Origin of the sequence: Cryobacterium lactosi (assembly GCF_004403945.1) — a bacterium.
Classification (GTDB): Bacteria; Actinomycetota; Actinomycetes; order Actinomycetales; family Microbacteriaceae; genus Cryobacterium; species Cryobacterium lactosi.
Map to the genome: position 1 here is coordinate 1 of NZ_SOHM01000011.1, position 113,919 is coordinate 113,919.

Annotated in this window: 100 protein-coding genes and 1 rRNA gene (1 of these 101 only partly in view); 24 read left to right on the plus strand and 77 right to left on the minus strand. The window is 68.4% G+C overall.

Annotation, left to right across the window (positions count from 1 at the left end; translation table 11 throughout):
* Together E3T61_RS05745 and tyrS are read right to left on the minus strand one after the other, a co-directional pair.
* Positions 1-92 (minus strand): 16S ribosomal RNA (locus E3T61_RS05745); the annotation flags it as partial.
* Between the two features lie 588 nt (positions 93-680).
* On the minus strand, positions 681-1,982 hold the full coding sequence (gene tyrS / locus E3T61_RS05750) for a tyrosine--tRNA ligase (protein WP_134639948.1): 1,302 nt from the start codon (positions 1,980-1,982) through the stop codon (positions 681-683).
* Between the two features lie 131 nt (positions 1,983-2,113).
* On the opposite strand from tyrS, the gene E3T61_RS05755 reads away from it, so the two are divergent.
* Positions 2,114-2,758: a DNA-binding protein gene (locus tag E3T61_RS05755; RefSeq protein ID WP_134639949.1), complete on the plus strand. Its 645-nt coding sequence runs from the start codon at positions 2,114-2,116 to the stop codon at positions 2,756-2,758.
* A gap of 11 nt (positions 2,759-2,769) precedes the next feature.
* Positions 2,770-3,396 (plus strand): hypothetical protein, encoded by a 627-nt coding sequence (locus E3T61_RS05760; RefSeq protein WP_134639950.1) that lies wholly within the window; start codon positions 2,770-2,772, stop codon positions 3,394-3,396.
* An 88-nt stretch (positions 3,397-3,484) separates the two neighbouring features.
* Here the strand turns inward: E3T61_RS05760 and E3T61_RS05765 are convergent, their stop codons facing one another.
* The 20 genes from E3T61_RS05765 to infC all read right to left on the minus strand — a co-directional run bounded on the left by E3T61_RS05765 (position 3,485) and on the right by infC (position 22,522).
* Positions 3,485-3,928, minus strand: a complete 444-nt coding sequence (locus E3T61_RS05765) for an OsmC family peroxiredoxin (RefSeq protein WP_134639951.1) — start codon at positions 3,926-3,928, stop codon at positions 3,485-3,487.
* Between the two features lie 59 nt (positions 3,929-3,987).
* On the minus strand, positions 3,988-4,428 hold the full coding sequence (locus E3T61_RS05770) for a MarR family winged helix-turn-helix transcriptional regulator (protein WP_134639952.1): 441 nt from the start codon (positions 4,426-4,428) through the stop codon (positions 3,988-3,990).
* A gap of 44 nt (positions 4,429-4,472) precedes the next feature.
* The gene (locus tag E3T61_RS05775) at positions 4,473-5,078 is read right to left on the minus strand and encodes a DNA-3-methyladenine glycosylase (RefSeq protein ID WP_134639953.1); all 606 of its coding nucleotides are present in this window, start codon (positions 5,076-5,078) and stop codon (positions 4,473-4,475) included.
* A gap of 31 nt (positions 5,079-5,109) precedes the next feature.
* The gene (gene argH / locus E3T61_RS05780; RefSeq protein WP_134639954.1) at positions 5,110-6,546 is read right to left on the minus strand and encodes an argininosuccinate lyase; all 1,437 of its coding nucleotides are present in this window, start codon (positions 6,544-6,546) and stop codon (positions 5,110-5,112) included.
* An 8-nt stretch (positions 6,547-6,554) separates the two neighbouring features.
* Positions 6,555-7,754, minus strand: coding sequence for an argininosuccinate synthase (locus tag E3T61_RS05785; RefSeq protein ID WP_134639955.1), 1,200 nt, complete (start codon positions 7,752-7,754; stop codon positions 6,555-6,557).
* A gap of 60 nt (positions 7,755-7,814) precedes the next feature.
* Positions 7,815-8,744 carry an ornithine carbamoyltransferase gene (gene argF, locus E3T61_RS05790; protein WP_134639956.1) on the minus strand — a complete coding sequence of 310 codons (930 nt, stop codon included), beginning with the start codon at positions 8,742-8,744 and terminating at the stop codon, positions 7,815-7,817.
* Between the two features lie 78 nt (positions 8,745-8,822).
* Complete coding sequence (locus E3T61_RS05795; protein WP_134639957.1) at positions 8,823-10,028, minus strand: acetylornithine transaminase; 1,206 nt, start codon at positions 10,026-10,028, stop codon at positions 8,823-8,825.
* The gene (gene argB / locus E3T61_RS05800; RefSeq protein ID WP_134639958.1) at positions 10,025-10,975 is read right to left on the minus strand and encodes an acetylglutamate kinase; all 951 of its coding nucleotides are present in this window, start codon (positions 10,973-10,975) and stop codon (positions 10,025-10,027) included. The genes E3T61_RS05795 and argB overlap by 4 nt, the downstream gene beginning before the upstream one ends.
* Complete coding sequence (gene argJ / locus E3T61_RS05805; RefSeq protein WP_134639959.1) at positions 10,975-12,156, minus strand: bifunctional glutamate N-acetyltransferase/amino-acid acetyltransferase ArgJ; 1,182 nt, start codon at positions 12,154-12,156, stop codon at positions 10,975-10,977. The genes argB and argJ overlap by 1 nt, the downstream gene beginning before the upstream one ends.
* Positions 12,153-13,196, minus strand: coding sequence for an N-acetyl-gamma-glutamyl-phosphate reductase (gene argC, locus E3T61_RS05810; RefSeq protein WP_134639960.1), 1,044 nt, complete (start codon positions 13,194-13,196; stop codon positions 12,153-12,155). The genes argJ and argC overlap by 4 nt, the downstream gene beginning before the upstream one ends.
* A gap of 129 nt (positions 13,197-13,325) precedes the next feature.
* Positions 13,326-15,860, minus strand: a complete 2,535-nt coding sequence (gene pheT / locus E3T61_RS05815) for a phenylalanine--tRNA ligase subunit beta (protein ID WP_134639961.1) — start codon at positions 15,858-15,860, stop codon at positions 13,326-13,328.
* On the minus strand, positions 15,860-16,900 hold the full coding sequence (gene pheS / locus E3T61_RS05820; RefSeq protein ID WP_134639962.1) for a phenylalanine--tRNA ligase subunit alpha: 1,041 nt from the start codon (positions 16,898-16,900) through the stop codon (positions 15,860-15,862). Before pheS ends, pheT begins: the two co-directional genes overlap by 1 nt.
* A gap of 63 nt (positions 16,901-16,963) precedes the next feature.
* A complete protein-coding gene (locus E3T61_RS05825) occupies positions 16,964-17,788 on the minus strand; it encodes an amino acid ABC transporter permease (RefSeq protein ID WP_241992414.1) in 825 nt (274 codons plus the stop codon).
* 68 nt (positions 17,789-17,856) lie between these two features.
* Positions 17,857-18,504, minus strand: coding sequence for an amino acid ABC transporter permease (locus E3T61_RS05830; RefSeq protein WP_134639964.1), 648 nt, complete (start codon positions 18,502-18,504; stop codon positions 17,857-17,859).
* A 126-nt stretch (positions 18,505-18,630) separates the two neighbouring features.
* On the minus strand, positions 18,631-19,503 hold the full coding sequence (locus E3T61_RS05835) for a glutamate ABC transporter substrate-binding protein (RefSeq protein WP_134639965.1): 873 nt from the start codon (positions 19,501-19,503) through the stop codon (positions 18,631-18,633).
* Between the two features lie 36 nt (positions 19,504-19,539).
* Complete coding sequence (locus E3T61_RS05840; RefSeq protein WP_134639966.1) at positions 19,540-20,328, minus strand: amino acid ABC transporter ATP-binding protein; 789 nt, start codon at positions 20,326-20,328, stop codon at positions 19,540-19,542.
* Positions 20,329-20,429: 101 nt separating this feature from the next.
* Positions 20,430-21,230, minus strand: coding sequence for a TrmH family RNA methyltransferase (locus tag E3T61_RS05845; RefSeq protein ID WP_134639967.1), 801 nt, complete (start codon positions 21,228-21,230; stop codon positions 20,430-20,432).
* 106 nt (positions 21,231-21,336) lie between these two features.
* Complete coding sequence (gene rplT, locus E3T61_RS05850; RefSeq protein WP_130175959.1) at positions 21,337-21,723, minus strand: 50S ribosomal protein L20; 387 nt, start codon at positions 21,721-21,723, stop codon at positions 21,337-21,339.
* A gap of 27 nt (positions 21,724-21,750) precedes the next feature.
* Complete coding sequence (gene rpmI, locus E3T61_RS05855; protein ID WP_066594389.1) at positions 21,751-21,945, minus strand: 50S ribosomal protein L35; 195 nt, start codon at positions 21,943-21,945, stop codon at positions 21,751-21,753.
* Positions 21,938-22,522, minus strand: a complete 585-nt coding sequence (gene infC / locus E3T61_RS05860; RefSeq protein WP_084020755.1) for a translation initiation factor IF-3 — start codon at positions 22,520-22,522, stop codon at positions 21,938-21,940. Before infC ends, rpmI begins: the two co-directional genes overlap by 8 nt.
* A gap of 293 nt (positions 22,523-22,815) precedes the next feature.
* On the opposite strand from infC, the gene E3T61_RS05865 reads away from it, so the two are divergent.
* On the plus strand, positions 22,816-23,166 hold the full coding sequence (locus E3T61_RS05865; RefSeq protein WP_130175958.1) for a DUF1844 domain-containing protein: 351 nt from the start codon (positions 22,816-22,818) through the stop codon (positions 23,164-23,166).
* Between the two features lie 30 nt (positions 23,167-23,196).
* On the opposite strand, the gene E3T61_RS05870 is transcribed toward E3T61_RS05865, so the two are convergent.
* From E3T61_RS05870 to E3T61_RS05905, 8 genes are all read right to left on the minus strand, one after another.
* On the minus strand, positions 23,197-24,018 hold the full coding sequence (locus E3T61_RS05870) for a DNA-formamidopyrimidine glycosylase family protein (RefSeq protein WP_134639968.1): 822 nt from the start codon (positions 24,016-24,018) through the stop codon (positions 23,197-23,199).
* Positions 24,011-28,918 (minus strand): Lhr family ATP-dependent helicase, encoded by a 4,908-nt coding sequence (locus E3T61_RS05875; protein WP_134639969.1) that lies wholly within the window; start codon positions 28,916-28,918, stop codon positions 24,011-24,013. Before E3T61_RS05875 ends, E3T61_RS05870 begins: the two co-directional genes overlap by 8 nt.
* A 79-nt stretch (positions 28,919-28,997) precedes the next feature.
* The gene (locus E3T61_RS05880) at positions 28,998-29,816 is read right to left on the minus strand and encodes an SseB family protein (protein WP_134639970.1); all 819 of its coding nucleotides are present in this window, start codon (positions 29,814-29,816) and stop codon (positions 28,998-29,000) included.
* Positions 29,800-30,546 (minus strand): bifunctional 1-(5-phosphoribosyl)-5-((5-phosphoribosylamino)methylideneamino)imidazole-4-carboxamide isomerase/phosphoribosylanthranilate isomerase PriA, encoded by a 747-nt coding sequence (priA, locus tag E3T61_RS05885; RefSeq protein ID WP_134639971.1) that lies wholly within the window; start codon positions 30,544-30,546, stop codon positions 29,800-29,802. The genes E3T61_RS05880 and priA overlap by 17 nt, the downstream gene beginning before the upstream one ends.
* A 61-nt stretch (positions 30,547-30,607) precedes the next feature.
* Positions 30,608-31,240: an imidazole glycerol phosphate synthase subunit HisH gene (gene hisH / locus E3T61_RS05890; RefSeq protein ID WP_134639972.1), complete on the minus strand. Its 633-nt coding sequence runs from the start codon at positions 31,238-31,240 to the stop codon at positions 30,608-30,610.
* Complete coding sequence (gene hisB, locus E3T61_RS05895) at positions 31,237-31,854, minus strand: imidazoleglycerol-phosphate dehydratase HisB (RefSeq protein ID WP_134639973.1); 618 nt, start codon at positions 31,852-31,854, stop codon at positions 31,237-31,239. Before hisB ends, hisH begins: the two co-directional genes overlap by 4 nt.
* 9 nt (positions 31,855-31,863) lie before the next feature.
* A complete protein-coding gene (locus E3T61_RS05900) occupies positions 31,864-32,949 on the minus strand; it encodes a histidinol-phosphate transaminase (protein WP_134639974.1) in 1,086 nt (361 codons plus the stop codon).
* A 92-nt stretch (positions 32,950-33,041) separates the two neighbouring features.
* Complete coding sequence (locus E3T61_RS05905; protein ID WP_134639975.1) at positions 33,042-33,440, minus strand: LysM peptidoglycan-binding domain-containing protein; 399 nt, start codon at positions 33,438-33,440, stop codon at positions 33,042-33,044.
* A gap of 381 nt (positions 33,441-33,821) precedes the next feature.
* Between E3T61_RS05905 and lexA the strand changes: the two genes are divergently transcribed.
* The gene (lexA, locus tag E3T61_RS05910) at positions 33,822-34,445 is read left to right on the plus strand and encodes a transcriptional repressor LexA (protein ID WP_241992425.1); all 624 of its coding nucleotides are present in this window, start codon (positions 33,822-33,824) and stop codon (positions 34,443-34,445) included.
* An 80-nt stretch (positions 34,446-34,525) separates the two neighbouring features.
* Here lexA and metE read toward each other — a convergent pair whose 3' ends face one another.
* From metE to hflX, 3 genes are all read right to left on the minus strand, one after another.
* Positions 34,526-36,847 carry a 5-methyltetrahydropteroyltriglutamate--homocysteine S-methyltransferase gene (metE, locus tag E3T61_RS05915; RefSeq protein ID WP_134639977.1) on the minus strand — a complete coding sequence of 774 codons (2,322 nt, stop codon included), beginning with the start codon at positions 36,845-36,847 and terminating at the stop codon, positions 34,526-34,528.
* On the minus strand, positions 36,847-37,893 hold the full coding sequence (locus E3T61_RS05920) for a methylenetetrahydrofolate reductase (protein WP_134639978.1): 1,047 nt from the start codon (positions 37,891-37,893) through the stop codon (positions 36,847-36,849). The genes metE and E3T61_RS05920 overlap by 1 nt, the downstream gene beginning before the upstream one ends.
* 281 nt (positions 37,894-38,174) lie before the next feature.
* On the minus strand, positions 38,175-39,719 hold the full coding sequence (hflX, locus tag E3T61_RS05925) for a GTPase HflX (RefSeq protein WP_134639979.1): 1,545 nt from the start codon (positions 39,717-39,719) through the stop codon (positions 38,175-38,177).
* Between the two features lie 41 nt (positions 39,720-39,760).
* Here hflX and E3T61_RS05930 point away from each other — a divergent pair, with 41 nt between their 5' ends.
* Complete coding sequence (locus E3T61_RS05930; RefSeq protein ID WP_134639980.1) at positions 39,761-40,381, plus strand: class I SAM-dependent methyltransferase; 621 nt, start codon at positions 39,761-39,763, stop codon at positions 40,379-40,381.
* A gap of 74 nt (positions 40,382-40,455) precedes the next feature.
* On the opposite strand, the gene dapF is transcribed toward E3T61_RS05930, so the two are convergent.
* From dapF to dapA, 15 genes are all read right to left on the minus strand, one after another.
* Complete coding sequence (gene dapF, locus E3T61_RS05935; RefSeq protein WP_134639981.1) at positions 40,456-41,337, minus strand: diaminopimelate epimerase; 882 nt, start codon at positions 41,335-41,337, stop codon at positions 40,456-40,458.
* Positions 41,338-41,376: 39 nt separating this feature from the next.
* Positions 41,377-42,285, minus strand: coding sequence for a tRNA (adenosine(37)-N6)-dimethylallyltransferase MiaA (gene miaA, locus E3T61_RS05940; protein ID WP_134639982.1), 909 nt, complete (start codon positions 42,283-42,285; stop codon positions 41,377-41,379).
* 6 nt (positions 42,286-42,291) lie between these two features.
* A complete protein-coding gene (miaB, locus tag E3T61_RS05945; RefSeq protein ID WP_134639983.1) occupies positions 42,292-43,953 on the minus strand; it encodes a tRNA (N6-isopentenyl adenosine(37)-C2)-methylthiotransferase MiaB in 1,662 nt (553 codons plus the stop codon).
* 70 nt (positions 43,954-44,023) lie between these two features.
* Complete coding sequence (locus E3T61_RS05950) at positions 44,024-44,653, minus strand: regulatory protein RecX (protein ID WP_134639984.1); 630 nt, start codon at positions 44,651-44,653, stop codon at positions 44,024-44,026.
* A 5-nt stretch (positions 44,654-44,658) separates the two neighbouring features.
* Positions 44,659-45,801 carry a recombinase RecA gene (gene recA, locus E3T61_RS05955; protein WP_134639985.1) on the minus strand — a complete coding sequence of 381 codons (1,143 nt, stop codon included), beginning with the start codon at positions 45,799-45,801 and terminating at the stop codon, positions 44,659-44,661.
* Positions 45,802-46,149: 348 nt separating this feature from the next.
* Positions 46,150-46,371, minus strand: coding sequence for a DUF3046 domain-containing protein (locus tag E3T61_RS05960; RefSeq protein ID WP_134639986.1), 222 nt, complete (start codon positions 46,369-46,371; stop codon positions 46,150-46,152).
* Positions 46,372-46,429: 58 nt separating this feature from the next.
* Positions 46,430-46,738: a helix-turn-helix domain-containing protein gene (locus E3T61_RS05965; RefSeq protein WP_088455722.1), complete on the minus strand. Its 309-nt coding sequence runs from the start codon at positions 46,736-46,738 to the stop codon at positions 46,430-46,432.
* A 166-nt stretch (positions 46,739-46,904) separates the two neighbouring features.
* Entirely contained in the window at positions 46,905-47,420 is a 516-nt protein-coding gene (locus E3T61_RS05970; RefSeq protein WP_134639987.1) for a CinA family protein, read from the minus strand.
* Position 47,421: 1 nt separating this feature from the next.
* Positions 47,422-48,021 carry a CDP-diacylglycerol--glycerol-3-phosphate 3-phosphatidyltransferase gene (pgsA, locus tag E3T61_RS05975; RefSeq protein ID WP_134639988.1) on the minus strand — a complete coding sequence of 200 codons (600 nt, stop codon included), beginning with the start codon at positions 48,019-48,021 and terminating at the stop codon, positions 47,422-47,424.
* A gap of 4 nt (positions 48,022-48,025) precedes the next feature.
* Entirely contained in the window at positions 48,026-50,938 is a 2,913-nt protein-coding gene (locus E3T61_RS05980) for an FtsK/SpoIIIE family DNA translocase (protein ID WP_134639989.1), read from the minus strand.
* A gap of 144 nt (positions 50,939-51,082) precedes the next feature.
* Positions 51,083-52,309, minus strand: a complete 1,227-nt coding sequence (locus E3T61_RS05985) for an ABC transporter permease (protein WP_134639990.1) — start codon at positions 52,307-52,309, stop codon at positions 51,083-51,085.
* Positions 52,306-53,067, minus strand: a complete 762-nt coding sequence (locus E3T61_RS05990; protein WP_134639991.1) for an ABC transporter ATP-binding protein — start codon at positions 53,065-53,067, stop codon at positions 52,306-52,308. The genes E3T61_RS05985 and E3T61_RS05990 overlap by 4 nt, the downstream gene beginning before the upstream one ends.
* The gene (locus E3T61_RS05995; protein WP_241992426.1) at positions 53,064-54,125 is read right to left on the minus strand and encodes a permuted SH3 domain-containing protein; all 1,062 of its coding nucleotides are present in this window, start codon (positions 54,123-54,125) and stop codon (positions 53,064-53,066) included. Before E3T61_RS05995 ends, E3T61_RS05990 begins: the two co-directional genes overlap by 4 nt.
* Positions 54,126-54,329: 204 nt before the next feature.
* Positions 54,330-56,006 carry a ribonuclease J gene (locus tag E3T61_RS06000; protein WP_134639993.1) on the minus strand — a complete coding sequence of 559 codons (1,677 nt, stop codon included), beginning with the start codon at positions 56,004-56,006 and terminating at the stop codon, positions 54,330-54,332.
* A gap of 89 nt (positions 56,007-56,095) precedes the next feature.
* Entirely contained in the window at positions 56,096-57,073 is a 978-nt protein-coding gene (gene dapA, locus E3T61_RS06005; RefSeq protein ID WP_130175932.1) for a 4-hydroxy-tetrahydrodipicolinate synthase, read from the minus strand.
* 113 nt (positions 57,074-57,186) lie between these two features.
* Here dapA and E3T61_RS06010 point away from each other — a divergent pair, with 113 nt between their 5' ends.
* The 5 genes from E3T61_RS06010 (at position 57,187) to E3T61_RS06030 (ending at position 60,894) form a co-directional block, all read left to right on the plus strand.
* Positions 57,187-57,642 (plus strand): TlpA family protein disulfide reductase, encoded by a 456-nt coding sequence (locus E3T61_RS06010; RefSeq protein ID WP_134639994.1) that lies wholly within the window; start codon positions 57,187-57,189, stop codon positions 57,640-57,642.
* Positions 57,639-58,127 (plus strand): DUF4395 domain-containing protein, encoded by a 489-nt coding sequence (locus tag E3T61_RS06015; RefSeq protein ID WP_134639995.1) that lies wholly within the window; start codon positions 57,639-57,641, stop codon positions 58,125-58,127. The genes E3T61_RS06010 and E3T61_RS06015 overlap by 4 nt, the downstream gene beginning before the upstream one ends.
* A gap of 131 nt (positions 58,128-58,258) precedes the next feature.
* Positions 58,259-58,684: an OsmC family peroxiredoxin gene (locus E3T61_RS06020; protein WP_134639996.1), complete on the plus strand. Its 426-nt coding sequence runs from the start codon at positions 58,259-58,261 to the stop codon at positions 58,682-58,684.
* A gap of 19 nt (positions 58,685-58,703) precedes the next feature.
* The gene (locus tag E3T61_RS06025; protein ID WP_134639997.1) at positions 58,704-59,588 is read left to right on the plus strand and encodes a TIGR01777 family oxidoreductase; all 885 of its coding nucleotides are present in this window, start codon (positions 58,704-58,706) and stop codon (positions 59,586-59,588) included.
* A gap of 325 nt (positions 59,589-59,913) precedes the next feature.
* Entirely contained in the window at positions 59,914-60,894 is a 981-nt protein-coding gene (locus E3T61_RS06030; RefSeq protein WP_134639998.1) for a hypothetical protein, read from the plus strand.
* Between the two features lie 344 nt (positions 60,895-61,238).
* On the opposite strand, the gene E3T61_RS06035 is transcribed toward E3T61_RS06030, so the two are convergent.
* Together E3T61_RS06035 and dapB are read right to left on the minus strand one after the other, a co-directional pair.
* Entirely contained in the window at positions 61,239-61,682 is a 444-nt protein-coding gene (locus tag E3T61_RS06035) for a tetratricopeptide repeat protein (RefSeq protein ID WP_134639999.1), read from the minus strand.
* A complete protein-coding gene (dapB, locus tag E3T61_RS06040; RefSeq protein WP_134640000.1) occupies positions 61,679-62,500 on the minus strand; it encodes a 4-hydroxy-tetrahydrodipicolinate reductase in 822 nt (273 codons plus the stop codon). Before dapB ends, E3T61_RS06035 begins: the two co-directional genes overlap by 4 nt.
* Positions 62,501-62,559: 59 nt before the next feature.
* Between dapB and E3T61_RS06045 the strand changes: the two genes are divergently transcribed.
* Positions 62,560-63,039 carry a GNAT family N-acetyltransferase gene (locus E3T61_RS06045; RefSeq protein ID WP_134640001.1) on the plus strand — a complete coding sequence of 160 codons (480 nt, stop codon included), beginning with the start codon at positions 62,560-62,562 and terminating at the stop codon, positions 63,037-63,039.
* Between the two features lie 22 nt (positions 63,040-63,061).
* On the opposite strand, the gene manD is transcribed toward E3T61_RS06045, so the two are convergent.
* The 8 genes from manD to E3T61_RS06085 all read right to left on the minus strand — a co-directional run bounded on the left by manD (position 63,062) and on the right by E3T61_RS06085 (position 75,242).
* Entirely contained in the window at positions 63,062-64,270 is a 1,209-nt protein-coding gene (gene manD, locus E3T61_RS06050; RefSeq protein WP_134640002.1) for a D-mannonate dehydratase ManD, read from the minus strand.
* A 27-nt stretch (positions 64,271-64,297) separates the two neighbouring features.
* A complete protein-coding gene (locus tag E3T61_RS06055) occupies positions 64,298-66,343 on the minus strand; it encodes an alpha-glucuronidase (protein WP_134640003.1) in 2,046 nt (681 codons plus the stop codon).
* Positions 66,344-66,424: 81 nt separating this feature from the next.
* Entirely contained in the window at positions 66,425-68,488 is a 2,064-nt protein-coding gene (locus tag E3T61_RS06060) for a beta-galactosidase (protein ID WP_134640004.1), read from the minus strand.
* A complete protein-coding gene (locus tag E3T61_RS06065; RefSeq protein ID WP_134640005.1) occupies positions 68,485-69,174 on the minus strand; it encodes a DUF624 domain-containing protein in 690 nt (229 codons plus the stop codon). Before E3T61_RS06065 ends, E3T61_RS06060 begins: the two co-directional genes overlap by 4 nt.
* 66 nt (positions 69,175-69,240) lie before the next feature.
* On the minus strand, positions 69,241-70,863 hold the full coding sequence (locus E3T61_RS06070) for an ABC transporter substrate-binding protein (protein WP_134640006.1): 1,623 nt from the start codon (positions 70,861-70,863) through the stop codon (positions 69,241-69,243).
* A gap of 67 nt (positions 70,864-70,930) precedes the next feature.
* Positions 70,931-71,833 (minus strand): carbohydrate ABC transporter permease, encoded by a 903-nt coding sequence (locus tag E3T61_RS06075; protein WP_420898469.1) that lies wholly within the window; start codon positions 71,831-71,833, stop codon positions 70,931-70,933.
* A 23-nt stretch (positions 71,834-71,856) separates the two neighbouring features.
* Positions 71,857-72,801, minus strand: coding sequence for an ABC transporter permease (locus E3T61_RS06080; protein ID WP_134640075.1), 945 nt, complete (start codon positions 72,799-72,801; stop codon positions 71,857-71,859).
* Between the two features lie 83 nt (positions 72,802-72,884).
* Complete coding sequence (locus E3T61_RS06085; protein ID WP_134640007.1) at positions 72,885-75,242, minus strand: beta-xylosidase/alpha-l-arabinosidase; 2,358 nt, start codon at positions 75,240-75,242, stop codon at positions 72,885-72,887.
* A gap of 270 nt (positions 75,243-75,512) precedes the next feature.
* On the opposite strand from E3T61_RS06085, the gene E3T61_RS06090 reads away from it, so the two are divergent.
* Both E3T61_RS06090 and E3T61_RS06095 read left to right on the plus strand, forming a co-directional pair.
* On the plus strand, positions 75,513-76,556 hold the full coding sequence (locus E3T61_RS06090; protein WP_134640008.1) for a LacI family DNA-binding transcriptional regulator: 1,044 nt from the start codon (positions 75,513-75,515) through the stop codon (positions 76,554-76,556).
* A gap of 73 nt (positions 76,557-76,629) precedes the next feature.
* On the plus strand, positions 76,630-77,646 hold the full coding sequence (locus E3T61_RS06095) for an acetylxylan esterase (RefSeq protein WP_134640009.1): 1,017 nt from the start codon (positions 76,630-76,632) through the stop codon (positions 77,644-77,646).
* A 6-nt stretch (positions 77,647-77,652) separates the two neighbouring features.
* Here the strand turns inward: E3T61_RS06095 and E3T61_RS06100 are convergent, their stop codons facing one another.
* The 3 genes from E3T61_RS06100 to E3T61_RS06110 form a co-directional block, all read right to left on the minus strand.
* Entirely contained in the window at positions 77,653-78,255 is a 603-nt protein-coding gene (locus tag E3T61_RS06100) for a histidine phosphatase family protein (protein ID WP_134640076.1), read from the minus strand.
* A 65-nt stretch (positions 78,256-78,320) separates the two neighbouring features.
* Complete coding sequence (locus E3T61_RS06105) at positions 78,321-79,688, minus strand: M16 family metallopeptidase (RefSeq protein WP_134640010.1); 1,368 nt, start codon at positions 79,686-79,688, stop codon at positions 78,321-78,323.
* Positions 79,689-79,779: 91 nt separating this feature from the next.
* The gene (locus tag E3T61_RS06110; protein WP_241992415.1) at positions 79,780-80,937 is read right to left on the minus strand and encodes an aldo/keto reductase; all 1,158 of its coding nucleotides are present in this window, start codon (positions 80,935-80,937) and stop codon (positions 79,780-79,782) included.
* A gap of 203 nt (positions 80,938-81,140) precedes the next feature.
* On the opposite strand from E3T61_RS06110, the gene E3T61_RS06115 reads away from it, so the two are divergent.
* Positions 81,141-81,644 (plus strand): glutathione peroxidase, encoded by a 504-nt coding sequence (locus E3T61_RS06115; RefSeq protein WP_134640012.1) that lies wholly within the window; start codon positions 81,141-81,143, stop codon positions 81,642-81,644.
* Between the two features lie 42 nt (positions 81,645-81,686).
* Here E3T61_RS06115 and E3T61_RS06120 read toward each other — a convergent pair whose 3' ends face one another.
* The gene (locus E3T61_RS06120) at positions 81,687-82,349 is read right to left on the minus strand and encodes a VOC family protein (protein ID WP_134640013.1); all 663 of its coding nucleotides are present in this window, start codon (positions 82,347-82,349) and stop codon (positions 81,687-81,689) included.
* A 161-nt stretch (positions 82,350-82,510) separates the two neighbouring features.
* On the opposite strand from E3T61_RS06120, the gene E3T61_RS06125 reads away from it, so the two are divergent.
* Positions 82,511-82,990 carry an Lrp/AsnC family transcriptional regulator gene (locus tag E3T61_RS06125; RefSeq protein WP_134640014.1) on the plus strand — a complete coding sequence of 160 codons (480 nt, stop codon included), beginning with the start codon at positions 82,511-82,513 and terminating at the stop codon, positions 82,988-82,990.
* A gap of 122 nt (positions 82,991-83,112) precedes the next feature.
* Here E3T61_RS06125 and E3T61_RS06130 read toward each other — a convergent pair whose 3' ends face one another.
* The 6 genes from E3T61_RS06130 to E3T61_RS06155 form a co-directional block, all read right to left on the minus strand.
* Positions 83,113-85,401: a polyribonucleotide nucleotidyltransferase gene (locus tag E3T61_RS06130; protein WP_134640015.1), complete on the minus strand. Its 2,289-nt coding sequence runs from the start codon at positions 85,399-85,401 to the stop codon at positions 83,113-83,115.
* Between the two features lie 255 nt (positions 85,402-85,656).
* Entirely contained in the window at positions 85,657-86,793 is a 1,137-nt protein-coding gene (locus tag E3T61_RS06135) for an iron-sulfur cluster-binding protein (RefSeq protein ID WP_198418645.1), read from the minus strand.
* A complete protein-coding gene (locus E3T61_RS06140; RefSeq protein ID WP_206751525.1) occupies positions 86,790-87,851 on the minus strand; it encodes a dihydroorotate dehydrogenase in 1,062 nt (353 codons plus the stop codon). The genes E3T61_RS06135 and E3T61_RS06140 overlap by 4 nt, the downstream gene beginning before the upstream one ends.
* 178 nt (positions 87,852-88,029) lie before the next feature.
* Entirely contained in the window at positions 88,030-88,674 is a 645-nt protein-coding gene (locus E3T61_RS06145; protein WP_134640017.1) for an FMN reductase, read from the minus strand.
* Positions 88,675-88,676: 2 nt separating this feature from the next.
* Positions 88,677-89,879: an LLM class flavin-dependent oxidoreductase gene (locus E3T61_RS06150; protein WP_134640018.1), complete on the minus strand. Its 1,203-nt coding sequence runs from the start codon at positions 89,877-89,879 to the stop codon at positions 88,677-88,679.
* A 131-nt stretch (positions 89,880-90,010) separates the two neighbouring features.
* Positions 90,011-91,177, minus strand: coding sequence for an ROK family transcriptional regulator (locus E3T61_RS06155; protein ID WP_134640019.1), 1,167 nt, complete (start codon positions 91,175-91,177; stop codon positions 90,011-90,013).
* A 227-nt stretch (positions 91,178-91,404) separates the two neighbouring features.
* Here E3T61_RS06155 and E3T61_RS06160 point away from each other — a divergent pair, with 227 nt between their 5' ends.
* A complete protein-coding gene (locus tag E3T61_RS06160) occupies positions 91,405-93,132 on the plus strand; it encodes a glycoside hydrolase family 13 protein (RefSeq protein ID WP_134640020.1) in 1,728 nt (575 codons plus the stop codon).
* A gap of 84 nt (positions 93,133-93,216) precedes the next feature.
* On the opposite strand, the gene E3T61_RS06165 is transcribed toward E3T61_RS06160, so the two are convergent.
* The gene (locus tag E3T61_RS06165) at positions 93,217-94,761 is read right to left on the minus strand and encodes an amino acid permease (protein WP_134640021.1); all 1,545 of its coding nucleotides are present in this window, start codon (positions 94,759-94,761) and stop codon (positions 93,217-93,219) included.
* 234 nt (positions 94,762-94,995) lie between these two features.
* Between E3T61_RS06165 and E3T61_RS06170 the strand changes: the two genes are divergently transcribed.
* Positions 94,996-95,550, plus strand: a complete 555-nt coding sequence (locus tag E3T61_RS06170; RefSeq protein ID WP_134640022.1) for a type 1 glutamine amidotransferase domain-containing protein — start codon at positions 94,996-94,998, stop codon at positions 95,548-95,550.
* Between the two features lie 18 nt (positions 95,551-95,568).
* On the opposite strand, the gene E3T61_RS06175 is transcribed toward E3T61_RS06170, so the two are convergent.
* Entirely contained in the window at positions 95,569-96,378 is an 810-nt protein-coding gene (locus tag E3T61_RS06175; RefSeq protein WP_134640023.1) for a fructosamine kinase family protein, read from the minus strand.
* Positions 96,379-96,548: 170 nt separating this feature from the next.
* On the opposite strand from E3T61_RS06175, the gene E3T61_RS06180 reads away from it, so the two are divergent.
* Both E3T61_RS06180 and E3T61_RS06185 read left to right on the plus strand, forming a co-directional pair.
* Positions 96,549-96,836: a hypothetical protein gene (locus E3T61_RS06180; RefSeq protein WP_134640024.1), complete on the plus strand. Its 288-nt coding sequence runs from the start codon at positions 96,549-96,551 to the stop codon at positions 96,834-96,836.
* Complete coding sequence (locus E3T61_RS06185) at positions 96,833-97,447, plus strand: hypothetical protein (RefSeq protein WP_134640025.1); 615 nt, start codon at positions 96,833-96,835, stop codon at positions 97,445-97,447. Before E3T61_RS06180 ends, E3T61_RS06185 begins: the two co-directional genes overlap by 4 nt.
* A 169-nt stretch (positions 97,448-97,616) precedes the next feature.
* On the opposite strand, the gene rpsO is transcribed toward E3T61_RS06185, so the two are convergent.
* The gene (gene rpsO, locus E3T61_RS06190; RefSeq protein ID WP_066594293.1) at positions 97,617-97,886 is read right to left on the minus strand and encodes a 30S ribosomal protein S15; all 270 of its coding nucleotides are present in this window, start codon (positions 97,884-97,886) and stop codon (positions 97,617-97,619) included.
* A 213-nt stretch (positions 97,887-98,099) separates the two neighbouring features.
* On the opposite strand from rpsO, the gene E3T61_RS06195 reads away from it, so the two are divergent.
* The gene (locus E3T61_RS06195; RefSeq protein WP_134640026.1) at positions 98,100-103,550 is read left to right on the plus strand and encodes a DUF4011 domain-containing protein; all 5,451 of its coding nucleotides are present in this window, start codon (positions 98,100-98,102) and stop codon (positions 103,548-103,550) included.
* Positions 103,551-103,576: 26 nt separating this feature from the next.
* On the opposite strand, the gene E3T61_RS06200 is transcribed toward E3T61_RS06195, so the two are convergent.
* From E3T61_RS06200 to E3T61_RS06220, 5 genes are all read right to left on the minus strand, one after another.
* Positions 103,577-104,254, minus strand: a complete 678-nt coding sequence (locus E3T61_RS06200; protein WP_134640027.1) for a maleylpyruvate isomerase N-terminal domain-containing protein — start codon at positions 104,252-104,254, stop codon at positions 103,577-103,579.
* 79 nt (positions 104,255-104,333) lie between these two features.
* Positions 104,334-105,329: a dihydroxyacetone kinase subunit DhaK gene (gene dhaK / locus E3T61_RS06205; protein WP_134640028.1), complete on the minus strand. Its 996-nt coding sequence runs from the start codon at positions 105,327-105,329 to the stop codon at positions 104,334-104,336.
* Positions 105,330-105,459: 130 nt separating this feature from the next.
* Positions 105,460-106,125 carry a dihydroxyacetone kinase subunit DhaL gene (gene dhaL, locus E3T61_RS06210; RefSeq protein WP_134640029.1) on the minus strand — a complete coding sequence of 222 codons (666 nt, stop codon included), beginning with the start codon at positions 106,123-106,125 and terminating at the stop codon, positions 105,460-105,462.
* Positions 106,122-106,949, minus strand: a complete 828-nt coding sequence (locus E3T61_RS06215) for an HAD-IA family hydrolase (protein WP_134640030.1) — start codon at positions 106,947-106,949, stop codon at positions 106,122-106,124. Before E3T61_RS06215 ends, dhaL begins: the two co-directional genes overlap by 4 nt.
* Before the next feature lies 1 nt (position 106,950).
* Positions 106,951-107,808 (minus strand): class II fructose-bisphosphate aldolase, encoded by an 858-nt coding sequence (locus tag E3T61_RS06220; protein WP_134640031.1) that lies wholly within the window; start codon positions 107,806-107,808, stop codon positions 106,951-106,953.
* Between the two features lie 120 nt (positions 107,809-107,928).
* Between E3T61_RS06220 and E3T61_RS06225 the strand changes: the two genes are divergently transcribed.
* On the plus strand, positions 107,929-109,509 hold the full coding sequence (locus tag E3T61_RS06225; protein ID WP_241992416.1) for a Na+/H+ antiporter: 1,581 nt from the start codon (positions 107,929-107,931) through the stop codon (positions 109,507-109,509).
* 18 nt (positions 109,510-109,527) lie between these two features.
* On the opposite strand, the gene E3T61_RS06230 is transcribed toward E3T61_RS06225, so the two are convergent.
* Entirely contained in the window at positions 109,528-110,649 is a 1,122-nt protein-coding gene (locus E3T61_RS06230) for an AI-2E family transporter (RefSeq protein WP_134640033.1), read from the minus strand.
* Positions 110,650-110,953: 304 nt separating this feature from the next.
* Here E3T61_RS06230 and fdhA point away from each other — a divergent pair, with 304 nt between their 5' ends.
* From fdhA to E3T61_RS06245, 3 genes are all read left to right on the plus strand, one after another.
* Positions 110,954-112,171, plus strand: a complete 1,218-nt coding sequence (gene fdhA, locus E3T61_RS06235) for a formaldehyde dehydrogenase, glutathione-independent (protein ID WP_134640034.1) — start codon at positions 110,954-110,956, stop codon at positions 112,169-112,171.
* Positions 112,172-112,302: 131 nt separating this feature from the next.
* Positions 112,303-113,010: a molybdenum cofactor guanylyltransferase gene (mobA, locus tag E3T61_RS06240; protein WP_134640035.1), complete on the plus strand. Its 708-nt coding sequence runs from the start codon at positions 112,303-112,305 to the stop codon at positions 113,008-113,010.
* Positions 113,011-113,132: 122 nt separating this feature from the next.
* On the plus strand, positions 113,133-113,919 hold the 5' portion of the coding sequence (locus tag E3T61_RS06245; RefSeq protein ID WP_134640036.1) for a molybdopterin molybdotransferase MoeA. It continues 407 nt past the right edge of the window; the window shows 787 of its 1,194 coding nt (coding positions 1-787); its start codon is at positions 113,133-113,135; the stop codon falls past the right edge of the window.

The window sequence follows — 113,919 nt, forward strand, 5'->3', positions numbered from 1 at the left end:
TCCAAGGAGCAAGCTCCTCTTCACCGTTCGACTTGCATGTGTTAAGCACGCCGCCAGCGTTCGTCCTGAGCCAGGATCAAACTCTCCGTAAATGTTTAATAGCCTCACCGAGCAAGCTCAGTGGGCACATCTAGTGCTGAAAGCCACCGGAATAGGCGAACAATCAGCAAGTTTGAAACTGACAGAACAAATCATTACTGACTTGCTTTGTTGTTTAAATGTTTTCCAAAGGAATCTCTTCCGCGGTACTCCCTAGAAAGGAGCCCTACGACCGAGGTTTTTGGCATTTGACATTGTGCACGCTGTTGAGTTCTCAAGGATCGGACGCACCCAGCCGCCGGCCATATTGACCATTGNAGCCGCCGGCCATATTGACCATTGCACTGAGGCACTTCGATGTAATTCTGTTTTCGTGTCGTTACGAATTGCTCCAGAGTTGGATCAATTCAAACGCCATCAAGTCCGCCGGATCGAATGAATTCGCCGCCGTGACTTGGAAGTGGTCCCGCTTGAGGCCGGGAAGCTCTTCGGCTTTCCGCACCTGTGGGGTGACAAGAGATGACATTACGCGGGTTCCAGGGGGCCCGCAATCCCGGCAGCATCCCGGGCGTGTCGCAAATCGACACCTACCGGCAATGCCGCCGTAACCTGCCGGTCACACAAGGGGATCGATCGGGCGGCTACTCGACGAAGACGCCGGCGAGGGTCTTCTTGCCGCGCCGGAGCACGGCCACTCCCCCGGCCAACACCGAACCCTCAACGGTGGCCGCCTCATCGGTGACCTTCACGTTGTTGAGGTAGACGCCACCCTGGCCGATCGCTCGGCGGGCCTCACCCATACTCTTGGTGAGTCCGGTGTCCACCAACAGCTGCATGACCTGAGCCTGCGGGAAAGTCGTGGTGTTCGGCAGCGCCCGGAGGGCCGCCTCGAGGGTGTCGGGGTCAAGGTCGGCGAGGTCGCCCTGGCCGAACAGCGCCTGGGTGGCCTGGATCGCAGCATCCGTTGCCGCAACCCCGTGCACCAGGCTGGTCACCTCGAAGGCGAGAGTGCGCTGGCCCTCCCGCTTGAACGGCTCAGCGGCCACCGCCTCCTCGAGGCGTTCGATCTCGGCACGGCTGAGGAACGTGAACACCTTCAGCCGGGCGATCACGTCGGCATCGTCGGTGTTCAGCCAGAACTGGTACATCGCGTACGGGCTCGTGAGCGCGGGGTCCAGCCACACGGCGTTACCCTCGCTCTTGCCGAACTTGGTGCCGTCGGTGTTGGTGATCAGCGGGGTGCCGATCGCGTGCACGCTGGTCCCCTCCGCACGATGGATGAGGTCGGTGCCGCTGGTGAGGTTGCCCCACTGGTCACTCCCCCCGGTTTGCAGCACGCAGCCGTAGCTGCGGTACAGCTCGAGGAAGTCCATGCCCTGCAGCACCTGGTAGCTGAACTCGGTGTAGCTGATGCCGGCGTCGGAGTTGAGCCGGGCGCTCACCGCGTCCTTCTTGAGCATGGTGCCCACCCGGTAGTACTTGCCGATGTCGCGCAGGAAGTCGATCGCCGACAACGGCGCCGTCCAGTCGAGGTTGTTCACCAGGGTCACGGCGTTGTCGCCCTCGGCACTGAGGAAGCGGGTGACCTGGGCCTGCAGGTAGCCGACCCACTCGTTGACGACCTCCGGGGTGTTCAAGGTGCGTTCGGCCGTGGGACGCGGGTCGCCGATGAGCCCGGTGGAGCCGCCGACGAGACCGAGCGGCCGGTGTCCGGCCAGCTGCAGCCGGCGCATCAGCAACAGCTGCACGAGATTGCCCAGGTGCAGGCTGGCCGCGGTGGGGTCGAAGCCGCAGTAGTAGGTGATCGGCGCCCCCGTCAGCAGGGTGCGGAGTGCCGCTTCGTCGGTGGAGACCTGAACCAGGCCACGCCAGGTGATTTCCTCCCAGACGTCGTCGAAGGTGGGATCGTTGGCTTGCTGGGCAAGGATGCTGGGGTCTGACACCCTGCCAGATTACCAGCGCGGATGGTTTCCCCCGCGAGGCGACGCCGCCAACAATCAAGCCTGCAACATGAATTGGGCTGGATTAATGCCTGAACCTTGATTAGGCTGCATTTAGGACGGAGGCTTAACCCATGTTTGTGATTACCGCCGATCAAATCGACAGCCGCCACGATCGAGACCGCGCCAGCGAGATGATTGCCGACCTGGTGGGTCGACACGGGGCCGCGTTTGCGCTGCCGCCCGACCAAACCTCCGGCGATGAGATCCAACTGCTCGTGCCCGACGCCGCCGACGCCTTCAACGTGCTGCTCGACCTGCACCGCACCGGATTCTGGAGTGTCGGCCTGGGGATCGGGCGGATCCGCACCCCGCTGCCGGCCACCACCCGGCAAGCGACGGGCGACGCGTTCATCGCGGCGCGCGAAGCGGTCACCCGGGCCAAACGGGCCGAGGCACGGTTCGCCCTCGAGACGCCGGCCACCGACGCGGATGCGACACCCCGCGGCTCGGACTCCCCCGCCACCTCGACCACCGCCGAGGTCGAGGCACTCGTGTCGATGCTGCTCCTGCTTCGCCAGCGCCGCACCGTTGAGGGCTGGGCGGCTGTGGACCTGCTCGAGAGCGGACTGGCCCAGACCGCAATCGCCCGCCGGCTCGGCATCTCCACCGCCGCGGTCAGTCAGCGGGTGAAAACGGCTCAGTGGAAGGTGGAACGCTCGGCGCATCCGGCACTCGTTAGGCTGCTACAGAACCTCGACCGCGACACCAGCGAATAGGAATCGACCGCATGAACATCCTGGACTCCTTCTCAGTCCTGCTCTACCTCTACTGGGTCCTCCTGCTCCTGGTGACCATGGCCTCGCTGATCCTGGCGGTTCTCGCCTTCAGGCTGGGCAAGCAGCCGTTCGCCATCGCCTCCGGCGGTGCGCTGGCCGCCGCACTCCTCCTCGCCGCCGTTCCCGTGGGCACGGCCCCGGCGATTTTCGGCGTAGTCATCGGCCTCGCCGCCCTGATCCTCGCCGTGATCGGCGGCGGCCCGGCCGCGGTGCTGGCCCTGCAGCTGGCCACGAAGAACTCGGTGGCCCCGGGCAGCCATGGCGGCATCCTCGTGGGCGCCGACGCCCCGGCACCGGTCGGCGACGCCGAGACCGCCACCGCGGCGGCTCCCCCAGCGCCGGTGCACGAGGTGCTCCGCGGCGGCCTCACGATCGGTGTGCTCGAGCGCCTGGCCGTGGCGGGCGCCATCCTGGCCGGGTTCCCCGAGGCTCTGGCCGTGGTCGTGGCCATCAAGGGCGTGGGCCGGTTCACCGAGCTCGCCTCCTCCGAGGCCCGCGAACGGTTCATCATCGGCACCTTCGCGAGCCTCATCTGGGCGTGCGCCTGCGCCATTCTGGTCAGCCTCGCCCAGTCCTGATCCACTGCCGGCCAGCGCCCGGCGCCCACGCACGACAAAGCCCGGTCGGCAGGATGCTCCTGCCGACCGGGCTTTGTGTTGCGGATGCCTACGCTTCGAGCGCCGCGTCCAGAGTGATATCGACGCCGGTGAGCGCCTTGCTGACCGGGCAGTTCAGCTTGGCGGCGTTCGCCGCAGCGAGGAAGGTCTCGCTGTCCATGCCGGTGACCTCGCCGCGCACGGTGAGGTGGATGCCGGTGAGGTGGAAGCCGCCTGCCGGGTCGGCGCCCAGGGTGACGTCAGCCGCCACATCCAGGGCCTCAATGGTGACCTCGCCGGCTGCCGCGAGCTCTGCGGAGAGCTGCATGGAGTAGCAGGCCGAGTGAGCGGCGGCGAGCAGCTCCTCGGGGCTGGTGAAGCCGTTCGCGCTGTCGGCGCTGCGCTTGGGGAAGGAGACGTCGTAGGTGCCGAGGCCTGAGCTGGTCAGCTCGACCTGGCCCTCTCCGGCTTCGAGGGTTCCGGTCCAGCCGGTGCGCGCGGTACGAGTGGGCATAGGGATATCCGATCTGTTGTGGTGGGACTGGCCAGCAGAGCCGGCCGGGACGGGAAAGTTCAAGTCAGCGCCCGGACGCGCTCGGCGAGGGCAGCGATCTGCCCCTGCAGCTCCATGAGTTCGGCCGGAGGAAGGCCTGTGGCCGCGCAGATCTGTTCGGCGATGTGCGGAGCATGGCTGCGCATGGCATCGCCGGCGGGCGTCAGCGCCACCTCGACCACCCTCTCGTCGCGGTCGGAACGCCCGCGCACCACCAGGCCGAGGGCCTCGAGCCGCTTCAGCAGCGGGGACAGCGTGCCGGAGTCCAGTTGCAGGCGCTCACCCAGCCGGCTGACCGTGCTGGTGCCGGATTCCCACAGCACCAGCATCACGAGGTACTGCGGGTAGGTGATGCCCAGAGGCGCGAGCAGGGTGCGGTATCTCCCGGTGAGCGACCGCGACGCCGAGTACAGCGCGAAGCAGATCTGCTGTTCCGGGGGAAGCATCTGCGGGGTGGCCATGTCCCCACCGTAGCAGAGTTATGCACAATTATGTTGTGCGCAATCTAAATCGTGGTCTCCCGGTCCAGGCCGGGGTGCCGGCGGTAAGCGGAGACCGAGCGGTCCCCGGGGATCCAGAATCGCCAGGAGTAGTCGCTGCCGCCGCCGGCGCCGGCCACACCGGTGCGCGGGCCCGTGAGTGCGGCCACCGGCGTGCCGGGGAGCGTGAGCTCGAAGGGCTCGGCGAACAGGTCGGCGCCGTTCTGGTCGAGCCGGATGCCGAGGGCCCGGGTGAGCCGCGCCGGCCCGCGCGCCAGATCCCGGTCGGCCACCGCCGGCCCGCGCCGAGCCCGAGCGACGTCGATTCCCGCCACGATCTCGCCGGCCCGCAGCAGCACGGCGGACGCCTCGCCGGCGGGTGAGCAGACGATGTTCGCGCAGACGTGCATTCCATAGCTGAAGTACGCGTAGAGGTGCCCGGGCGGGCCGAACATGCTGGCGTTGCGGGCGGTCCGGCGGCGGAAGGCGTGAGAGCCCGGGTCGGTTCCGGCCAGGTAGGCCTCCACCTCGGTGATCCGCAGCACGGTGTCGCCGTGCCGGAGCAGGCCACCCAGCAGGAGCGGGGCAACACCGACCGCGTCCTGGGCGAACAGGTCACGGTCGGCGGGCATCCGAAACGTTTCTACCGGGGTGGGCCGGTTCTCAGCGCACCAGCGCCGTGGCGAGGGAGTGCACGCGGGCCACAAGGGCGGCGCGCTGCTCGGCAACCCGCACCGGGGCGGTACCGGCATGACCGTCACGACGGTTGACCGAGCCCTGGATGGTGAGCACCTCGCGCACCTCGGGCACCAGGTGCGGGGAGATCTCGGCGAGGCCGGCGTCGTCGATCTCGTGCAGGTCGACGCCCTGGGCCTCGGCCACCTTCACCAGCGTGCCGGTGATTTCGTGCGCATCCCGGAAACTGACGTGCCGCTTGACCAACCATTCGGCGACGTCCGTGGCCAGGGAGAAGCCCTGCGGCGCCAGTTCGGCCATGCGCTCGGTGTGGAACGTGATCGTGGCGATCATGCCGGTGAAGGCAGGCAGCAGCACCTCGAGGGTTTCGATGGAGTCGAAAACCGGCTCCTTGTCTTCCTGCAGGTCACGGTTGTACGCCAGCGGGAGGCCCTTGAGTGTGGTGAGCAGGCCGGTGAGGTTGCCGATCAGCCGGCCGGACTTGCCGCGGGCGAGTTCGGCGATGTCGGGGTTCTTCTTCTGCGGCATGATCGACGACCCGGTGGAGTACGAGTCGTGCAGGGTGACGAAACCGAACTCTCGGGTGTTCCAGAGGATGATCTCCTCGGCCAGGCGGGAGAGGTCGATGCCGATCTGCGCTGTGATGTAAGCGAACTCGGCCACGAGGTCACGGCTGGCGGTGCCGTCGATGGAGTTCTCCACCATGGCGCCGAAGCCCAGTTCGGTGGCGATCATCTCGGCGTCGAGGCCGAGGGTGTTACCGGCCAGCGCGCCGGAGCCGTACGGGGAGAAGTTCGCCCGCTTGGTCCAGTCGGCGAAGCGTTCGAGGTCGCGCACCAGCGGCCAGCAGTGCGCGAACAGGTGATGGGCCAGCAGCACCGGCTGGGCGTGCTGCAGGTGGGTGCGGCCGGGCATGATGGCCGTCTCGTTCGCCTCGGCCTGCGCGGCGAGGGCGTCGATCAGGTCGACGACGAGGTGGGCGATGACCGCGGCGTGGTCACGCAGCAGCATCCGCACCAGGGTGGCGACCTGGTCGTTGCGGCTGCGGCCGGCGCGGAGTTTGCCGCCGAGTTCGGTGCCCACGATGTCGATCAGCCCGCGCTCCAGCGCCGAGTGCACGTCTTCGTCGGTGGAGGCCGGCTGGAACCGGCCGTCATTGACGGCCTCATCGAGGGTGTCGAGACCGGCGAGCATGCCCGCCAGTTCGTCCTCGGTGAGGTACCCGGCAGCCGCGAGGGCGCGCGCGTGGGCGCGCGACCCGCGGATGTCGTAGCCGGCCAGCTGCCAGTCGAAATGCGTCGACTTGCTCAGCCGCGCCAGCTCCGGCGACGGTCCGCCGGCGAAGCGGCCGCCCCACAGGGCGCCCGCCTCACCCGCACGGTTCACACTCTTGTCGCCGGTCATACCGTGACCTACTTCGCGGCCTGGTCGCGGCGGGCCGCGATCTTGCTGGGCAGGCTCCACAGTTCGATGAAGCCCTTGGCCATGGACTGGTCGAACGAGTCACCGGTGTCGTAGGTGGCCAGGTCGAAGTCGTACAGGCTCTGCGTGCTCTGCCGGCCGGTGACGACGGCGGTGCCGGCGTGCAGCTTCATGCGGATGTCGCCGGAGACGTACTTCTGGGTGTCGTTGATGAAGGCGTCGAGCGACTTCTTCAGGCCGGAGAACCAGAGGCCGTCGTAGACCAGTTCGCTCCACTTGGCTTCGACGCCGCGCTTGTAGCGGGCGACGTCGCGCTCGACGGTGACGTTCTCGAGCTCCTCGTGGGCGGTGATCAGGGCGATCCCGGCCGGGGACTCGTAGACCTCGCGGCTCTTGATGCCCACGAGACGGTCCTCGACGATGTCGATGCGGCCGACACCCTGGTCGCCGGCGAGCTTGTTGAGCAGCACGACGGCTTCGAGCGGGGTGACGGGCTTGCCGTCGACGGCCACGGGCACGCCCTGGTCGAAGGTGATGATGATCTCGGTCGCTTCGCGCGGGATCGACGGGTCCTGCGTGTAGGTGTAGAGGTCCTCGATCGGAGCGTTCCACGGGTCCTCGAGGAAGCCGGTCTCGACGGCGCGACCCCAGACGTTCTGGTCGATGGAGTACGGGCTCTTCTTCGACTGCGCAATGGGCAGGTTGTGCAGCGCGGCGTATTCGATGGCTTTGTCGCGGGTGAGGGCGAAGTCGCGCACCGGGGCCAGCGAGGTGAGCTCGGGGGCCAGGGCGGTGACGGCGGCTTCGAAGCGCACCTGGTCGTTGCCCTTGCCTGTGCAGCCGTGCGCGACACTGTCGGCGCCGAGGGCGCGAGCGGTGGCGGCGAGGTGCTTGGCGATCAGCGGGCGGCTGATCGCGGAGACCAGCGGGTAGCGCTTCTGGTACAGCGCGTTGGCCTTGAGCGCCGGAACGATGTAGTCGTTGGCGAACTCGTCCTTGGCGTCGACGACGATGGACTCCACCGCGCCGCAGTCGAGGGCGCGCTGTCGGATGACATCCATGTCCTCGCCCTCTTGTCCGACGTCGACAGCCAATGCGACGACCTCTTTGCCGGTGGCATCCTTCAGCCAGCCGATGCCCACCGAGGTGTCAAGGCCACCCGAATATGCCAGTACAACGCGCTCAGCCATGGTTCTCCTTCATAAGTGCTTTGTGATTCAAGTTTATGGGTGGTGCGCTCGAGCGGATGCTTAACGCGCGTTGTGCGCGAGCAGCCACACGAGCAGCGCCTTCTGGGCGTGCAGGCGGTTCTCCGCCTCATCCCAGATGATGCTCTGCGGGCCGTCGATGACGTCGGCCGTGACCTCGTAACCACGGTCGGCTGGCAGGCAGTGCATGAAGTGCGCTTCCGGCTTGGCCAGGCCCATCAGGGCGGCATCGACGCGGTAGCCGCCGAGCGAGCCGAGCCGGGTGGCCTTCTCCTCTTCCTTGCCCATCGACACCCAGGTGTCGGTGATGACCACGTCGACGCCGGTGACGGCCTCTGCCGGGTCGGTGAACAGCGCCACCGAACCGCCGGTCTTCGCGGCGATCGCCTGGGCGTCGGCGACGACCTGCGCGTCGGGCGTGTACCCGGCCGGCGAGGCGATGCGCACGTGCATGCCGGCGGTCGCGCCGGCGAGCAGGTAGGACTGGGCCATGTTGCAGGCGCCGTCGCCGAGGAAGGTGAGCGTCTGACCGCTGAGGTCGCCGCGGTGCTCACGGATGGTGAGCAGGTCGGCGAGCAGCTGGCAGGGGTGGAAATCGTCGGAGAGCGCGTTGACGACGGGCACCGTGGTGTTCAGGGCCATCTCTTCGAGGCCGGCCTGGCCGTAGGTGCGCCACACGATCGCGGCCACCTGGCGCTCGAGCACCCGGGCCGTGTCGGCGGCGGTCTCCTTGCCACCGAGCTGGCTGCTTGCGGTGCTGATGATCAATGGGCTGCCGCCGAGGTCGGCGATGCCCACCGCGAACGAGACCCGGGTACGGGTGGACGACTTGTCGAAGATCACGGCGACGGTTTTCGGTCCGGCCAGGGGCTGGACCGCGAATCGGTCTCGCTTCAGTTCCAGGGCCAGATCGAGGATCTCGGCCTGTTCGGCCGGTGAGATGTCGTCGTCGCGCAGGAAATGGCGGGTCACGGGGTCACTTTCGCTGAATTCTTCGGTGTAATGCGGGATTCCACCACCTTATCTGGTGGTAAGGCATCTGTTTGCGGGTCACCGATTGGCGACTGCGAGACCCGAACTGGTGACAGCGGTCAGGGCAACCCGGAAGCGCTCCTCGAAATCGGCCAGCTCGGCGTCACCGACGATCAGCGGCGGCGCGATCCGGATGCTGGATTCGTTCGCGGCGTTCACGATCAGGCCGGCGGCGAGGGCGGCGGCGGCCAGCTGCAGGGCCACCGGCTCGGTCAGGCCGATGCCCAGGAGCAGACCGCGGCCGCGCACCTCTTCGACCAGGGGCGAGTCGATGCGGGTGATGATCTCGCGGATCTGCTCGCCACGGCGGGCCGCGTTGCCGACCAGGTCATCACGTTCGATGACGCCGAGCACCGCGTTGGAGGTGGCGGTCACAAACGGGTTGCCACCGAAGGTGGAGCCGTGCTGGCCGCGGAGGAACAGGTCGCTGGTCGTGCCGAACGTGACGAGCGCGCCGATCGGCACTCCCCCGCCGATTCCCTTGGCGAGGGTGACGGCATCCGGCACCACGTTGGAGTGCTCGTAGGCGAACCACTTGCCGGTGCGGCCGGCACCGGTCTGCACCTCGTCGATGATCAGCAGCACGCCGTGCTGGGTGCACAGCTCACGGGCGCGTTGCAGATAGCCCTCCGGCAGGTCGATGACTCCGGCCTCGCCCTTGACCGGCTCGAGGAACAGTGCGGCGACGGTGTCGTCGATTTCGCGCTCGAGGGCGGCGATGCTGGTCTCGATGTGCTGCACGCCGCCGGGCACGGGTTCGAACGGAGCGCGCATCAGCGGCTTGCCGGTGAGCGCGAGCGCCCCCATGGTGCGGCCGTGGAACGAGTCGTTCAGGGCGAGGATCCGGCTGCGTCGGCCGCCGGCGGTATTCAACCTGGCCAGCTTGAACGCGGCCTCGTTGGCCTCGGCGCCGGAGTTGCAGAAGTAGACCCGGCCGGCGTCGCCGGCTCCGGTGAGGCGTTTGAGGCGTTCGGCCAGTTCGATCTGCGACGGCGAGGCGAAGTAGTTGGAGATGTGCGCGAGAGTGCCGATCTGGCTCTGGGCGGCGGCGACCATGTCGGGGTGCGCGTGGCCGAGCGAGTTCACGGCGATGCCGGCCAGGAAGTCGAGGTACTTGGTGCCGTTCTCGTCCCAGACGTAGCAGCCCTCGCCGCGCACCAGCACGGCCAGGGGCGGCGACAGGGTTTTCATCATGGCTACGGCGTAGCGCTCGTGCAGGGTCATGCGGGAACCACCTCAGTACCGATGCCGCTTCCGGTGAAGATTTCGACCAGGATCGAGTGCGGCACTCGACCATCGATGATCGCCGCTTTCGCGACGCCGCCTTCGACGGCGTCCAGGCAGGCCGTCATCTTGGGAATCATGCCCGATTCAAGATCGGGAAGCAGGGTGCGGAGCGCCTCGACGTCGATGACCGATACGAGGGAGTCCCGGTTGGGCCAGTCGCTGTACAGGCCGGCCACGTCGGTGAGGATCACGAGCTTGGCCGCGCCCAGACCCACGGCGAGGGCGGCCGCGGCGGCGTCCGCGTTCACGTTGAGCGACTGTCCGGGCACCTCCACGTCGGGGGCGATCGACGACACGACCGGGATCCGGCCGGCGTTCAGCTGCGCGTGCACGGCCTCCGGGTCGACGCCGATGACGTCGCCCACCAGGCCGAGGTCCACCTCTTCGCCGTCGATGACGACACCGCGGCGGCGGCCGCGGAACAGGCCGGCGTCTTCGCCACTGAGCCCGGCGGCCAGCGGGCCGTGGGCGTTGATGTGGCTGACCAGGTCACGGTTGATCTGTCCGGTGAGCACCATCCGTACCACGTCCATGGCCTCGGGGGTGGTCACCCGGTAGCCGCCGCGGAACTCGCTCTCGATGCCGAGCCGGGCGAGCATGGCGGAGATCTGCGGGCCGCCACCGTGCACGACGACCGGGCGGATGCCGGCGTAGCGCAGGTAGACCATGTCCTCGGCGAAGGCACGCTGCAGTTCCTCGCTGACCATGGCGTTGCCGCCGAATTTGACGACGATGATCTGGTCGTGGAACTTCTTCAGCCAGGGCAGCGCCTCGATCAGCGTGGCGGCCTTGACCTTGGCCTCTGCTGGGGTGTTGTCGACGTCGTCGAGGGTGGGCACCAGTGGCGGTGCGGCGGGAGTGGCGCTCAGCGGGTCGGTGCTCATCAGCTGGAGTACGCGCTGTTCTCTTCGACGTAGTCGTGGGTGAGGTCGTTGGTCCAGATGGTGGCGCCCGCGGTGCCGGCGTGCAGGTCGATGACCACCGAGACGGCGCGCGGGGTGAGGTCCACGAGTTCGCGCGGCTCATCCGGCTCCCCCGCCGTGCAGACCTGGATGCCGTTGATGGCCACGTCGATGCCGTACGGGTCGAAGGCCGCATCCGCTTCGGAGATGGTGCCCACCGCGGCGAGAACGCGGCCCCAGTTGGGGTCGTTGCCGTAGATCGCGGCCTTGAACAGGTTGCTGCGCGACACCGCCCTTGCCACGGTGACGGCCTCGGTTTCGGCCGCAGCGTTGCGCACAATGATGGCCACGTCGTGCGAGGCGCCCTCGGCGTCACCCTGCAGCTGCAGGGTGAGGTCGCGGCAGAGCGCGGTGAGCGCGCCGGCGAATTCGTCGGGGTCGGCGTCGACGCCGCTGGCCCCGGAGGCGAGCAGGCTCACCGTGTCGTTGGTGGACATGCAGCCGTCGGAGTCGAGCCGGTCGAAGGTGACCCGGGTGGCTTCTCGGAGCGCGGTGTCCAACTGGGCGGAGGACAGGACCGCGTCGGTGGTGATCACGACGAGCATGGTGGCCAGGCCTGGGGCGAGCATGCCGGCGCCCTTGGCCATACCGCCGATGGTCCAGCCGGCCGGGGACACCTGGGTGGCCTGCTTGGGGCGGGTGTCGGTGGTCATGATCGCCTGCGCGGCGGCGAGGCCGGCGGCGGCGGATGCGGCGTCGTCGTCCTTCAGGGCCAGGCCGGCGTCGAAGACCCCGGCGGTGAGCTTGACCAGGTCGAGCTGCTCGCCGATCAGGCCGGTGGAGCAGACCAGGACGTCGCCGGCGGAGACGTCGAGCTGCTCGGCGACGGCTTCGGCGGTGGCGTGGGTGGTCTGGAAGCCGATGGTGCCGGTGTAGCAGTTGGCGCCGCCGGAGTTGAGCACGATGGCGCTCACCCGGCCGTCGGCCATGACCTGCTGGCTCCAGATGATCGGGTTGGCCTTGCAGCGGTTGCTGGTGAACACCGTGGCGGCGTTGGCGAGCGGGCCGCGGTTGGCGACGATGGCCAGGTCGAGGCCACCGGACTTCTTGAGGCCGGCGGTGACGCCGGCGGCGACGAATCCGGCGGGGGCTGTGACGCTCACGGGGCAACTCCATTCGTGCTGAGGCCGCGGGTCTCGGGCAGCCCCAGGGCAATGTTGGCGGATTGGATGGCAGCGCCGGCGGTGCCCTTGACGAGGTTGTCGACGGCGGCGACCGTGATCACACGACCGGCGGCCTCGTCGATCGCGAGGCCGATGAGTGCGGTGTTCGCGCCGAGCACATCGGCGGTGCGCGGGAACTGGCCGCTGGGCAGCACGTGGACAAACGGCTCGTCGGCGTAGGCCGTCTCCCAGGCGTGCCGCACGGCGGCGGCGCTCGTTCCCGGTACCAGCCGGGCGGTCGAGGTAGCCAGGATGCCGCGGGACATCGGCACGATCACCGGGGTGAACGACACCGTCGGGTCGGTCGCGCCGGCCCAGCGCAGGCTCTGCTGGATCTCGGGGATGTGCCGGTGGCTGCCGCCGACGGCGTAGGGGTTGGCGGAGCCGAGGATCTCGGCGGCCAGGTTGGGCACCTTGAGTGCTTTGCCGGCGCCGGACGGGCCGACGGCGAGCACGGCGACGATGTCGGCCGCTTCGATCACGCCGGCGAGGATTCCGGGGGCCAGGGCCAGGGCCACGGTGCTGGCGTTGCAGCCGGGCGCGGCGATGCGGCGGGCGCCGACCAGGCGGTCGCGCTGTCGGCCGCCGGCCACGGGAAGCTCGGGGACCCCGTAGGCCCAGGCGCCGAAGTAGTCGCCGCCGTAGAACGCGGCCCAGTCGGCCTCGCTCTCCAGGCGGTGGTCCGCTCCGCAGTCCACCACGAGGGTATCTTCCGGCAGCTGGGCGGTCAGTGCCCCGGAGGCGCCGTGCGGGAGGGCCAGGAAAACGACGTCGTGGCCGGCCAGGGTGGTGGCATCCGTGTCGGCCAGCACGAGGTGGCTCAGTGAGCGCAGGTGCGGTTGCACGTCGATCAGGCGCTGGCCGGCGTTGCTGTGCGCGGTGACCGTGCGCACCTCGAAATCGGGGTGTGCGGCCAGCAGACGCAGCAGCTCACCGCCGGCATACCCGCTTGCACCCGCAACAGCTACCGAAAAGACCATGGGATCAAACTTACTCGGGTGCCGCCGCCGCCCGAGAATCGCAGATTGCCCCGTTCCGGACGAGTTGCCCCGCTGTGCGGGGGCAATTCGTCCGGAACGGGGCAACTCGGTGCGGTCGGGCGGGGGTGCCTACTCGCGCAGGTGCGCGCCGTGCCGGGCCGCGGCGAGCTGCACGCCGGCCAGCTTCGCGTCGCTGGCCTCCGCGGCGGTGAGGGTGCGATCCGGCGCCCGGAACCGCAGGGCGAAGGTGAGCGACTTCTGCCCAGCCTCGATGCCCGTTCCGCGGTAGTCGTCGACCAGCTCGATGCTCTCCAGCAGCGATCCGCTGCCCTCGCGCACGGCGGCGAGCACGTCGCTGGCCGGCACCTGCGCCTCAACGACGAGCGAGAGGTCCTGGGTGGCGGCGGGCTTGGTGCCGATCTCGGAGGCCTGCAGTTCCCCGGTGACCTGGGCGAAGACCGCGGACAGGTCCAGTTCGACGACCGCGACCACGGCGGGCAGGTCGGCACCGCGGGCCACGGTGGGCAGCAGTTCGCCCGCGAAGCCCACCGAGAGCGCGCCGGCATCCGTCGCCACGAACAGCTCGGCGGTGCGGCCGGGGTGCATCGCCTGGTGTGCGCCCTGGCGCACCTCGATCGGCAGGCCGACCGCGAGGCCGATCTGCGCGACGGCGGTGAGGGCGTCCCGCCAGGACGCCGCGATGGGCGCCTGGCCGGGCTGGTGCCGCACGGTGTTGCCCAGCAGCACGATGCCGGCGGTGAACGGCTGCGGCGGGATGCCCGCGTTCAGCGTCGCCTCGAGTTCGGCGCTCGGGCGCACGGCGGCCGGCGGCACCACGGCGCTGCCGTAGCTGACGCCCGCCACCGGGCGGAACACCGAACCGAGCTCGAAGATCGCAAGGTCGGTCGAGCCGCGGGAGAGGTTGCGGTGCGCGATATGGAGCAGGCCGGGCAGCATCGACGTGCGCATGAACGGCGCCTCGCCGTCGAGAGGGTTGGCGACCTTGATCTGCGGAACCGTGCTGCTGACCGGGTCGCCGAACAGGTTGTTCGCCTTCTCGGCGACGAACGGGTAGGCCAGCACCTCGGTATGACCGGTGGCGGCGAGCACCGTGGCGACCGAGCGCTTCAGCTGCTGGGTGCGGGTGAGGCCGCGGCCGGGCGGGGCGACGGGCAGCACCGACGGGATGCGGTCGTACCCGACGATGCGGGCGACCTCCTCGGCGAGGGTCCACTTGTCGGTGAGGTCCGGGCGCCAGCTCGGTGCGACGACCGCGAGGCCGTCGGTGGTTTCCGTCATCGAGGCGCCGATCTCGGCGAGCGAGGTGCGCACCTCCTCGCGGGTGTACTCCAGGCCGATCAGGCCGGAGACGAAGCCGGTGGGCAGGTCGATCGGGGTGCGCTCCGGGGTCGCGTCGTGCAGCGAGCCGAGTCCGTCGGCCACTCCCCCGGCGAGTTCCTCGAGCAGCTGCACCACGCGGGCGGCGGCCACGGCGGCCACCTCGGGGTCGACGCCGCGTTCGAAGCGGCGGGACGCCTCGCTGGGCAGCTTGTGCCGACGGGCGGTGCGCGCGATCGACACCGGGTCGAAGTTGGCCGCTTCGATCAGCACATTCGTGGTCCCCGCGCCGATTTCGGTGGTCGCTCCGCCCATCACACCGGCCAGGCCGATCGGGCCCGACCCGTCGGTGATCAGCAGGTCTTCGACGTTGAGGGTGCGGGTGACGTCGTCGAGGGTGACGAGTTTCTCGCCGGGCTGGGCGCGTCGCACGGTGAGTCCGCCGGTGAGCTTGTCCAGGTCGTAACCGTGGATCGGCTGGCCGAGTTCGATCATCACGTAGTTGGTGATGTCCACGATCAGCGAGATCGAGCGGATGCCGGCCAGCTTGAGCCGGGCGATCAGCCAGGCCGGTGACGGCTTGCTGGGATCCACGCCGCGCACGACCCGGGTGACGAAGACGCTCGCGCCCACGCGTCCGCGGATCGGGGCGGCATCGTCGATCGAGACCGGGAAGACCTCGGTGGACGCCGTCGCGGTGACCGCGAGGGCCGGGTCGCGGAAGGTGGCGCCGGTGGCGTGCGCGTACTCGCGGGCGACACCGCGGATCGAGAAGGCGTAGCCGCGGTCGGGGGTGACGTTGATCTCCACGGCGGAGTCGTCCAGGCCCAGCAGGCTGATCGCATCCGTGCCCACCTCGGGGTCGAGGCCGAGGTCGCCGAGCACCAGGATGCCGGCGTGCTCGTCGCCCAGGCCCAGCTCGCGGGCCGAGGCGATCATGCCGTCGGACACGTGGCCGTAGGTCTTTCGCGGCGCGATCGGGAACGGGCCGGGCAGCACGGCGCCGGGCAGGGTCACGACGACCTTGTCGCCGACGACGAAGTTGTGCGCGCCACAGACGATGCCGTGGATGGCCGGGCCGCCGTCGGCGGCGAGTTCGCCATCCGCGGCCACACGCACCTGGCACCAGTTGATGGTCTTGCCGTTGGTCTGCACCTCACCGACGAACTCGAGTACCTGACCGACCACGATAGGTCCGGTCAGCTCGAAACGGTGGATATCTTCTTCCTCGAGGCCCACGCTCACCAGGGCGGCGTGCACGGCTTCGGGGGTGGTGCCGGGTTCGAGGTCGACGAATTCGCCGAGCCAGCTCAGGGGAACGCGCATCAGACGGTCATCCCGTACTGCTGGCTGAACCGAATGTCGCCTTCGACCATGTCGTGCATATCCTTCACATCGTTGCGGAACATCAGTGCTCGTTCGACTCCGACGCCGAACGCGAATCCGGAGTAGACCTCGGGGTCGAGGCCGGCGGAGCGGAGCACGTTGGCGTTGACCATGCCGCAGCCGCCCCACTCGATCCAGCGGGCGCCATCCTTGAAGGTGGGGTGCCAGAGGTCGAGCTCGGCGCTCGGCTCGGTGAACGGGAAGTAGTTGGGGCGCAGACGCACCTTGGCCTCGTCGCCGAACAGGGCCTTGACGAAGTGGTCGAGGGTGCCGCGCAGGTGCGCCATGGTGAGGCCCTTGTCCACGGCAATGCCCTCGATCTGGTGGAAGACCGGGGTGTGCGTGGCGTCGAGCTCGTCGGTGCGGTAGACCCGGCCGGGCGCGATGCGGTAGACGGGCGGCTCGGTGCCCAGCAGCGCGCGCAGCTGCACGGGCGAGGTGTGCGTGCGCAGCACCAGGTGCGCCTCGGGCGGGTCGATGAAGAAGGTGTCCTGCATGGCGCGGGCCGGGTGGTCCTCGTCGAAGTTGAGTGCGTCGAAGTTGAACCATTCGCTCTCGAGCTCGGGTCCTTCGGCGACCTCCCAGCCCATGCCCACGAACACGTCCGAGACGCGTTCCTGCAGCAGGGTGAGCGGATGCCGGGCCCCGGCACGCCAGGTGGAGGCGGCGGCGGTGACGTCCACGGCTTCCGCTGCGAGCTGGGCGGTGGCCTCGGCTTCGACGATCTCGGTTTCGCGGCCGCTCAGTGCCTGGTTGACCCGGGCACGGGCCTGGCCGACGAGCTTGCCGGCGGCGGCCTTCTGGTCGCCGGGCACGCTGCGCATGAGGGCGTTCAGGGCGGCCAGCGGCGAGGCCTCGCCGACGTGCGCTGAGCGCACGGCCTTGAGGGCGGCGGAGTCAGTCGCGGCTTCGATGGCCGCGAGGGCGGCATCGACGGCCGCGGTGACGGCGGATTCGGTTATTTCAGTGGGGGCAGACACGAGACATAAGTTTAGTGCCCGCCCGCGGACGGGTCCGCAGGCGGGCACCGCAACCGCGTGTGCCTAGGGAGTGTTAGCGCTCGAGAACGGGCTCAGCGACTCGTTCGGGGCGATCACCGGGTCGGGATCGATGAGCTTCCCCGACTTCGGTCCGGACCGGCGGGCGATGAATCGCGCGAACCAGGACAGCGACAGGTTCATGGCCAGATAGATCGCCAGCACCACCAGGAAGAACGAGAAGGCATAACGATTGCCGAAGAAGTTGGGCAGGTTGTAGACCCCTGTGCGCAGCAACTCGCTGTAGCCGACGACGAAGGCCAGGGAGGTGTCCTTGAGCAGGACGACAAGCTGGGCGATGATGATCGGCAGCATCTGGCGGAACGCTTGCGGGAACTCGATCCGGAATCGGGTCGACAGGGGGGTGAGGCCGATGGCCAGCCCGGCCTCTCGCTGACCGCGGGGAAGCGATTGGATACCGGCCCGCAGCGCCTCTCCGATGATGGCGCCGTTGTAGATACCCAGGCCCAGCACGCCGGCCCAGTACTCGCCGGTGGCGAAGACCAGGAGGATGAACAGCATCATCAGAAGCACGGGGAGCCCACGAACGAATTCGAGAATGACCGTGGTGGGGATCCTGATGGCCTTGTGGTCAGCCGATCGGCCGAAGGAGAACAGGATCCCGAGAACGATGGCGAGTACGGCCGCTACTCCGGCCATTCGCAGGGTTGCGAGAACACCGAGCCCGAGTTGACGCCACACCTGCACGTCGGTGAAGACGTCCCAGCGGGTCGCATCCCAGAGGCCCGGCTGGACCGCTCCGTTCGCGCTCGGTTTGGGAGCGCCCAGTGCCAGGACGAGCCAGGCAAGGATAGCCAGAAGCAGGACCACTCCGACAACCGAGAAAACGCGCGAACGAAGACGAGCTTTGGGCCCTGGCGCATCGTAGAGAACCGAACTCATCGCAGCACCGCCACTTTCTTTTCCACACGAGCAGCAATTTGACCCAGCGTGACCGTGATGATCAGGTAGAAGAACGCGACGGCAAGCAGGATGGCGATGACTTCGTCGCCGCGATCATTCGTCACCTGGCGGCCCGCACCGAAGAGTTCGAAGACGAAGAAGGCGCCGGCAACTGAGGTGTTCTTCGTCAGGGCGATGAAGACGTTGATCAGCGGCGGGATGACCATCCGCACGGCCTGCGGCATGATCACGTAGCTGAGTGACTGTCCGAAGGTGAGGCCCACGCTGCGGGCGGCCTCGGCCTGGCCGACGGGAACACCGTTGATGCCGGAGCGCAGCGCCTCCGCGACGAACGGTGACGTGTAGACCGTGAGCCCGATCAGTGCCAATTGGAAATAGCCGGGCGAGAACTGCAGGTAGGGCAGGAGGAATGCGCAGAAGAACAGCACGAGAGTGAGCGGTGTGTTGCGCACGATCTCGGTGTACGCGGTTGCGAAGCCCCGGAAGGAAGCCACTGGCGAAATGCGCAGGGCGGCCACAAACACTCCAAGCACGAGTGCGCCGAGCCCGGACAGAATCAGCAATCCGAGCGTGTTCTTGAAGCCTTCGAGAAAGAGCGGCAGGTTTTCGATGACTGCGTCCAAGACTCACCTCCTCTTTCGTGCCGGTACGAGACCGGATTCAGGACCAGACCGTGCTGGTCGTCGTGCGGGAATAACTGCCGATCGGGGCGGCCGGTGCGGCCGCCCCGATCGGATCATGCTGTGGTGCTAGTAGCGGTCGACCGCCGGCGGCTCGGGCGTCTCGAGCACGGAACCCGCGGTGGCTTCCCAAGCGGCAGCCCAGGCACCGTCCTCGTAGGACTCCTCCAGGACGTCGTTGATGAAGTTCCGGAACTCGGTGTCGTCCTTGGCCAGGCCGATGCCATAAGGCTCAGCGGTGAACGGGTTGCCCACGACCTCGAACTCACCGGCGTTCTGGTCGGCGAGGCCGGCCAGGATCACGTTGTCGGTGGTGACGGCATCGACTTCGCCGCTGCGCAGCGGGCCGAGGCAGTTCGAGTAGGTGTCGGTGGCGATGATGTTGGTCGTGTACGCCGCGATGTTCTTCTCCGAGGTGGAGCCGCTGACGGTGCAGACCTTCTTGTCGGCCAGGTCTTCCGGGCCGGTGATCTTGGCATCATTGCCTGCGAGAACGAGCAGATCCTGACCGGCTTCGTAGTACGGACCGGCGAAGGAGACAACTTCCTTGCGGGCATCGTTGATCGTGTAGGTGGCGACCACGAGGTCGACCTGGCCGTTCTGGATGAAGGGCTCGCGGTTCGCGGAGACAGTTTCGGTCCACTTGATGTTCGACGCCTCAATGCCGAGCTTGGACGCAATGAGCTTGCCGATTTCGACGTCGAAGCCGACCGGGTTGCCGTCCGGGCCCTTGAGGCCGAAGAGGGGCTGGTCGAACTTGGTACCGATGGTGATTTCACCGGCTTCGTTCAGGGCGGCCATGGTGGTGCCCTCTTCGAACGTGACATCTTCCTCAACGGGTGCGGCCGACGGCGTGCTGGCGCCGGAATCGGTGCAGCCGGTCAGCGCGAACGCTCCGACCAGGGCGATGGCAGAGATCATTAGACCCTTGTTGCGTCTCATGGTTTCCTCCTGTGTGCTGTGTGTCTCGCCGACCGATTAGTGGGCAAGTATTTTGGAGAGGAAGTCTTTCGCTCTCGAGCTCTGGGGGTTGGTGAAGAACTTCTCCGGGGTGGTTTCCTCGACGATGTCGCCCTCGGCCATGAAGATGACCCGGTCGGCCGCCTTGCGGGCGAAGCCCATCTCGTGAGTGACGACGATCATCGTCATGCCCTCGTTGGCGAGGTCGACCATGACCTCGAGGACCTCGTTGATCATTTCGGGGTCGAGCGCGCTGGTGGGCTCGTCGAGCAGGATCAGCTTGGGGTCCATGGCGAGGGCGCGCGCGATGGCGACGCGCTGCTGCTGGCCGCCGGAAAGCTGGGACGGCATCTTCTTGGCCTGGTTGGCCACGCCGACACGTTCGAGCAGTGCCATGGCCTTGGTCTCGGCGTCGGCCTTGCTCATGCCGCGCACCTTGATGGGGCCGAGGGTGACATTCTCGAGAACGGTCTTGTGGGCGAACAGGTTGAACGCCTGGAACACCATGCCGACGTCGGCCCGCAGCTGGGCGAGCGCCTTGCCCTCTTTGGGCAGTTCCTTGCCGTCGATGGTGATCGTGCCGTTGTCGATGGTCTCGAGCCGGTTGATGGCCCGGCAGAGGGTGGACTTGCCCGATCCGCTCGGTCCGATGACCACAACCACCTCGCCACGGTTGACCGTGGCGTTGATGTTCTTCAGTACGTGCAGTTCGCCGTAGTTCTTGTTGACGTCCGTAATGACGACCAGGGGTTCCCCCCGGCGGACAGTGATGTTGGACGTCGCCGGTGATGCGTCTGTTGGCTCCATACCCCCCAACTTAGGCCCGTGCAGGCCCGCCAGACCACCTTTTGCGCGGCATTTGCCCGGTCGGTAACCCAAACGTAATAGACGCCCGACCGGGAAAGATGCTAGGCGCGGTGCGAGAAAGCGCTCTCGTACAGGCAGACAGAAGCGGCCGTGGCCAGGTTCATCGATTCGGCGTGGCCGTAGATGGGAACACTGATCGAACGATCGGCCATGGCCAGGTCTTCTTCGGTGAGACCGCGGGCCTCGTTGCCGAACAACCAGGCGGTGGGGGCGGTCAGCAGACCGCTGTTGCGGGCCTCGAGCAGGTCGTCGCCCTTGATATCGGCGGCGAGGATCTGCATGCCGGCGAACTTCGCACGCTCACGCACATCGGTGAGGGTGACCCCCACGGCGACGGGCAGGTGGAAGATCGACCCGGTGGAGGAACGCACCACCTTGGGGTTGTACAGGTCGACGCTGCGGCCGGTGAAGATCACGGCGTCGGCGCCGGCGGCATCCGCTGCCCGGATGATGGTGCCCGCGTTACCCGGGTCGCGCACCTCTTCGAGGATCGCGATGAGCTTGGGCTCGTTGGCGAAGATCTTCTTGATCGAGGTGGGGAACTGGTGGCACACGGCGATGAAGCCCTGCGGGGTGACGGTGTCGGCCATCGTCTCGAGCACCTGCTCGGTGACGAATTCCACGTCGACGCCCGCGGCGACCGCGGCATCGCCGATCTCGGTGTAACGCTCGAGGGCGGTCGGAGTGGCGTACAGCTCCACGACGAGTTCGGGGCGGAAGGTGAGGGCTTCGGAGACGGCCTGCGGACCTTCGAGGAGGAACAGTCCCGTCTCGGAGCGGGCGGCTCGGTTCGCAAGTTTCGCGACGGCACGCACGCGAGGAGATCGGGGATTATCTAGCATGCACCCAGTTTAGGTGCCGCGCAGCCCGGCCAGAGAATGCCCCGCCGGGCATACAAAACGGGAGCGACCGCCAGTGGCGATCGCTCCCGTTTACAAGCAGGTGTGACTACTTCGCAACCTTGGGTGCGGAGGTGTCAGCGGGCAGTGCTGCCTTGGCGCTCTCAACGATGGCCGCGAAGGTGGCGGGCTCGGTGACAGCGAGGTCGGCGAGGATGCGACGGTCAACCTGGATGCCGGCCAGGGCGAGGCCCTGGATCAGGCGGTTGTAGGTCAGGCCGTTCGCGCGGGACGCAGCGTTGATGCGCTGGATCCACAGGCGACGGAAGTCACCCTTGCGTGCACGACGGTCACGGTAGCTGTAGACGAGGGAGTGAGTGACCTGCTCCTTGGCCTTGCGGTACAGGCGTGAACGCTGACCGCGGTAACCCTGGGCGCGCTCAAGGATTACGCGACGCTTCTTGTGGGCGTTGACGGCCCTCTTTACTCTTGCCATTTTCTAATTCCTTTAGGGGTACGGGGCCTAGTGGCCGAGAAGCTTCTTGATGGCCTTGACGTCGGCCTTGGCGAGAACCTGGTCCTGGTTCAAGCGGGACTTGCGCTGCGTGCTCTTGACCTCGAGGTTGTGGCGAAGTCCGGCCTGCTGCTTCATGATCTTGCCGGAGCCAGTGACCTTGAAACGCTTCTTTGTCCCAGAGTGGGTCTTCTGCTTAGGCATTCTTTTCCTCCTGTTTGGCTGCTTTATCAGCAGCTCTATGTGCATTGGCCTCTGCCTTGGCCTCTGATTTGTTCTTCAGCGGGCCAATCACCATGACCATGTTTCGACCGTCGATGGTCGGGCTCGATTCCACAGAACCGAACTCCGCAACATCCTCGGCAAATCTCTGAAGCAGACGTACACCCTGGTCGGGACGGGACTGTTCACGGCCACGGAACAGAATCATGGCCTTGACCTTGTCGCCGGCCTTCAGGAAGCCTTCGGCGCGCTTGCGCTTGGTCTCGTAGTCGTGCTTATCAATCTTGAGACGGAAACGAACCTCTTTGAGGATCGTGTTCGCCTGGTTGCGCCGGGCTTCTTTGGCCTTCTGCGCAGCTTCGTACTTGAACTTGCCGTAATCCATGATCTTCGCGACCGGCGGCTTGGACGTGGGGGCTACTTCGACCAGATCGAGGTCAGCCTCCTGTGCCAGGCGCAGGGCGACATCAATCGCCACGACCCCAACCTGTTCGCCGTTGGGACCAACGAGACGGACTTCGGGGACGCGGATACGGTCATTTGTACGGGGATCGCTGATGCGTCTCTCCTCTACTCAAGCATCGTGGCTACAGCCTGACAACGGATGTCGTCCGGAGACGAAGAGGAGACAATCGCGCACACAATTCCGGGTGTCAGAACATTTCCTTGTTCCGTCACTCATCAACCACGTGCGGCACCCTATCTGCCGTGCAAGCTGGAAACCAGCAAGCGACGGCGGAGTGCAAACTACCCGGTAACCTTTATGAAGCGGTCAAGCGCGGGTGGGAGATTATCCACTTTCGTACCGAGACTTTCATCTCGGAGCCCGGGTAAGCATAGCAGAGGAAACCAGTGAGCGACAATTACGATCAGGACCAGTCCAGCCAGGCTACGAGGGACATCGCGGATGTGGCGGCGGTGGAGATCATCACGACCGCGGCGGTGCACCTGATGAGCGCCTCGGCGGTCAAGGTGGGGCTCGCCGACGACCCCGACACGCAGATCGACCTGGATGAGGCGCGCAAGTTGATCACGGCTCTCGCCGGGCTCATCACGGCATCCGCCCCCGACATCTCGGACATGCACGCGCGCAGCCTGCGCGACGGTCTGCGCTCGTTGCAGCTGGCGTTCCGCGAGGCCTCCAGCATACCCGACCCGATCGGCCAGGGCCCGGGCGAGAAGTTCACCGGTCCGGTCAACTAACTGCCCTGCCGACGCGACCATCTTCGTTGGTCAGGTTTGGCAGCGCGGGCACCAGTAGGTGACCCGCTTTTCGAGCTCGCTACGGCCGAGTTGACCACGCTGGATGCGGGTGCCGCAGCGCCGGCAGGGCTGCCGTTCCCGCCCGTAGACGAAGGTGCGCATCCCCCGGCGCAGGTTGCCGGTGGTGGTGCGCTCCGAGCGGTCCCGGTTGGCGGTGATCAGCCGGTGTGCCAGCGCCACCAGGCCGTCGAGGTCGGTGACCTCGCTGATGGGCCGGGTGGGCAGCAGTCCGCGGAGGAAACACAGTTCATTGACGTACACATTGCCGAGCCCGGCGAGGTTGCGCTGGTCGCCCAGGGCGACGGCCACCGGCCGCTCCCCCGCGCCGGTCCCCTCCGCACCGGTCCCGTTCGCCCTGTCTCCCGCCGCGCGCAGCCGACGCACCGCCTCCGCCGCGTCCCAGCCGGGTCCGAGCAGGTCGGGGCCGAGATAGCCCAGGTGCTGCTCATCCTCAGCGGTGGGAAACAGTTCGAGGGTGCCCAGCTCGAACCCCACGGCCACCCAGGCCGCGGTCTCCAGCACGATGCGGGCCTGGAACGCCGGCCGCTGCCACTTCGTGCCGTGCCGGTAGAGGTGCCACGTGCCCTCCATCTTCAGGTGCGAGTGGATGCTGGTCTCCCCCACGTGCGCCACCAGGTGCTTGCCGCGGCTGATGACCTCGTGCACGGTCTGACCGGTGAGGTCGACGGTGGCGAAGGCGGGCACCCGGATGTCGCAGCGCGTGAGTGTGGCACCGTGCAGGGCCTCATCCAGGCTGCGGGCGCTGCGGTAGACGGTGTCACCCTCAGGCACTGAGCCTCAGCCCCCGCGGTGTCTCGGTGAATCCGGCGGCGCGCAGGGCGTCGCCCACCGTGGTGCCGAGCACGAACTCGGCATTCACGGTTTCCACGGCGAGTTTGGGCACCCGCCCGGCGGTGACCGTCGCGGCGAGCGACCGGGTGGCCGCCAGCACGGTCTCGGACGGTGCCGGCCGAGGCGTGCCCGGCTTCGACGGCGCGGTGCGCATCGTCGACGAACGGGCCGGAGCCGAACCTGCCGGCGCGGCGGACGTCGTCTGGTCGTCCGCGCCCTCACGGCCGTCCGCGTCGACGGCGGTCCCTGCGGCGGTCGGGTCGAAGACGAGCATCGACTTGCCGCCGCGCTCCACGTACAGCACCAGGTGTCCGTCGACGAGCACCACGAGGCCGCCGGCCTTGCGTCCGGGCCGGTGGCCGGTGCCCTCGGGCAGGGCCGGCCAGGGCAGCACGGCGCCGTACGGGTTGGCCGGGTCGGTGGCGGCGAGGGTCACGGTGCTGGCCGCCGACCTGTCGCCGCGTTCGGCGCGCTCCGCCTGGTCGACGTAACCGCGCATCCGGTCGATGGTGCCGGCGGTGGCGAACTGGGACGCCCCGAGCCCCTCGACGAAGTAACCCCGGCGGCACCGGCCCATCTCCTCGAAGCCGCTGAGGGTCTTGTAGACCAGCGCGAAACCGCCGAGCACGTTCTCGCCCATCACGGCGCCGCGGGTGACCACGCCGTAGCGTTCGAGCATGGTCTCGCCCAGCGCGTGCGCCCGGCGGGTGGCCGAGGTGTCGGCGACGGGCACGATCGACCAGCGACCGGACACCGTGGGCGGGCCCTGCCTGCTGGGCAGGCTGGGCCGGGGCAGCGCGCGTCCGCGGTGCAGCCGGGCGCGCGGCGCGGCGCGGCGGGTGGAGTGCGCCGTCTTGCCGCCGGAGACCAGCGAGCGCACCGGGGCGAAGGTGTCGTTGCTCACCAGGCCGGACCAGACCAGGTCCCACAGCGCGTCGACGAGTTCGCCGTCGTCCTGGCTGCCCACGGAGTCGGCCAGCTGCCGGAAGAAGTAGCCGCCACCGGTGCCCAGGGTGGCGAGGATCTCCCGCTGCAGCGCGGTGGTGTCCAGTTCGGTGGGGACGGGCAGGGTGAGCGGGGCGGTATCGGTCAGGTGCAGGCTCACCCAGCCGTCATTGCCGGCCAGCGTGCCCGCACCGGCCCAGAGCACCTCGCCGGCGTTGGTGAGCTCGTCGAGCATGCCGGGGTTGTAGTCGCTCACCCGGGCGGGCAGGATCAGGGTCTCCCAGGCGGAGGCCGGGATGCGGGCGCCCTCGAGCTGTTCGATCACCGAGACGACGCCGTCGACGCCACGCAGCTTGCCGCCGACGTGCTGCCAGGCCGGCAGGAACCGGCCGAGGGTGGCCTGGTCGACGGGCTCGACCTCGTGCCGCAGCGCCGCGAGCGAGCGGCGACGCAGGCGGCGCAGCACCTCGGCGTCACACCACTCGCTGCCGCTGCCGTGCGGGCGGAACTCACCCTCGACGATCCGCCGGGCATCCGCCAGCCGGCGCAGGGCGCCCAGGGCGATGGCGGCGCCGAACCCGAACCTGGCGGCGACGTCGGCCGTGGTGAACGGGCCGTGGGTGCGGGCATACCGGCTGACCAGGTCCCCGAGCGGGTCTTTCACGCTTTCGGTGAAGGCCTCAGGGATGCCGGGGGCCAGGGGAACGCCGAGGGCGTCGCGCAACCGGCCGGCATCCTCGATCACCGCCCAGCGTTCCTCGCCGGCGATGCCCACTTTGAGGGCGCGCCGAGCACTGGTGAGGGCGTCGAGGTGGGCGCGGGCCTCGGCCTCAGTGGCGGCGGGCGGTGCGGATGCGTCGGGGCCGTCGGTGGCGTCGGACTCGGGCTCCCCTGCATCCGGTGTCTCAGCGATCGCGGGCACGTCGGCGCTGGTCTGAAGCCGGGCGGCGACCTCGGCGACGGTGAGCGGGCCGAGGCCCCTGAGCAGGTCGGCAACGCCCTCCAGTCCCTTGGCGCGGCGGTCCGGTGCCAGCCGTTGCAGTTCCGCGTCGGTGCCCTCCATCACCACAGGGTCGAGCAGTTCCCGCAGTTCCACCCGGCCGAGCAGTTCGGCGAGCAGTCCGGAGTCGATCGAGAGGGCGGTGGCGCGGCGTTCGGCCAGCGGCGAATCGCCCTCGTACATGAACGCGGCGACGTAGCCGAAGAGCAGCGCGTTGGCGAACGGGCTGGCCGAGTCGGTGCTGGTCTCCACCAGCCGGATCGACCGGCTGGCCACCTGCTTGGCCAGCCCCACGAGGGCAGGCAGGTCGTAGACATCCTGCAGGCATTCGCGGATGGTTTCGAGGATGATCGGGAACGACGGGTACTCGCGTGCCACGTCCAGCAGCTGGGATGCCTTCTGCCGTTGTTGCCAGAGCGGCGAGCGGCTGCCCGGCCGGTACCGCGGCAGCAGCAGGGCGCGGGCCGCGCACTCGCGGAACCTGGACGCGAACAGGGCGGAGCCGCCGACCTCGTCGGTGACGAGTTGCTCGAGTTCATCGGGGTCGAAGACGAAGAGGTCGGCGCCGGGCGGTTCGGCCTCGGTGTCGGGGATGCGCACCACGATGCCGTCGTCGCTGGCGACGCAAGCGCCGTCGATGCCGAAGCGTTCCCGCACCCGGGCGCCCACGGCGAGGGCCCAGGGCGCGTGCACGGTGAGGCCGAACGGCGAGTGCAGGATGACCCGCCAATCGCCGAGCTCGTCACGGAACCTCTCCACGACCAGAGTCTGGTCGGTGGGCAGGTACCGGGTGGCTGCGCGCTGCTCGTCGAGGAAGACCAGCAGGTTGGTCGTCGCACGGGCGTCAAGGCCCGCGGCCAGGCAGCGATCCCGGGCCTTCGCGGGGGTGAGCGCCGACACCTCGCGGAGGAACGCACCGATGGCGGCACCGAGCTCGGCGGGCCGGCCCAGGCCGTCGCCCTTCCAGAACGGGAGCCGGCCCGGTTCGCCGAACGCGGGTACCACGAGCACCCTGTCGTGGGTGATCTCCTGGATGCGCCAGCTGGTGGCGCCGAGCGCGAACACGTCGCCGACCCTGGATTCGTAGACCATTTCCTCGTCGAGCTCGCCGACGCGGCGGCCGGTGGGTTGGTCGCCGCCGACCATGAAGACGCCGAACAGTCCGCGGTCGGGGATGGTGCCGCCGCTGGTGACGGCCAGGCGTTGGGCGCCGGGTCGTCCGGTGAGCAGGCCCGAGTCGCGATCCCAGATGATGCGTGGTCGCAGTTCGGCGAATTGGTCGGACGGGTATCTGCCGGCGAGCAGGTCGAGGGTGGCTTCGTACGCGGAGCGGGGCAGGGTCGCGAACGGTGCGCTCCGCCGTACGGCGTCGAACCACTCCTCGGCGTCGATGGGTTCGAGGGCCACGGCGGCGACGGTCTGCTGGGCGAGGATGTCGAGCGGGTTCGCGGGCACCTGCAGCGACTCGATCATGCCCGACACCATCCGCTCGGCGGCGACGGTGGCGTGGATGAGGTCGGCCCGGTGTTTGGGGAAGATGATGCCCCTGGAGACCTCGCCGACCTGGTGGCCGGCTCGGCCGACGCGCTGCAGGCCGCTGGCCACGGACGGCGGCGATTCGACCTGCACCACCAGGTCGACCTCGCCCATGTCGATGCCGAGCTCCAGGCTCGAGGTGGCGACCACGCAGCGGAGCCTCCCGGACTTGAGGTCGTCCTCGATCGTGGCCCGCTGTTCCTTGCTCACCGAGCCGTGGTGGGCGCGGGCCAGCAGCGCTTCCGCGCCCTCGCTCTGGCCGCTGCCGCCCATCAGTTCGGCGGGCGGGCGCGGCTGTTGCTGGGCGACCGCACGGGCAGCGGATGCGCCGCCGGTTGGGCCGCCAGCGAGCACCAGCTCAGCCTCGTCCGCTGCGGCGAGCCGGTCGGAATAGATCTCGTTGAACCGGGCGGTGAGCCGTTCGGCCAGACGCCGGGAGTTGGCGAAGACTATCGACGAGGAGTGCGCGAGCACGGCATCCACGATGGCTTCTTCGACGTGCGGCCAGATGGACCCGGTCTGCGGGGCGGCGGCGGAGGTGGCGCCCTCCGGGGCGGGCACCGCGCCGAGCTGGGTCATGTCATCGACGGGCACGACCACGCGCAGGTCGAACCGTTTCTCGTTCTTCGGCGCCACGATCTCCACCGGCGCGAGGCCGCCGAGGAACCGGGCAACCTCCGACGCCGGCCGGACCGTGGCGGACAGGCCGATGCGCTGGGCCGGCTTGGCGAGCAGGGCGTCGAGGCGTTCGAGGGACACAGCGAGGTGCGCGCCGCGCTTGCTGGCCGCGACGGCGTGGATCTCGTCAATGATCACCGTGTCGACACCCCGCAGCGACTCGCGGGCGGCGGAGGTGAGCATCAGAAAGAGCGATTCCGGGGTGGTGATGAGGATCTCGGGCGGCGTCTTCACGAGCGCGCGGCGGTCCGCGGCCGGGGTGTCGCCGCTGCGCACGCCGACGGTCACCCGCACCGGTGCCAGGCCGAGCCGTTCGGCGGCCTGGCCGATGCCCACCAGCGGCGCACGCAGGTTACGTTCCACGTCCACGCCGAGAGCCTTCAGCGGCGAGATGTAGAGCACCCGGGTGCCGGCGGGTGCGGCGGTGGCAGCCGCGGCGGACGCAGTCGTGGCGGCGGCATCCGTCACCGTTGGCGCGCCTGCGGAGGCCGAGTAGAGCCGGTCGAGCGCCCAGAGGAACGCGGCCAGGGTCTTGCCCGACCCGGTGGGGGCGACGACGAGGGTGTGCGAGCCGCGGGAGATGGCGTCCCAAGCGCCCAGTTGAGCCTCGGTGGGAGCGTCGAACGCGCCGGAGAACCAGGTTCGAGTGGCCGGCGACAGTCGCTGCAGAATCTCCGTCATCTCCCTATCCTCCCCGATCCCACCGACATCGCAGCGGATGCCGCCCCCACTGTTCCCGATGCGGATGCGGCGGGCGGGGTCAGGCGGAGGCTACTAGCTGCACGCGGAGGGAATCGACGCCGGTGGCGATGACGTCGTCGGCGGCCCAGCGGGCGGCCAGGCGGGCCAGCGTGGCGTCGAGGTCCGCACGGCTGAGCCCGTCAACGAGCTCAAGGCGCACGATCAGCTCGGGTCCGGCCAGCCGGGCCTCGGGGTCTCCGGCGGTGAGGCTGACCGACAGCGCGGCGAGTTCGGTGGTGATGGACTCCTCGAACGCGGCGGCGACCTGGCGGCTGGCGTAGCTCGGGGTCCACGCCGCGGACTGTGCGATGGCCCAGAGCGCCGGCCGGCGCACGACGAATTCGGTCTCGGCGGTGGGGTCGAGCACCACCAGGTCGGTGTTTTCCTGCGCGGCCGCCAGGGCTACCCGGGCCGCGTCTGCGGGAACCGGGCGGGCGTTGGCGTTCCAGGCGCGCATGGCTGTGGCCGAGGAAAAGACCGGCAAGACCGGGCGACCGTCCGGCCCGGCGACGGTGATGATCGACAGTTCCTGGGTCTTGTCGACCCGCAGGCCGTGCGCCCCGACGGGGTCGGTCGTCCCGGCGGGGGCCTCGTCCGCACCGAGAGCGGTGACCAGCGGGATCAGCAGACGAGCCGAGCGGAGGACGTCGATCACGCCCTCCTCTCCGAGTTCTCTGGCCCGGAAGCGCGCCAGCGCGGCGATCAGCGCCGGCGGCGGCAGGCCGTCGTCGTCGGCGAACACGGTGTCGTCGAGCGACCGGCCGGCCCAAGGCTGGCCGGCGGAGTCGGCACCCGGGTCCGGACGGCCGGTGGAGCCGAGGTTATGCGCCGGAGACATCCAGCGCCTCGGCGAGGGTGAACGCGCCGGCGTACAGCGCCTTGCCCACGATCGCGCCCTCAAGGCCCAGCGGCACCAGTTCGCGGAGCGCCGCGATGTCGTCGAGGCTGGCGATGCCACCGGAGGCGATCACCGGGCGGTGGGTGCGTTCCATGACCTCGCGCAGCAGTTCGATGTTCGGACCCTTGAGGGTGCCGTCTTTGGTGACGTCGGTGACGACGTACCGGGTGCAGCCGGCTTCTTCGAGACGTTCGAGTACCTGCCACAGGTCACCGCCGTCCTTGGTCCAGCCGCGGGCGGCGAGGGTGGTGCCGCGCACGTCCAGGCCCACCGCGATGGCATCGCCATACTGCGCGATGACGCTCGCGGCCCACTCCGGGTTCTCCAGTGCGGCGGTGCCGAGGTTGATCCGCTTCACGCCGGTGTTCAGTGCCGCCTCAAGCGACGCGTCGTCACGGATGCCGCCGGAGAGCTCGACGTTGACGCCGCGGAGCTGCTTGATGACCTTTTTGAGCACGCTGGTGTTGTTGCCGCGACCGAACGCGGCGTCGAGGTCGACGAGGTGGATCCACTCCGCGCCCTGGTTCGCCCAGTCGAGGGCGGCATCCATCGGGTCGCCGTAGTTGGTCTCGGTGCCGGCTTCACCCTGGGTGAGGCGCACGGCCTTGCCGTCGGCGACGTCGACGGCGGGCAGGAGGACCAGCTTCGGGGTCTTGTTGAACTCGCTCATGATGTGCTGTGGTGACCTTTTCGTGTTCGTGCGGCCGCGTGTGGGCGGCCGGCTGGGATGTCTAGTCGCGGAGCGTGCCGAGCCAGTTCTTCAACAGGCGGATGCCCGCGTCGCCGCTCTTCTCCGGGTGGAACTGGGTGGCCGTCAACGGGCCGTTCTCGACCGCGGCCAGGAATGGTGCGCCGTGTTCGGCCCAGGTGAGCCGGGGAACCGGGAACGGTGGCATGACGTCGAGGGTCCATTCCTGGGCGGCGTAGGAGTGCACGAAGTAGAACCGCTCCTCCTCCAGCCCGCGGAACAGCACCGACTCGGGGTCGGCGGCGACGGTGTTCCAGCCCATGTGCGGCAGCACCGGCGCCGGCAGCGCGGTGACGGTGCCCGGCCACTCGCCGAGGCCCTCGGTGTCGACGCCGCGTTCGACGCCGCGTTCGAACATGACCTGCATGCCCACGCAGATGCCCATTACCGGTCGCCCGCCGGAGAGGCGTTTGTCGATGATGTCCCCACCGTGGGCGTCGTTCAGCGCCGCCATCACGGCGCTGAACGCGCCGACGCCGGGAACCAGGAGGCCGTCGGCTTCGAGGGCGAGCTTGCGGTCACCGGTGAGGGTGACGTCGGCGCCGGCCAGCTCGAGCGCTTTGACGGCCGAGTGCACATTGCCGGTGCCGTAGTCCAGGACGACGACCGAGGTCACAGGGCCCCCTTGGTGGACGGGATCCCGGACACGAGCGCGTCGTAGGCCTTGGCCTGGCGGAAGGCGCGGGCGAAGGCCTTGAACTCGGCTTCCGCGATGTGGTGCGGGTCGCGGCCGCCCATCACGGTGACGTGCACCGTGAGTGCGGCGTTGAACGCGATGGCTTCGAAGACGTGGCGCACCATGGAGCCGGTGAAGTGGCCGCCGATGAGGTGGAATTCGAACCCGGCCGGCTCTCCGGCGTGCACCAGGTAGGGCCGCCCGGAGATGTCCACGACAGCCTGCACGAGGGCTTCGTCCAACGGCACCAGCGCGTCGCCGTAGCGGGAGATGCCGGACTTGTCGCCCAGGGCCTGCTTGATGGCCTGGCCCAGGACGATGCCGATGTCTTCGACGGTGTGGTGCACGTCGATCTCGATGTCGCCCTTGGCGTGCACGGTGAGGTCGGTCAGCGAGTGCTTGGCGAAGGCCGTGAGCAGGTGGTCGTAGAACGGCACACTGGTGTGGATGTCGCTCACCCCGGTGCCGTCGAGGTCGATCGACAGGTCGATGCTCGATTCGCTCGTTTCGCGCTGCAGGTGGGCACGGCGAGGCGAGGGCGTGACATTGCTCATGGCGTTAGTTTATTCGGCTATCGGAGCGAGCCGTGCGATGGCGTCCAGGAACGCGGTCGTCTCGGCTTCGGTGCCGGCCGAGACCCGCAGGTGGCCGGGGATTCCGACGTCGCGGATCAGGATGCCGTCGGCAAGGAGCGCCTCGAAGGTGGCGCGCGGGTCGGCGACCCCGCCGAAGAGCACAAAGTTGCTGCCACTGCGGAGCGGGCTGAAGCCCAGAGCCCTCAGCTCGGTGACCAGCCGGTCGCGTTGCACCCGGATGTCGTCGACCATGGCGAGCATCTCGCCGGTGTGGGCCAGCGCCGCGACGGCGGCCGCCTGGGTGAGCGCGGACAGGTGGTACGGCAGCCGCACCAGGCGCAGCGCATCCGTGACCGCCGGGTCGGCGGCAAGGTAGCCGAGCCGCACGCCGGCGAACGCGAAGGCCTTGCTCATGGTGCGCGACACCAGCAGGCGTTCCCGGCCGGGCAGCAGGGTCAGGGCGCTGTCGGTGCCGTCCGGTGAGAACTCGGCGTAGGCCTCGTCGACGACGACGATGCCCGGGGTGGCGTCGTAGACGGCTGCGATGGTCTCCAGGGACAGCGGCGTGCCGGTGGGGTTGTTCGGCGAGCAGAGGAAGACGATGTCCGGCGCGCTCTCCGTCACCCACCGGGCGGCGGTCTCCGGCGAGAGCTCGTAGTCGGCGTCGCGGTCGCCGGGGATCCAGCGGGTATCGGTGCCGGACGCGAGGATGGAGTACATCGAGTAAGTCGGGGCGAAGCCGAGCAGGGACCGGCCCGGGCCGCCGAAGGCCTGCAGCACCTGCTGCAGAACCTCGTTGGAGCCGTTGGCCGCCCAGATGTTGTCGCGGGTGAGACCGTGGCCGAGGTAGCCGGCGAGATCGTCCCGCAGCTGGCTGAATTCCCGGTCGGGGTACCGGTTGACGGTAAGGATGGCGTCGGCCAGGGCGGCCGCGATGTCGGAGGCGACGGCGGGCGGGATCGGGTGGGTGTTCTCGTTGACGTTCAACGCCACCGGCACGTGCAGCTGGGGTGCACCGTACGGGATTTGTCCACGGAGGTTGGCACGCAGGGGCAGGTCGTCGAGGCTGGTCACCCGAACAAGCTTAGTTGCGCCTGGACGGGCCTCTTTCAAGGGGCCTTCGCAGTGGCCGGATCAGGCGGGCGCCGGATCGGGAGTCGGCCGGATCAGTAGTCGGCGGGAAGCGCGAGGCGCTGGCCGGGCTGCACGGCCTCGGAGGCGAGCTGGTTGAGGTTGACGATGTCGGCGATCACGTCGCGCGGGTCCTGCGACGGGGCGATCGTCTCGGCCAGCTGCCAGAGGGACTGGCCGGCCTCGATGGTGACGTAGTCGAACGCGGCCGCGCCGATGCCGGCGGTGCCCTCGGCCGCGGCCATGCCGCCGTTGAGGGCGACGCCGATGGCACCGAGCACCAGGGGCACCGCGGCGAGGGTGGTGAACACGGCGCGACCGCGACGGGTCAGTCGCAGGTGCGTGGCGGGCGTGCTGGCCTGGGCGGGGCTGATTCGGGTGTGGCTGGCCGCGGCGTGGATTATGGAGCCGGGCTTCACTGCGTATGCGCTCATGTCAAACCTCCTGGTAACGCATCTGGCCCTCGGCCGGGAGGGCCAGATGCGAATCTATGTTCCGAATATATCTTCGAGTGTTCGAACAATCAACCCTGTTTCCGGATATTATGGAGAGATATTCCGCAACACACTCGAATGCATGTCTACGAATCGTCGCTCGGTGGCTACAGTTTCGATCGGGTAGCAGTACTCAAACAGACACCACCGACACTGCCGCCGACGGGTCTCAGATGCACTCCGGTGGCACGATGCGCCACAGACCGAACACCAGCCCAACCGACTAACCAGAGGAGCGACAACGTGGCACAACAGAGCACACCTCGGGACAAGGGCGGCACCCGACGCCGCAAGAGCCTGAGCGACAAACAGCGCGCCGTGATGGACGTCATCCAGCGTTCGGTCCGCGACCGCGGGTATCCGCCGAGCATGCGCGAGATCGGTGACGCGGTCGGCCTGTCCTCACTGTCGAGCGTGACCCACCAGCTGCACCAGCTCGAGTTGAGCGGGTACCTGCGTCGCGACCCGCACCGGCCCCGTGCGCTGGAAGTGCTCATCGAGCTGCCCCAGTCCTCCGAGGAGGTCACGCCGGGCGCCGCGGATGACTACCAGTCCGGCATCCAGGTGGGTGACGCGGCGATGGTGCCGCTCGTCGGACGCATCGCCGCCGGTATCCCGATCATGGCGGACCAACAGATCGACGAGATCTTCCCGCTCCCCCGCCAGTTGGTCGGCAAGGGCGAGCTGTTCATGCTCAAGGTTGTCGGTGAGTCGATGATCGACGCTGCCATCTGCGACGGTGACTGGGTGGTCATCCGTCAGCAGAAGACCGCAGAAAACGGTGAGATCGTTGCGGCCATGCTCGACGGCGAGGCCACCGTGAAGGTGCTGCGCCAGCGCGACGGCCACACCTGGCTGCTGCCCCGCAATACCAACTTCGAGCCGATCCTGGGTGACTACGCCGAGATCCTCGGCAAGGTCGTCGCTGTGCTGCGCTCGGTCTAGCTCCAGTTCTCCGCACTAAACAGGCCCGACCCTCAAGGGGTCGGGCCTGTTCTGTTGCCGGCGGGAATCGAGCGGGCTGATCAGACCAGGGTCGCCCGCACGGCGCGTGTTGCCTCGACGATGTTGCGCAGCGACTCCACGGTCTCCGCGTAGCCGCGGGTCTTCAGGCCGCAGTCCGGGTTGACCCAGACCTGGCGGGCGGGGATCGACTCCAGCGCCCGCTCGAGCAGCTCGGTGATCTCCCCCACCCCGGGCACCCGGGGCGAGTGGATGTCGTAGACGCCCGGGCCGATGCCGTGGTCGAAGCCGCTGGTCTGCAGATCGGCCACGACCTCCATCTTCGACCTGGCGGCCTCGATGCTGGTGACGTCGGCGTCGAGGTTGCGGATCGCGTCGATGACCACCCCGAACTCGGAATAGCAGAGGTGCGTGTGGATCTGGGTCGCATCGGCCACGCCGGCTGTGGCCAGTCTGAACGATCCGACGGACCAGTCGAGGTAGTCCGCGTGGTCCTTCTTCTTCAGCGGCAGCAGCTCCCGCAGCGCCGGCTCGTCGACCTGCACGACCTGGATGCCCGCGGCCTCGAGGTCGCCGATTTCGTCGCGGAGGGCGAGCGCGACCTGACGGGCGGTCTCACCCAGCGGCTGGTCGTCACGCACGAACGACCAGGCCAGGATGGTGACCGGTCCGGTGAGCATGCCCTTGACCGGCTTCTCGGTGCGACTCTGGGTGTAGCTGGACCATTCCACCGTGATCGGCGCCGGGCGGGACACATCGCCCCAGAGGATGGACGGTCGAGTGCACCGGCTGCCGTAGGACTGCACCCAGCCGTTCTCCGTCACGGTGAAGCCGTCGAGGTTCTCGGCGAAGTACTGCACCATGTCGTTGCGTTCGGGTTCGCCGTGCACCAGCACATCCAGACCCAGGTCCTCCTGCAGCTGCACGACCCGGTCGATCTCGGCGCGCATGAGGTCCTGGTAGGCGTCGGGTTCCAGCTCGCCGGAGACCAGTCGGGCGCGGGCCCTGCGGATGTCGCCGGTTTGCGGGAACGAGCCGATGGTGGTGGTGGGTAGCGGCGGCAGGTTGAGCACGGCCGTCTGCGCGGCCAGCCGCGTCTCGTAGTCGCCGCGGTTGAAGTCCGCCGGGCTGAGCGTGTCGAGCCGGGCGCGCACGGCACCGTCACGCACGCCGGGTGCGACCCGGCGCTCGGCGAGGGATGTGGTGGCCGCATCGAGCTCGGCCTGGACGGCGTCCCTGCCCGCGGTGAGACCGCGAGCGAGGGTGGCGACCTGCCCGATCTTCTGATCGGCGAAGGCCAGCCAGCCAGTCAGGTTCGCACCGAGCTTGCTCTCGTCGGTGACGTCGTGCGGCAGGTGCAACAGGGACGTGGAGGTGGACACCGCGACCCGGTCGGTCAGGGCGCGCAGCCGGCCGATCGTGTCGAACGCCGCCGCGAGGTCGCCCCGCCAGATATTGTGGCCGTCGATGACACCGGCCACGAGGGTCGTGTCACCCAGCCCGGCGATGCCGGTCGGCACCGTGCCGCGCACCAGGTCCAGGCCGATCGCCTCGACCGGGGTGCCGGCCAGCACGGGAAGGGCGTCGTCGAGGCTGCCGTAGGGGGCTGCGACGAACAGGGCCGGGCGGGTGTCGAGCCCGCCGAGGGAGTTATAGGCCTGGGCGAGGGCGGTCAGGGCCCGTTCCCGCGGGATGTCGATGCTCTCACTCACGAGACCCGGTTCGTCCAGCTGCACCCACTCTGCGCCGGCCGCGGCAAGGCGTTCGATCAGGGCAGCGTAGACGGGCAGCAGGTCGTCGAGGCGGTCAAGGGGGTGGAAGCCCGCCGGGGCGGCGTCGCTCGGCTTGGCCAGCAGCAGGAAGGTGACCGGGCCGACGATGACCGGCCGGGTGAGGAAACCGTCGGCGACGGCTTCCTCGAATTCCCGCACGATGCGGTCGCTGGCGAGGTGGAACCGGGTCTCGGGGCCGATCTCCGGCACCAGGTAGTGATAGTTCGAGTCGAACCACTTGGTCATCTCCAGGGGTAGGTTCTCGCCCGCGCCACGGGCAAGGGTGAAGTAGCCGGCCAGGTCGAGGCGCCCCTCGGCGTCAACGAGGTCCGCGAACCTGGCGGGCACGGCACCCACGGTGACGGCGGCATCCAGCACCTGGTCGTAGAACGAGAAGCTCTCGGGGATCGACGAGTCGGCGCGGCCGAGGCCGAGGCCGGCGAGACGCTCCCTGGTGGTGCGACGCAGCGCCGACGCGATCGCCTCCAGCTCGGCAGCGTCGATGCGGCCGGCCCAGAAGGCTTCAACGGCCTTCTTCAGTTCGCGCCGGCGTCCGATTCTGGGGTAGCCGAGGATCGTTCCGGTGGGGAATGCGGGGACGGTGGTGGTCATCAGTAGTCCTTCGTGGAGTGAATACCGGCGTGGACGTCGGAGGGGCGGGGCATGGAAGAGGTCGGGGCTGCGGTAGCTGACCGGCCGGGCGCCAGAGCGCCGGCGCGGTCGAGGACGGTGAGTACGGTCTCGTGCTGGTTGAAGGCGTAGAGGTGCAGGCCGGGAGCGCCGCCGGCGATGAGCTTTCGGGCCAGGGTCACGGCATGGTCGATACCGATCTCGCGCTGGCCTTCGGCGGTCGGCTCGACTTCCAGCTGGATTGCCAGTTCGGACGGCAGTTCCTCACCGGAGAGCTCGAGGATGCGCCGCAACCGGCCGGGGCTGGTGACGGGCATGATCCCGGGGAGGATCGGGAACTCGACCCCGGCCTCCCTGGCCCGCTGGATGAAGCTCAGGTAGTGGTCGGCGTGGAAGAAGAGTTGGGTGATGGCGAGGTTGGCGCCGGCGGCCTGCTTGGCCAGCAGTGTGTCGATGTCCTGCGCCGTGGACCGGGAGCGCGGGTGTCCGTTCGGAAACGCGGCCACGGCGATGCGCACGTGTTGGCGTTCGGTCTTGACGGCGCGGGCACGCGGCAGTCCGGGGATCGGCGTCTCCCGGTACGGCACCCGTTCGGCCTGCACCCGGTGGATCAGTTGCACGAGTTCACCGGCGCTGTGCAGGTCGCCCAGGAAGGTGTCCCCCTCCGTGAGCCCCTCGGGCGGGTCTCCGCGGAGGGCCAGGAAGCTCTGCACTCCAGCGTCGAGGAACTCGCGGATCAGGCTGCTCGCCTCGGCGTGCGAGGAGCCGACGCAGGTTAGGTGTGCCATCGGGTCGACCCGGGTGGCCTGGCGGATGTAGCGCAACACGTCCAGGGACGAGGTGCGGGAGGAGCCGCTGGCCCCGTAGGTCACCGAGATGAAGTCGGGTCCGGCCGCGGCGAGGGCGTCGATGGTGGTGTGCAGTGCGCTTGCGGCGGCATCCGATTTGGGTGGGTACAGCTCGAACGAGAACGGTGTGGAGGGCGGACAGGGCGGGTCCGTCGGTGCTGACGCTGGGGTCGCGGTCATGGTTCCTCATTCGGCATGGTGGGTTCAGATCGATGGGCCTGGCGGCCGCGGACCGCCGGGCAAACCGGCAGGTGCTCGCGGGCGGGTGCCGGGCTCGGCTGTCGCTCCATGCCGGGCAGGATATCCCTGCCGGCAACGAATGGGATGACTCTAACAATGCGCGTTCGGGAAGCGCTGGTGCATGGCCGAATGTTACGTTCCGCGTTCACCGGCTTAACGAACCGAAGGCGGCACCCGGTCCTGATTCAGGATGCGGGTGCCGCCTTCGGGCAGGATGCGTATTAGCCGGCGATGGCCGGGGCCACCACGAACGGGGTGAACTGGGCCTCGATACCGGGCGAAACGAGTGCGGTGACCTGGGTGCCGGTCTCAGAGTAGTCCAGTGCCAGGACCTTGCCCTGCTCGTGCAGGATCGGGATGAGGTCGCCCCGGTCGTAGGGAATCAGCAGGTCCAACCGGATCTCCGGTCGGGGCAGCATGGTTTCCAGCACCTCCAGCACCGCCTGGATTCCTTCACCGGTGCGTGCCGACACGAAGATCGCCTTGGGGGCCAGTCCGCGCAGCACCAGACGGTCGTCGTCGCCGACCAGGTCGCTCTTGTTGAACAGCACGAGCTCGGGGATGTCGCTGGCGCCGACCTCGCCGATCACCTCACGCACTGTGGCCAGCTGGCTGGCCGGGTCGGGGTGAGATGCGTCGACGACGTGAATGATGACGTCTGAGTCCGCGACCTCCTCGAGGGTGGACCTGAACGCCTCGACCAACTGGTGCGGCAGGTTTCGCACAAAACCGACGGTGTCGGTGAAGGTGTACAGCCGGCCGTCGGCCGTCGTGGACTTGCGCACGGTGGCGTCGAGGGTGGCGAAAAGGGAGTTCTCGACGAGCACTCCGGCCTTGGTGATGCGGTTGAGCAGGCTGGACTTGCCGGCGTTGGTGTAGCCGACGATGGCCACGGAAGGCACCGCGTTGCGCTTGCGATTGGCGCGTTTGGCCTCGCGGGCCGGCTTCATCTCGATCATTTGCTTCCGCAGCCGCGACATGCGGGTGTGGATGCGGCGGCGGTCGAGTTCGATCTTCGTCTCACCGGGTCCGCGCGAGCCCATGCCGGCTCCGGCGCCACCGACCTGGCCACCGGCCTGGCGGGACATCGAGTCGCCCCAGCCGCGCAGGCGGGGAAGCAGGTAGGCGAGCTGGGCGAGTTCCACCTGCGCCTTGCCCTCCCGGCTCTTGGCGTGCTGGCTGAAGATGTCCAGGATCACGGCGGTGCGGTCGATGACCTTCACCTTGACCACGTCCTCCAGGGCTCGCCGCTGGCTGGGCGCCAGTTCGGAGTCGGCGATCACGGTGTCGGCGCCGAGCGCCGCCACGATGGACGCGAGTTCGAGGGCCTTGCCCTTGCCGAGATAGGTGCTCGGGTCCGGTGTGGCCCGGCGCTGCAGCAGGCCGTCGAGCACCGTGGCGCCGGCGGTTTCGGCCAGGGCGGCGAGCTCGCGCATGGAGTTCTCGGCGTCGAGCAGGCTGCGGGCGGAGTACACGCCGATGAGTACGACGTTTTCCAGGCGCAGTTGGCGGTACTCGACCTCGGTGACGTCCTGCAGTTCGGTGGAGAGCCCACCGACCCGGCGCAGGGCGTTGCGGTCTTCACGCTCGGTCTGTTCGCCGTCGTGGTCGCCGCCGTCGAATCCGCCGTCGGCCGGGCGAGCCGAGAGGGCCTGCGCCGATCCACTCGCGAACAGGGAGTAGCCGGACGAACGGCTCTCGGCGCTGGCCAGCACGCGCGCAACTACATCGTCATCGTCGTCGTGTGGAGCGGTTGATTCAGTCATTGCTTTAACTCTAGTTCCTCTTCTTTCGATAAGTTCGTTGTATGGCATCCGAACACTATTTCTCGTCGGCTCCGGGCAGCGACCTGAAATTGCGGCAGATCACCGTGAAGATCGCCGGCGCGATCCGCGAGGTCACCACCGCGAACGCGATTTTCTCCCCCGAGCACATCGACACCGGTACCAAGGTTCTGATGCGTGAGGCTCCGCTGCCCTCCGGCGGCGGGGATGTGCTGGACCTCGGCTGCGGCTGGGGACCGATCAGCCTGCATCTGGCGCTGGCCGATCCGTCCGCCACGGTCTGGGCCGTCGACGTCAACGAGCGAGCCCTCGACCTGGTGCGGATGAACGCCGCCAACCTCGGACTCACCAATATCAACGCGGTTCTACCGGCGGATGTTCCCGACACCCTGTCTTTCGCGGGCATCTGGTCGAACCCGCCCATCCGGGTGGGCAAGGCCGAGCTGCATTCGATGCTCGAGCACTGGTTGCCGCGGCTGGCGCCCGGCACGGATGCGTGGCTTGTTGTGCAGCGCAACCTCGGCTCGGATTCGCTGCAGCGCTGGCTGGCCGAGGAGTTCCCGGGCCAGCCCGGCGCCCACGAGGTCTCCCGGTACGCCACCGACAAGGGTTTCCGCATCCTGCAGGCGCACAAGCCCGCCTAACCTCCCGCGAACTGTGAGCTAAGCCCCAAAAACGCGCGTTTTTGGGTGCTTAACTCACAGTTCGCGAGGGGGGGTCAGGCGAGGGTGAGGGTTCCGGTGAAGACCAGGGTCGCCGGACCGGAGAGCGAAACGTGCTCTCCGTCTTCGGTGGGGAACATCCGCACGCCCAGCACACCGCCGGGGACCTCGACGCGCCACTGGTTGGGCGCGCCCGGGCCGGCCCAGTGCCGGGTGGCCAACGCGGCCGCGACAGCGCCGGTGCCGCAGGAGAGGGTTTCGCCGCTGCCGCGTTCGTGCACGCGCATCCGGATACGTCCGACGCCGTCGACCACCAGCGGGTCGTGCGGCAGCACAAATTCCACATTGGCGCCCTCGGCCGGCTCCGGGTCGAGCTGCGGGACGAAGGTGAGGTCGGCGCTCTCCAGCTCGTCCTCGTCGGCGAGGGCGACGACAACATGCGGGTTGCCCACATTGATGCCGAGGCCCGGGCGGGCCACGGCGAGGTTCTTGGCGCGCACGAGGGTCTCCCCCGGCTCCAGACGCCAGCGGCCCAGGTCCACCTGGTAGCCGGTCGCGTTTCGCTGCACGTCGCGCACCCCGCTGCGAGTGCCGATGGCCAGGGTCTCGCCGGGGCCGAGCTCGACCAGGCCCTGCTCGAGCAGGAACCGGGTGTAGACGCGGATGCCGTTGCCGCACATCTCCGACACCGTGCCGTCGGCGTTCCAGTAGTCCATGAACCACTCGGCGCCGTCGTCTTCGGTCAGGGCGGCCGCGCCTGCATCGAGGTTGGCGGAGCGCACGGCGCGGATGATGCCGTCGGCGCCGACGCCGAACTGGCGGTCGCAGATGCCCTGAATCTGCTCGGGCGTGAGCGTCAGCAGCCCGTCGGGGTCGGCGAAGAGCACGAAGTCGTTGCCGGTGCCGTGGCCTTTGGAGAACTGCAGATCGATGCCCATCTGCCCAGTTTAGGGACTCGGGCCCGCGTGCTCTTCGCGTCAGGGCAGCTGGGTGGCCGCCTGCTCGACACGGTCGGGGTCGTCTGCGTCGATCCAGTGCGTGTGCGGGTCGCGTTTGAACCAGCTCACCTGGCGGCGGGCGTAGCGCCGCGTGAGTTGCTGGGTGGCTTCGATGGCGTCGGCCTGTGCGAGGGTGCCGCGCACCTGGCCGAGGGCCTGCGCGTAGCCGATCGCCCGGCTGGCGGTCACGCCGCCCTCCAGCCCCGCGGGGAGCAGCCCGCGCACCTCGTCGACGAGTCCGGCCGCCCACATCCGGTCGACCCGGGCATCCAGCCGCGGGGTGAGCACCTCACGGGGAAGGCGAAGACCGAACGTCACGGCGGGCATCCAGTAGACCGGATCTCCCGGCAGCACCGCGGTGTGCGGGGCGCCGGTGAGCTCGACGACCTCGAGGGCCCGCACAATCCGGCGGCCGTTGCTGGCGCCGATGCGCACGGCGGAGTCCGGGTCGACGGTCTTCAGTCGTTCATAGAGCAGGCCGGGACCCTGCTCGACCAGTTCGGCCTCGAGCCGGGCGCGCAGCACGGGGTCAGTGCCGGGAAACTGGAAGTCGTGGACCACCGAGGAGACGTACAGGCCTGACCCACCGACCAGGATCGGCACGGCGCCGCGCTCGAGGATGCCGGTGATGGCGGCACGGGCCTCGACCTGGTAGCGGGCGACGGTGGCCTCGTCGGTCACGTCAAGCACGTCGAGCAGGTGGTGCGGCACCCCGCGGCGTTCGGCCACCGGCAGTTTGGCGGTGCCGATGTCCATGCCGCGGTACAGCTGCATGGCGTCGGCGTTCACGATCTCGGCCGGGCGGCCGGCCGTGATCAGCCGTTCGGCGAGGTCCAGCGACAGCTCGGATTTGCCGGTACCGGTCGGTCCGACGATGACAACGAGCACCGGGGTCTAGCGTTCTGCGTCGTCGACGGGGTAGATCGGGATGGTCGTGGCGCCGCCGTGCTGGTTGAGGTTCGTGAGGTTCAGCGCGGCCGGGCCGCCCACCCGCAGGGTCGGCAAACCCAGTGAGACGGCGCTGCTGGTGCCGGCGGGGGTGGGCACCCCGCAGGACTCGGCCTGCTCCCGGTCCCAGGCGTCGCCGGCAATGGTGCGGCGGATGCGCAAGGGGGCGCCGTCGAGGGAGTCGGCGATGAGGTGGAAGGGGGCGGCCTGGGTGACCGTGACGGTGACCATGTCGCCGGGGCGGGGCAGCTCGGAACCGGCCGGCACATCGAAGTGCACCAGGCGGCTGTCGGGCGCGCGACCGCTGAGCCGGTGGGTTGCCCCGTCCTTGCGGCCTTCGCCGTTGGCGACGAGCAATTCCACCTCACGATCGATGATCTTGCGGTTCTCTTCCCAGGAGATCCGTTCCTGCAGGGCGATGAGCCGCTCGTAGCGGTCCTGCACGACGGCCTTGGGCACCTGGTCGGCCATCGTGGCGGCGGGCGTGCCCGGCCGGATCGAGTACTGGAAGGTGAAGGCCGTGGCGAACCGGGACTCCTCGACGACCCGCATGGTCTCGAGGAAGTCTTCCTCGGTCTCGCCGGGGAAGCCGACGATGATGTCGGTGCTGATCGCCGCGTCGGGCATCTGCGCGCGTACCCGCTCGAGGATGCCCAGGAACTTGGTGGACCGGTACGAGCGGCGCATGGCCTTGAGCACGCGGTCCGAGCCGGACTGCAGCGGCATGTGCAGCTGCGGCATCACGGCGGGGGTCTCGGCCATGGCGTCGATGACGTCGTCGGTGAAGGCGGCGGGGTGCGGGCTGGTGAAGCGGATGCGTTCGAGCCCCTCGATCTGGCCGGCCGCCCGCAGCAGCTTGCCGAAAGCGAGCCGGTCGCCGAATTCGACGCCGTAGGAGTTCACGTTCTGGCCGAGCAGGGTCACCTCGATCGCGCCGTCGTCCACGAGGGCCTGGATCTCGGCGAGGATCTCGCCGGGGCGACGGTCCTTCTCCTTGCCGCGGAGCGCGGGCACGATGCAGAAGGTGCAGGTGTTGTTGCAGCCGACCGAGATCGACACCCAGCCGCTGTAACTGGAGTCGCGCTTGGTGGGCAGGGTGGAGGGGAACGTCTCGAGGGACTCGAGGATCTCGAGCTGGGCCTCGCCGTTGTGCCGGGCACGTTCGAGCAGGCTGGGCAGCGAGCCCATATTGTGGGTGCCGAAGACCACGTCGACCCAGGGCGCCTTGGCCAGGATGGTGGCCTTGTCCTTCTGGGCGAGGCAGCCGCCGACCGCGATCTGCATGCCGGCGTGCTTGCGCTTGACCGAGGCCAGGTAGCCGAGGTTGCCGTAGAGCTTGTTGTCGGCGTTCTCGCGCACCGCGCAGGTGTTGATCACGACGATGTCGGCTTCGGCGCCCGCCGCCGACACGTAGCCGGCGGCCTCGAGCGAGCCGCTGAGCCGTTCGGAGTCGTGCACGTTCATCTGGCAGCCGAAGGTGCGCACCTCGTAGGTGCGTGCCCGGCCCTCGTCGTCTCGCGCCGCCGACGACGGGGCGATCACGGTCGTCGTGTGCGACGGGTCGAAGGACGACGGGGTGGCGAGGGGTGGTGCGGTGACACTGCTCATAGTTCCCTCAGCTTACGCGTGCGCGGGCCTGCTGTTCCCAGCGAGCCCGCGGACCGGTGAACGGACCGTTTTAGCGGAACCGGACCGTGGAGACCCGACCGGAGCCCCGCCGGGACGCCAGCGCCGCCTTGACGGCGTCACGCACTACCGAGGAGGCGTATCCCTTGCGCATCAGGAACCCGGTGAGCCGGCGGTCGATGGTGGCATCGTCGAACCGGTCCAGCTGCTGCACACGTTTGAGCGCCAGTTCGGTGGCACGCTCGGCCTCGTCGTCGGGCATTTCGTCGATCTTCTCGGCGATCAGTTCGGCATCCAGCCCGCGCTGGCGCATTTCGGCGGCGACACCGCTGCGGCCCAGGCCCTTGCGCTCGTGGTGGCTGTGCATGATCTGGTCGGCGAGTTTCTCTTCGTCCAGATAGTGCAGTTCGGCGAAGCGTTCGAGGATCTCCTGCACCGCCTCCTCGTCGATGTCGGTGGAGCGCAGCAGCTTCTGAGCTTCGATGACCGAGAGGGAACGGCCGCGCAGGCGCTGCAGAAGCATCTTCTCCGCCTGTTCGCGTTCTTCGGCCGCGTCTTCCACGGCGTCGTCGGCCTGTTCGGCGGGACTCGCCCCAGGCAGGTAGGTCACCGGGGCGAGACCATCGCGGTCCGCCGCCGAACCGGCAGCGGCCTTACCCGGCGAGGGCTCGAAGTGCACCATGACCGTTAGGCGCCCTTGCGTGCGGCGGCCTTGGCCGCGATCGAGGGAACTTTGGCGCCGTCGGTGCCGGTGGCCGCGCCCGTAGCCGCGGCCTCGGCGGCGGCCGCTGCGGTGGCGGCGTCATCCGTGGCCTTCTTCGCGGCCTTACCCTCTGCGCCCACGCCGAGCTTGTTGAGGATCTTGGTCTCGATCTCGTTGGCCATCTCGGGGTTGCGCAGGAGGAAGTTCCGCGAGTTCTCCTTGCCCTGGCCGAGCTGGTCGCCGTCGTAGGTGTACCAAGCGCCGGACTTCTTGACGATGCCCTGGTCGACACCGAAGTCGATCAGGCTGCCCTCGCGGGAGATGCCCACGCCGTAGATGATGTCGAACTCGGCCTGTTTGAAGGGCGGCGCCATCTTGTTCTTGACGACTTTGACCCTGGTGCGGTTACCAACGGCTTCGGTGCCGTCCTTGAGGGTTTCGATGCGGCGGATGTCCAGGCGCACCGAGGCGTAGAACTTGAGCGCCTTACCGCCGGCGGTGGTCTCCGGGCTGCCGAACATCACGCCGATCTTCTCGCGCAGCTGGTTGATGAAGATCATGGTGGTGTTGGTCTGGCTGAGGCCACCGGTGAGCTTGCGCAGCGCCTGGGACATCAGGCGGGCCTGCAGGCCCACGTGGGAGTCGCCCATCTCGCCTTCGATTTCGGCACGGGGCACGAGAGCGGCGACGGAGTCGATGACGATCAGGTCGATCGAGCCGCTCCGCACCAGCATGTCGGCGATTTCGAGCGCCTGCTCACCGGTGTCGGGCTGGGAGACCAGGAGGGCGTCGATGTCGACGCCGAGCTTCTTGGCGTATTCGGGGTCGAGGGCGTGCTCCGCGTCGATGAACGCGGCGATGCCGCCGTTCTTCTGCGCGTTCGCGATGGCGTGCAGGGTGAGGGTGGTCTTACCCGAGGACTCCGGGCCGTAGATCTCCACGATCCGGCCGCGGGGCAGCCCGCCTATGCCGAGGGCGACGTCCAACGCGATCGACCCGGTGGAGATGGTCTCAACGGGGGCGCGGTCGTCGCTGCCGAGGCGCATGACCGAGCCCTTGCCGAACTGGCGGTCAATCTGGGCGAGGGCGGTGTCGAGTGCCTTCTCGCGGTCTGCTGCTGATGCCATGGTGTGCTCCTTCTGGTCGTGCGCGTGGCGCCTATAGGCTGTCGTTTCGATCGGCGGGAGGACCCCGGTGACCGCCCTCGACAAGGCAAGTGCGCGGTTGTCGTTGACGAATCCGACTGTACGCAGCCCCACCGACACTGGCCGGTGGACACTGCGACGGTGGACAATCCGTCTTCGACTTCTACTGTGGAGGAGCCTACCAAGATCCGAACACCCATTCGACACTGCTTCGGTGTGTCGGAAACTTCTCCCGAAACGACGAACGGCCCGGCTGAAGGGCCGGGCCGTTGCTGGGTCATGATGCGCTGTCGTCTGTGTGACTGCCGGAGGTGGCTGCCGGCGTGCCGGTCAGCTCCGGGCCGGCGGAAGTCCGGCCCCGTGTCGGCGCCCTTGCGGGACATCCGTTTCGGCGCACAGCGCCAGCCACACGTCGCGAGCGGGCACCCCGCCCGCGAGCGCCTGATCGGCCGTGCGGCCGAGCGGGCCGAGAACGAGATCCCGGGTGAGCACCCGACCGTAGCTTTCGCCGAACTCGTCTTTCAGAGCTTGACGGAACTCGCTCAGTCGCATGCGGTGCTCACTCGGCTTTCGTTTATTCGGGCAATGCGAGTGCTATGGGGATGGCCGATCAGCGCATCATCATGCTGGCGTCGAACTTGGCAACCAGCTCGTCGGGCACGGTGTCGGGGAAACGATCGATTCCCTCGATGACGGCCAGACGATCGCCGACCTCGCGCATGATCACCGAGATGGGTGTGTCCAACGCGTCCGCGACCGAGGCAAGAATCTCGGATGAGGCTTCTTTCTGACCGCGTTCTACTTCAGACAGGTAGCCGAGGGCCACACTTGCCTTGCTCGCAACCTGGCGCAGGGTGCGACCCTTCTGCAGGCGGAAGTCCCTGAGCACATCGCCGATTTCCTGACGAACAAGAATCATCGGAACCTCCTTCTTCGTGCTGTCTAGACTGCTGGGGCCCACTCAACCGGTCAGTTTCGTGTGGCGGATGGCCAACAGTACTCTATCCATCCGACACCTCGAGATTACCGAGGATGACTGGACTTTTCTTGTGAATATGTGTTCTGTAACCCACCGGTAACACGAACTATTCCGTGATCTCCGGCTTTGTGGATTCCATCAGCGCACTCACAGCTTCAATCGCGTGCGCAACGGTCTGCGCCCGGATCTCGGCCCGGTCTCCGGTGAGGGAGATCGGTATGGCCCGCACCTTATCCCCGAATGCCAGTCCCAGGTAGACCGTGCCGACACTTTGGCCGTCTTGTTCGTCTGGGCCGGCCACTCCGGTGGTCGAGATGCCGATGTCGGCCGGGCGGCCGTGCACCGCCAGGGCGGTGCACACGCCGGTGGCCATCTGCCTGGCGACCTCGGGGTGCACGGCCCCGTGCTCGGCCAGCAGGGCCTCGTCCACGCCCAGCAGGGTGTGCTTGAGGGGTGTCTGGTAGGCCACCACTCCCCCGGCCACGACGACGGATGCGCCGGGGATACGGACGAGTTCGGCCACGAGCATTCCGCCGGTCAGGGACTCCGCCACGGCGATGGTGAGGTGCCGGGCTGTGAGGGCGGCGACCAGGGCGGCGGCGGCATCCGGGTGGGCCGTCATGTCAGGACTGGGTCGGCTTGGCGTGCTGGTTCTCCCGGCGGGCGGCGACGAGGTATTCGATGCCGGTGTACACGGTGAGCAGCAGGGCGATGGTCATGGTGATGGTGTTGACCCAGTTGACCCAATCGCCCAGGATCAGCCAGAGCGGCAGCAGGGCCAACGAGATCGCCACGGACTGCGCGATGGTCTTGAGCTTGCCTCCGCGGGACGCCGGGATGACCCGGTCGCGCAGCATGACGAACCTGAAGACCGTGATGCCGACCTCCCGGACCAGGATCACGATGGTGACCCACCAGGGCAGCTCCAGCAGGATGGACAGGCCGATCAGCGCGGCGCCGGTGAGGATCTTGTCGGCGATCGGGTCCAGCAGCTTGCCCAGGTCGGTGACCAGGTTGTAGCGCCGGGCGATGGCCCCGTCCACGCCGTCGGTGGCGATGGCCACGATGAAAAGCACGGCAGCCCACCAGCGCAGAGCGCCGTCTGCGCCGTTGTCGGCCAGCAGCATCCAGAAGAACACCGGTGCGAGCAGGATCCGCACGATGGTGATGATGTTCGGCAGGTTCCAGTTGGACGTCTTGGCCGGGGTACTCGGTGTAACCATGGGGTCATTCCCTGTCGGTGAGTTGCCAGGCGTCTTCGTCCGAGTCGCCGTCTTCCTCAGCGTACCCTTCGCTCATCTTCGCCACCGGGTCGTCGGCGTAGCGAGGATCGGGCGCGGTCTGCTCGTGCGCCTGCTGCCGCTGGGACTCTTCGAACTGCGTGCGGGCGGTGGCGGCGTGGTGCTCCGCGTCGGAACCGCGCAGCTTGGCCAAGACGCTGGGCAGCTGTTCGGCGGTCACCAGCACGTCGCGGGCCTTGGAGCCCTCGGACGGGCCGACGATCTCCCGGGATTCGAGCAGGTCCATCAGGCGGCCGGCCTTGGCGAAGCCCACCCGGAGCTTGCGCTGCAGCATCGAAGTGGAGCCGAACTGGGTGGACACGACGAGTTCGGCGGCGGCGAGCAGAACCTCGAGGTCGTCGCCGATGTCGGAGTCGATCTCCTTGCGCGGCGCCTCGGCGGACACGTCGGGCCGGTAGTCGGGCCTGGCCTGCTGGGTGACGTGCTTGACGACCTTCTCGATCTCGGCCTCGTTGACCCAGGCGCCCTGCACGCGCAGGGCCTTGGAGGCGCCCATCGGCAGGAACAGGGCGTCGCCCTGGCCGATCAGCTTGTCCGCGCCGGGCTGGTCGAGGATGACCCTGGAGTCGGTGACGCTGGTGACCGCGAAGGCCAGGCGGGACGGCACGTTGGCCTTGATCAGACCGGTGACGACGTCGACGCTGGGGCGCTGGGTGGCCAGTACCAGGTGGATTCCCGAGGCTCGGGCGAGCTGGGTGATCCGCACGATCGAGTCTTCGACGTCGCGCGGGGCGACCATCATGAGGTCGGCGAGCTCGTCCACGACCACGAGCAGGTAGGGGTAGGGCTTGAGCTTGCGGGCGCTGCCGGCCGGCAACACGATCTCGTTGTTGACCACGGCCTTGTTGAAGTCGTCGATGTGGCGGAAGCCGAAGCTGGCCAGGTCGTCGTAGCGCATGTCCATCTCTTTCACGACCCACTGCAGCGCTTCGGCGGCCTTCTTGGGGTTCGTGATGATGGGGGTGATCAGGTGCGGTACGCCGGCGTATGCGGCGAGCTCGACCCGCTTGGGGTCGATCAACACCATGCGCACGTCGCTGGGCTTGGCCCGCATGAGCAGGCTCGTGATCATCGAGTTGACGAAGCTGGACTTACCGGAGCCTGTGGACCCGGCGACGAGCAGGTGGGGCATCTTGGCGAGGTTGGCGATGACGAACCCGCCACCGACGTCCTTGCCCACGCCGATGGTCATCGGGTGGGTGCTGTTGGTTGCCGTGGTGGAGCGCAGGACGTCGCCGAGGGTGACGATCTCACGGTCGGTGTTGGGGATCTCGATGCCGATGGCGCTCTTGCCGGGGATGGGCGAGAGGATGCGCACCTCGTTGGAGGCGACCGCGTAGGACAGGTTCTTGCTCAGCGCGGTGACGCGCTCCACCTTGACGCCCGGGCCGAGTTCGATCTCGTACTGCGTGACCGTGGGGCCGCGGGAGAAGCCGGTGACCCTGGCGTCCACCGAGAACTGGCTGAGCACCTCGGTGATGGACTTGACGATCTCGTCGTTGGCGGCCGACCGGGCCTTGGCGGGCGGGCCGGCGGTGAGGGTCGTCGCGGAGGGCAGCACGTACGGCAGGTTCGGCTGTTCGCCGAATTCGTATCCGGCTACGTCGCGGTCGACCGTCGTGGCGGCCTGATCGAGTTCGTCCAGAGCCGGGATCACCTCGGTGAGTCCTTCTGGATCGTCTGAGGACAGTCCCGTGACGTGCGGCAGCGCATCCACTTCGCCCGTGTAACGCTTGATGGCTTCTTCGGCCTTGAGCAGGTCTTCGAGCACCTCGGTGCCGTAGTGGTCGTTGTGCACCGGGGGAACGTGTGCCTGGGCCGACTCCAGGGCGGAGTCGAACCCGCCCTTGGCCGCATCCGCGCCGTGGTTGAGCAGTGTGCTGAGCGGGTCTGCGGCGGGCGGCTGGGCCTCGTCGGACTCGCTCGACATGGCACTGCTGAAGTCGGGGTCCTCTTCGCGCTTGCTGGTGTTGCGCCGCCACCAGGGCAGGGCGCCCTCGTCGGTGTCGTCGTCGTTGCCGGCCTCGAGTCCGTCGAGTTCGATCTGCTTGGTCTTGAGCGCCTGGATGCGTTCCTGGCGGATCTCCTTGGCGGCCGCGCGCTCCTCCGGGGCGGGCAGCGGGGCGCCGAAGAGCCAGGCGTAGAGTTCGCGGCTGCGTTCGCCGATCTTGTTCGGCGGGGTCTTCGTGATGATGAAGAGGCTGAGGATCAGCAGCAGGATCACGACGATGGCCGCACCGACGGTGGTGATCAGGAAGATCAGTGGGGCCGCGATCATCCACCCGAGGACACCGCCGGACAGGGCGAGCACTTCCACACCCTGCACAGGTTCAGGCTGCCCGCCGAAGATGTGGCAGAGGCCGGAGACTGTGACCAGGAGCAGAGAAAGGCCGATGCCGATGCGACCGTTGTCGTGCACGGAGCTCGGATTACGGAACAGCCAGATCGCGAAGAGCATGATGATCACCGGCAGGGCGAAGGCGACCCGGCCGAAGAGACCACCGAAGGTCCAGGCATCCAGGGTCTGGGCCACCGGGTCGTTGATCAGGAACCACTCGATCACGGCGCCGGCGACGGCCAGCAGCACCAGGAAGAAGGGCAGACCGTCGCGGCGTTCCTCCTTGGAGAGCTGTTCGGGGCCTAGTGCGCGGGCCGCGCCGCCGGCGACGTGGGCCAGGCCCATCCACATGCGCACGGCGATGCCCGGCTTGGACTCGGCCGCGGGGAATTTGACGGTCTTCTGGGTCGCGGTGCTGCCGGCCTTGGTGCGCGCGGTCGTTCCGGTGCCGCGCGCAGGCGTGCTGCGGGCACGCCCGGTCGACTTAGTGCTCGTAGCCATGTGTTCCACGGTACCGCCGACACCCGACATCGGCGTGAGCCCACGCCCAATTACCCGGGCGTGACCCGTCTCCGAGCTCACGAGAGCGGCCGTGTGGATGCGTCGGCAGTGCCGTGGCGACCACACAGCCGCTTTCGCGAGTCATCAGTAGCGGATGGCGTCGATGACCTTGACCCGCACCGCCACCAGGGCGGGCAGCAGGCCGGCGAGGGCGCCCACGACGGTGGCACAGACCAGGCCGAGAATGGCGGCTTCCACCGGGAACGGCGGGAAGTCGGTGACTGCGCCCTGGCTGATGAAGCCCTGCAGCATGGGGTTGGTCACGATGAGCACGGCGCCGATCACGCCGACAACGCCGGCCACGAGGGTGGCGACGATGCTCTCCATCATCACCGAGAAGAACACCCGCCCCGCCGTGGCGCCGAAGCTGCGCCGGACCCCGATCTCCCGGATGCGTTGCTTGAGGGTCACCAGGGCGATGTTGACCAGGCCGAGGGCGCCGAGCAGCAGCACCAGGCCGGCCACTCCCGCGACGAGCAGCTTGATCGACCCGAACGGGTCCTCGTTGAACGCGGCGTAGTCCTGCCGGCTCACGGACACGTTGGTCCCCGAACCGATCGCCGCGGTGAAGTCCCGCTGAATGGCTTTCGTCAGCTCCTCGCTGAGTCCGGCCGGCACCCACATCTCGTAGTTGGGCACCACTCCGTTGGCCGCCTGCTGTTCCGGCGAGCTCAGGCCGGCGAGGGTGTCGGCCAGCAGGTACATGGCGGGCTCGGTGTCCCAGGTGCTCACGGGGTACACGCCGGTGATGACGGCTGTGGTCGGCCTGTCACCGAGCAGCGTGGTGGTGGGATGCGTCGCCAGGTCTGGTTGGCCGAGCCTGTCGTAGAAGACCTGGTTCACCAGTACCGCGGGGGCGAGGCGGTCGGCGTCGGTGGCGCCGAACCAGTCACCCTCGGTGAGTCTCACGCGGTGCATCGTGCCGTAGGGCTGGTCGACGGCCGTGACGCGCACCGGCACAGCGCCATCCGCGAACTGCACGGTCTGGCTGGAGTTGACAACCCGGCTGGCGTAGTCGATGCCGTACCGGTCCAGCGTGGTGGTCCAGAGCTCCTCCATGACTTCGGCGTCCACCGGCGTGCCGTCGTACTTCGCCACGTACAGGGAGAGGGTCGCCGCCCGGCCGCCCTGTTGTTCGTTCTGCTCCTGCAGGGCCTGCTGCGCCACGGCGCCGAGCCCCACCACGGTGGTGATCGCGCACACCGCGACGGCCACGCCGATCAGCGAGAGCATCACCCGGGTCTTGTGGATGCGCAGTTCCTGCCAGGCCTCGACGAAGGAGCCCACGACGTTGCTGAGCAAGCGGTTCATGCGGGCACCGCCGCCAGGTCGTCGTCGCGCAGGTCGTCGGGCACGTCGCCGCCGAGCAGGGCCGAGTCGTCGGGAGCGCCGACCACGGTGAGCACGCCGTGGTCCAGGCGCAGGTGCCGGGTGGCCAGCGCAGCGATGGCCGGGTCGTGGGTGATGGTGATGAGGGCGGCGCCGGAGCCGGTGGCGACCTCGTCGAGCAGCGCCATCACGTCAGCGCCGGTTTCGAGGTCGAGGGCCCCGGTGGGTTCGTCGGCGAGGATGAGCCGCGGGCCGCGCACCAGCGACCTGGCGATGGCCACGCGCTGTTGTTCGCCGCCGGAGAGCTTGTCGGGCATCGCCCCCAACCGGTGGCCGAGGCCGACCCGGTCGAGCATTTCGGTGGCGATGCGGGCGCGCTGCCAGAACTGCTTGCCCTGGGCGTAGAGCAGCGGGGTCATCACATTCTCGAGCGCCGTGCGGCCCTGCAGCAGGTTGAACTGCTGGAAGATGAAGCCCACGTCACGTCCGCGCACCCGGTCACGCTCGGCCGAGGAGAACGACTTCACCGGCCGGCCGTCGAACTCGAGGTCGCCCGTGGTGGGGTTGTCGAGCAGGCCGAGCAGGTTGAGCAGGGTGGACTTGCCCGAACCACTGCGGCCCACGATGGACACCCGGTCCCCCACCGCCACATCGAGGTCGACGCCGGAGAGGATCGTCAGCGGCGGAGCGTCAATGAGCTGGACGGTGCGGGTGACACCGGCCAGGTGCAGGAGCGTCACCGGAGCGTCATCCCGGGTTCGGAGCAGACCTCGCTGCCGTCGGGCGCGGTGACACAGCCGTCGGCCGGTACCGCGACGGCACCGGGCACGAACTGGTTGATCAGGTCGCCCTCGGCCAGGCCGGTCAGAACCTGCACGGATGTACCGTCGTTCATGCCGAGGGTCACCGGGCGTTCCTCGGTGCTGCCGTCGGGCAGAACGAACCAGACGATGCCGGTCTCGGCGGATCCCTTCACGGCCGTGGTGGGCACGACGAGCACGTTCTCCACCTTGCCGCCTGCGATGGTGATCTGGGCGGCGAGGCCCGGGAACACCGTCACCTCGGCGGGGATGGCACAGCTGACGGTGGTGCCTGAGGCGCCACCGGTGCCGCCCGTGTCGGTGCCCGACGCCGGGTCGGCGCCCGTGCCGCCGGCATCCGCCCCGGCCAGCGGGGTGCTGATACGCAGTCCTGTGCAGGTGAACGGCGCCGGGCCGTTGGTGATGGCGATGGATGCCTCGGTGGGCTGTGTGACCAGCCGGTACTGCTGTTCGGGGCTGAGCGATCCGCTCACGGAGTGGCTGGGCGGGGCGACCTGTCCGGTGGTGTCGCCGATCGCGACCGACTGGCCGTGGATGACGGTGAGCGCGCTCAGCACGCCATCGGCCGGCGCGTAGACCTTCTCGAAGGTGACCGCAGGCTTCGGTTGGCTGCTTGAGACCATCCCGGTGGCCGGGTCGGTCGTTTCGACGGGGTCGGCAATGGTCTCGACCTTGATGTCGTAGATTTTGTCGCCCGCCGCCACGGTCTGGCCGGCGGCGAAGAAGATCTCGTCAACGGTGCCGACGGCCACGGCCTTGACGGGCACGGCGGCATCCGCCGACACGGTCGCCGGCAGTGTCACGTCGTTGGTGATCGTGCCCAGGGCCACGGGCACCTGCGGTTCGACGATCTGGCCGGTCGGCTGGGCCGGGTCCTGTGCCTCTGCGGTGTCGGCGAAGAAGGCCAGTTTCACCAGGGCCACGGCGATCGCCGCAATCACCAGCAACCGGAGGATCGGAAAGACCCATTTGCGCATCACATTCACTGGTTTCCCCCATACTCGCACCGCACCCGCACGGTGCCGGCTGGCTCGAGCCTAGGGCCAGGTCCGAGCCGTCAGGGCGACTTTCGGCCAATATCCTCCTGGAGGATGACGTCCTGGTCGGGGCGGTAAAAAGACGACAACCCCCGGCGCCGAAGGCGGCCGGGGGTTGTCTGATGGTGCGGGTACTGCGGGCGACTACGCCTCGATGATCATCGGAACAATCATCGGGCGACGGCGGAACGACGCCTGCACCCAGCGGCCGACGGTACGGCGCACGACCTGCGTGAGCGCGTACGTGTCGTGGCTGCCGCTCTGGGCGGCCTCGGCCAGGGCGGCCTCGATCTTGGGCCGTACGGAGTCGAAGACCGAGTCGTCCTCGGCGAACCCCTTGGCGTGGATCTCCGGCCCGGTGATGATCTTGCCGGTGGACTTGTCGACCACGACGATGATGGAGATGAAGCCTTCTTCGGCCAGCGTGCGCCGGTCGGTGAGGTCGGCTTCGGTGATCTCGCCGACCGTGGAACCATCTACGTACACGTAGCCGAGGTCAAGCTGGCCGACCTTCTTCACGTCGCCGTTGCGCAGGTCGAGCACGGTGCCGTCTTCGGCGAGGATGGCGCGTTCGACGGGAACCCCGCTCTGCACGGCGAGCTTGGCGTTGGCCACCAGGTGGCGGTATTCGCCGTGCACGGGCAGCACGTTCTTGGGCCGAAGCACGTTGTACACGTAGAGCAGCTCGCCGGCGGCGGCGTGTCCGGAGACGTGCACCTTGGCGTTGCCCTTGTGCACGACGTTGGCGCCGAGCTTGGTCAGTCCGTCGATGATGCGGTAGACCGCGTTCTCGTTGCCGGGGATCAGGCTGGAGGCCAGGATGACGGTGTCGCCGGGGCCGACCTCGATCTGGTGTTCGCTGTTCACGATGCGGCTGAGGACGGCCATCGGCTCGCCCTGCGAACCCGTGGACATGTAGACGATCTTGTTGTCCGGGATGTTCCCGGCCTTTTTGAAGTCGATGAGCACACCATCCGGCACCTTGAGGTAGCCGAGGTCGGCGGCGATGGTCATGTTGCGTACCATCGAACGGCCCAGCAGCGCCACGCGGCGTCCGTTGGCGTGGGCGGCGTCGAGCACCTGCTGCACGCGGTGCACGTGGCTGGAGAAGCTGGCGATGACCACGCGGCGCGGGGCGCGGGCGATGACGTCTTCAAGCACCGGGCCGATGGCGCGCTCGCTCGGCGTGAAGCCGGGTACGTCGGCGTTGGTGGAGTCGACCAGGAACAGGTCGATGCCCTCCTCGCCGAGGCGGGCGAAGTCCCGGAGGTCGGTGATGCGGTTGTCCAGCGGCAGCTGGTCCATCTTGAAGTCACCGGTGTGCAGCACGCTGCCACCCTCGGTCTTGATCGCGACAGCGAGGGCGTCGGGGATCGAGTGGTTCACGGCGACGAACTCGAGGTTGAACGGGCCGAGGCGCTCCTTCTGGCCCTCCTTCACCTGCAGAGTGTAGGGGGTGATGCGGTGTTCCTTGAGCTTGGCCTCGATGAAGGCCAGCGTCAGGCCGGAGCCGATCAGGGGGATGTCCTGGCGAAGCTTCAGCAGGTACGGAACGGCGCCGATGTGGTCTTCGTGGCCGTGCGTGAGCACCACACCGACGATGTCCTTCAGGCGGTCCTTGATCGGGGTGAAGTCGGGCAGGATCAGGTCGACACCGGGCTGGTGCTCTTCGGGGAAGAGCACGCCGCAGTCGACGATCAGGATCTTGCCGTTGATCTCGAAGGTGGTCATGTTCCGGCCGATTTCGCCGAGTCCGCCGATGGGCGTGACACGGAGAGTCCCCTTGGGGAGCGCGGGCGGTGCGTATACGTCGTTGGGCATAAGCCCTCCTATATGTGGAGTTGGTGGTACGTGAAGTTGGTGCTGCTGGAGTCTGTGGTGGTGCGGTCTAACTTGTGGCGTGTGGCTTTCTAGCGGGTGGTTCCGGCGATCTTGGGCAGTGCGCCACCTGCGGCGGCGTTGCGGTCGGGGCGGAAGTTGGTGAAGTCGACGCCGGGGATGTTCCGGACCAGGTCGATCTCGTCTTCGATCATGGCGGCCTCGGATTCCTCCGGGCCGACGAGGGGCAGGCGCACGCGGGGGCTGCCGATGCGGCCCAGACCGTGCAGGATGTACTTGGCCGCGACGGTGCCGGGCACGTGGGTCATCACGGCGCGCACGAGCGGTTCGAGCTGCTGATGAGCCAGCGTCGCCGCCTTGAGGTCGCCCGCGTTCACGGCATCCACCATCTGGCGGTACGGCGTGGCCGCGATGTTCGCGGTGACGCCGATCAGGCCGGTGGCGCCGATCGAGAGGTGCGGCAGCACGTTGGGGTCGTCGCCGGAGAAGTAGAGCAGGTCGGTCTGGTTGAGCACCCGGCTGACCTGGGCCAGGTCGCCCTTGGCGTCCTTGACGGCGAGGATGTTCGGGTGCTTCGCGGCGCGCAGGATGGTTTCGTAGGTAATCGGGATGCCCGTGCGGCCGGGGATGTCGTAGAGGATCACCGGCAGGTCGGTGGCATCCGCGATCATGCGGAAGTGCGTGAGTACGCCGGCCTGGGTGGGCTTGTTGTAATACGGGGTGACGATCATGTTGCCGTCGGCGCCGGCCTTCTCGCTCTGCTTAGCGAGCTGCATGGCGTGCGCGGTCTCGTTGGATCCGCCACCGGTGATGATCTTGGCGCGGCCGGCCGCGACGTCCTTGCCGACCTCGACGAGCCGGATCTTCTCGGGGTCGGTGAGGGTGGAGGTCTCACCGGTGGTGCCGGTGACCACGATGCCGTCGGCCCCTGCGGTGATGACGTCGTCGATGTGCTTCTCGACGTCTGCCCAGGCCACCTCTCCGTCAGCGGTGAATGGTGTCACCAGGGCGACGAGGACCTGCCCGAATGGGTTGAAAGGAGTAGACACGTTTTACAGGTTATCGTCTAGCGCGCCCTCCCGCGCCTTTGCGGGTGCTCTCGCGCGCGTCATCTGCCGTCATACGGGCTGTTCGGCGCCCGCCTCGGCGTAACCTCTCCTGCATGAACCCAGCCGCTGCCCTGCTTGTTCTGGTGCTGTTGGTCGCGCTGACCACCGCACTGGGGCTGCTCTGGCGCCGCCGGCAGGGCCGGGTGACGAGCGCGAGTGCTGATGTGGTCACGGCCGCCGAGCTCGGGCTGCCCACGTCTGATTCCGCGCCGGTCTTCGGTGCCGAGGCGACCCTGCTGCAGTTCTCCACCGAGTTCTGCTCCCGCTGCCCCGGCACCAGCACCCTGCTGCGCCAGGTGGCGGATGCGCGTGCGGGCGTTCGGCACGTTGACGTGGACCTCACCAGCCGGGCGGACCTCGCCCGGCGGTTCAACGTGCTGCAGACGCCGACCACGCTTGTGCTGGACCGGGCCGGCCGGGTGCGCGCCCGGGTGGGCGGTGTGCCGAACCGGGCCGCCCTGCATGCCCACCTCGACGACCTCGTCCTCGACGTTCAGGAGTTCCGATGACCCAGCCCCATCCCGTTGCCGCCGCGAAACGACCAGGGGTGGACCCGCGCGGACCCCGGTTCGGGGCCGCCGTCACGGCCGTGGTGCTGCTGGTGGTGATCTTCCTCGCGCTGGTCGGCGCATCCGTCGCCGCGCTGACCCTGCTCGCCGCGCAGACCGCGGTGTTCGCCTGGAGCACCGTGGCCGGTGTCGCGCGGCATCCGTACGGTCTGCTCTTCAAGACCCTGGTGCGCCCGCGGCTCGGCCCGCCCGCGGCACTCGAGGACCCGGCGCCGCCCACCTTCGCCCAGGGGGTCGGCCTGCTGGTCGCCCTGATCGGTGTGGCGCTCGGCCTCGCCGGGGTGCCGGCGGCCGTGCCCATCGCAGCAGCGGCCGCGTTCGTGGCGGCGTTCCTGAACGCGGTCTTCGACTACTGCCTGGGCTGCCAGCTCTACCTCCTGCTGGTGCGAAGCGGGATTCTCGGTCGGAGCCCGGCGGCGCCCTGACCGGCGGGTGGCCTGGCGCGCGGCGGGGCTGGGCTGAGCGGGGCTGGGAACCTGCCCGTTGCCCGTGGATTCACCGTGCCTGATCCAGGGCCGGCGGATAGGCTGGTGATCCACTTCCAGGAGGTAACACCATGGCCCTGACCAGCGAAGCAACCACCGTATGGACCGGCGACCTGATGACGGGTTCCGGAACCGTCTCCCTCGATTCCTCGCACGGCGGGTCGTTCCCGGTGAACTGGAAGGCCCGCGCAGAGGGCACCGCCAATACGACCAACCCCGAGGAGCTGCTCGGTGCCGCGCATGCATCCTGCTTCTCGATGGCGCTGGCGAACATCCTCACCTCAGCCGGGCACCCGCCGACGAGCATTCAGACCACCGCCGCGGTGACCTTCGTCGCCGGAACCGGCGTCACCGGCAGCCACCTGCTCGTGAGCGCCAGCGTTCCGGGCGTCACCGAGGAGCAGTTCGAGGCGTTCGCACAGGACGCGAAGGTGAACTGCCCGATCTCCCAGGCGTTGACGGGCATCCCGATCACCATTGAAGCCGAGCTGGCCTGAGCGGCCGCCGGTAACTCCCATGCGCGTACTCATCTCCGGAGCCTCCGGACTCATCGGCTCCGAATTGACCCGTCAGCTGGAGGCCGCGGGGCACACCGTGCTCCGGCTCGTGCGACGCCCGCCGCAAACCCGGGCGGAGTTCCGCTGGGACCCGGCGACGCTGACCCTGGACCCTGCCGTGCTCGACGGTGTGGATGCGGTGATCAACCTGTCCGGCGCCTCGATCGGGCGGCTGCCCTGGACCAAGTCCTATCGGCGCCAGATCATGGAATCCCGGGTGCAGGCCACGCGCACCCTCACCGACGCCATGCGCCGTTCCGCCACGCCGCCGTCGGTGCTGCTGAACGCCTCAGCCGTAGGGATCTACGGCAACCGGCCCGGTGAAGAGCTCACCGAGGAGTCGCTGCCCGGCTCCGACTTTCTGGCCACGGTCGTCACGACCTGGGAGGCGGAGGCCCGCCTGGCCCCTGAGGCCACCCGGGTGGTGATGCTTCGCACCGGCCTGGTGCTTGCCAAGGGCGGCGCGTTGAAGCCGCTGATGCCGATCGTGCGGCTCGGCCTCGGCGGTCCGCTCGGTCGCGGCAGCCAGATGTGGCCGTGGGTGAGCCTGCACGACGAGGCCGCCGCGATCGTGCACCTGCTCACCTCGGAGCTCAGCGGGCCGGTGAACCTCGCCGGCCCCACCCCGGCGACCGCCAACGACGTGATCCGGGCCGTGGCCACGGCGCTGCGCCGGCCGTTCTTTGTTCCGGTGCCCGAGGTGGTGCTCACGCTCGCCCTGCAGGATGCCGCCAGGCAACTGCTGCTCGCCGACCAGCGGGTGAGCTCGGCGAAGCTGGAGGCCGACGGTTTCCGCTTCACCCACCGCACGGCCGCCGAAGCGGTCACCTGGATGCTGCGCTAACGGTTCCGTCGGGCGTCGCGGGCGGTGGTCCCGCGGCGCCGGGCCCGGACTCGTCCTACGGGCGGGCCGAACCCGGGCGTGAGCTCGGTGTGCGGGGTAGGCGCCGCTATGCGGGTGGCGCGCCACCGGCCTAGCGGCGCCTGCCCCGCACGGCTCGAGATTCTGCTCGGGTTCACCTCATCCTCACCTTCACGGGCCGAGCCTCGCCGTCACCTCACGGTGCTGCGGGCGGCAGGCCTGTCCTCCACAGACTCCCCCGCCCGGAGTTTTCACCAACCACAGTTCGGTGACGGTAGCCGTGGCGACTGGCGCCCAGACTCGCCCGATGACCAATCGCCCAGACCAACCGTCCGTGCCACCCGAGGTGATCCTGGCCGCCGAGTACCGGCGCGCCCTGGGCGCCGACCTGCGGCTGCGGCGCGCTGCCGAGCGAGGCTACCTGCACCGCATCGGCTGGGGCCAGTATTGCCCCGCCGCGGTCTGGGCCGGCCTCGACCGGGATCAGCGGTATGCGCTGAATGCACGGGCCGCGTCGCTGGCACGCGGGAGCGCGCTGCCCCTTTCGCACCAGTCGGCGGCGGCTCTGTGGCAGCTGCCGCTGCTGACACCGTGGCCCGATGAGATCCATTTCCTCGGCCAACGGTCAACCGGGGGTCGCTCAGAGTCCGGCATCCGCCGGCATACGGTGGGCTTCGACGAGCGAGATGTAACTCTGCGGGCTGGGGTGTTGGTCACGTCGGTCGCTCGCACGGTGATCGAACTTGCGACGGTCGTGGATCTCCGGTCGGCGGTCGCCGCGGCCGACCGGGCCCTGGCTGTGGACCGATCTGGGCGGATTCCACCCCTCACCGACCGGGCGACCCTACTCGAGACCTGGCACCGGATGCTGCCGTTCCGCGGGTCGGTGCGGGCGCGCACGGTGATCGACTTCGCCACGCCGCTCTCGGGCTCCCCCGACGAGTCGGGCAGTCGAGTGACGATCGCGCTGGCGGGCCTGCCCGAACCGGAGTTGCAGCATCCGTTCGTGATCGAGGACCGAACGGTCTTCTCCGACTTCTTCTGGCTCTACGTGCGGGGTGTGGGCGAGAGTGACGGCCGGGTGAAGTACTTCGACCCCGTGATGCTCGCCGGGCGCACTCCGGCGGAGGTGGTGTACGAAGAGAAGCTTCGTGAGGATGCCATTCGGCTGCAGGTGCGCGGCTTCGTGCGCTGGGACCACGCCACCGGCATGAGCGTGCCTCGATTGACGGCGCGGCTGGCGCACCTGGGCCTGACCCGGGGCCGCCCTCGGCTGGCCGAGCACTGAGGTGGGCGGCACCGAACGGGGACGCGACACCTGCGCACGGGTCAACTCGAGGTGTGCGGGGCAGGCGCCGCTATGCAGTAGGCGCGCCACCCGCATAGCGGCGCGGCACCCGCGCAACGCCCCGAGGGGGCTCAGGGGCCCGAAGACCCCGGAGCGACACGGCGCGGCGGCACTCGCGCAGCGACGCAGCACCCGCACTCCGGCCGCCGTCTGCCCCGCAGAGGGGTCAACTCGAGGTGTGCGGGGCAGGCGCCGCTATGCCGTGGGCGCGCCACCCGCATAGCGGCGCGGCACCCGCGCAACTACCCTTCCCGGGCGCGGCGGGCGGGCCGGGCGCGGGCGGCTCAGGCGGCGGACTTCTCCAGGCTCATCGCGGTGCGGAGAGCCGAGCGGGCGCGGCGGCGGTCGCCCGACGCGTCGTAGGCCAGGCCGAGGCGGAACCAGGCCCGCCAGTCCTCGGGCGCGGCATCCACCGCCTCGCGGTACTGCGGGAACTGCGCGTCGGCGGCGTCGCGGAAAGGTCGGCCGCTCGGGCGGCTGGGCAGATCGTTGACGGGCAGGGCGCCCTCGGCGTCGAGCTGCTTGACCAGGCGTTCACAGCGGATGCCGAAGTTGATTTCGCGCACCAGCGCCCACGCGCCGATGAACGGGAGCACGATGAGCGCGATGCCGATGAGGATGCCGACGGGGTCGCCGCTCTGCACGAAGAGCACTGCGCGCCAGCCGACCAGCACCAGGTAGAAGACCAGGAGGACGGCCATCACGACAACGGCGATGCGACCCTTCATTCGCCGGGCTCCATCTCGGCGTTCTCCGGTCCGGCAGGCGGCCCATCGGCCGGCCCGGCGGGCGCCGCAGCGAGCGCGTCGCCGGATAGCCCAAGGTCGATCAGCTGGTCCAGGCCGACGGTCACCCCGACGCAGTCCCGCGTGGCGGCCAACGCCACCATGATGCCGCGCTCGTAGGCGTCGGCGGAGAGCGTGTTGTGGGTGATCGTGAGGGTCTCCCCCGAGCCGCCGAAGATCACGTCCTGCCGGGCCAGCACGCCGGCCAGACGCAGACTGTGCACCGGGACTGTGGCGACCTGCTGGCCGCGGGCGCGCTGGTCGATGTGTGGGGCGGCGACCGGGCCGAGGCCGGCGCGGGCGGCGGCCATCAGCTCAGCGGTGCGCACGGCGGTTCCCGACGGCGAGTCGACCTTGCCCGCCTGATGCGCCTCGACGATCTCGATGGAGTCGAAGAACCGGGCGGCGAGGGCAGCGAAGGCCGTGCCGAGCACCGAGCCGAGCGAGAAATTGGGGATGATCACGGCGCCGACATCCGTGCGGCCTTTGAGCTTGTGACCGAGCGCGTCGATCCGGGCCTGCGACCAGCCGGAGGTGCCCACAAGCACCCGGAGGCCGTTGGACACGGCGAAGTCCACGACGCTCTGGCTGACCGCCGGTGCGGTGAGGTCGATCGCCACATCCGCTCCCAGCATCTCGCTGAGCTCGCTGGTCGAGTCCAGCCGGGCCACCAGCTCGTACTCCGTCGCGTTCTCCACCAGGTCGCAGACCAGGCGCCCCATCTTGCCCGTTGCGCCGATGACGGCCACCCGTGTTGTCATGCTGCCAATCTACCAAGCGCGACGGTTGCCACCGGTGCCCGGACACGTACCCTAGGGGCATGCCTGAATTCACTGCGGTCTCTGTCACGGATGCGGGGTCCATCACCCTGCTCACGCAGTACTTCAGCGATCGCGCCTCAACGTTCCCTGCCGCGGGCGGATACCGCACCACGTTCCCGACCCCCGCGCAGTTCGTGGCGCCGAACGGCCAGTTCCTGCTCGTCAGCGAAGAGCCTGGGTCCCGCACGTTCGTGGGCTGCGGCGGCGTGCGGCGTATCGAAGACGGGGCGGATGGGGCGGTGCGGTTCGAGGCCAAACACCTCTGGCTGCAGCCGCAGGTGCGCGGCCGCGGCTGGGGCAGCCTGCTGCTGGCGGAACTGGAAAAACGGGCCAGCGCGTTCGGCGCCACGGAAATCGTGCTCGACACCAACTCGAGTCTCGAGGCGGCCGGAGCGCTCTACCGGCGCTCCGGCTATGTGGATGTGCCGCCGTACAACGACAACCCGAACGCCACGAACTGGTACAGCAAGGCACTGTAGCGGAGGTGACGCACCCGCGTCGTCACCAGTCGTGTACCGTGCCGTCCAGGCGCCGGTTGACCGGCAGGTACTTGGGGTTATAGGGAAAAGCCGCCGCCGCGTCCTCGTCGAACTCCACTCCGAGCCCGGGCGCGGACCCGGGATGCATCAGCCCGTCGGTGAAGGTGTAGCCGTGTCGGAACACCTCCGCGGTCTGCGGGGTGTGCCCCATGAACTCCTGGATTCCGAAATTGGGGATGGTGAGATCCACGTGCAAAGCCGCCGCCATGGTGATCGGCGACAGGTCGCCGGCGCCGTGCGACCCTGACCGCACACCATAGAGCTCTGCGAGAGCGAATATTCGGCGTAGGTGCGTGATGCCGCCGGCGTGCGACACCGAGGTGCGGATGTAGTCGATCAATCTCTCGGTGATGAGCTGCTGGCAGTCCCAGATCGAATTGAATACCTCGCCGACGGCGATGGGCGTGGTGGTGTGCTGACGGATGAGCCGGAACGCGGACTGGTCTTCGGCCGGGGTCGGGTCTTCGATCCAGAAGGGGCGGTACGGTTCCAGCGACTTGCCGAGTCGCCCGGCTTCGATAGGCGTCAGACGGTGATGCACGTCGTGGAGCACATGGACGCCGAAGCCGAATTCCTCGCGCACGAACTCGAACAGTCTCGGTGCGAAGTCCAGGTATGACGTGCTCTCCCAGCTGTCTTCCTGAGGCAGCGCGCTGCTCGCCGGCTCGTAGTAGGCCCCGGCCGCGGGGATGCCGTAGGTCTTGTCGACGCCCGGGATGGCCGACTGCACCCGCACCGCTTTGTAGCCGAGGTCGAGGTGCGCCCGGAAGTCGTCACCGAGCTCGGCGAAGTCGCTGCCGGAGGCGTGCCCGTACACCATCACCCCGTTCCTGGCCGCGCCGCCGAGCAACTCGTAGACCGGCATTCCCGCCGCCTTGCCTTTGATGTCCCACAACGCGACATCCACCGCCGCGATGGCTGTCATGGTGACCGGGCCGCGCCGCCAGTAGGCGCCCTTGTAGAGGTAGTGCCAGATGTCTTCGATCCGGTTGGCCTCCCGGCCGATCAGGAGCGGAAGAATGTGATCGCGCAGATACGATTCGACCGCGAGTTCACGACCGTTGAGGGTGGCGTCGCCGATGCCGCGGATGCCCTCGTCGGTGTCGATGATCAGGGTGACATAGTTCCGCCCCGGTGAGGTGACGACGACCCGTGCAGCGGTGATGAGCATGAGCTCTCCTGTCTCGGCTGAAGCCGATTAGTAATGCGGACGACCGGTCGCGTCGGCGACCCCGGACTTGCGGAAGAAGTAGGTCTGGATCTGGTCGCGCCAGTCCCCCGCCGACCGAACCTGCTCCACGAGGAGCGTTGTCACGCGCTCATGCGTTGCACTGTCGATCCGGTTGCTCAGCCCGGCCCAGGCGGCCTGGCTGCGCAGAACGTCCTGCACCCCCTCGGTATGGGTGTCGTAGATGTGCTGGATGACCGTCGACCCGCTTTTCAGCACGTGGTCGTATGGCACGTGGTGGAAGAACAGCAGCAGATCGTCCGGGCACTCCGCCAGCGATTCGTAGCGTTCCCGCCACGGCGAGGGGTACTGCCCGGCGAATCCGGTTCCCGTCGCCTGCGTGCGATCGACGCCGACACCGTCTCGATCGGCGAAGTGATACGTTCCCCAGCGCGAGTACTCGTAACCATCGACGTCCGGGCCGTAGTGGTCCCGGGAACTCACCATGAAACCGACTCCGAGCGGCGCCGTGTACTTCTCGTAGGTCGCCCACGAGCTGTCGAGGATGGAGTGGATGACGGCCCGCGCGTGATCGTCCGCGTCCGGGAAGGTCGCCCCGATCCATTCGTCCAGGATGCGGAGAGGGTCGGCGAGCGGCTCCCAGGAGAGCCTGCCGAACGCGTAGAGATTCGCCTGGGCAAGGGGGTGCCCGGTGAGGAAATGGTCGGTGCCGACGTTGGAGACTGCCACGAACCCTCCGGTGGCGAGGTCCGCGACGGGACGCGCCCCGTCGGTCTCACCGGCGAAGCGGAAGCGCAGGATCTCGCTCCAGGCCGGCCCGAGGTAGCAGACGTGTTTCTGCTGCCCGGTGTACTCCTGGGTCACCTGGAGCTCAACGGCGACGTTCGTGTGTGTGAGCGCCCCGATCACCGGCGAAACCGGCTCGCGAGTCTGGAAGTCGATGGGACCGTGTTTCACCTGCAGCACGACATTGTCGGCGAATTGCCCGTCCAACGGAACGAAGTGCCCGAAGGCAGCCTTGGCACGGTCGGTGGATCGATCGCGCCAGTCCTGATGGTGGTTGTAGACGAACGCCCGCCAGTGCACGATGCCGTCGTGCGGGGCGAGTGCCGCCGCCAGCGGGTTCGCGCCCTCGGCGTGGCTGCGACCGTAGGAGAACGGCCCGGGCTGCCCCTCGGAGTCGGCCTTGACCACGTATCCGCCGAAGTCGGGGATCGCGTCGTAGACCCGGTCGGTCGCCTCGCGCCACCACTCGGCCACCTCCGGCAGCAGCGGATCGGCGCTCTCCAACCCGCCCAGGAGCACCGGGGAGGCGAAGTTGACCGAGAGGTGCAGCCGGATGCCCCAGGACCGGAACACGTCGGCGACGCGAGCGACATCGGGCAGTTTGTCAGTGAGGAGCAGGGCTTCGGTCCGGTGCACATTGACGTTGTTGATCGCCACCCGGTTGATTCCGACTGCCGCCAGCAGACGCGCGTACCGGGCGACACGATCCAGGTCCCGGCGCACCTCCCCGTCGGTGAAGAAGATCGAATCACCCGCATAGCCTCGCTCCACGGCGCCCATCACGGGGTGAACCGTCATGTTGTCCCAGTGGTCAAGCATCCGGATGGGGTGAGCCGGTTGCTCGCGCCGCACCCCGGGAGCCGGCTCACCGTTCCGCATCAGGTCGAGCACCCCGTACAGTGCGCCGTGGTCCGTGGCAGCCACGATCGCGGTGACCGAATCCCTGCGGGCGAGGATGTACCCCTCCGGCGTCAGGGGCGAGGCCTCCGCGGCCGCCGCGGCCTCCCGCACCGCCGCCACATCCGCGTGTGCGGGGTTCGGCGCCATCGGCTCGGTGACGAGGATGACGACGATCTCGGCATCCGTGATCACATCGACGAATCTGCCACCGTGGGCCGCCATCGCTCGGGTGAACTCGCTGCGCACAGTGTCGACGAGTGGCCCGTGCGCGTCGATGTACACCCGCCGCCCACCGAGGTGCCGAGAGGACTCCCCCGGCAACCAGGCCGGGTGTTCCCGTGTCGTGTCGCGTGTGTCAGTGGTCGTCATTGGTTTCTCCTTGTGATGCCGGCAGCCGCCGGCAGACGGTGGATCTTCTGGTGCTCACGGGACCGGGCGGCTCCGCGCCGGTCAGCCCTCTCGTACGACCATCACGCCCTTCGGCTCCAGAGTGATCGCTTCACCCTGCCGGACTGCAGCCCCGGTGATCAGGTCGGTTCCCGCCGCATGAGCGGGCACCACGACGGGCTGATCACCGTGATTGAGGAGGAAGGCGAACCTGCCGCCATCGCCCTCCCGCACGGCGTACTCGAGCTCGGGTTCATCCGCGTACGGGCCGATCAGGTCATGCTCTGCCAGTACGGCCCGCACCACCTGCGACACGCCGTCGGCGTCCAGGAGCGTGCCGACGTACCAGGCGGAGCCGCCGGCGGCAGAGGGCATCCGGGTCACGGCCGCCCGCCCGGCGTAGAAGTCGTCCTCATAACTGCCGACGACCTCTGCGCCCTCGGGAACCAGGATCTCGAAGACACTCCGCGCGCCGACGGCGCCGCTGAGCCCCGAGCCGGTCAAGACGATCCGGTTGACCGACTCGGCGGGCAGGGAATCAGTTTCCTCAACCCGCACACCGAACAGGGGCGCGAGAGGGCCTGGCGCATCGGCCAGGAACGCGTTGGTGTCCCGGTCCACTCGACCGCTCAGGAACGACGACAGTACCGACCCGCCCCGTTCCGTCACGGCCCGGAGCCGGTCGGCGATGTCGCCCTTGAGCATGTGCAGAAGCGGCGCCACCACGACGTCGTAGCCGTCCAGGGGTGCGTCGACCGACACGACATCCAGTTGGGCGCCGGCTTCCCACAGTGCCCGGTGATAGCCCAGGACCACTTGGGGGTAGCTCACCGTGCGGTTGAGTCCGTCCGTTGTCTCGGAGGCCCACCAGCTGTCCCAGTCGAAGAGCACGGCCACGCGCGCCGGCGTGCGAGCGCCCAATACCACTCCGCCGACCCGTTCGAAGTCGGCGCCGAGGGCGGCGACTTCCCTGAATGAGCGGGTGTCGGTGCGCCCGGCGTGGTCGAGAACGGCTCCGTGATACTTCTCGCAGGCGCCTCGCGACTGGCGCATCTGGAAGTAGAGCACGGCGTCCGCACCGTGGGCCACCGACTGCCACGACCACAGTCGCAGCACCCCCGGGCGCTTGAGGGGGTTGATGTCGCGGCTGGCGGTGATCGTCGGGGTCTGTTCCATCACCCAGAACGGGTCTCCGCCTTTGAGCCCCCGCATCAGATCGTGGGTCAGCGCCATCCGTGCCTCAGAACGGTCGGTCGGCGGGTAGTTGTCCCAGGAGGCGAAGTCGAGGTGTTCAGCCCACCGGTGGTAGTCGATCGGCCGGTACATGCCCATGAAGTTGGTCGTGGCCGGCGTCGTCGTGTCGTGCTCCCGGATCGCCGCCTTCTCGTCGAGGAAGTTCTGCAGCATCGCGTCGGACATGAAGCGCAGGTAGTCCAGGGTGATGCCCTGGAACGCGGTGTGGTTCTGACCACGCCAGTGCTCGCTCAGCGCATTCGGCGGCACGATCTGTGCCCAGTCGGAGAACGTGTGCGACCAGAATGTGGCGTTCCAGGCCGCGTTGAGACGCTCGAGGGTGTCGTAGCGCTCGCGCAACCAGACGCGGAACCCGGCGGCGCAGTTCTCGCAGTAGCAGGCCCCGCTGTACTCGTTGCCGATGTGCCAGGCCATGAGGGCGGGGTGACCCGCGTAACGCCGCGCGATCTCACCGGCGAGGCGGCTGGAGAGCCGCCGGAACACCGGCGAACTCGGGCAGGCATTGTGGCGTTGTCCGTAGACGTGCCGGCGCCCGTCGAAATCTGTGCGGTTGACCTCCGGATGCGTGTGGGCGAGCCACGGGGGAAGCGCGCCTGTCGCGGTCGCCATGACGAATCGGCGACCCGACTCAGCGGCCTTGGCGACGATCTCGTCGAGGAGGGTGAAGTCGTACTGGTCTTCGGCGACCGAGATGAGCGCCCAGTCGAAGACCCCCAGGGTGACGGTGTCGATCCGGGCGAGATCGAACGCGGCGTAGTCCTCGTCCCAGTAGTCTCGTGGCCACTGCTCAGGGTTGTAGTCCCCGCCGTACAGGATCTTGTCCTGCCGGGGCGGACGGGTGTCGGTGTCGGTCCTGATGTCGATATCGGTCACGCGATGTACTTCTCCTCGATGAGGGTGGTCATGGGCTTGGCGTTGTTCAGCAGGACTGCGGCGAGGATCGAGCCGAGTGCGATCAGAGCCACCTCGGAGCCGACGCTGACGACGCCGATGCTCGCAATGGTGATGGCCGCGGCTCCGAGGGTCGCTCGCGGTGCCTCGCGCACGCAGCGCAGGGCAAGCCGCAGCACGTCCCGTGCGCGGAAGTTGTAGAGCGACCCGATGATGAGGGCGTGCAGCGCAACGACCGCGACGAGAGTGAAGACGGCGGCTTGGACGAGGCCGGCGATGACAAGCGGAACGCCCGGAGCGATGACCACGTCGAGGTAGGCGACGTTGATCCCCAGGATGCCGAGCGTCACCAGCACCAGCCACCACCAACGCAGCATCCCGAGGGTGTTGAGTCGGTATCCCCGCCAGAAATGCCGGGCCGGCTCCAGGTGGTCTTCGGTGGGACTCTGCCGCCACGCGAAGATCAGGGCTGAGAGCGCAGGCCCCACCGGCAGGAGGCACAGGGCGAGGAGCGGTGCGTTCGAGGCATCGCCCGACAGCGTCACCAAGAGGCCCAGCCCGGGCGATGCCGCGGCGAGGAAGAGGAGCTCGAGGATCAGGACCCGGTAAACCATGGCGGTGGCGCGGCCGAGGGTCCCCGTGCGCTGCGTACCTGTCGAGAGTGTCATTGTGAATACTCCTGGGCTGTAGGGCTGCACCGCCGGGGCCCGATCAGGCCCCGGCGGAACTTTCGGTTACTGGGTTTCGGCGTACCGGTCGTAGGCGGAATTGACCAGGTCGAGGTATCTGCTCATTCCCTTGCCCTCCAGTTCGGTCACGTAGTCGTCCCATTCGGACAGGTCGCGCTGGCCGAGGATGAAGCGCAACGTCGCCTGCTTCGCCGTGTCCGACAGGGGCGTTTCGAGGAGGGTGGCCTGCTCGCGTTCCGATTCTTCGAGGGGGAACGGCGGGGCGAGCGGCAGAACGTCTTTCTCCTTCATCACGGCCTGGAATGCGAGTTCTTCTTCGGAGAACGTGGACTCGAGCAGTTCGGTGGCGCCGCCATAGGCGAAGACACCCGTGGCGAATCCGAAGTCCTTCTGCAGGTGCTTCGGTGCACCGGGGTGCACGCCGACAAAGTCGATGTCGCCGTTCAGTGTTCGCGTGCCGTCGGCGTCCTTGGCGAAGGTCGTTCCCTCGACACCCCACTTGACGAATTCCGCGCCCTCGTCGGAGTACCACAGCCAGTCGATGAACTGCATCATCGCGGTGAAGTTCTCACTCTTGAGGGCGTCGGCGTTGATCATGATGCCGTTCTCGAGACGGGTGGCCTCGGACAGCACGTTGCCGGCGGGACCGGCCGGCAGCGGGATCTTGGCCACGGTCGCCCCGGGCACAGTCTCCGTCAGCGCGGGGCGGTAGTCGTTCACGACGGTCTGGGCGTTGGAGCTGATCGCGAAGGATTTGCCGCTCACGAACTTCTGGATCGCCGAGTCGTCGTCCTGGGTGAAGCTCTCGGGGTCGATCAGGCCGTCCGCGACAAGGGAGTGCAGATACTCGACGAAGGCCCGGTACTCCTCGGTGGCTCCGGTGAATTCGAACTTCTTGTCATCCTCGTTCCAGGATGCCGCATCCCAGCCCCAGCCGGCCGAGGTACCGAAGGTCATCGCCACGACATTCAACAGGCTGTCGCCCTTGAACCGGTCAGAGAGGGGGTAGGAATCGGGGTAGGCCGTCTTGATCGCGGCCAGAACATCGCGGAACTCGTCCCAATCCTTCGGGTCCTCGAGACCGAGCTGCTCCATGATGTCGGTGCGGAACGCAACCGTGTAGTCCTGCCAGATGTCCTCGTGCACGCCGGGCAGCACGTAGAACTCACCATCAGCCTGCCTGAGGCCCTCGAAGCTGTCCTCGAGATCCCATTTCTCGATCTTCTCCGACAGGTTCGGCATCAGGTCGAGGTATTCGCTGACCGGAAGCACTGCCCCGGAGGACACATACGCTTCCTCCTGACCCGGATAGGTCTTGGGAATGATCAGTGGCGCCTTACCGGCGCCGACGAGGAGGCTGCGCTTCTGCTCGTAGTCGCTCATCGGCACAACGGTGGGTTCAAGCGTCACGTTGGTGCGTTCGGTCAGCTCTGACCACAGCAACCAGTCCTTCTTGAGCGGGTAGTTCGGGTGATCGCTGAAAAGGATGGAGAAGTTGATGGGCTCGGTCGCCGTGAACTGCTCCCCCGCGGCGAAATTCGCCATCGCACCGACGTCTTTGCCGCTGAGATCAACCTCGGCATCGTCGCCAGGCGCGCAAGCGGTCAGCCCGGCCACGAGCGCGACGAGGGCTCCCGTGGCAATGACTTTCTTTCGTATGGACAACATTCTGTTCCTTTCGTTGCCGATGAGGTCGGCCTGGGATGAGTGTGACGGTGAGCTGGTGCGGGAGAGGTCAGCCCTTGACGGAGCCGAGCATGATTCCCGAGACGAAGTGTCGTTGCACGAACGGGTACAAGCAGAGGATCGGCAGCACCGTGAGCACCATGGTGACCGACTGGATGTTGGATGCCACCTGGGCCAGGTCGGTGCCGCCCCCGGACGATGCGGCCGTCGAGGCACCGGCGATCAGGTTGCGGAGGTAGACGGTGACCGGGAACAGATCGGCGCGGTCCATATACAGGAACGCCTGGAACCAGGAGTTCCAGAACGCCACCGCGTAAAAGAGCACCATCGTCGCCATGACAGCCTTGGAGAGCGGCAACACGATTCGAAACAGGATCCCGAAGGTCGAGAGGCCGTCGATCTGCGCGGCTTCGTCCAGCTCCTCCGGAAGATTCTCGAAGAACGACTTCATCACGAGCAGGTTGAAGACCGAGATGGCGTTCGGCAGCACGATCGCCCACAGCGAGTTCGTCAGGCCCAGACTTGAGATGAGGACGTAGTTCGGGATGAGGCCGCCGTTGAAGAACATCGTGAAGACGGCGATCCCGATGAGGACGTTGCGGCCCCGCAGTTTTCTCTTTGAGAGCACGTAGGCGTAACAGGTGGTGAGCACCATGGCGATCGCCGTGGCGACAACCGTGTACACCACGGTGTTGCGGTAGTTCGTCCAGAACAGCGAGTCCGACAGCACCAACTGATAGGTGGTCGTGTTGAAGCCCTTCGGCCATAGATTCACCTCGCCGGCCCGGATGAACGACTCCCCGCTGAACGACTGCGCGATGATGTTCACGAACGGATAGAGGGTCACCCCGACGACCCCGAGCAGGATCAGGGTGTTCACGACCTGGAAGGTACGTTCTCCTCGGGAGGACCTGATTCGGCGAGACCGCGTGGGAGTTTCGCGCACCGTCAACCTGGTCGGTGCGGGATCGGTTTTTACCACAGGCTTGTCCCTACTGTTCGGCGAGAAATTGCGTTGGCGGAGAGGATGAGGGTGAGCCCGATGATGGCCTCGAACATCCCGATCGCAGCGGCGTAACTGAAGTTGTTGGCCTCGAGCCCGACGCGATACAGATAAGTGGAGATCACGTCAGCGGTGGGGTACGTCAGGGGGTTGTACAGCAACAGCACCTTCTCGAATCCCACCGACAGGAACGCCCCGATGTTGAGGATGAGGAGGGTGACCATGGTCGGGCGGATCCCGGTGAGCGTGACGTGCCAGGTCTGCTGCCACCGGTTCGCGCCGTCGATGCGAGCGGCTTCATACAGCGCCGTATCGACGTTGGTCAGGGCGGCGAGATAGAGAATCGTTCCCCAACCGACGGTCTGCCAGACCTCGGAGGACACATAGACGGTGCGGAACCACTCGGGCAACTGGAGGAACGGAACGGCGTCGCCGCCGACGGCGCGGACGATCTGGTTGACCGTGCCCTCGAGGGAGAGCAACTGCATGAGCATTCCGGCGATGATCACGATCGAGAGGAAGTGCGGAAGGTAGGAGATCGTCTGCACGAACTTCTTGAAGTACCGGGACCTGACTTCGTTGAGCAACAGGGCCAGGATGATCGGCAGCGGAAAACAGAACAGCAACGTCAGCGATCCGATCGCCAGCGTGTTGCCGAAGACCGCCCAGAATGTGGGGTCCGTGAGGAACATCTCGACGTAGCGAAGACCCACCCACTCCTCACCGAAGATGCTTCCTCCGGGCCGGAACCGGCGAAAGGCGATGATGTTGCCGAGCATCGGCAGATACCGGAAGATCGCGAAGAACAACAGCGGAAGCGCGACCAGGGCGTAGAGCTGCCAATCCCGCTTCAGAGTCTTCCGCCACGACAGCTGCTCTCGTTGACGACCGAAACGGCGGCGCTTGGGCGGCTCCATGGAGCCGGCGAGTCCGACGGCCGTTGCTGCTTCCGGGCCGGCAACGCCCGCCCCGGTGGTCGTGGTCGTGGACTGCTGCAGGCTCATCGTGCCACCTCGAACGCGAACTGTGCGGCGGGTGAGACGACGGTGACGCTAGTGAGCACCCGATCCGCTCCGAGTACTCTGGTGGGTCCGGTCATCCGCAGGGGAAGGGCGGTTTCGATGTCTCCGCTGGATCGGGCGACGCGCAATTCCACATCCCCGGGCTCGACGATGAGGTCGCCCGCCACGCCCGTGAAGGCCGTGAGGTCGGCGGAGATCGTGATCGAGACGTGCGCGGACTGGTCGGGGTCCAGCTCCACCCGGGCGAACCCGATGAGCCGCTGCATCGGCCGGGTGACCTGCGCGACTGGATCGTGCAGATAGATCTGCACCACCTCAGCGCTGCGCAGCGGTCCGGTGTTCGTCACGGTGGCCTGCACGGTGACGTCTCCGTCAACGGCCCACTCCGTGCGCCCGTGGATTTCGCCGATATCGCTCCAGTCGAAGGTCGAATAGCCCAAGCCGTGCCCGAACGGAAAAGCCGCGGTCGGGTCGAGGTTGGACACGCCGGACTTCGCTCCAAGGGGAACGGTCAGGTAGGTGCCGGGTTGCGACCCTGCTTCACGGGGGATGCTGACCGGCAGGCGCCCCGACGGCGAGAAGTCTCCGATCAGCAGGTCCGACACCGCCTGGCCGCCACCTTGCCCCGGGAAGAATCCCTGGACGATGGCGGCTGCGTCGTCGGCCATGGAACCCAGCGCGTAGGGGCGCCCGGTCAGAAGCACGACGACCACGGGGGTTCCCGTTGCGAGTAGTTCGGCGAGCAGGGTGGCTTGAACGCCCGGAAGCGCCAGGTCGCTTGCGTCGCACCCTTCGCCCGAGGTTCCTCGCCCGAAGAGACCCGCTCGGTCGCCGAGAACGACGACACAGACCTCGGCCTGCCTCGCCGCGGCGACGGCAGCGGCGATGCCCTCCTGGTCGGAGCCGTCCACCGAGCATCCGGCCACATGGTGCACAGTCGGGAAGATACTGCGCATCGCGGCCAGAACCGTGGGAATCTCGATGCCGATGGCGACATCCGGATACTTGCTGCCGACGTGGGCCGGGAACGAATAGCAGCCGAGCATCGCCATCGGATCGTCGGCGAGAGGCCCGACGAGAGCGATTCGGGTCGGGGCGCCAAGCGGGAGGACGGAGGTCGGATTCGTCAGCAACACGAGCGATTCCCGGGCGACCTGCGCGGCAAGGCCCTGGCCTTCCTCGGTGTCCAGGTCCAGGTCGTCCACGCCGTCGGGCAGCGGTTCCCAGCCGTCGTCGAGCAGGCCGAGCGCGACCTTCTGAGTGAGCACGCGCAGTGCTGCACGGTCCACAAGATTCTCACTGATCCTGCCGTCGGCCACACCCTCGAGCAACGGGGCACCGTACGTGTCGACGGTGGGCAGCTCCACGTCGACCCCGGCCTCCAACGCGAGGCCGGCGGCGGCGGTGCCGTCTTCAGCGATCCGATGCAGGCGTTCCAGGAAACGGATGCCGAAATAGTCCGCCACGACCGTGCCCTCGAAGCCCAGGCGCTCGCGAAGGATGGTGGTCAGCAGGTGTTTGTCTGCCGCAGACGGCACCCCATCGATCTCCGTGTAGGAGTGCATCACCGACCGGGCTCCGCCCAGCCGAACGGCGGACTCGAAGGGAGGGAGGATGACGTCGGCGAATTCGCGCGGTCCCATGGAGACCGGAGCGAGGTTGCGGCCGGCGCGACCGGCGGAATAGCCGGCGAAGTGCTTGAGGGTGGCGATGATTCCCGCCCCCTCCAGGCCCCGCACGTAAGCGGTCCCGACCGAGGCGACCAGGTGGGGGTCTTCCGAGATGGTCTCTTCGGTACGGCCCCATCTGTAGTCCCTGGTGACGTCAAGGACCGGGGCCAGGCCCTGATGGATACCGGCGGCACGCATGGTCCGGCCGATGGCGTTCGACATCCGCTCGATCAGCTCGGGATGGAACGTGGCTCCCCAGGCCAGCGGCGTGGGATACGCCGTTGCCCGCCACGCTGCGAATCCGCTGAGGCATTCCTCGTGCACAACGGCCGGAATGCCGAAACGGCTCTGTTCCACGATGTGACGTTGTGACACCGCGAGCGATCGAGCCGCCGCGGCCGGTTCGACGGGTGCGGTGCCGAACGGGCGCGTCAATTGCCCCAGGCCGTTACGGGTAACGGCCAGCCAGTCGACGGGGCGTGCTGCCAGATCCTGCTGGAGCGGGGCGACGCCGCCGCCCGATGCGTCGGCACCGACCCAGACGCCAACGAGCTGGGCAGCCTTCTCCTCCAGAGTCATGCGTCCGACGAGGTCGGCAGCACGGTCCTCAGGCGACAGGGATTCGTTGCGCCAGAGTTCGGCATCGTCAGGCTGGGTGTGTGACATGTGACCCCTTTGTCATCGGCTACGTGGCAGCTACCGAGAACGACAGGTGTCGTCGGTGAACCACAGCGGCGTAGTATCGAAACTTTCGAAAAGTATTGCGAAAAGCTTTAGGGGCAACGATATCGGCTCAGCCTCGAGTGTCAAGGAAAATATCCAGGAGCTCGGTGACATCCCCCCGATTCCGTGGGAAAATACCCCACAAACCGAAATGAATCTCCGCTCCGAGTGCTAACTTGGGCTCATTAGTTTCGAAAGATCGACGAGGAACCCATGTTTACCGAAATACCTCCCGCGAACGACGCCGCGGCAGGGCGGATGACGATCTCCGCCATAGCCGCCTCGATAGGCGTCTCGGTGCCATCGGTCTCCAAGGTGCTCAACGGACGCTCCGACGTCGCTCCGGCGACCCGCCTCAAGATCGAAAAGGCGCTTCAGGAACACAACTACCAGCGGAATGCACGGCAAACGGGCACCAGCGCTTCCCCCCTCATCGAGCTCGTTTTTCACGAACTCGACTCCGCGTGGTCGATCGAGATCATCCGGGGCGTCGAACACGCGGCCAAGCGGCACGGCTTGAGCGTCGTCCTGTCGGATTTCGGCGGACGTCACAGTCCCGACCAGCGCTGGATGGATGATGTGGCGGCCCGGCGGCCCTTGGGAGTCATCCTCGTGCTCTCGACCCTGACGCCGGCCCAACGGCGGCAACTCGACACTCGATCCATCCCCTACGTCGTGTTGGACACTGATGGAGAGACGCAGGGCGACGCCCCCTCGGTGGGTTCCAACAACTGGCACGGCGGCCTCTCCGCCACGCGACACCTGCTGGCCCTCGGCCACCGACGGATTGCCGTGATTTCCGGCCCCCAGGATGTTCTCTGTTCGCGGGCACGCGTCGACGGATACCGCGCCGCGCACTCCGAGGCCGGTGTCGAACCGATGGCGGACGCGACCCGCTGGGGAAACTTCACCGTGGACGGCGGTTACAGGCACGGGCTCGAACTGCTCACCCGTCCCGACCGACCCACGGCGATCTTCGCCGGCTCCGACATGCAGGCCCTGGGCGTTCTGCGGGCAGCGCGAGAGCAGGGCATCAACGTTCCGAAGGACCTCTCCGTTGTCGGCTACGACGATCTGCCGCTGGCAGCCTGGGTGGGACCCTCATTGACGACGGTGAACCAGCCGCTCCTAGAAATGGCCGAGACGGCGACCCGGATGGTGCTCGACATGGCGCGCGGCATCGATGCCCGCCCGCGAAGTATCGAATTGACCACGGAGCTCGTCGTTCGCGAGAGCACAGGTCCTGCTCCGCAGTAGCCACACATCGCACCGCTCACCCCGGGTGACCGTTCCGCACCTCCGGGCGGGCCCGCCGAACCAGGGACCTGTCATGGCGCAATTCGATCTGCCGGCTGAAGAACTTCGCGACTATCGCTCGAACGCTCCCGAACCCGCGGATTTCGACGAACGTTGGCGCTCGACCCTGGAATCGGCCGGGGCATTTCCGATCATCACGTCCATCGAGCGCAGTGACAACGCACTCGCCGGGGTCGACTGCTGGGACGTTCGGTTTGCCGGCTTCGGGGGCGACCCGGTCGCTGCCTGGTTTTCGCGCCCGCATCACATCCCCGAGACAAGGCGATTGCCGGTGGTCGTCGAGTACCTGGGGTATGGCCGAGGTCGGGGACTGCCGCACGAACGGTTGCTCTGGGTGTCCGCCGGTTACGCCCATCTGCTCGTGGACAGCCGCGGCCAGGGCGGGCAATACGGCACCGGCGGAGACACCGTCGACAACTGGCCGGCTGCGCCGTCTGCCCCGGGAGTGGTGACCCGAGGCATTCGGAGCCACGACGATCACTACTACCGCCGGCTGATCACCGACGCGGCCCGAGCTGTGCAGGCGGCCCGATCCCTGCCGGGCACCGACCCTGAGACCGTGATCGTTGCAGGCAACAGTCAGGGCGGGCTGCTGTCGATCGCCGCGGCGGCGCTCGACGGGGCTGTGGCTGCGTGCCTGACGAGCGCCCCGTTCCTCTGCGACCCGGACCGGGCCCTCAGGATCACCGAGAGCGCACCGTGGGACGAGATCGTGCAGTACCTGTCTGTGTACCGGGACGCTGAGCCAGACGTGATGAGGACCCTGTCCTATGTCGACGGAGTGTCCTTCGCCCGACGGGGACGCGCACCAGCCCATTTCGCGACGGGTCTGCGCGACACCGTCTGCCCGCCGTCCACAGTATTCGCAGCCTTCAACGCCTACGGCGAGCACACCGGTACGGCGCCCCATCGGACGATCGAGGTCTACCCCTTCAACCACCATGAGGGCGGGGATGCGGTCAACGTGCGGCGTCAACTCTCCTGGCTGAACGAACTCGGGCTCGGCTCGGCACGCGACAGCCTCTCCTGAGCGGTACTAGAACAGGAGCGGGTCCGGCAGGCCGGTGCGCAGTTCCACCGGCAGGTGGCCGAGGTCGTTGTGGGTGACCAGGGACCATGGCCGGCCGGGCTTCTGCTGCAGCACGGTGAGCCCGCAGTTGGCCTGGTTGATGCTGATCCAGCGCCAGTCAGGGGCTCCGAGCACCTCGCGCACGAACCAGGCGATGACAAAATTGTGGGTGATCAGCAGGTCGTGCCGGGGTCCCCGGTGCGGATGCAGGAACTCGGCCACGGCGTCCTCCATTTGGGCGCGCCCGGCCTCGATCGCTTCGTCGCTGACGGAATTGAAGAACGGAGCGTACGACTTGGGCATCTCCGGCGCCCGCCCGGAGGGAACACAGTCGAACAACAACGGGGACGGCTCCGGGGTGAGCGACGGCAGCCGGTCGGCGATGATGGCGGCCGTCTCCGCGGCACGCTGCAACGGCGAGTGCCAGGCACCGGTGAACGGCACCCCGCCGAGACGCTCGGCAATGAGGTGCGCCTGCCGCTTCCCGCGCGGCGACAGAGGGCCGTCCGGCAGGCCGTACTCGGCATCCTGCTGTTCGCCGTGCCGCACAAGGTAGAGGTACTGGGGCATCATCGCCCTTTCAGTTGAAGTCGGTGAAGCGTCGAATCGGGTCGGGGATCCACCGCGAAGGCTGGTCAGTTGGGCGCGCTGGGCACCGTTCGGGACGACAGCACGGCGTCGAAGACATCCTCCTCGAGGGCGCCGACGGCGGCCACCGAGAACGGTCGGGACACCATCTCCGCCGCCAACTCCTGCACGTCGTCGGCGGTGACCAGCGCGAGCCGGCGCAGCGCCTCATCGAGGTCGACGAACTCACCCAGGGTGATTTCGGAGCGGCCGAGCCTGGACATCCGGGTGTCGGAGTCTTCGAGGGCCAGGGCGGATGCGCCGGAGAGCTGACCGGAGGCCCGCTTCATCTCGTCGGCGGTCACGCCGTAGTCGGCGAGGCGGTGCAGCTCGTCGAGCATGATCTCGGCAACCTGGCCGGCCTTGGCGGGTGTGCAGCCGGCGTACATGCCGAAGATGCCGGCATCCGAGTAGCCGGGGGCGAAGGAGTAGACGGAATAGGCAAGGCCACGCTTCTCGCGTACCTCCTGGAACAACCGCGACGACATGCCGCCACCGAAGATCGAGGTCAGCACGTTCATTGCCACCCGCCGCTCATCGGCTGCGACGAGCCCCGGCACGCCGATGAGCAGGTTCGCCTGCTCGAGGGGACGGTGCACCACGCTGACGGGCTGGCCCTGGGTGATCACCGCGGCGGCGCCGGAGCGGCGGCCCACCGGTGCGGCGCGCTCGCCCAGGTCCCAGCCGGCCTGCAGCAGCGACCGGGTCACGGCGGCCACAAGCACGTCATGGTCGACGGCACCGGCCACCGTGACGACGAGGTCCTGCGGCCGGTAGTTGGCCCGGTAGTGCTCCCAGACCGCATCGCGGGTCGCCGCGCGGATGGTGTCGGGGCTGCCACCGATCGGGCGGCCTAGCGGATGCGCGCCCATGACCGCCTGGAAGAATCTCTCGTTGGCGACGTCGGCCGGGTCGTCGTCGGCCATCGCGAGTTCCTCGAGGATGACGCCGCGCTCGGTTTCGAATTCGCCGGGGTCAAGCAGCGAGGAGGTGATCATGTCGGTGAGCACCTCGACCGCCATCTGCAGGTCGCGGTCCTGCACCTTGGCGTAGTAGCAGGTGTATTCCTTGGCCGTCATGGCGTTGTGCTCGCCACCGACGGCGTCGAACGCGATGGCGATGTCCAACGCCGAGCGCTGGGCGGTGCCCTTGAACAGCAGGTGCTCGAGAAAGTGCGTGGAGCCGAAGTGGCCGGGTTGTTCGTCGCGGGAGCCAACGGCCACCCAGTAGCCGATGGTGAGGCTGCGGCTGCCCGGCACCTGCTCGGTGACGATGCGTACGCCACTGGGGAGCACGGTGCGCCTGACGAGGGACTCACCGGCGGCCCGAAACGAGAGTTCGGTCAGGTCAAGGGGAAATTCAACGGCACCGTTCATATCGGTTCAACCTTACGACACCGACCCGCCGGCACGCCGCCGGACGCGGCCGGCGGCTGGCCTACGGGAGTGCCAACGAGAGCGCCGACGGTCAGGCCGACACCTTGTCGAGGTCGACCATGTCCGCCCGGCCCAGCCGCACGGCGGCCGCGGCCACGAGGGCATCCACCTGGTCCGGCCGGCTGGCGCTGGCGACGGGGGCCACCACGCCGTCCCTGGCCAGCAGCCAGGCCAGTGCGATCGTCGATGGGGCCACGCCGTGGTCCTCAGCGATACGTTCGAGCACGGCGAGCACCTTGAGGCCGGTGCGGTTGAGGTAGGCCGACGCGCGCCCGGCGCGGATGCTGTCGGTGAGGTCGGACTTGGAGTGGTACTTGCCGGTGAGGAAACCGTGCGCCAGGGCGAAGTAGGGCATCACGGCGATCTCCTGCGCGCGGGTGACCAGGGCCAGCGAGGATTCGAACGAGACCCGGTTCATCAGGTTGTACGGGGTCTCCAGGGCCACGAACCTGGGCAGGCCGTTGGCGGCGAGCACACGGGCTTCCATCAGGCGCTCCGCCGTGAAGTTGGAGGCCGCCAGGTAGCGCACGGTGCCCGCTGCGATGAGCATCTCCATGGCGCCGAGGCTCTCTTCCAACGGCACGTCGAGGTCGTCGAAGTGGAAGTGCAGCAGGTCGATGTGGTCGGTGCCGAGCCGTTCGAGCGAGGCGTGTACCGCACCGACGATGCTGCGCGGCGAGAGTCCGGGGTTGTCGCGGTTGCGGCCGATCTTGGTGGAGATGACGACGTCGTCCCGCAACCCGCGGGTGCGCATCCAGGACCCGATCAGCACCTCGCTGCGGCCCGCCGCGTAGCTGTCCGCGGTGTCGAGGAAGTTGCCGCCGAGTTCCCAGTGCCGGTCCATGATCTGCATCGCGGTGTCGCCGTCTGTGGTCCAGCCGAAGACGCTGCAGCCCAGCGCCAGCGGGTGCACGGTGAGGTCGGTGTCGCCGATGGTACGACGGATGCCAGGGGCGGGGCGGATCGAGCGTTCCGGCAGCTGCACCGGCGCGGTGTGCTGCACCTGCACCGGACGGGTCTGCAGGGCGAGACCATCGGGCAGGAGGGCGCTGTGAGCGGCGGTCGCCGTGTCGGGCAGGGTATCGGGCGTCGCGGCATCCGCGCCGCTCTGGCCGGTGACCTCGCCGGTGCTGGTTGAGTCGGCACGATCGGCACCCAGCCGTCCCGTCACCACACGCCCGGTTGCCACGCTGCCTCTCATGCCTCCACCACCCCTCGGACGGGTGAGTGCGACTGCCGCACCAACCCGTATAGAGCCGAGAATAACCCGATCCGCACATTCCGCTGGGGGCGCGCGGCAAGCGTTACACAAATGTGCGGCTTGACCCCCCGTTTAGCCGGAATTTTGCTCCGCCGAGCTCGTTCGAAGGGTCGGGGAGTAGTCTTTCCGGCATGTCCGAATCCTCGCTCTACGCCGTGCCGCTCACCATGATCGACGGCTCCCCCACCACGTTCGGCCAGTTCGCCGGCAAGACCGTTCTCGTGGTGAATGTGGCGTCCAGGTGCGGCTTCACGCCTCAGTACGCGGGACTCGAGGCGCTCTACCGCCGTTTCGCCGACGACGGCCTGGTGGTGCTGGGGTTGCCGTGCAACCAGTTCATGGGCGAGGAACCCGGCAGCGAAGAGGAGATCCAGCAGTTCTGCGAGGTCAACTTCGGTGTCACCTTCCCGCTCACGGCCAAGGTGGATGTGCGCGGGAAGCACCAGCATCCGCTCTACAGCCAGCTCACCGCGTTCAAGAAGGGCGTGCTGCCTGGGCTGATCAAGTGGAACTTCGAGAAGTTCCTGGTGAATGCGGACGGCGTCATCGTGGACAGGTTCGCGTCGACGGTGGAGCCCGAATCAGCCCAGCTCGTGGGTGCGATCGAGAAGGCGCTGGCGCGCGCCGCCGCCTGATCCGTTCGTCGGCAGACCGCGAGGCCCTGGCACCTGCACCGGTCAAGCGTCCCAGCTGCACACGCAGAGCTCGTTGCCTTCGGGGTCGGCCAGCACCCACCAGTCCGGGGCATGCTCGTCCGTGAGCAGCACTCCGCCGACCTCGATGATGTCCGCCACCCGCTCCTCACAGTCGGCCACCGGCACGTACACGTCCAGGTGGATGCGGTTGCGCTCGGTGCGCGGGAGCTCCATGTGCTGGAACCAGAGCTTCGGGCCGACGCCCCGGGGATCCCGCAGTTCGATGTCGTCCGCCGGTCCCGACTCGAGGTAGCCCAGTCCCACTCGCCAGAACGGCCGCACGGCGTCGGCGTCGGTGCAGTCGATGGCGATGTCGGTGCGACTGGGCACCAGGTGGGTCGGGTGGGCGTCCTGCTCGGCGGCAAGTTCCTGGATCCGTAACGCGAGCCGCAGGTCCCGCTCGGTGACGCCGCCGGCGTCGTGACTGGTCAGCTGGAACTCCACAGTGCCATAGCCGAGCTTCACGTCGGGGTGGTGCCCCTGGGCCTCGGCGTCGGCGCCGACGGCATCGACCAGGCGCAGGGCGGCGGCGAAATCCGAGGTGCGGTAGGTGGCATACAGGGTTCCCTCCAGGTGCAGGAAATCGCCCCCGGACAGCACCGATCGGGTTTGGCTGGGAGTCAGGGTCTGGCGGGAGGCATCCATCCGACCACTCTTCCGCGCGGTGCCGGCCCGGTCAACCCTGCGCGGTGCGTCGCTCTACCGCCCGGTGGGGGCGACGGATTTCCTCTCGGCGCAACGGATTTCCGTCGCGGTGTGCAATGTGCCCTGTTCAGGGGGCAGTGCGCATGCTACGGTCAGGCAGTATGCACCACCTGGACAAAGTCGATCTCGAGTTGCTCCGCGCCCTGTGCGCCGACCCGGACAGCACCTTCGTGGGGCTCGCCCACACGCTGGGGCTCTCCCGCAATACCGTACAGGCGCGGATGAGCCGGCTGGAGGAGGCGCAGGTGTTCCTGGCCTTCGACCGCCGCGTCAGCGCGGCCGTGCTCGGGTATCCGCTGACGGCGTTCATCGAGGTGTACATCGTGCAGAAGCGCGCTGCGGAGATCATCGCCGAGCTCAACCTGATCCCCGAGATCGTGCAGGCGCACGGCATGAGCGGTGCTGCCGACCTGTTGGTGCGGGTGGCCTGCGCCGACGCCGAAGACCTGTTCCGGATCGACCGCACCATCCTCGCTTGCGAGGGGGTCGAGCGCACCGAGACGTCCCTGGCGATGGGCGAGCTGATTCCGTACCGGGTCGTTCCGCTGCTCGAGCGCGGCGTACAGCCCAAGCCGTCCTGAACTCCCCGCCCGCGCTCCGATCAGCCCGTGCCGGGTGCGCGAAAAGGCCCGCCCTGCCGAAGCAGGACGGGCCTTCCGTCTGACCGGCACACCTGGCGAGAGGTGACCGGCAGATCTAGTGACTAACCTTCGGCCGGAGCTTCGGGTCCCTCGGATGCAGCGTCACGACCGTGCGTGTCAGCTTCATCGGCGAGGACCGGGGCGAGCGAAAGCTTGCCACGGTCGTCAATCTTGGTGATCTCGACGAGGACCTTCTGGCCCACGCCGAGGACGTCTTCGACGTTCTCCACGCGCTTGCCGCCGGCGAGCTTGCGCACCTCAGAGATGTGCAGCAGGCCGTCCTTGCCCGGGAGGAGCGAGACGAAGGCGCCGAAAGCGGCGATCTTCACGACAGTTCCGAGGAACTGCTCGCCAACCTCGGGGTTGGTGGGGTTCGCGACGGAGTTGACCATGATGCGCGCGGCCTCGGCCGAGGGACCATCGACGGCGCCGATGTACACGGTGCCGTCTTCCTCGATCGAGATGTCGGCTCCGGTCTCGTCCTGGATCGAGTTGATCATCTTGCCCTTCGGGCCGATGAGCTCGCCGATCTTGTCGACGGGGATCTGCACGCTGATCACGCGGGGCGCGGTCGGTGCCATCTCGTCGGGCTTGTCGATCGCGGCGTTCAGCACGGCGAGGATCGTCGTGCGAGCATCCTTCGCCTGCGTCAGCGCGCCGGCCAGGACCGACGCGGGGATGCCGTCGAGCTTGGTGTCGAGCTGGATCGCGGTGACGAATTCGCTCGTGCCGGCGACCTTGAAGTCCATGTCGCCGAGGGCGTCTTCGGCACCGAGGATGTCGGTCAGAGCCGCGTAGCGGGTCTTGCCGTCGACGGTGTCGGAGATGAGGCCCATCGCGATGCCGGCGACCGGTGCGCGCAGCGGCACTCCGGCGTTCAGCATCGACAGGGTCGAGGCGCAGACGGAACCCATCGAGGTGGAACCGTTGGAGCTGAGCGCCTCGGAGACCTGACGGATGGCGTACGGGAATTCCTCACGCGTGGGCAGCACGGGAACCAGGGCACGCTCAGCGAGCGCTCCGTGGCCGATCTCGCGACGCTTGGGCGTGCCGACCCGGCCGGTTTCACCGGTGGAGTAGGGCGGGAAGTTGTAGTTGTGCATGTAACGCTTCTTGGTGACCGGGCTCAGGGAGTCGATGGTCTGCTCGAGCTTGAGCATGTTCAGCGTGGTGACACCCAGGATCTGGGTCTCGCCGCGCTGGAAGATAGCGGAACCGTGCACGCGCGGGATGACCGCAACCTCGGCGTCGAGCGGGCGGATGTCGGCCAGGCCGCGTCCGTCCATGCGAACACCCTCGTTGAGCACGCGCGAGCGCACGACGAGCTTGGTGACGGACTTGTATGCCGCGCCGACCTGGTTGTTGGCCGTGGCGGGCAGTTCGCCGGCTTCGACCTTGGCCGCGATGGCGGTCTTGACGGATGCCTTGAGCACGTCGTCAGCATCCTGACGCGCGATCTTGTCGGCGATGACGTAGACGTCCTTGAGGCCGTCGTACGCCAGGGCTGCGACGGCGTCGTAGACCTCGGTGGTGTACGGCGGGAACAGCGGGTAGTTGCCGGTGGGCTTGGATGCCGCGGCGGCAACCTGCTGCTGGGCGACGATGAGCTGCTTGATGAACGGCTTGGACGCCTCGATACCCTCGGCGATGACCTCTTCGTTCGGCTTGATGGCGCCGCCCTGGATCAAGGTCCAGGCGTTGTCGGTCGCTTCGGCCTCGATCATCATGATCGCGACGTCTTCGCTGCCATCGGCATCCGTCACAACGCGGCCGGCGACGACCATGCTGAACACGGCCTCTTCAACCTGCGAGTGCTTCGGGAAGGCGACCCACTGGCCGGAGCCGTTGTTGTCGGGGATGAGGGCGACGCGGACGCCACCGATCGGGCCGGAGAACGGCAGGCCGGCGATCTGGGTCGACATGGACGCGGCGTTGATGGCCAGGACGTCGTAGTACTCGTCGGGCGCGATGGCCAGAACGGTCACGACAACCTGGATCTCGTTGCGCAGGCCGTCGACGAACGACGGGCGCAGCGGCCGGTCGATCAGACGGCAGGTGAGGATCGCCTCGGTCGACGGGCGACCTTCGCGGCGGAAGAAGCTGCCCGGGATGCGGCCAGCGGCGTACATGCGCTCTTCGACATCGATGGTCAGCGGGAAGAAGTCGAAGTTATCCTTCGGCTGCTTGCTGGCGCTCGTGGCGGAGAGAAGCATAGTCTCTTCGTCGATGTAGGCGGAGGCTGAGCCCTGCGCCTGCTGGGCGAGACGCCCGGTTTCGAAACGGATGGTGCGCTTGCCGTACTTGCCGTTGTCGATAACGGTCTCGGCGAACGTGATTTCTGGACCCTCCATATGGGGGTTCTCTCCTTTGTTTAGACTCGTTTGCCCGTGTGGCGCGCGAGTGGGACATCGGAGCAGGATCAGGCAGAACATGGCTGCCGAACATGTGTTGGGCGCCGACGTTGCTGGCCACCAGTAGAAATTCACCAACGAGGCAGCGTTATGCGCGTTGGGAAACCACCACCGAGGACCAGCGTTCTGCCGGTCTGCTCCGGGTAAAGCGGGTAGATCCGAAGAACTACCTGACCAAGCGTAGCAGAACAGGGGTTAATCGATAGGGATGCGGGCGGCGAAGACCGGTCCGTCTGCGCACACCAGCGGGCCTTCCACGCTCGGGTCGGTCTGCACCGGAGCGGCGCACCCATGGCAGTAGCCCAGTCCGCAGGCCATGTGTGCCTCCAGTGAGGCCTGCACGGGAACGCCCCAGTGCGCGCCGAGCTCGGCGGCGAGCCGGGCGAGTACGCCGGCGCCGCAGACCATGACCATCTCGGGCGGGGTTCGCTCGGCTGTGCTGCCATCGAAGTCGGCGAGCAGCCGGGCTGTGAGGGTGGGGAGGTCGCTGGAGCCGTCGTCGTCGGTGGCTTCGATCACGCGCGTGCCCAGTTCGGCGCAGTCGCTGCGGCCCAGCAGCTGGTCGGGGCGTTGGCCGCTGAGCACCATGGTGGTGCGGATGCCCAGGGCCGCGGCATCCTCCGCGGCGCCCATCACGCCGCAAATGCCGACGCCACGGCCGATCAGCAGCGCCGTGCGGGTGCCCGGCGGGAACTCGAACCCGCGGCCGAGCGGGCCGGTGACCTGCAGTCGGCTGCCGACCGTAACCATAGCCAGGGCGCGGGTGCCGCGGCCGACCACGCCGTAGATCAGCTCGATCGTGCCCGCGGTGCCCGGGCTGGCCGGTCGGTCGGTGGTTGCCGGGCGTGCGGCACTCGCGGGGCGGCGACGGTGGATGGCCATGGGCCGGGGCAGCAGGATCGTGTCGCCGCCGTTCGGCGGCACCGTGATCATCAGGAACTGGCCGGCCTGGGCGGTGCGCGCGATGGTGTCGCTGGCCAGGACAAGGCGACGGTAGCGCTCCCCCACCGGCTCGTGCACGAGCACCTCGGCGTCGTCCCACACCGGTTGCGGCCGCGGCACGGCCGAGGGCGGGCGCACCGAGATGAGGCCGTCGAGGGCCGCGGCATCCGCCTCGGCGAACGCTTGTTGCCGTGCGGCGGCGGCCCTGCGAGCCGCAGCGGCCGCCTTCCGCTGGTCGAGCTTGTCGACGCCCTGCTGAGCCTGTCGAAGTAGACCCGGTGAGCCGACCTGCGGGTCGCCCCCGCATCGCTGGTCGAGCTTGTCGACGCCGTGCTGAGCCTGTCGAAGTAGACCCGGTGAGCCGGCCTGTGGGGACACATTCGGGTTCACAGGGCAGCCTCCAACTCGAGCAGCTCGCGGATACTGCCGACTCCGGCATCCAGACACCGTTCCAGCAGCCCGCGCACGATCTCGACCGCGGCGAACGGCCGGCCGAAGCTCGCGGTGCCCACCTGCACCGCGCTGGCCCCGACCGAGAAGTAGTCGAGGGCGTCCTCGACAGAGCCGACTCCCCCGCAGGCGATCACCGGGATCTGCACCGCCCGCGATGCCAGCCAGACCAGCCGCAGCACGATCGGTTTGATCGACGGCCCAGACAGCCCGCCGATGACGTTGCCGAGAATCGGCCGGCGTGTGAGCACATCCAACGGCATCGCCGGGATCGAGTTGGCCACGCAGACAGCGTCGGCGCCGGCCTCCTCGGCGGCCCGGGCGCAGGCGGCGATCGAGGCGACCAGTACCGGCAGTTTCACGATGATCGGCTTCTCGGTGACCAGCCGCACGGCGGCCACCACCTCGCGGATGGCGGCGGGGTCCGAGCCGATGTCGGTGCCGTCGCGGTCGAGGTTGGGGCAGGACACATTCAGTTCGAAGGCGGCGCCGTGCTCGCCGAGCGCCGCGACCACCGGGGCGTATTCGCTGGTGCGGTGGCCGCCGACGCTGATGATGGTCGGCGCGTCCAGCGCCGCATAACGCGGATGCAGCGTGGCCAGGTAGCCGGCCGGGCCGCGGCTGGGGATGCCGACGCTGTTGACCATGCCGGCCGGGATCTCGGTGAGCCGGTGCACGGGGTTGCCGCCGCGGGCAGAGCCGAACACGGTCTTGGTGACGGTGGCGCCGAGCTCGGCGACCGGGATGAGCGCGCCGAGTTCCGGGCCGAAACAACCGGAGGCGGGCATCACCGGGGTACGCAGTGTGAGGCTTCCGATCCGCACGGACAGGTCGACGGCCGGAATGGTCGGATCACGCAGGTCGGGACCGGCCGCGAAGAACGCGGCGCGGGCATCCGCATGGCCGGCGCGGGCATCCGCATGGCCGGCGCGGGCATCCGTGACCGCAGTGTCGTCGAGAACGGGGACCATGCGACGACCTGTCTGCGCGGTTGTCACGGCTTCCGTCTCTCGCGGAAGCACTCTCTCCGGCGCACCGCTCTCGAGTCTGCCGCCCGCCGTCTTGCCCCCAGAAGTGCCAAAAGTCCCCGACCCATCCCGCGAACCGTGAGCAAAGCACCGAAAACTCGCGTTTTCTGGGGCTTAACTCACAGTTCGCGAGAGGAGGGGGGCGGGGTTAGCGGGGCGGGAACATGCCCGCGGGGTTGAAGCCGGCGGGGAGCTCGAAGGGGTCGCGCACCCGGGTGGAGCGGTCGGAGCGGGCGACCAGGGCCGCCAGCTCCCCCGCCGCGCGTTCGATGCGGGCCGGCAGGGTGGCCACTCGGCTGTCGATCCGGCCGCCGCTGTCACCGGTGCCCCAGTCCTCCGAGGCGGCGAAAACCGAGGTGGGCACCACCACGGCGTGCAGGTAGGTGAACATCGGCCGCAGCGCGTAGTCCAGGGCCAGCGAGTGCCGCGGCGTTCCCGCGGTCGCGCCGATCAGCACGGGCTGGTCGGTGAGACTGCGGTTGTCGATCACGTCGAAGAAGGTTTTGAACAGTCCGCTGTAGCTGGTGGTGAAGATCGGGGTGACGGCGATCAGCCCGTCGGCCGAGGTGACGGCCTCGATCATCTCTTCCAGCCGCGGGTTGGCGAACCCGGTGAGCATGTTGTTCATGATGTCCTGCGCGTAGTCGCGCAGTTCGTAGGTCACGACCGTCGTGGTGACGCCCTCGTCGGCCAAGCGCGCCACGGTGGCCGTGGCGAGCTTGTCGGCGAGCAGCCGGGTGGAGGAGGGCTGGCTGAGCCCGGCGGAGACGACGGCCAGGGTGCGGTCGGTCATCGCTACGCTCCGGTCTTGCCGGCGCCGGCCAGGCCGAACGCGGCTCCGCTGGCGCGCCGGTGCGGTGCGATCGCGGCGGCCGTGTCGAGGTCGTCGCGGTGTGTGGATGCCACGGCAGGCGGTGCCTCGGCGGCCTCGGCCGCGAGCACCAAGGATTCGTGGGTGGGGCCATCCGGCACGTCCGCCGGACGGTTCTTCGCGAACTCCTTGCGCAGCACCGGCACGACCTCCTCGCCGAGGATGTCGAGCTGCTCGAGAACGGTCTTCAGCGGCAGGCCGGCGTGGTCCATCAGCCAGAGCTGGCGCTGGTAGTCGCCCACGTAGTCCCGGAAGCCCAGGGTGCGGTCGATGACTTCCTGCGGGCTGCCCACGGTGAGCGGGGTCTGCGAGGTGAAGTCCTCCATGCTCGGGCCGTTGCCGTAGACCGGTGCGTTGTCGAAGTAGGGCCGGAAGTCGCGCTTGGCGTCCTGCGAGTTCTTGCTCATGAAGACCTGGCCGCCGAGGCCCACGATCGCCTGCGCGGCGGTGCCGTGGCCGTAGTGCTCGAAGCGATTGCGGTAGTACTTGACCATTTTCGCGGTGTGCGAGGCGGGCCAGAAGATGTGGTTGGAGAAGAAGCCGTCGCCGTAATACGCGGCCTGCTCGGCGATTTCGGGGCTGCGGATGCTGCCGTGCCAGACGAACGGCGCGACGCCGTCGAGCGGGCGCGGGGTGGACTGGAAGCCCTGCAGCGGGGTGCGGAACTGGCCTTCCCAGTCCACGAAGTCCTCACGCCAGAGCCGGCGGAGCAGAGCGTAGTTCTCCAGGGCGAGCGGGATGCCCTGGCGGATGTCCTGGCCGAACCAGGGGTAGACCGGGCCGGTGTTGCCGCGGCCGAGGGTGAGGTCCACCCGGCCGTCGGCCACGTGCTGGAGCATCGCGAAGTCCTCGGCGATCTTCACCGGGTCGCTCGTGGTGATCAGCGTGGTGGCGGTGGAGAGGATGATCCGCTCGGTCTTGGCGGCGATGTAGCCGAGCATCGTGGTCGGGCTCGACGGCACGAACGGCGGGTTGTGGTGCTCGCCGGTGGCGAAGACGTCGAGGCCGACCTCTTCGACCTTCTGCGCGATGGTGAGCATGGCCTTGATGCGCTCGTGCTCGGTGGGGGTGTTCCCCGTGGTGGGGTCGGTGGTGAGGTCCCCGACAGTGAAGATTCCGAACTGCATTTCCAGCCTCCAAGACTCAATGCGTTTGCATGTATGTGGGTGTCAACGGCGGATGGGTCGATCCTATTCCCGACTCCTGCTCGCTGGCCGCAGATCGCAGGTTTGGGTTCGCCGGGGCCACGCCTCGTGGATCAGGGTACGGGCGTGAGCCGGGCGAGAGTGCGCTGGATGGCGACGGCGGCCGCGCCCCGCGCCCAGGAGGAGACCCCGGCGTCGTCGACGCTGATCTGGAGCTCCGTCGCCTCGTCGTCGCGGTCGTTGCGGGCCGCTTCGATGACCTCGTCCGACACCACATGCCACAGCCCGATGCCCTCGCCGGAGAGCACGACGGTGTCGAGCATCGCGATGTTCGCGACCAGGGCCACCAGCCGGCCGAGGGCCCGGCCGGAGGACCGCAGCACCGCCAGGGCATCCGGTTCGCCCGCAGCGGCGAGTGCGAGCACGTCGTCATAGTCGACCGGTCGACCGAGCCGATGGCTCACCTGCGCCCGGATGCTCGACTCCGTGAGCATGGCATCCGAGCAGCCACGGTGGCCGGAGCCGCAGACCGGCCCGTCGGAATCGAGGGGCACGTGCCCGCCCAGTCCCAATCCGCTGTCCCTGGTGGTGATGACCCGGTCGTTGATCACGAGTGCGTAGCCGACGCCGATGCCCAGGGTGATCACGGCGAAGGTGGAGGTGCCACGCCCGGCGCCGAACCACTGCTCGGCCGCGGCTAACCCGGCGACGTCATTCTCGACCAGCACCGGTACTCCGACGCGCGCTTCCAGCGCTGCAGCGAGGTCGACGTCGCGCCAGCCCAGGAACGGTGCCCGGGCGACGACCCTGGAGTCGGTGACCTTGCCGCCGACCGAGACGCCGACCGCGGCGATGGGCCCGGCCGTGGCGAGTTCCTGCACCAGCTCGTCGAGCTGGGCCACCACGGTATCGACGTCCCGGCTCTGCAGCGGACGGTGCGCAGAGGCGAGTTCGTTGGCCCGCAGGTCCGTGAGCACCCCGTAGGCGGCTTCGCCGGTGAGTTTCACCCCGACGAACCGGCGGCCGTCCAGCCGCACGTCGAGCGGTCTGGTGGGCCGGCCGACCGAGCCTGTCGCGTCGTCGTCGATCTCCACGAACAGGCCACGATCGAAGAAGGGTTTGCTCAGCCGGGTGAGGCTGGCCGGGGACAGGCCGAGGCGGCGGCCCAGGTCACCGCGGGAGATCGGCCCGTGCATGAGGACGGCGCGCGCCAGGCCCAGCGCCGATTCGCCGATCGGCGGCAGGGTCTCAGTACTCCCGGTGTCAGGAATCCCGAACATGGAGGTCGCCTCTCTTGGCCCCCGAAGCGGGCTGGGTCTCATCTTGACATAGACGCCCCCGCCGCCGCACGAGCCGCCAGCCACCCCGGGTGGCACCCCCGCAGTGGTGCCACCCGGGCGCCGGACGCTACATTGGAGCGACGTTTTATTTCTGTAGCTAAACCAATTCGTCTGCTGCCGGATGGCCCGCGCCCGCCCGCGGCCGCTCCCGGCCAGGGAGGACCCACGTGACCAGTCTCGACAGCCGCACCGTCAACGATCCCGCCGCTGCCGCGTCGGACGGCACTCCCCCGCCGGCCGAGGCCGCCCCGTGGTGGACCACCGCCGTGGTGTACCAGGTCTACCCGCGGAGCTTCGCCGACTCGAACGGCGACGGCATCGGCGACCTCGGCGGGGTGCGCGGCAAGCTCGACTATCTCGCCGAGCTCGGCGTCGACGCCATCTGGCTCTCACCGGTGTACCCGTCCCCGCAGCACGACAACGGCTACGACATCCGCGATTACCAGGACATCGACCCGGTGTTCGGCAGCCTCGCCGAGTTCGACCTGCTGCTGGCCGAGGCCCACGAGCGCGGCATCAAGATCGTGATGGACCTGGTGGTGAACCACACCAGCGACGAGCATCCGTGGTTCGTCGAGTCGCGCTCGTCGATCGACAACCCCAAGCGGGACTGGTACTGGTGGCGGCAGCCCGGCGCGGCCGGCGCCGAACCGAACGGCTGGGGCAGCGCATTCAGCGGCCCCGCCTGGACCCTGGACGAGACGACGGGTGAGTACTACCTGCACCTGTTCGCCAAGCAGCAGCCCGACCTCAACTGGGAGAACCCCGAGGTACGCCAGGCCGTCTACACGATGATGAACTGGTGGCTGGACCGCGGCGTCGACGGGTTCCGGATGGACGTGATCAACTTCATCGCCAAGCAGGTCGAGCTGGTCAGCGGGCCGGCCGCGGCCACCGATGGCGGCTCGCCGATGGGCGCGCAGATCCACGACTACCTGCAGGAGATGCACCGGGCCGTGTTCGCGGGCCGCACGGGCGAGCACCTCACCGTGGGCGAGATGCCGGGCGTCAGCATCGACGACGCCGTGCTGTTCACGGATGCCGCCCGCGGCGAGGTCGACATGATCTTCCAGTTCGAGCACGTCTCCCTCGACCAGGGCACCCACAAGTTCGACCCGCTGCCGCGCAGCCTCGTGCCGCTGAAGCGCAGCCTCGCCCGCTGGCAGGATGGCCTGGCCGCCACCGGCTGGAACAGCCTGTACCTGAACAACCACGACCAGCCCCGGCTGGTGTCAAGGTTCGGCAACGACGCCTCGTGGCGCTACGAGTCCGCCACGCTCTGGGCGCTGGTGCTGCACCTGCACCGCGGCACGCCCTACATCTACCAGGGCGAAGAGATCGGTATGACGAACGTGAAGTTCGACAGCATCGAGCACTACCGCGATATCGAATCGCTCAACCACTACCGCGAGGCCGTGGAGCAGTTCGACCAGTCGCCGGCGAGCGTGCTGGCCGGCGTGCATGCCATGGGCAGGGACAACGCCCGCACGCCCATGCAGTGGGACGGTTCGGCCAACGCCGGCTTCAGCACCGGCACCCCGTGGCTGGCGGTGAACCCGAACTATCCCGCCATCAACGCGGCGGCCGACCAGGCATCCGCGCGGAGCGTTTTCGCCTTCTACCAGCGCCTGATCGCGCTGCGGCACAACGACGAGGTGGTGGCCCTTGGCGCGTTCGAGCTGATCGAACCCGACCACGAGCAGCTGTACGCGTTCACCCGCAGCCTGAACGGTCAGACCCTGCTGGTGCTGGCCAATGTGTCGGATGAGCCGCTGACGGTTCAGGGCGCCTGGTTGCCCGATGACATCTCCGGCGCCGAGCTGCTGCTGGGCAACTATCCCGGCGACGGTGCCGCGGCCCTCCGCCCCTGGGAGGCCCGGCTCTACCGGCTGTAGCCGGCAACTGGCCCCGCTACGAACAAATGCCCCCGGTGCGCCGGGGGCATTTGTCCGTTGCGGGACCAGTTGTGGACTCCGGGGCTACTCGCCCTTGGGCCGGAGGGCGCGTTCCTCGCGTTCGATCTCCTCGCGACGGGTCGCGTCCACGATGAGCTTGGCGTTGATGCCCACCAGGGAGTGCCGGCGACCATAGGCGAAGTACACGATGAAGCCGAGCGCCAACCAGACCGCGAACCGCGCCCAGGTGAGGGTGGTGAGGTTCAGCATCAGCCAGAAGCAGAGCACGGCCGAGAGGATCGGCAGGAACGGCGACAGCGGCACCTTGAACGCGCGCTTGAGGTCGGGGCGCTTCTTGCGCAGCACCACCACGGCGATGCTCACGAGCACAAACGCCGACAGCGTGCCGATGTTGATCATCTCTTCGAGCACGCCCACATCGGTGAGGCCGGCGATCAGCGCGACGGCCGCGCCGGTGATGATCTGGATGCGCACCGGCGTACGGCGCTTCTCCGAGGTGACGCTCAGCCAGCGGGGCAGCAGGCCGTCCCGGCTCATGGCGAACAGCACCCGGGAGAGGCCGAGCAGCAGCACCATGATCACCGTGGTGAGGCCGGCCAGGATGCCGATGGAGATGACCTGGGCGGCCCAGCCGGCGCCGACGGCGATGAACGCCGTGGCCAGCGAGGCGTTGGGGTCGTCGGCGAGCACGGTGTAGGGCACCATGCCGGTGAGCACGAGGCTGACGCCCACGTAGAGCACCGTCACGATGGCCAGGCCGGCGAAGATGCCGCGCGGCAGGGTCTTCTGCGGGTTCTTGACCTCTTCGGCGCTGGTGGCCACCACGTCGAAGCCGATGAAGGCGAAGAACACCAGCGACGCACCGGCGAGCAGGCCGAAGATTCCGTACTGCGCCGGTGCGGCACCGGTCATGAAGGAGAACAGCGACTGAGTCCAGACGTCGCTGCCGACGCCATCCGTGGTGGGCACCGACTCGGGGATGAACGGCGAGTAGTTCGCCGGGTTGATGAAGAACGCGCCGACCACGATGACGAAGAGCACGATCGCGACCTTGACGATGGTGAACACGCTGGCGACTCGGGCGGAGAGCTGGGTGCCCAGAACCAGCAGGGTGGTGAAGATGGCGACGATCACGAAGGCGCCCCAGCTCACGTCCAGGCCCACGACGTTGATGGTGGCGGGGATGTCCCAGTCCCAGAGCGCGAAGACGTTGCTGAGGTAGATGCCCCAGTACTTGGCGATCACGGCCGCGGCGGTGAGCATTTCCAGGATCAGGTCCCAGCCGATGATCCAGGCCAGCAGTTCGCCCAGCGTGGCGTAGGTGAAGGTGTAGGCGGAGCCGGCGACGGGCACCGCGGAGGCGAACTCGGCGTAACACATGATCGCGAGGGCACAGGTGACCGCGGCGAGCACGAAGGCGAGCGTCACGGATGGGCCGGCGTAGCTGCCGGCGGCCTTGGCGCCCACCGAGAAGATACCGGCGCCCACGGCAACCGCTACGCCCATGACCATCAGATCCCAGGTTCCAAGGGTGCGTTTGAGGCTATGGCCCTTCTCCAGGGAATCCGCAATCGACGATTCGATGCTCTTAGTACGCCAGAGACTCATGGGCTGTCCGATCCGTGTAAAGCTCAAGTTTAGCCAGTCCCCTGCGCCGGCGGCAGACCGAAAGTCCCTTCTCGGCTCCGGCCCCGGCTCGCCTTTGGCTGAGTGGAACCTCAACGTTTCGTGGATATCCGTGGCTGTCGCCGCGACCGTGGCTACCGTGGAGCCCAGCGGCGGAGCATCCAGGCCGCTCTCGCATCAGTCGCCGCATCCGACCGACAAAGAAGGAGAACCACAATGACGACCACCGAACTCTCCGGCAAGCGCATCGCGTTCCTGCTCACCGACGGCTACGAGGACAGTGAACTGAGCAGCCCCTGGCAGGCCGTGACGGATGCCGGCGCCACCGCAGTACTCGTCTCCCCCGCCACCGAGAGCGTCACCGGCAAGAAGGGGCACTCGCAGTACGTCGACCTCGCGGTGGCCGACGCCAAGGCCGCGGACTTCGACGCTCTGGTGCTGCCCGGTGGCGTGGTGAACGCCGACCACCTACGGATGGACGTGGACGCGATCGCCTTCACCCGGGACTTCTTCGATACACACAAGCCGGTCTCGGCCATTTGCCACGCCGCCTGGATCCTCATTGAGGCCGGTGTGATCAAGGGGCGCACCCTCACGTCGTATCCGAGCCTGAAGACCGACCTGCAGAACGCCGGCGCCACCTGGGTCGATGAAGAGGTCGTGGTGGACCAGGGTCTGGTCTCCAGCCGCACTCCGGCCGATCTGCCGGCATTCAACGCCAAGGTGATCGAAGAGGTGGCCGAGGGCGCGCACTCCGGCCAGACCACGTAGCAACGCCGGCTTGGCCGGCTACTCCGATGCCTTCGGCCGGCCGAGACTGGGCAGTTCCAGCACGGCCTCCGCGGCCTGCTCGAGCGCCCGGCCGTAGGCCGCACCGTGCCCGGCGGCGTGCACGGCCAGCGGATGCAGCTGGTGCAGCGGCGTGCGTGCCCGCCAGCCTGGCAACAGCGGGGAGGCCGACTCGTAACCGGCGGTGATCTCCTCGAGGTACGGGCAGCCGAACAGCGCCAGCATCGCCAGGTCGGTCTCGCGGTGGCCGCCGTGCGCAGCCGGGTCGATGAGCACGACGCCGTCCGCCGACCAGAGCACATTGCCGGTCCAGAGGTCGCCGTGCAGCCGGGCGGGCGGGGCGCCGTCATCGAAGTCACCCGCCTCGATGCGCGCGCAGGCGGCGTGCACGGCCTCGGACTGGCGGGCCGTGATGCCGCCCACGTCGAGCGCGATATCGAGGTACGGCAGTACCCGGTACCGGGCGTAGAACGCGCCCCAGGTGTCTTCGTACGCGGCGGGCAGACTGCGGTTGCCGATGAACAACGGGCCGCTCCAGTTGTCCGGCGGTGCACCGAATGCCGCCGCGCCGGCCGAGTGGGTCACCGACAGCTGGGCGCCGAACGCCCGGGCCGCAGCGGTGGTGGGCGGCACCTCGTCGACGGTTTCGAGCACGATGTGTCCGGGCTCGAGGTCGATCACCTGTGCCGTGCGCACGCCGCCGGGCACCGCCAGCCAGACCAGGCCGGCGGCTTCGGCCTCGAAGAAGCCCGATGGGGCCCCGTGTCGGCGTTTGTCGAAGCCCCGGGGGTCGCCGGCGAAGTCGTTCATCCCTCCACTCTGGTCGGTTGCCCCTCCCAGCGCTACGCCCCCCTCCGCGAACCGTGAGTCAAGCACGCATCCGTGCCCCGCAAAGCTGCTTGATTCACAGTTCGCGAGACCCCGGGCACCAATGTCAAGGAAGGGTTGACACGGGGCCAGTGTCAATGCATCCTTGACACATGAGTTCACACACGTCACTCCCCCGCCCCCGTTGGTACGCCGCCGCCATCGTCAGCGCGGTCGTCATCATCGCAGCCCTCTTGATAGCAGCCCTGCTGACCGCCGATGACACGGCCGACACCGTCTTCGGCGCCTTCACCGGAGCGATCAGCATCGGGCTCCTGGCCCTCATCCTCTGGACCGAGATCGGCCGCAAACAACTGGCCCGCCTCCGCGACGCCGCAGCGCTCGATGACCTCGAACCGCTCCGCGCGGCGACGGACGCCGACCGCGCGGACGAGCGATGACAGCCCAGACTCCCAGGCACCTGCCGCACGCTCTGACCGCTGAGGAGGCCACCGCGGTGCGCGACGCCGTTGCCGAAGCCGTTCTCGGCACCCCGACCGGCCTTCGCGCCGACCTCGAAGGCGACCCGGATGCCTACCTCCGCCTGGTCAGCGCCAGCCGCACCGCCGCGGAAGAGACCAGCAGACTCCTCAGGAACTCGATCAACGGCGCCCGCGCCGCCGGTCACAGCTGGGACACCCTCGGCCGGGTACTCGGCGTGAGCCGGCAAGCCGCGCAGCAGCGGTTCTCCAGCTCCACCCGCCCGTCGCCCGCCGGGGCCGGAGAGTCCGGGCAGCCGGCCCTCAAGGTACTGAGCCCCGTCACCGCATTCGACGAGATGGCCCTGCTGGCCGCCGAGGGCCGCCGCGGCTGGCACGTCGTGGACTCGGGCACCCTGTCCCACGTGTTGGAGTCGTCCGACCGGCAGTGGGAGCACCGCCGGCTGCTGTGGACGCCGGGCAGCTCGGCTCGACGACACCTCGAGGCCGAGGGGTGGGCCCTGGTGAGCGAGACGACCTTCCCGTGGGGTTACTACACCCGACCGCTCGATGTGCCGGCCGACCCGTCCTGACCGGCACGGCCACCCGAGCTCACTGCACTGAGCTCACTGCACTGAGCTCGTTCCACCGGGCCCGCGCAGCCGGGCGGCCGCATCCGGGCACACAAAACGGGCCGCCACCCAGAGGGTGACGGCCCGTTTCGAAGAAGATCGCGGTATCAGCGAACCATTCGGCTATTACCTAGCGGCGCAGGCCGAGACGCTCGATGAGCGAGCGGTAACGGTTGATGTCCACGTCGGACAGGTAGCCGAGCAGACGGCGACGCTGACCAACCAGGAGGAGCAGGCCACGACGCGAGTGGTGGTCGTGCTTGTGCTCTTTGAGGTGCTCCGTGAGGTCGAGAATGCGCTGCGTGAGCATTGCAATCTGGACTTCGGGGGAACCCGTGTCGCCCGGGTGGGTAGCGTACTTTTCGATGATCGCCTTCTTAGCATTAGCTTCGAGTGCCATAGATGGGATCCCCTTTCTCTCACTGCGCGGTGCTCGGGGCAGAATGCCTGAGCTCTCTTTATCCGCGGCCGTTGAACGGCAACCTCAAGATCCTAGCAGAGTCGAGCCGAGCCTGGCGGGTCGTGGTCCCCCCTGCCGTCGCCGATGATTGACTTAAGCACCCCGAACGAGGGGGCCCAGCAGCACCCGTAGGGCACGATTGAGGAGCACCCGATGGAATCGACCGAACTGGATTCGACACTCACAGAGTCAGCCATCCGCGAATCCGGTCTCATCACGCTGTCGCTGACCGTGACGCCGGTGCTCAGCTACGCCCTGGCACACAACCGCATCAACGTGGTCGGCCGGGTGGGCGTCGACAACCGCGGACCCGCCGTGCGGGAGGCCGTGCTGCGGCTCGAGGTGATTAGCGCCGGCGACACCCTCGGCACCGCCCGCGATCTGCTCGTCGACCTCGCCGCCGAACGCACCGCGACGTTCACGGATGTCTCCCTCACGGTCGACCCCGCCGCCATGCTGCTCATCAACGAGCAGCGTCCGGCCGAGATCCGGGCCAGCCTGCTCGTCGGCGGCGCCGTCGTCGCCACGACCGGCGAGCCCATCCAGCTGCTCGCCGCCCAGCAGTGGATCGCCCGGCCGGTGGACCTGGCACTGGAAATGCTTTCGGCACATGTACTGCCCAACCACCCCGAGGTCGCCGTCCTGCTGGGCGAGGCCGCCGCGGCGCTGGAGGCCCGCACCGGCTCGGCGGCGATGCCCGGCTACCAGTCCGGCCCCGACCGCGTCGACCAGGTGGCCGAGGCGGTTTTCGTGGCCATGCGTGCCCGCGGCATCCGCTATGCCACCCCGCCGGCCAGCTGGGCCGACGACGGCCAAACGGTGCGCACCCCCGGCGAGGTGCTGGGCACCGCGGCGGACGGGATCGCCTCCGGCGGGGTCGGCACCTGCCTGGACACCGTGGTCGTGATGGCCGCCGCACTGGAACAGGCCGGCCTGCATCCGCTGCTCTGGGTGGTCGCCGGACACGCGTTCCTCGGCTACTGGCGCGAAGAGGAGACCCTCGGCGCTCCCGCGCTCACCGACGTCGCCGAGGTGATCAACCTGATCGACCTCGACCTGATCCGGCTCGTCGAGACCACTCAGGTCACCGACCGCGGGGCCGGCACCCCGGTCACGTTCGCGCAGGCCCAGCCCTCCCCCTACCTGGAGTGGCTCGCGAACCTGGACACCGTGATCGGCGTCGTCGACGTGGTGCAGGCGCGGCGCACCCATATCCTGCCGCTCCCGGCGCGCACCGTGACCGCCGACGGCACCGTGATCGTCACCGAGTACCGGCCGGATGCCGGCACCGCGGATGCGCCGGGGGGCGACGTTCCCGGCGCGCATCCAGCCCCTGACACCCAGGCGTCGACCGCGGAGACCGAGAGCACCGAACCCACGAGCACGGCCCGGGTCACCCCGCCGCGGATCAGCCAGTGGAAGAACGCCCTGCTCGACCTGAGCCTGCGCAACCGGCTGATCAACTTCACCGAACGCGGTGCCCTGGCCCTGACCGTGCCCGACCGGCATCTGGCCGACGTGGAGGACCTCGTCACCGGCGGCACCGGTCTGACCCTGCTGCCCGCCGACCGAATGTCGACGACCGACAAGGAACGGGGCATCCGGTTCGGTCGGGACCTGCCCGTCGACCAGCTCGCGGCCGTGCTGGCCGACAAGAAGGCCGTCTACGCCGACGTGACCGACACCGCCTACGCCACCAAGCTGCGCGCGCTGGCCTACAAGGCCCGCACCGTGGTGCAGGAGACCGGTGCCAACAACCTGTACCTGGCCTTCGGTTCGCTGGTCTGGACCGTGAACGACCGGGAGCTGCGCAGCCCCCTGGTGCTCGTCCCGGTGCTGCTTGAGCCGGCCGGCCGCGGCGGCGACTACAGGGTGCGACTCGACGAGTCCGGTGCGTCCACCCCCAACTACTGCCTGCTCGAGAAACTACGGCAGCAGCACGGGCTCACGATCGAGGGGCTGGCCAACCCGGCCGGCGACGCCGGGCACGTGGACGCTGCCGGCATCGACCTGGCCGCCGCGTTCCGCGCCACCCGCGAGGCACTCCTGGCGGCCGGGCTGCCGTACCGGGTCGAGGAGACCCTGGACCTGTCGATCCTGCAGTTCGCGAAGTTCCGGCTTTGGAAAGACCTCGACGAGAACTGGCAGACACTGGCCGGGAACTCCCTGGTGAACCACCTCGTGCACACCCCGACACAACCGTTCGTGGACCCGGTGCCCCTGCCGGAGGCGGCCGACCTCGACGCGCTCGGCGCCGAGTGCCCGGTGCCCGGCGACTCCTCACAGCTGGCCGCCGTGGCCGAGGCCATCGCCGAGCGCACCTTCGTGCTCGAGGGCCCGCCAGGCACCGGCAAGTCCCAGACCATCACCAATCTGCTCACCCGCGCCGTCTACGAGGGCAAAAAGGTGCTCTTCGTCGCCGAGAAACGCGCGGCACTGCAGGTGGTGCAGGCCCGGCTGAACGAGGTGGGCATGGGCCCGTTCGCCTTGGACCTGCACGACAAGGCCAGCAAGCCCGCCGCCGTGCGGGCGCAGATCCGGCAGGCCCTCGAACACGAGGTGACCGTGGACGGCCAGGGCCTCAAGAACGACCTCGACGTACTCGGCACCGCCCGGCGCAGCCTGGCCCGTTACACCGACCGGCTGCACGAACAGAACAGCGCGGGCCTGTCGTTCTACTCCGCCCGCACCGCACAACTCGCCGCCGACGACGACGTGCGCCCCCTGCCGGTGCCGGCCGACCTGCCCGCGCGCCTCACGGCCGACGAGCTGGCCGAGCTGCGGCGGATGCTGCGGGACCTGCCCGACGTGACCGATCCGGCCCGGCCGCGGCCGCAGCATCCGTGGGCGTTCATCACCACACCGCCGGCCGCACCGCTCGATCTCGCCACCGTCACCCGCGCCGCGCTTGAGCTGGACGACGCGCTGGCCGCGCTGCCCCGCGCCGACGAGACGGCCGGGCCGGACGCCAAGGCCGCGCCCGCACACGTCGTGGCCGCCGGGGTCGTGGCTGCAGCGGCGAGCCCCACCGAGCTCGTCACGCTGAGCAGCCTCGCCGCCGCGGACCGGGTGCCGTTGGCCACCCTCGACGGGACCCGGACCCCCGACTGGGCGGCCGCCGCCCAGGCTGCCGAGCAGGCCACCACCGCCTTCGTGCAGGCCGAGCACCCAGCGTTCGGCGTGCTCGAGCCCGGTGCGCTACGCCTCGAGGCTGCCTCTTTGCACCGCGACGCCCAGGCGGCGGATGCCTCCGGCTTCTTCGGCCGCCGCGGCCGCCGGAAGGCCGTGCTCGCCCGCCTGGCCGCCGAGCTGCAGCCCGGGGCCAAGCTGTCCCTGGGCTCGCTCTCCACCGTCACCGGCCAGCTCGCCGACAGCCAGGCCCAGCTGGACGCCCTGCGCACCCGGGTTCGCGCCGTGGACGGCGTGAGCATCGCGGACGACTGGAACCCCCTGCTCGCCGGCGCTGAGACCGGGCAGACCGGCCGCGACGAGCTCGCCGCCCGCCTCGCCTGGCTGCGCTGGGCCGGCGGCGTCGTCGCGTCAGAGCACCGTGACCTCGGCGACGACTTCGTGGCCGCCCTGCGCGACTACCTCGACGCCGGCACCCAACCGGACGCCGCGCTGTCCGCCGCGCTGGGCCGTGCCCTGCTGGCCCTGCAGGCCGTGATGACGGCCACCGGGGCCGGGCCGGCCGCCGTCGCCGGCTGGGCCGCGGACGGCGGGCTCGTCGCGGTGTGGTCCCGCGGCCGGGACGAACGTGACGTGCAGGCGCCCGGCCTGCCCACCCTCACCCGGTGGATCGCCCTGCTCGAGCACCTCGAGCCGCTGACCCGGCTCGGGCTCACGGCCGCGCACACTGCGGTGCTCCGCGGCGAGGTCGACGCCGAGGACGCCGGTCTGGCGTTCGAGAAGGGCCTCGCCACCGCGTCCGTCGCCGAACGCGGCGCGGCCACCACCCTCGACCAGTTCGACGCCGCCGCGCAGAACCGGTCGATCACCCGCTTCACCACCTCGTCAGGTGCGGTGCGCCGGCACCTGCCCACCTTCATCCCGTACAGCGTGCTGCGCCGGCGCACCATCGGAGCGACGGACGCCGCAGGCGAAACAGCCGGGAACGCCGAGGCGACGGCCAGGCTCGGCCTGCTCAAGCGTCAGGTCGACCGGCAGCGCGGCGGCATGGGGGTGCGCGAGCTCATGCACGAGTTCGGCGACCTGATCACCGACATCCTGCCGTGCATGCTGATGAGCCCGGAGTCAGTGGCGAGGTTCTTCCCCGCCCAGGCCGGGCTGTTCGACATCGTGGTCTTCGACGAGGCCTCCCAGGTGCGGGTGTCCGACGCCGTCGGCGCGATGGGGCGGGCGCGTTCGGTGGTGGTCGTCGGCGACAGCAAGCAGATGCCGCCCACCTCGTTCGCGGAATCGACCATCGGCTCGGGCGAGGAGCACGGCGACTCCCTCGAGTTCGTGCGCGACGAGGAATCGATCCTGTCCGAGTGCGTGCAGGCCCAGGTGCCGAGCAAATGGCTGTCGTGGCACTACCGCAGCCAGGACGAGTCGTTGATCGCGTTCAGCAACCGGGCGTACTACCGTGACCGGTTGTCGTCGTTCCCGGCCCCGCACCACGGTGTCGACGCGGCCGGCTCCGACGCGGATGCCGCGCCCACCGGATCAGCCGGGTACGGCGTCAGCCTCCGCCGGGTCGACGGCCAGTTCCTCCGCAGCGGCAAGGGCAAGACCCTGCGCACCAATCCGGTCGAGGCCCAGGCCATCGTGGCCGAGATCGTCGCCAGGTTCGCCGCCGACCCCGAGGGGGTGCCGTCGATCGGTGTGATCACCTTCAACGTGCAACAGCGGGCCCTCATCGAGGGGAGCCTGCGCGACAGCGGCGACGACCGCATCGTGCACGCGCTGGAGAGCGAAGCCGACGGCCTGTTCGTGAAGAACCTCGAGAATGTGCAGGGTGACGAACGCGACACCATCCTGTTCTCCACGGCGTTCAGCGCGGATGCGTCCGGCCGGCTGCCGCTGAACTTCGGCCCGCTCAACCTGCCCGGCGGCGAGCGCCGCCTGAACGTGGCGATCACCCGGGCCCGGCGCCAGGTGATCGTGTTCAGCAGCTTCGACCCCGAGGACCTGCGCGCCGAGGAGACCATCTCCGCCGGGGTGAAGGACCTGCGCGCCTACCTGGACCTGGCCGCGGGCGGTGCCGACGGGCTCGCCAGCCCGCTGCGCCAGTCGGGGGCGCTGGACCGGCACCGGGAGGAGATCGCCGAGGCGCTGCGCGAACGCGGCTTCGCCGTGCAGACTGATGTGGGCCTGTCCGACTTCCGGGTGGACCTCAGCGTGGCGACGGCCGGGGCGCCCGGGCATCCGGTGATGGCTGTGCTGCTGGACGGCCCCATCTGGGCCGCGCGACGCACGGTCTCGGACCGGGACGGCCTGCCCGTCGAGGTGCTCTCCAGGCTGATGGGCTGGCCGGCGGTGGAGCGGCTATGGCTGCCCGAGTGGCTCGGTGACCAGGGCGCGGTGCTCGACAGCCTGGACGAGAAGCTGACCGCGCTCGATGCCGCCCGCCAGGCGAGGGAGTCCGCAGCGCTCGCGTAGTCCGGCCGTGGCGTCCGGCGCGTCGCTCAGAGAACGGTGAATCCGGCGGGGAGCGGGGCGCGGCCGGTGGCGGCGCGGAGCAGCGGGGCGGCGACACCCTTGTGGGCGGCGAGGTCGGCGAGCACGTGCAGGGTCGCGGCGGCGGCGGGCTCCGGCACGGTCTGCTCGGCGGCCGGCACCCCCTGGCTCTGCAGCAGGTCGCTGGTGTGCACGGTGAGTTCCACGGTGCGCGACGGCAGGTACTCGGCGATCCGGATGCGCCCGGCCGGCGTATCGCACGGTTCGGAGCCATCCAGGGTCGCCACCCTGGCCAGCACCCGGGCGGCCAGCGCAGCAACCGCCACGGCGGGCTCGCCACCGAGGGTGGCGGCCGTCTCACGGCCCCGCTGTGCGATCACCTCGGGGGTGCCCGCGGCGAGCGCCCGCTCGTAGTAGGCCGCCGGCGAGGTCACCTCGATGGGCGCGGCGACGCCGGCGGCATCCTCTTCCGCCGCGAGGTCGAGGTAGGCCTCGATCGTGGACAGGGCCCGACTGGTGTGACCGACGAGATCGCGCACACTCCACTCCCCCAAGCCCAGCTGCGCCCAGGTCTGGGCATCACCGGCTGCACGCTCGGCGATGCCGGCGGTGACGGCGACGAACCACCTGGCGGCGGTGTCGAAGGCGAAAAGCGTGTCTGACCAGTCCCTCGAAGTCTCACTCATGCCCACAGAGTAGCGGGACCCGGCCCGCCGGCGGGCAGAACCGGGGCCGGATGACGAGCCGGCCCCGGCGCACCCGCGTCTAGAACACCCGAACGGCGATCTCCGCCGGCGCCTCAAGCAGCGCTTCGATCTCGTCGTCCAACCGCACCAGGGTGAGCGACGCCCCGGCCATGTCCAACGAGGTGCAGTACTCGCCCACGTAGCTGCGCCCCACCGTGATCCCCAGCTCGGTGAGCCGTTCATGCGCCCGGCCGAACAGGATGTACAGCTCGCTGATCGGGGTGCCGCCGAGCCCGTTGATCATCAACGCCACCCGGTCGCCGGCCACATAGGGCAGGTCCTTCACGACGGCATCCAGCATTTCGTCGGTCATCTCGTTCGCGGTGGTGAGTTTCGCACGACGCCGGCCGGGCTCGCCGTGGATGCCCACACCCACCTCGATCTCGTCGTCACCGAGTTCGAACAGCGGCGACCCCTTCGCCGGTGGCGTGCAGGACGTGAGGGCGATTCCCATGGTGCGGGTGACGCTGTCGACCTTCTCACCGATGCGCACCAGCTCGTCCAGGTCAGCGCCCTGCTCGGCTGCGGCGCCGACGGCCTTCATCACGAAGAAGTTGCCGGCCACCCCGCGGCGACCCACCGTGTAGGTGGAATCCTGCACGGCGACGTCATCGTCGATGAACAGGGTTTTCACGTTCACGCCGTCGGCGGCGCTGAGCTCCTGCGCCATTTCGAAGGCCATCCGGTCGCCGGTGTAGTTGTTCACCAGCAGCAGCACGCCCTTGGGCGAGGCCAGCAGTTTGGTGGTCTCGTAGACGTAGTCCATCGGCGGGGCCGAGAACACGTCCCCTGGACAGGCTGCGTCGAGCATGCCCTTACCGACGGTCATGACATGTGCCGGTTCGTGCCCGGAGCCTGAGCCCTGGATGATGGACACCTTGTCGGGGTTGGGCCCGTCGGCGCGCATGATCAGGTTGTAGGCGGGCACGTACTTCAACGTGTCCGGGTTGGCCAGGGCGATGCCCTTGAGCATCTCCGGAACGTACTGCTTCGGATCATTGACGAATTTCTTCATGGCTCCCTCTCTTGGCGTGCTCGCTTCGGCGGTGCTGGGTTCGGTAGTGCCGGCTTCGGTAGTGCCGGATGGTTCGTCGATACTCAGGCGGTCAGTCGTGATGGGCAGTGGGCGCAGAAGATCGGTGCGGTCAGTCGGTGTGGCTGGAGGGCCGCTCAGCACCCACCCGCGCGTCCCACTCCGTGCTGAGCCGCTCCAGGATCACGGCCACCGCCACCGCGCCGGGGTCCGGCGAGCCGATGCTGCGCTCGCCGGTGTAGCTGGCGCGACCGCGTCTGGCCTGCATCATGGATGTCTGGTCGGAGCTCTGCCTTGCGACCGCGGCCATGCGGTGCAGGGTGGTGGGCGCGTCGGCGCCGGCTGCGAGCTCCTCCTCGAGCGCATCCGTCATCGGCACCAGCGCATCGAGCAGGGTCTTGTCGCCCACATCGGAGTTGCCGCGCGACTTGATGCCGTCGATGGCGCTGCGGAGCATGGCGACGGCGTCGCTGCCGGTCACCTCGTCTTTACCCTTCACGGCCATGGAGGCGCGCAGGAAGGCGGTGCCCCAGAGCGGCCCCGAGGTGCCGCCGATGCGCCCGGAGATGACCATGCCCACCTTCTGCAGGAATGCGCTCGGGCTGCTGCGATCGTAGTCGTCCCAGTCGGCCAGGACGATTTCGAACCCCCTGGCGAGTGAGTAGCCGAAGTCACCGTCACCGACGACGGCGTCCAGGTCACCGAACTCCTTCTCGTTGTCGACCGCCGTCTGGGCGATGCTGTGCACGACGAATTCGGTGTCGGCCAGGCTGGTCATGGTGTCTCGCTTCCTGTTCGGGAGGTACCGGGAGGTGCTGGGCTGGTCCCGCCGGCCCCGCCCAGGATGGTGCTGAGGTCCGCCAGACGCAGGTACGAGCCCGGGTGGATGCCCGCCGGGTCGCTGAGCGTCTCGGCGGCGGGTCCGGTCGGGTCACCGAGCGAGGACACCACCAGGGCGGCCCCGTCGAAGTTCTCGTCGGTTGTGTAACTGCTCACGGTCACGACGGTCGCGAGCCCGGCGGCGAGCGCCGCCTGCAGCCCGTTCGCACTGTCCTCGATCACGAGCGTCTCGCTCGGATCGGCGCCGAGCTCACGCAGGGCGTGCAGGTAGATGTCGGGGGCAGGTTTTTTGGCCGGCACGATGTCGCCCGCGAAGACGTGGAACGTCGCGGCCAGGTCCGGTCCGACGGCGTGGGTGAGTACCGCCCGCACCGACGCCTCCGCCGAGGTCGAGGCAACGGCGAGGGTCCAGCCGGCCGCGGCGGCTTCCTCGGTGAGGCGACGGATGCCGGGCCGGGCGGGCATGACGCCCGCGGCCACCCGGTCGGTGTAGATCGCGGTCTTGCGCCGGTGCCAGGCGAAAACCGTCTCCCCCCAGGCCGCCGGGTCGTCGGGCAGGCCCAGCTCGCGGGCCAGGGCCGGGGTGAGGATGCTGCGCATCCGCTCCTTGCCGCCGCCGATCTTCACCTTCTCGGCGTAGTCGGCGTCACTCCAGTGCACAGGCACCCCGAACTCGTCGAACGTCTGGTTGAACGCCGGAAGGTGACCGTCCCGTTCGGTGTCGGCCAGCACCCCGTCGCAGTCGAAGATCAGTGTCGGCATCTCACGCCTTCCCCGCGCTGCCGAACTGCTCGGCAAGGCCACGGGTGAGGTCGACGATGTCGGTGCGCACCTTCGTGAACAGGGACGGCGGGTCCCACTTGTCGCGGGCCTGGGCATCCGTGAGGAAGGACAGGTTCGACTTCATGTAGGTGATCTTCAGCGCCGTGGAGATATTCACCTTGGCGCAGCCGCGACTGATGAGATCGGTGAACTGCGCGTCGGTCATGCCGCTGCCGCCGTGCAGGGCGATCGGGATGGGGTGTGCGGCCACGAGGTCGCTCACCCGCTGGAAATCGAGCACGGGCTCCCGCTTGTAGACGCCGTGGGCGTTGCCGATCGACGGCGCGAACACGTCGACACCGGTGGCTTCGAGGAACCTGAGCGACACCGCGAGGCTCTGCCTGGCCGCTTCGGTATCGCTGCCGACGCCGTCTTCGACGCCGGTGATCGACTCGATCTCGCCCTCCACGTGGGCGCCGAAGCTGCGGGCCTGCCGCACCACCTCGATGGTCTGCCGTTGGTTCTCCTCCACAGGCAGGGTGGATGCGTCGAACAACACCGAGTTCCACCCGCGCTCGAGGCACTCGGTGATGACGTCCCGGTCCGGGCAGTGGTCCAGGTGCAGTGCCACGGGCACCTCGATACCGGCGGTCATCGCGGACCACATGGCGAAGAGCACGCCGGACCCGATCGACTTGACGGTTTTCACCGAGGTCTGCACGATCACCGGCGAACGGGCTTCGACCGCCCCCGCGAGCACCGCCTCCATGGTGAGGTCGTTCACGATGTTGATCGCGGGCACGCCGTATTTCTCGGCGAACGCACGATCGACGATCTCCTTGAGAGTGCTCACGGCCATGTGCGCCTCGCTTCCTTGCGTGTTGCTGGGGATCGTAGGCGGGAACCTGGAAACCGGCAATGCCAACGCCCGGGGCGGTGATGCCGTTCTCAACCCGCTCTTTTACGCATAATGGTCGCTATGGACCCCGTCAGCACCATCGTCTGGATTGTCGCGTTCGTCGTGGTCACGGTCACCGTGACCGGGTTCTCCCGGCGGATCGGGTGGTCGGCGCCATTCGTGCTGGTCGTGGTGGGCGCGGCCGCGTCCTTCCTGCCGTCGGTGCCGCGGATCGAGCTCGAGCCGGAGCTGGTGCTCTACGGGCTGCTGCCCCCGTTGCTGTTCGCCGCCGCCATCCGTACGTCGATCGTGGACGTGCGCGCCCGGCGCGACGGCATCCTGCTGCTGTCGGTGGGCCTGGTGGCCTTCACCGTGGTGACCGTGGGGTTGACCGCCTGGCTGGTGGTGCCGGCGATCTCGCTCGCTGCCGCGTTCGCGTTCGGCGCTGTCGTGGCGCCGACGGATGCCGTGGCGATCACGGCCATCGCCGGCCGGCTGGGCCTGCCCAGGCGGGTGGTGACCGTGCTCGAGGGTGAGAGCCTGCTCAACGACGCGACAGCCCTGGTGGCGCTGAACGCCGCGATCGCGGCGATCCTCAGCACGGTGAGCCCGCTCTCGGTGACCGGCGATTTTGTCATCGCCGTGGTCGGCGGGGCGGCGGTGGGACTCGCGGTCGGGTACGTGCTCGCGGTCATCCGCCGGCAGTTGCACGCCCCGGTCCTGGACACCAGCCTGTCGTTGGTGACGCCGTACCTGGCGTTCATCCTCGGCGAGCTCGTGCACGGCTCAGGTGTTCTGGCGGTGGTGATCGCCGGCCTGTTCCTGGGCTACCGGGCCCCGGTCATCCAGTCGGCCGAGGCCCGCATCGCCGAATCCATCAACTGGCGCACCATCCAGTTCCTGCTGGAGAACGCCGTGTTCCTGTTCATCGGGCTCAACCTGGAGGCGATCCTCGAGGGGGTCAGGCTCACAGGCACGGGGTTCTGGGACACCGTGTGGATCTCGCTGGTGATCCTTTTCGCCCTGCTCGTGTCGCGGTTCGCCTGGATGGCCATCACCACCTCGCTCTACCGGTACGGGCCCCGGCGGCTGCGGGAGCGCGGCTGGAGCTGGCGCACCGGGGTCGCGGTGTCGTTCGCCGGGATGCGCGGGGTGGTGACCCTCGCCGCCGTGTTCCTGTTGCCGCCGGAGACGCCGCAACGCGAGTTGCTGCAGCTGTTGGCGTTCGTGGTGGTGGTCGGCACCCTGTTGCAGGCGCTCGCCCTGCCGTGGATCATCCGCCGGTTGCGGTTGCCGCCGCCGGACCGGTCGCAGGAGCGGACCGAGGCGCAGATGCTCCTCGCCGAGGCGCAGACCGCGGGTTTGGCCCGACTGGACGCCGAGGTGACCGACGCCGACGAGGCCAGGGTGATCGGGCGGCTGCGCACCAACGCGGTGTTCCTCGCCGACGCCCTGGACAACCCCGCTCCGGATGACGCCGAGCCGTTGCCCGCCGCCTACAACCGTTTGCGGCGGGCCATGATCGAGGCCGAACGCGAGGCCGTCCTGGCCGCCAGAGTTCAGGGCCGCTACCAGGAACCGGCTATCCGTTCGGCGTTGGCTTTCATCGACGTGGAGGAGTCCGCGCTCAAGGCCGGCTCGCCCAAGCGCCTCGAGGGGTGAGCGAGCGCGGCCGAGCCCCTACTCCAGTTGAGGTTTCCGGGTCAGTGCCGGCTCGTTCCAGGTCTTCGCGATCGCCCAGGCGACGGCGGCGATCGGCACGGCGAGCACAGCGCCGATGATGTTGGCCACGATGGTTCCCGCGGTCAGGGCGACGAGGATGACCAGCGGGTGCAACTTGAGCGACTGCGCCATGACAACGGGCTGCAGGAAGTTACCCTCGAGCTGGTTGACCAGGATCACGATGCCCACGACGATCAGGGCGGTGACCCAGTCGGTCGCGACCAGCGCCACCAGGGCGGCCAGGATGCCGGCCACCGTCGCACCGATCAGGGGGATGAATGCCGTGAGGAAGACGATGACGGCCAGCGGGAGGGCGAGGGGCACCCCGAGGATGGCGAGGCCGGTGCCGATCGCTGCCGCGTCGACGAAGGCGACGATGGCCGTGCCGCGGATGTAGCCGCCGAGTACCCGCACCGTGGTGGTGCCGATGCGACGGCCGCGCTGCAGGCGCTCACCCTTGAACGGCTTGAGGAAGAACGCCCAGATGACGTCGCCGTCCTTGAGGAAGAAGAACAGGATCACCAGGACCAGGACCAGGCCGGTGAAGAATTCACCCGCGGCCGCCGCGCCGGCGAGGGCCCCCGAACCGAACTGGCTACTGGTAAGGAAGACCACACCCTGGTCGCGGAAATCCTCGAGCTGGGCGGCGTCGACGGCCAACGGGCCCTCGGTGAGATAGGTGATCAGCTGGTCGACGCCGTCGGAAGCGCTTGACGCCAGCTCGGTCCACTGGTTCTCGACGGCGACGACGATGAGGGTCACGATGCCGCCGAACACGATGATGGCGGTGAGCAGGGTGACCCAGGTGGCGAGCATGGGTGACATGCCGCGGCGGCGCAACCACTGGATGACCGGGCTCAGCGCTGACGCGAGAATGATCGCGATCAGCACCGGGATCACCACGAGCTTCACCTGCACGAGAAGGAAGACGATCACGCCGATCAGCGCGAGCGACAGGAGGATCTGCCCGCTGCGCAGGCCAAGCCAGCCCAGCTTGTCGGTCAGCAGGGTACGCAACGTTGTGGGGCCGGCGGATTGCGCGCCGGACACGCGGGCACCGGATTTGTCTGGGGTTCGCATGGGATAACCCTAGACAACCCGTCGCGACACAGCTCGAAAACCCGCCGGGCGGCATCCGGAATCGCACTCTGCTCACAGAGAGCGTTCACAGGGTCGACGCACATACGATACACACGTTTTCGGTCCTGTACACCCTTGAAATTCCCAGTCTCCTGTAGTGCAGTGGAGAGTGCTTGAGCGCGCTCGACGGCTTGCCGTGGGCGGCTGGGTGTACCACCGAGAAACACCATTGAGGATGCCGCGCGCCACAAGCGCGAACCGACCGGTTCAGGTGTCATGAAGAGGTATCAAGGAGGATACAAAAATGGCAGGAAACAGAGCAGTTGCCTATGAAGGACCGGGCAAGGTCGACGTTATCGACATCGACTACCCCACCTTCGAGCTGAAGGACGGACCCGGCGTGAACCCGGCGAATGTCGGACGGCAGGTTCAGCACGGCGTCATCCTGAGAACCATCACCACGAACATCTGTGGCTCCGACCAGCACATGGTTCGCGGCCGCACCACGGCTCCGACGGGCCTGGTGCTCGGACACGAGATCACCGGCGAGGTGGTCGAAGTCGGCCGCGACGTCGAGTTCATCAAGGTCGGCGACATCGTCTCGGTCCCGTTCAATATCTCCTGCGGTCGCTGTCGCAACTGCAAGGAGCGCAAGACCGGTGTCTGCCTGAACGTGAACCCGGACCGTCCGGGTAGCGCGTACGGCTACGTCGACATGGGCGGCTGGGTCGGTGGGCAGTCACAGTACGTGCTGGTGCCGTACGCCGACTGGAACCTGCTGAAGTTCCCCGACCGGGAGCAGGCCCTCGAGAAGATCCTCGACCTCACCATGCTGTCGGACATCTTCCCGACGGGGTTCCATGGGGCGTTCACCGCGGGGATCGGCGTGGGCTCAACGGCCTACATCGCCGGTGCCGGCCCGGTCGGACTCGCCGCTGCCGTCTCGGCTCAGCTCCTCGGAGCGGCCGTCGTGATCGTCGGCGACCTCAACCCCGAGCGTCTGGCGCAGGCCCGCAGCTTCGGCTGCGAGACCGTCGACCTCACCAAGGGCGAGCCGCAGGATCAGATCGAACAGATCCTCGGTGTGCCCGAGGTTGACGCGGCGGTCGACGCCGTCGGATTCGAGGCGCACGGCCACGGCAAGGACTCCGGCAAGGAAAAGCCGGCCACCGTGCTGAACTCGCTGATGAAGGTCACTGCGGCCGGCGGAGCACTCGGTATTCCCGGGCTCTACGTCACGGGTGACCCGGGCGCCGCCACCGAGGAGGCCAAGGTGGGGTCGCTGTCGATCAGCCTCGGCACCGGCTGGGCCAAGTCGCTGTCCTTCACCACCGGGCAGTGCCCGGTGATGAAGTACAACCGGCAGCTGATGATGGCGATCCTGCACGACAAGGTGCAGATCGCCAAGGCCGTGCACGCCCAGCCGATCAGCCTCGAGGATGCCCCGCGCGGGTACGCCGAATTCGATGCCGGCGCGGCGACGAAGTACGTGCTCAACCCGAACGGCTACCTCAAGGACTGAGTGAACTCAGGCCGAGATAGCCAGTGACAGAACCGGGATCGGGCGAAGGCCCGGTCCCGGTTTGTCGCGCCGGCGCGAGTAGCCTGATCTGGTCGCACGTTGCGCGACTCGAACGCAAGGACCCCACCGGAATGCCCCGCCACGAGAGCTCTCCCCCACCGGCCACGGCCGCCGGGCCGCGCTGGAGTGCGATCATCGTCGCGGGCGGCAGGGCCACGCGGTTGGGCGGCATCGACAAGACCGCGCTGGTCTGGCAGGGGCACAGCCTGCTCGACGGCGTCGTGGCCGCAGCATCCGGTGCAGCCCGGATCTGTGTGGTCGGCTCCGACGCCGACCTCGGCGGCGACCTGCTGCGCGCCGTCGAGAGACCGCGCTGGGGCGGTCCGGCCGCTGCGATTGTGGCGGGCCTGGAGGCCGTGGCCGGCGACGCCGACACCGACTGGGTCCTGGTCCTCGCCGGTGACCTCGTGCATGCCGACGCCGCCGTGACGCTCCTGCTGGCCGAACTCGACCGGATCAACGCCTCCGAGATGACCGCCACAACCTCAAGCGCTCCGGCGGCCGATCGGCCCATCGACGGCCTGATCGGCGTGGACTCCGACGGTCGACGCCAACCGTTGCTCGCCGTCTACCGGCGGGCGGCACTGCTGGCATCCGCACGTCTCCATCCGGCAGACAACCTCCCGGTGAAGAGCCTGATCGGCAGCCTGAACCTGGTTCAGTTGCGCCTTCCCGACGCGCTGACCGACGATGTCGACACCCCCGCCGACGCCGCCAGGCTCGGTATCGTCGTTCCCGCCCCTGCCGCACCGTCGAGCACTCCGCGGCCGACGCGGTGACTGGCTAGCCTTGACCCAGGCGCGCTGTCGTCGATGATCCTCGAGGAGTCCGCTATGCCCCTGCTCCACACCGGCCGTTCGGCCCGTTCCGGTTCACCAGGCACCAGCGGCGTGGTGCTCTGATGGAGTGGCTGGAGGCCAGGGACACCGTGCACCGGTTGGGCACGGGAATGCCCGGTGGCACCGAGACCGTGGCCCTGTCCGAGGCCGTCGGACGCACGCTCGCCGCCGAGGTGCGCTCGCTGACGGCGCTGCCGAGCTTCGCGTCCTCCGCCATGGACGGCTGGGCCGTCAACGGCGCAGAACCGTGGATCGTGGGCGATGCGATCCTGGCGGGCGACCCGCCGACAACGACCGCCCTCGCGCCAGGGACCGCGCGGCCGATCGCCACCGGCGCCTGTGTGCCGGCCGGCACCCACGGCATCCTGCGCTCGGAAAAGGGTCAGCTCGCCCCCGCGACTGCCGGGGGCGCGGGGCCCGTGCTGATCCGTTCGGCGGGCACCCGTTCCACCGAGCCGGCCCTCGGTGAGCACGTGCGGGGGCGCGGCGAGGAGTGCGGACTCGACGAGAGGATGTTGGAGCCCGGCTGCCTGCTCACGGCGCCGCGGGTGGCGCTGGCGGCGGTGACCGGCCACGACACGCTCACTGTGACCACACCGCCGACCGTGGAGCTGCTGCTGCTCGGCACCGAGGTGATCCAGTCCGGCGTCCCCGGTCCCGGCCAGGTGCGGGATGCCTACTCCCCCGAGTTCCCGGCGCTGCTGACGGGGCTCGGCGTGAGGCTGAGCGCGCTGCGGCGGCTGCCGGACGACCTCGGTCAGACCATCGACGCCATCCGTTCGAGCACGGCCGCGTTGGTGATCAGCACCGGTGGCAGCGCCCGCGGCCCCGCAGACCATGTGCGCGCGG

What these genes read in the sequence shown, in the direction of transcription:
- E3T61_RS06105 (WP_134640010.1), bottom strand. Translation starts at nt 79,688, where the DNA reads ATGAACGGTGCCGTTGAATTTCCCCTTGACCTGACCGAACTCTCGTTT.
- E3T61_RS05965 (WP_088455722.1), bottom strand. Translation starts at nt 46,738, where the DNA reads ATGATTCTTGTTCGTCAGGAAATCGGCGATGTGCTCAGGGACTTCCGC.
- dapB (WP_134640000.1), bottom strand. Translation starts at nt 62,500, where the DNA reads ATGACAACACGGGTGGCCGTCATCGGCGCAACGGGCAAGATGGGGCGC.
- E3T61_RS05765 (WP_134639951.1), bottom strand. Translation starts at nt 3,928, where the DNA reads ATGCCCACTCGTACCGCGCGCACCGGCTGGACCGGAACCCTCGAAGCC.
- miaB (WP_134639983.1), bottom strand. Translation starts at nt 43,953, where the DNA reads ATGAGCAGTGTCACCGCACCACCCCTCGCCACCCCGTCGTCCTTCGAC.
- E3T61_RS05985 (WP_134639990.1), bottom strand. Translation starts at nt 52,309, where the DNA reads ATGAACCGCTTGCTCAGCAACGTCGTGGGCTCCTTCGTCGAGGCCTGG.
- E3T61_RS06195 (WP_134640026.1), top strand. Translation starts at nt 98,100, where the DNA reads ATGGAATCGACCGAACTGGATTCGACACTCACAGAGTCAGCCATCCGC.
- manD (WP_134640002.1), bottom strand. Translation starts at nt 64,270, where the DNA reads ATGCTCATCACCGCTGCACGGGTCGTCGTCACCTCACCGGGGCGGAAC.
- hflX (WP_134639979.1), bottom strand. Translation starts at nt 39,719, where the DNA reads ATGACTGAATCAACCGCTCCACACGACGACGATGACGATGTAGTTGCG.
- E3T61_RS06015 (WP_134639995.1), top strand. Translation starts at nt 57,639, where the DNA reads ATGACCCAGCCCCATCCCGTTGCCGCCGCGAAACGACCAGGGGTGGAC.
- E3T61_RS06145 (WP_134640017.1), bottom strand. Translation starts at nt 88,674, where the DNA reads ATGACCGACCGCACCCTGGCCGTCGTCTCCGCCGGGCTCAGCCAGCCC.
- E3T61_RS06155 (WP_134640019.1), bottom strand. Translation starts at nt 91,177, where the DNA reads ATGTTCGGGATTCCTGACACCGGGAGTACTGAGACCCTGCCGCCGATC.
- E3T61_RS06065 (WP_134640005.1), bottom strand. Translation starts at nt 69,174, where the DNA reads ATGACACTCTCGACAGGTACGCAGCGCACGGGGACCCTCGGCCGCGCC.
- rplT (WP_130175959.1), bottom strand. Translation starts at nt 21,723, where the DNA reads ATGGCAAGAGTAAAGAGGGCCGTCAACGCCCACAAGAAGCGTCGCGTA.
- dhaL (WP_134640029.1), bottom strand. Translation starts at nt 106,125, where the DNA reads ATGACCAGCCTGGCCGACACCGAATTCGTCGTGCACAGCATCGCCCAG.
- E3T61_RS06055 (WP_134640003.1), bottom strand. Translation starts at nt 66,343, where the DNA reads ATGACGACCACTGACACACGCGACACGACACGGGAACACCCGGCCTGG.
- recA (WP_134639985.1), bottom strand. Translation starts at nt 45,801, where the DNA reads ATGGCATCAGCAGCAGACCGCGAGAAGGCACTCGACACCGCCCTCGCC.
- E3T61_RS06045 (WP_134640001.1), top strand. Translation starts at nt 62,560, where the DNA reads ATGCCTGAATTCACTGCGGTCTCTGTCACGGATGCGGGGTCCATCACC.
- E3T61_RS05760 (WP_134639950.1), top strand. Translation starts at nt 2,770, where the DNA reads ATGAACATCCTGGACTCCTTCTCAGTCCTGCTCTACCTCTACTGGGTC.
- E3T61_RS06085 (WP_134640007.1), bottom strand. Translation starts at nt 75,242, where the DNA reads ATGTCACACACCCAGCCTGACGATGCCGAACTCTGGCGCAACGAATCC.
- E3T61_RS05960 (WP_134639986.1), bottom strand. Translation starts at nt 46,371, where the DNA reads ATGCGACTGAGCGAGTTCCGTCAAGCTCTGAAAGACGAGTTCGGCGAA.
- E3T61_RS05880 (WP_134639970.1), bottom strand. Translation starts at nt 29,816, where the DNA reads ATGTCTCCGGCGCATAACCTCGGCTCCACCGGCCGTCCGGACCCGGGT.
- E3T61_RS06010 (WP_134639994.1), top strand. Translation starts at nt 57,187, where the DNA reads ATGAACCCAGCCGCTGCCCTGCTTGTTCTGGTGCTGTTGGTCGCGCTG.
- E3T61_RS06120 (WP_134640013.1), bottom strand. Translation starts at nt 82,349, where the DNA reads ATGGATGCCTCCCGCCAGACCCTGACTCCCAGCCAAACCCGATCGGTG.
- E3T61_RS06070 (WP_134640006.1), bottom strand. Translation starts at nt 70,863, where the DNA reads ATGTTGTCCATACGAAAGAAAGTCATTGCCACGGGAGCCCTCGTCGCG.
- E3T61_RS05875 (WP_134639969.1), bottom strand. Translation starts at nt 28,918, where the DNA reads ATGACGGAGATTCTGCAGCGACTGTCGCCGGCCACTCGAACCTGGTTC.
- E3T61_RS05980 (WP_134639989.1), bottom strand. Translation starts at nt 50,938, where the DNA reads ATGGCTACGAGCACTAAGTCGACCGGGCGTGCCCGCAGCACGCCTGCG.
- E3T61_RS05905 (WP_134639975.1), bottom strand. Translation starts at nt 33,440, where the DNA reads ATGAGCGCATACGCAGTGAAGCCCGGCTCCATAATCCACGCCGCGGCC.
- E3T61_RS05920 (WP_134639978.1), bottom strand. Translation starts at nt 37,893, where the DNA reads ATGACCGCGACCCCAGCGTCAGCACCGACGGACCCGCCCTGTCCGCCC.
- lexA (WP_241992425.1), top strand. Translation starts at nt 33,822, where the DNA reads ATGGACGTCATCCAGCGTTCGGTCCGCGACCGCGGGTATCCGCCGAGC.
- E3T61_RS05970 (WP_134639987.1), bottom strand. Translation starts at nt 47,420, where the DNA reads ATGACGGCCCACCCGGATGCCGCCGCCGCCCTGGTCGCCGCCCTCACA.
- E3T61_RS06215 (WP_134640030.1), bottom strand. Translation starts at nt 106,949, where the DNA reads ATGCCGACACTGATCTTCGACTGCGACGGGGTGCTGGCCGACACCGAA.
- E3T61_RS06095 (WP_134640009.1), top strand. Translation starts at nt 76,630, where the DNA reads ATGGCGCAATTCGATCTGCCGGCTGAAGAACTTCGCGACTATCGCTCG.
- E3T61_RS05770 (WP_134639952.1), bottom strand. Translation starts at nt 4,428, where the DNA reads ATGGCCACCCCGCAGATGCTTCCCCCGGAACAGCAGATCTGCTTCGCG.
- E3T61_RS06170 (WP_134640022.1), top strand. Translation starts at nt 94,996, where the DNA reads ATGACGACCACCGAACTCTCCGGCAAGCGCATCGCGTTCCTGCTCACC.
- priA (WP_134639971.1), bottom strand. Translation starts at nt 30,546, where the DNA reads ATGAGCGAGTTCAACAAGACCCCGAAGCTGGTCCTCCTGCCCGCCGTC.
- argH (WP_134639954.1), bottom strand. Translation starts at nt 6,546, where the DNA reads ATGACCGGCGACAAGAGTGTGAACCGTGCGGGTGAGGCGGGCGCCCTG.
- E3T61_RS05995 (WP_241992426.1), bottom strand. Translation starts at nt 54,125, where the DNA reads ATGCGCAAATGGGTCTTTCCGATCCTCCGGTTGCTGGTGATTGCGGCG.
- E3T61_RS05775 (WP_134639953.1), bottom strand. Translation starts at nt 5,078, where the DNA reads ATGCCCGCCGACCGTGACCTGTTCGCCCAGGACGCGGTCGGTGTTGCC.
- E3T61_RS06150 (WP_134640018.1), bottom strand. Translation starts at nt 89,879, where the DNA reads ATGCAGTTCGGAATCTTCACTGTCGGGGACCTCACCACCGACCCCACC.
- E3T61_RS05755 (WP_134639949.1), top strand. Translation starts at nt 2,114, where the DNA reads ATGTTTGTGATTACCGCCGATCAAATCGACAGCCGCCACGATCGAGAC.
- E3T61_RS06185 (WP_134640025.1), top strand. Translation starts at nt 96,833, where the DNA reads ATGACAGCCCAGACTCCCAGGCACCTGCCGCACGCTCTGACCGCTGAG.
- dapF (WP_134639981.1), bottom strand. Translation starts at nt 41,337, where the DNA reads ATGGGCATCGATCTGCAGTTCTCCAAAGGCCACGGCACCGGCAACGAC.
- fdhA (WP_134640034.1), top strand. Translation starts at nt 110,954, where the DNA reads ATGGCAGGAAACAGAGCAGTTGCCTATGAAGGACCGGGCAAGGTCGAC.
- E3T61_RS05840 (WP_134639966.1), bottom strand. Translation starts at nt 20,328, where the DNA reads ATGGAGCCAACAGACGCATCACCGGCGACGTCCAACATCACTGTCCGC.
- rpsO (WP_066594293.1), bottom strand. Translation starts at nt 97,886, where the DNA reads ATGGCACTCGAAGCTAATGCTAAGAAGGCGATCATCGAAAAGTACGCT.
- E3T61_RS06220 (WP_134640031.1), bottom strand. Translation starts at nt 107,808, where the DNA reads ATGGCCGTGAGCACTCTCAAGGAGATCGTCGATCGTGCGTTCGCCGAG.
- rpmI (WP_066594389.1), bottom strand. Translation starts at nt 21,945, where the DNA reads ATGCCTAAGCAGAAGACCCACTCTGGGACAAAGAAGCGTTTCAAGGTC.
- E3T61_RS06230 (WP_134640033.1), bottom strand. Translation starts at nt 110,649, where the DNA reads ATGCGAACCCCAGACAAATCCGGTGCCCGCGTGTCCGGCGCGCAATCC.
- E3T61_RS06035 (WP_134639999.1), bottom strand. Translation starts at nt 61,682, where the DNA reads ATGAAGGGTCGCATCGCCGTTGTCGTGATGGCCGTCCTCCTGGTCTTC.
- metE (WP_134639977.1), bottom strand. Translation starts at nt 36,847, where the DNA reads ATGACCACCACCGTCCCCGCATTCCCCACCGGAACGATCCTCGGCTAC.
- dhaK (WP_134640028.1), bottom strand. Translation starts at nt 105,329, where the DNA reads ATGAAGAAATTCGTCAATGATCCGAAGCAGTACGTTCCGGAGATGCTC.
- E3T61_RS06175 (WP_134640023.1), bottom strand. Translation starts at nt 96,378, where the DNA reads ATGAACGACTTCGCCGGCGACCCCCGGGGCTTCGACAAACGCCGACAC.
- E3T61_RS06090 (WP_134640008.1), top strand. Translation starts at nt 75,513, where the DNA reads ATGTTTACCGAAATACCTCCCGCGAACGACGCCGCGGCAGGGCGGATG.
- E3T61_RS06080 (WP_134640075.1), bottom strand. Translation starts at nt 72,801, where the DNA reads ATGGAGCCGCCCAAGCGCCGCCGTTTCGGTCGTCAACGAGAGCAGCTG.
- E3T61_RS06030 (WP_134639998.1), top strand. Translation starts at nt 59,914, where the DNA reads ATGACCAATCGCCCAGACCAACCGTCCGTGCCACCCGAGGTGATCCTG.
- E3T61_RS06200 (WP_134640027.1), bottom strand. Translation starts at nt 104,254, where the DNA reads ATGAGTGAGACTTCGAGGGACTGGTCAGACACGCTTTTCGCCTTCGAC.
- E3T61_RS06025 (WP_134639997.1), top strand. Translation starts at nt 58,704, where the DNA reads ATGCGCGTACTCATCTCCGGAGCCTCCGGACTCATCGGCTCCGAATTG.
- argB (WP_134639958.1), bottom strand. Translation starts at nt 10,975, where the DNA reads ATGAGCACCGACCCGCTGAGCGCCACTCCCGCCGCACCGCCACTGGTG.
- E3T61_RS06020 (WP_134639996.1), top strand. Translation starts at nt 58,259, where the DNA reads ATGGCCCTGACCAGCGAAGCAACCACCGTATGGACCGGCGACCTGATG.
- E3T61_RS05785 (WP_134639955.1), bottom strand. Translation starts at nt 7,754, where the DNA reads ATGGCTGAGCGCGTTGTACTGGCATATTCGGGTGGCCTTGACACCTCG.
- E3T61_RS06180 (WP_134640024.1), top strand. Translation starts at nt 96,549, where the DNA reads ATGAGTTCACACACGTCACTCCCCCGCCCCCGTTGGTACGCCGCCGCC.
- E3T61_RS06225 (WP_241992416.1), top strand. Translation starts at nt 107,929, where the DNA reads ATGGACCCCGTCAGCACCATCGTCTGGATTGTCGCGTTCGTCGTGGTC.
- hisB (WP_134639973.1), bottom strand. Translation starts at nt 31,854, where the DNA reads ATGAGCAATGTCACGCCCTCGCCTCGCCGTGCCCACCTGCAGCGCGAA.
- E3T61_RS05950 (WP_134639984.1), bottom strand. Translation starts at nt 44,653, where the DNA reads ATGGTGCACTTCGAGCCCTCGCCGGGTAAGGCCGCTGCCGGTTCGGCG.
- mobA (WP_134640035.1), top strand. Translation starts at nt 112,303, where the DNA reads ATGCCCCGCCACGAGAGCTCTCCCCCACCGGCCACGGCCGCCGGGCCG.
- E3T61_RS06115 (WP_134640012.1), top strand. Translation starts at nt 81,141, where the DNA reads ATGTCCGAATCCTCGCTCTACGCCGTGCCGCTCACCATGATCGACGGC.
- E3T61_RS06000 (WP_134639993.1), bottom strand. Translation starts at nt 56,006, where the DNA reads ATGCCCAACGACGTATACGCACCGCCCGCGCTCCCCAAGGGGACTCTC.
- E3T61_RS06165 (WP_134640021.1), bottom strand. Translation starts at nt 94,761, where the DNA reads ATGAGTCTCTGGCGTACTAAGAGCATCGAATCGTCGATTGCGGATTCC.
- E3T61_RS06100 (WP_134640076.1), bottom strand. Translation starts at nt 78,255, where the DNA reads ATGCCCCAGTACCTCTACCTTGTGCGGCACGGCGAACAGCAGGATGCC.
- E3T61_RS05845 (WP_134639967.1), bottom strand. Translation starts at nt 21,230, where the DNA reads ATGCTAGATAATCCCCGATCTCCTCGCGTGCGTGCCGTCGCGAAACTT.
- pgsA (WP_134639988.1), bottom strand. Translation starts at nt 48,021, where the DNA reads ATGGTTACACCGAGTACCCCGGCCAAGACGTCCAACTGGAACCTGCCG.
- E3T61_RS06125 (WP_134640014.1), top strand. Translation starts at nt 82,511, where the DNA reads ATGCACCACCTGGACAAAGTCGATCTCGAGTTGCTCCGCGCCCTGTGC.
- E3T61_RS05930 (WP_134639980.1), top strand. Translation starts at nt 39,761, where the DNA reads ATGGCATCCGAACACTATTTCTCGTCGGCTCCGGGCAGCGACCTGAAA.
- E3T61_RS05835 (WP_134639965.1), bottom strand. Translation starts at nt 19,503, where the DNA reads ATGAGACGCAACAAGGGTCTAATGATCTCTGCCATCGCCCTGGTCGGA.
- E3T61_RS05795 (WP_134639957.1), bottom strand. Translation starts at nt 10,028, where the DNA reads ATGACCCTGCACGAGCGCTACGCCGTAGCCATGATGAAAACCCTGTCG.
- E3T61_RS06130 (WP_134640015.1), bottom strand. Translation starts at nt 85,401, where the DNA reads ATGGAGGGTCCAGAAATCACGTTCGCCGAGACCGTTATCGACAACGGC.
- argC (WP_134639960.1), bottom strand. Translation starts at nt 13,196, where the DNA reads ATGGTCTTTTCGGTAGCTGTTGCGGGTGCAAGCGGGTATGCCGGCGGT.
- pheT (WP_134639961.1), bottom strand. Translation starts at nt 15,860, where the DNA reads ATGCGCGTTCCCCTGAGCTGGCTCGGCGAATTCGTCGACCTCGAACCC.